The sequence below is a fragment of the Comamonas testosteroni TK102 genome (assembly GCF_000739375.1).
Classification (GTDB): Bacteria; Pseudomonadota; Gammaproteobacteria; order Burkholderiales; family Burkholderiaceae_C; genus Comamonas; species Comamonas brasiliensis.
Genome location: NZ_CP006704.1, coordinates 4,392,383 through 4,505,826 on the forward strand (window position 1 = coordinate 4,392,383; position 113,444 = coordinate 4,505,826).

103 protein-coding genes, 2 tRNA genes, 2 pseudogenes and 1 riboswitch (1 of these 108 cut by a window edge) are annotated in these 113,444 nt (G+C 61.8%); of the genes and pseudogenes, 57 read left to right on the forward strand and 50 right to left on the reverse strand.

The genetic code is table 11. The features are described 5' to 3' along the window. The 3 genes from O987_RS19850 to O987_RS19860 form a co-directional block, all read right to left on the reverse strand. Window positions 1-1,103: the 5' portion of an EAL and GGDEF domain-containing protein gene (locus tag O987_RS19850; protein WP_003052973.1), read on the reverse strand. 1,504 nt of this gene lie to the left of the window's left edge; 1,103 of the gene's 2,607 nt are visible here — the first part of the coding sequence; it begins with the start codon at window positions 1,101-1,103; its stop codon lies off the left edge, out of view. 168 nt (window positions 1,104-1,271) lie between these two features. Further along, complete coding sequence (locus O987_RS19855; RefSeq protein WP_416208150.1) at window positions 1,272-2,156, reverse strand: EamA family transporter; 885 nt, start codon at window positions 2,154-2,156, stop codon at window positions 1,272-1,274. A 152-nt stretch (window positions 2,157-2,308) separates the two neighbouring features. Beyond that, window positions 2,309-2,863: a hypothetical protein gene (locus O987_RS19860; protein WP_003052968.1), complete on the reverse strand. Its 555-nt coding sequence runs from the start codon at window positions 2,861-2,863 to the stop codon at window positions 2,309-2,311. 94 nt (window positions 2,864-2,957) lie between these two features. Between O987_RS19860 and O987_RS19865 the strand changes: the two genes are divergently transcribed. Further along, window positions 2,958-3,311 (forward strand): hypothetical protein, encoded by a 354-nt coding sequence (locus O987_RS19865; RefSeq protein ID WP_003052966.1) that lies wholly within the window; start codon window positions 2,958-2,960, stop codon window positions 3,309-3,311. A gap of 63 nt (window positions 3,312-3,374) precedes the next feature. Here the strand turns inward: O987_RS19865 and pmbA are convergent, their stop codons facing one another. Continuing rightward, complete coding sequence (gene pmbA, locus O987_RS19870; RefSeq protein ID WP_043004783.1) at window positions 3,375-4,796, reverse strand: metalloprotease PmbA; 1,422 nt, start codon at window positions 4,794-4,796, stop codon at window positions 3,375-3,377. A gap of 65 nt (window positions 4,797-4,861) precedes the next feature. On the opposite strand from pmbA, the gene yjgA reads away from it, so the two are divergent. The 7 genes from yjgA to O987_RS19905 all read left to right on the forward strand — a co-directional run bounded on the left by yjgA (window position 4,862) and on the right by O987_RS19905 (window position 13,091). Then, window positions 4,862-5,545: a ribosome biogenesis factor YjgA gene (yjgA, locus tag O987_RS19875; protein WP_043374300.1), complete on the forward strand. Its 684-nt coding sequence runs from the start codon at window positions 4,862-4,864 to the stop codon at window positions 5,543-5,545. Then, window positions 5,538-6,149, forward strand: a complete 612-nt coding sequence (gene mog, locus O987_RS19880; protein WP_043374302.1) for a molybdopterin adenylyltransferase — start codon at window positions 5,538-5,540, stop codon at window positions 6,147-6,149. The genes yjgA and mog overlap by 8 nt, the downstream gene beginning before the upstream one ends. Window positions 6,150-6,511: 362 nt before the next feature. Beyond that, window positions 6,512-7,720 carry an ABC transporter substrate-binding protein gene (locus O987_RS19885; protein ID WP_003069356.1) on the forward strand — a complete coding sequence of 403 codons (1,209 nt, stop codon included), beginning with the start codon at window positions 6,512-6,514 and terminating at the stop codon, window positions 7,718-7,720. 514 nt (window positions 7,721-8,234) lie between these two features. Further along, the gene (locus O987_RS19890) at window positions 8,235-11,099 is read left to right on the forward strand and encodes an ImpA family metalloprotease (protein ID WP_235214187.1); all 2,865 of its coding nucleotides are present in this window, start codon (window positions 8,235-8,237) and stop codon (window positions 11,097-11,099) included. Between the two features lie 173 nt (window positions 11,100-11,272). Then, window positions 11,273-11,839 (forward strand): hypothetical protein, encoded by a 567-nt coding sequence (locus O987_RS19895; RefSeq protein WP_043374308.1) that lies wholly within the window; start codon window positions 11,273-11,275, stop codon window positions 11,837-11,839. A 15-nt stretch (window positions 11,840-11,854) separates the two neighbouring features. Then, window positions 11,855-12,568 (forward strand): DKNYY domain-containing protein, encoded by a 714-nt coding sequence (locus O987_RS19900; RefSeq protein WP_043374311.1) that lies wholly within the window; start codon window positions 11,855-11,857, stop codon window positions 12,566-12,568. Between the two features lie 73 nt (window positions 12,569-12,641). Beyond that, window positions 12,642-13,091, forward strand: a complete 450-nt coding sequence (locus O987_RS19905; RefSeq protein WP_043374315.1) for a hypothetical protein — start codon at window positions 12,642-12,644, stop codon at window positions 13,089-13,091. Between the two features lie 116 nt (window positions 13,092-13,207). Here O987_RS19905 and thiC read toward each other — a convergent pair whose 3' ends face one another. Together thiC and O987_RS19915 are read right to left on the reverse strand one after the other, a co-directional pair. After that, window positions 13,208-15,142, reverse strand: a complete 1,935-nt coding sequence (gene thiC / locus O987_RS19910) for a phosphomethylpyrimidine synthase ThiC (RefSeq protein ID WP_043376701.1) — start codon at window positions 15,140-15,142, stop codon at window positions 13,208-13,210. A 255-nt stretch (window positions 15,143-15,397) separates the two neighbouring features. After that, window positions 15,398-15,515, reverse strand: a riboswitch (TPP riboswitch). 69 nt (window positions 15,516-15,584) lie between these two features. After that, window positions 15,585-16,256, reverse strand: a complete 672-nt coding sequence (locus O987_RS19915; RefSeq protein ID WP_043374317.1) for a nitroreductase — start codon at window positions 16,254-16,256, stop codon at window positions 15,585-15,587. A gap of 184 nt (window positions 16,257-16,440) precedes the next feature. Here O987_RS19915 and O987_RS19920 point away from each other — a divergent pair, with 184 nt between their 5' ends. Further along, a complete protein-coding gene (locus O987_RS19920; protein ID WP_051962218.1) occupies window positions 16,441-17,661 on the forward strand; it encodes an ABC transporter substrate-binding protein in 1,221 nt (406 codons plus the stop codon). Between the two features lie 137 nt (window positions 17,662-17,798). Here the strand turns inward: O987_RS19920 and O987_RS19925 are convergent, their stop codons facing one another. From O987_RS19925 to O987_RS19935, 3 genes are all read right to left on the reverse strand, one after another. Further along, on the reverse strand, window positions 17,799-18,458 hold the full coding sequence (locus O987_RS19925; RefSeq protein ID WP_043376703.1) for a nitroreductase: 660 nt from the start codon (window positions 18,456-18,458) through the stop codon (window positions 17,799-17,801). A 169-nt stretch (window positions 18,459-18,627) separates the two neighbouring features. Continuing rightward, window positions 18,628-19,464: a serine O-acetyltransferase gene (cysE, locus tag O987_RS19930; protein ID WP_043374322.1), complete on the reverse strand. Its 837-nt coding sequence runs from the start codon at window positions 19,462-19,464 to the stop codon at window positions 18,628-18,630. A gap of 37 nt (window positions 19,465-19,501) precedes the next feature. Then, the gene (locus O987_RS19935) at window positions 19,502-20,302 is read right to left on the reverse strand and encodes an RNA methyltransferase (RefSeq protein WP_043374324.1); all 801 of its coding nucleotides are present in this window, start codon (window positions 20,300-20,302) and stop codon (window positions 19,502-19,504) included. A 256-nt stretch (window positions 20,303-20,558) separates the two neighbouring features. Here O987_RS19935 and O987_RS19940 point away from each other — a divergent pair, with 256 nt between their 5' ends. From O987_RS19940 to mutS, 3 genes are all read left to right on the forward strand, one after another. Beyond that, window positions 20,559-21,479, forward strand: a complete 921-nt coding sequence (locus O987_RS19940) for an inositol monophosphatase family protein (RefSeq protein WP_003052937.1) — start codon at window positions 20,559-20,561, stop codon at window positions 21,477-21,479. A gap of 197 nt (window positions 21,480-21,676) precedes the next feature. Further along, complete coding sequence (locus tag O987_RS19945) at window positions 21,677-22,750, forward strand: sterol desaturase family protein (RefSeq protein WP_043374327.1); 1,074 nt, start codon at window positions 21,677-21,679, stop codon at window positions 22,748-22,750. Window positions 22,751-22,856: 106 nt separating this feature from the next. Continuing rightward, the gene (mutS, locus tag O987_RS19950) at window positions 22,857-25,523 is read left to right on the forward strand and encodes a DNA mismatch repair protein MutS (protein WP_043374329.1); all 2,667 of its coding nucleotides are present in this window, start codon (window positions 22,857-22,859) and stop codon (window positions 25,521-25,523) included. Between the two features lie 62 nt (window positions 25,524-25,585). Here mutS and O987_RS19955 read toward each other — a convergent pair whose 3' ends face one another. After that, window positions 25,586-27,511, reverse strand: coding sequence for a methyl-accepting chemotaxis protein (locus tag O987_RS19955; RefSeq protein ID WP_043374331.1), 1,926 nt, complete (start codon window positions 27,509-27,511; stop codon window positions 25,586-25,588). Between the two features lie 273 nt (window positions 27,512-27,784). Here O987_RS19955 and O987_RS19960 point away from each other — a divergent pair, with 273 nt between their 5' ends. Together O987_RS19960 and O987_RS19965 are read left to right on the forward strand one after the other, a co-directional pair. Further along, complete coding sequence (locus O987_RS19960; RefSeq protein WP_003052908.1) at window positions 27,785-28,768, forward strand: proteasome-type protease; 984 nt, start codon at window positions 27,785-27,787, stop codon at window positions 28,766-28,768. Between the two features lie 60 nt (window positions 28,769-28,828). Further along, a complete protein-coding gene (locus tag O987_RS19965; RefSeq protein ID WP_043374333.1) occupies window positions 28,829-29,704 on the forward strand; it encodes an alpha/beta hydrolase in 876 nt (291 codons plus the stop codon). 136 nt (window positions 29,705-29,840) lie between these two features. Here the strand turns inward: O987_RS19965 and O987_RS19970 are convergent, their stop codons facing one another. Further along, a complete protein-coding gene (locus tag O987_RS19970) occupies window positions 29,841-30,665 on the reverse strand; it encodes an undecaprenyl-diphosphate phosphatase (protein ID WP_043374335.1) in 825 nt (274 codons plus the stop codon). Between the two features lie 213 nt (window positions 30,666-30,878). On the opposite strand from O987_RS19970, the gene O987_RS19975 reads away from it, so the two are divergent. Then, window positions 30,879-31,157: a PsiF family protein gene (locus O987_RS19975; RefSeq protein WP_043374337.1), complete on the forward strand. Its 279-nt coding sequence runs from the start codon at window positions 30,879-30,881 to the stop codon at window positions 31,155-31,157. 72 nt (window positions 31,158-31,229) lie between these two features. Here the strand turns inward: O987_RS19975 and O987_RS19980 are convergent, their stop codons facing one another. Then, complete coding sequence (locus O987_RS19980; RefSeq protein WP_043374340.1) at window positions 31,230-32,489, reverse strand: PepSY-associated TM helix domain-containing protein; 1,260 nt, start codon at window positions 32,487-32,489, stop codon at window positions 31,230-31,232. Then, window positions 32,489-34,678 (reverse strand): TonB-dependent receptor, encoded by a 2,190-nt coding sequence (locus tag O987_RS19985; RefSeq protein WP_043374342.1) that lies wholly within the window; start codon window positions 34,676-34,678, stop codon window positions 32,489-32,491. Before O987_RS19985 ends, O987_RS19980 begins: the two co-directional genes overlap by 1 nt. Window positions 34,679-34,949: 271 nt before the next feature. Between O987_RS19985 and O987_RS19990 the strand changes: the two genes are divergently transcribed. The 4 genes from O987_RS19990 to O987_RS20005 are packed head-to-tail and all read left to right on the forward strand — an operon-like array spanning window position 34,950 to window position 37,573. Beyond that, window positions 34,950-35,354, forward strand: coding sequence for a DUF2306 domain-containing protein (locus O987_RS19990; RefSeq protein ID WP_043374345.1), 405 nt, complete (start codon window positions 34,950-34,952; stop codon window positions 35,352-35,354). A 36-nt stretch (window positions 35,355-35,390) separates the two neighbouring features. Next, complete coding sequence (locus tag O987_RS19995; protein ID WP_043374347.1) at window positions 35,391-35,675, forward strand: 2TM domain-containing protein; 285 nt, start codon at window positions 35,391-35,393, stop codon at window positions 35,673-35,675. Between the two features lie 24 nt (window positions 35,676-35,699). Next, window positions 35,700-36,761, forward strand: coding sequence for a sensor histidine kinase (locus O987_RS20000; RefSeq protein ID WP_043374349.1), 1,062 nt, complete (start codon window positions 35,700-35,702; stop codon window positions 36,759-36,761). Further along, window positions 36,758-37,573 carry a LytR/AlgR family response regulator transcription factor gene (locus tag O987_RS20005; RefSeq protein ID WP_043374352.1) on the forward strand — a complete coding sequence of 272 codons (816 nt, stop codon included), beginning with the start codon at window positions 36,758-36,760 and terminating at the stop codon, window positions 37,571-37,573. Before O987_RS20000 ends, O987_RS20005 begins: the two co-directional genes overlap by 4 nt. Here O987_RS20005 and O987_RS20010 read toward each other — a convergent pair. Continuing rightward, window positions 37,560-38,231: an ABC transporter ATP-binding protein gene (locus tag O987_RS20010; RefSeq protein ID WP_043374354.1), complete on the reverse strand. Its 672-nt coding sequence runs from the start codon at window positions 38,229-38,231 to the stop codon at window positions 37,560-37,562. The genes O987_RS20005 and O987_RS20010 overlap by 14 nt on opposite strands. A gap of 117 nt (window positions 38,232-38,348) precedes the next feature. On the opposite strand from O987_RS20010, the gene O987_RS20015 reads away from it, so the two are divergent. Continuing rightward, complete coding sequence (locus tag O987_RS20015; RefSeq protein ID WP_043376706.1) at window positions 38,349-38,714, forward strand: hypothetical protein; 366 nt, start codon at window positions 38,349-38,351, stop codon at window positions 38,712-38,714. Window positions 38,715-38,806: 92 nt separating this feature from the next. Beyond that, window positions 38,807-39,325 carry an SRPBCC family protein gene (locus O987_RS20020; protein ID WP_043376708.1) on the forward strand — a complete coding sequence of 173 codons (519 nt, stop codon included), beginning with the start codon at window positions 38,807-38,809 and terminating at the stop codon, window positions 39,323-39,325. A 160-nt stretch (window positions 39,326-39,485) separates the two neighbouring features. Here the strand turns inward: O987_RS20020 and O987_RS20025 are convergent, their stop codons facing one another. The 6 genes from O987_RS20025 to O987_RS20050 form a co-directional block, all read right to left on the reverse strand. Continuing rightward, window positions 39,486-39,782: a hypothetical protein gene (locus O987_RS20025; RefSeq protein ID WP_043374356.1), complete on the reverse strand. Its 297-nt coding sequence runs from the start codon at window positions 39,780-39,782 to the stop codon at window positions 39,486-39,488. 200 nt (window positions 39,783-39,982) lie between these two features. Continuing rightward, window positions 39,983-40,306: a hypothetical protein gene (locus O987_RS20030; RefSeq protein WP_043374358.1), complete on the reverse strand. Its 324-nt coding sequence runs from the start codon at window positions 40,304-40,306 to the stop codon at window positions 39,983-39,985. 63 nt (window positions 40,307-40,369) lie between these two features. Then, window positions 40,370-41,947, reverse strand: coding sequence for an efflux transporter outer membrane subunit (locus tag O987_RS20035; protein ID WP_080731560.1), 1,578 nt, complete (start codon window positions 41,945-41,947; stop codon window positions 40,370-40,372). 1 nt (window position 41,948) lies between these two features. After that, complete coding sequence (locus O987_RS20040; RefSeq protein WP_043374361.1) at window positions 41,949-45,122, reverse strand: efflux RND transporter permease subunit; 3,174 nt, start codon at window positions 45,120-45,122, stop codon at window positions 41,949-41,951. Beyond that, a complete protein-coding gene (locus O987_RS20045) occupies window positions 45,119-48,319 on the reverse strand; it encodes an MdtB/MuxB family multidrug efflux RND transporter permease subunit (protein WP_003052876.1) in 3,201 nt (1,066 codons plus the stop codon). Before O987_RS20045 ends, O987_RS20040 begins: the two co-directional genes overlap by 4 nt. A gap of 24 nt (window positions 48,320-48,343) precedes the next feature. Then, complete coding sequence (locus O987_RS20050) at window positions 48,344-50,104, reverse strand: MdtA/MuxA family multidrug efflux RND transporter periplasmic adaptor subunit (RefSeq protein ID WP_051962219.1); 1,761 nt, start codon at window positions 50,102-50,104, stop codon at window positions 48,344-48,346. A gap of 268 nt (window positions 50,105-50,372) precedes the next feature. On the opposite strand from O987_RS20050, the gene O987_RS20055 reads away from it, so the two are divergent. Then, the gene (locus tag O987_RS20055; RefSeq protein WP_043004737.1) at window positions 50,373-50,756 is read left to right on the forward strand and encodes a nuclear transport factor 2 family protein; all 384 of its coding nucleotides are present in this window, start codon (window positions 50,373-50,375) and stop codon (window positions 50,754-50,756) included. A gap of 63 nt (window positions 50,757-50,819) precedes the next feature. On the opposite strand, the gene O987_RS20060 is transcribed toward O987_RS20055, so the two are convergent. From O987_RS20060 to O987_RS20085, 6 genes are all read right to left on the reverse strand, one after another. Then, window positions 50,820-51,467, reverse strand: a complete 648-nt coding sequence (locus O987_RS20060) for a CoxG family protein (RefSeq protein ID WP_043374366.1) — start codon at window positions 51,465-51,467, stop codon at window positions 50,820-50,822. Between the two features lie 13 nt (window positions 51,468-51,480). Further along, window positions 51,481-52,722: a vWA domain-containing protein gene (locus tag O987_RS20065; protein WP_043374369.1), complete on the reverse strand. Its 1,242-nt coding sequence runs from the start codon at window positions 52,720-52,722 to the stop codon at window positions 51,481-51,483. Continuing rightward, the gene (locus O987_RS20070) at window positions 52,709-53,629 is read right to left on the reverse strand and encodes an AAA family ATPase (RefSeq protein ID WP_003052865.1); all 921 of its coding nucleotides are present in this window, start codon (window positions 53,627-53,629) and stop codon (window positions 52,709-52,711) included. The genes O987_RS20065 and O987_RS20070 overlap by 14 nt, the downstream gene beginning before the upstream one ends. 179 nt (window positions 53,630-53,808) lie before the next feature. Further along, window positions 53,809-54,594, reverse strand: a complete 786-nt coding sequence (locus O987_RS20075) for an FAD binding domain-containing protein (RefSeq protein WP_043374371.1) — start codon at window positions 54,592-54,594, stop codon at window positions 53,809-53,811. A gap of 34 nt (window positions 54,595-54,628) precedes the next feature. Continuing rightward, window positions 54,629-57,016, reverse strand: a complete 2,388-nt coding sequence (locus tag O987_RS20080; RefSeq protein WP_043374373.1) for a xanthine dehydrogenase family protein molybdopterin-binding subunit — start codon at window positions 57,014-57,016, stop codon at window positions 54,629-54,631. 33 nt (window positions 57,017-57,049) lie between these two features. Beyond that, window positions 57,050-57,520, reverse strand: a complete 471-nt coding sequence (locus tag O987_RS20085; RefSeq protein ID WP_043374376.1) for a (2Fe-2S)-binding protein — start codon at window positions 57,518-57,520, stop codon at window positions 57,050-57,052. Between the two features lie 158 nt (window positions 57,521-57,678). On the opposite strand from O987_RS20085, the gene O987_RS20090 reads away from it, so the two are divergent. From O987_RS20090 to O987_RS29545, 4 genes are all read left to right on the forward strand, one after another. Then, entirely contained in the window at window positions 57,679-58,851 is a 1,173-nt protein-coding gene (locus tag O987_RS20090) for a helix-turn-helix domain-containing protein (RefSeq protein WP_003052856.1), read from the forward strand. 345 nt (window positions 58,852-59,196) lie between these two features. Next, window positions 59,197-59,817, forward strand: a complete 621-nt coding sequence (locus O987_RS20095; protein ID WP_003052854.1) for a TRAP transporter small permease subunit — start codon at window positions 59,197-59,199, stop codon at window positions 59,815-59,817. Window positions 59,818-59,836: 19 nt separating this feature from the next. Further along, window positions 59,837-61,666, forward strand: coding sequence for a TRAP transporter large permease (locus O987_RS20100; RefSeq protein WP_003052852.1), 1,830 nt, complete (start codon window positions 59,837-59,839; stop codon window positions 61,664-61,666). A 230-nt stretch (window positions 61,667-61,896) separates the two neighbouring features. Beyond that, on the forward strand, window positions 61,897-62,103 hold the full coding sequence (locus O987_RS29545; protein ID WP_050872193.1) for a hypothetical protein: 207 nt from the start codon (window positions 61,897-61,899) through the stop codon (window positions 62,101-62,103). Here the strand turns inward: O987_RS29545 and O987_RS20110 are convergent. From O987_RS20110 to xseB, 5 genes are all read right to left on the reverse strand, one after another. Continuing rightward, entirely contained in the window at window positions 62,076-63,158 is a 1,083-nt protein-coding gene (locus O987_RS20110; RefSeq protein ID WP_003052850.1) for a TRAP transporter substrate-binding protein, read from the reverse strand. The two genes, O987_RS29545 and O987_RS20110, sit on opposite strands and share 28 nt — an antisense overlap. Window positions 63,159-63,343: 185 nt before the next feature. Further along, window positions 63,344-64,426 (reverse strand): TRAP transporter substrate-binding protein, encoded by a 1,083-nt coding sequence (locus tag O987_RS20115; protein WP_043374380.1) that lies wholly within the window; start codon window positions 64,424-64,426, stop codon window positions 63,344-63,346. Window positions 64,427-64,640: 214 nt separating this feature from the next. Next, the gene (gene dxs / locus O987_RS20120) at window positions 64,641-66,509 is read right to left on the reverse strand and encodes a 1-deoxy-D-xylulose-5-phosphate synthase (protein WP_043374382.1); all 1,869 of its coding nucleotides are present in this window, start codon (window positions 66,507-66,509) and stop codon (window positions 64,641-64,643) included. 66 nt (window positions 66,510-66,575) lie between these two features. After that, window positions 66,576-67,517, reverse strand: a complete 942-nt coding sequence (locus O987_RS20125; protein WP_050785821.1) for a polyprenyl synthetase family protein — start codon at window positions 67,515-67,517, stop codon at window positions 66,576-66,578. Window positions 67,518-67,555: 38 nt separating this feature from the next. Continuing rightward, a complete protein-coding gene (gene xseB / locus O987_RS20130; protein ID WP_003052843.1) occupies window positions 67,556-67,795 on the reverse strand; it encodes an exodeoxyribonuclease VII small subunit in 240 nt (79 codons plus the stop codon). Window positions 67,796-68,229: 434 nt separating this feature from the next. Between xseB and O987_RS20135 the strand changes: the two genes are divergently transcribed. The 5 genes from O987_RS20135 to flhC all read left to right on the forward strand — a co-directional run bounded on the left by O987_RS20135 (window position 68,230) and on the right by flhC (window position 72,972). After that, complete coding sequence (locus O987_RS20135) at window positions 68,230-69,369, forward strand: aromatic ring-hydroxylating oxygenase subunit alpha (protein WP_003052841.1); 1,140 nt, start codon at window positions 68,230-68,232, stop codon at window positions 69,367-69,369. 82 nt (window positions 69,370-69,451) lie between these two features. Beyond that, on the forward strand, window positions 69,452-70,366 hold the full coding sequence (locus O987_RS20140) for a DMT family transporter (protein WP_003052839.1): 915 nt from the start codon (window positions 69,452-69,454) through the stop codon (window positions 70,364-70,366). Between the two features lie 196 nt (window positions 70,367-70,562). Further along, window positions 70,563-71,474: a sulfurtransferase gene (locus O987_RS20145; protein ID WP_043374384.1), complete on the forward strand. Its 912-nt coding sequence runs from the start codon at window positions 70,563-70,565 to the stop codon at window positions 71,472-71,474. A 581-nt stretch (window positions 71,475-72,055) separates the two neighbouring features. After that, a complete protein-coding gene (gene flhD, locus O987_RS20150) occupies window positions 72,056-72,382 on the forward strand; it encodes a flagellar transcriptional regulator FlhD (RefSeq protein ID WP_003052836.1) in 327 nt (108 codons plus the stop codon). A gap of 38 nt (window positions 72,383-72,420) precedes the next feature. Then, the gene (flhC, locus tag O987_RS20155; protein ID WP_003052834.1) at window positions 72,421-72,972 is read left to right on the forward strand and encodes a flagellar transcriptional regulator FlhC; all 552 of its coding nucleotides are present in this window, start codon (window positions 72,421-72,423) and stop codon (window positions 72,970-72,972) included. Window positions 72,973-73,203: 231 nt separating this feature from the next. Here the strand turns inward: flhC and ppc are convergent, their stop codons facing one another. Then, window positions 73,204-76,053 carry a phosphoenolpyruvate carboxylase gene (gene ppc / locus O987_RS20160; protein WP_003052832.1) on the reverse strand — a complete coding sequence of 950 codons (2,850 nt, stop codon included), beginning with the start codon at window positions 76,051-76,053 and terminating at the stop codon, window positions 73,204-73,206. A gap of 78 nt (window positions 76,054-76,131) precedes the next feature. Between ppc and hemC the strand changes: the two genes are divergently transcribed. The 4 genes from hemC to O987_RS20180 are packed head-to-tail and all read left to right on the forward strand — an operon-like array spanning window position 76,132 to window position 80,363. Further along, window positions 76,132-77,076 carry a hydroxymethylbilane synthase gene (gene hemC / locus O987_RS20165; RefSeq protein WP_043374386.1) on the forward strand — a complete coding sequence of 315 codons (945 nt, stop codon included), beginning with the start codon at window positions 76,132-76,134 and terminating at the stop codon, window positions 77,074-77,076. Window positions 77,077-77,089: 13 nt separating this feature from the next. After that, window positions 77,090-77,923: a uroporphyrinogen-III synthase gene (locus O987_RS20170; RefSeq protein WP_080731562.1), complete on the forward strand. Its 834-nt coding sequence runs from the start codon at window positions 77,090-77,092 to the stop codon at window positions 77,921-77,923. Beyond that, window positions 77,920-79,035, forward strand: a complete 1,116-nt coding sequence (locus O987_RS20175) for a uroporphyrinogen-III C-methyltransferase (RefSeq protein WP_043374388.1) — start codon at window positions 77,920-77,922, stop codon at window positions 79,033-79,035. The genes O987_RS20170 and O987_RS20175 overlap by 4 nt, the downstream gene beginning before the upstream one ends. Window positions 79,036-79,052: 17 nt before the next feature. Beyond that, window positions 79,053-80,363, forward strand: a complete 1,311-nt coding sequence (locus tag O987_RS20180) for a heme biosynthesis protein HemY (protein WP_003052825.1) — start codon at window positions 79,053-79,055, stop codon at window positions 80,361-80,363. Between the two features lie 134 nt (window positions 80,364-80,497). Here the strand turns inward: O987_RS20180 and O987_RS20185 are convergent, their stop codons facing one another. Genes O987_RS20185 through O987_RS20195 form a run of 3 tightly spaced genes read right to left on the reverse strand, consistent with a single transcriptional unit; the run spans window position 80,498 to window position 85,153 of the window. Further along, complete coding sequence (locus O987_RS20185; RefSeq protein ID WP_003052824.1) at window positions 80,498-81,784, reverse strand: cytochrome c; 1,287 nt, start codon at window positions 81,782-81,784, stop codon at window positions 80,498-80,500. Then, window positions 81,777-82,346 (reverse strand): (2Fe-2S)-binding protein, encoded by a 570-nt coding sequence (locus tag O987_RS20190; RefSeq protein WP_003052822.1) that lies wholly within the window; start codon window positions 82,344-82,346, stop codon window positions 81,777-81,779. Before O987_RS20190 ends, O987_RS20185 begins: the two co-directional genes overlap by 8 nt. Next, window positions 82,346-85,153: a xanthine dehydrogenase family protein molybdopterin-binding subunit gene (locus O987_RS20195; RefSeq protein ID WP_043376715.1), complete on the reverse strand. Its 2,808-nt coding sequence runs from the start codon at window positions 85,151-85,153 to the stop codon at window positions 82,346-82,348. The genes O987_RS20190 and O987_RS20195 overlap by 1 nt, the downstream gene beginning before the upstream one ends. 522 nt (window positions 85,154-85,675) lie before the next feature. On the opposite strand from O987_RS20195, the gene O987_RS20200 reads away from it, so the two are divergent. From O987_RS20200 to O987_RS20215, 4 genes are all read left to right on the forward strand, one after another. Continuing rightward, entirely contained in the window at window positions 85,676-86,224 is a 549-nt protein-coding gene (locus O987_RS20200) for a cytochrome b (RefSeq protein ID WP_003052818.1), read from the forward strand. Window positions 86,225-86,375: 151 nt separating this feature from the next. Further along, window positions 86,376-86,939 carry a YceI family protein gene (locus O987_RS20205; protein ID WP_003052816.1) on the forward strand — a complete coding sequence of 188 codons (564 nt, stop codon included), beginning with the start codon at window positions 86,376-86,378 and terminating at the stop codon, window positions 86,937-86,939. Window positions 86,940-87,021: 82 nt separating this feature from the next. Beyond that, window positions 87,022-87,597, forward strand: coding sequence for a YceI family protein (locus O987_RS20210; RefSeq protein ID WP_003052814.1), 576 nt, complete (start codon window positions 87,022-87,024; stop codon window positions 87,595-87,597). A gap of 190 nt (window positions 87,598-87,787) precedes the next feature. Beyond that, window positions 87,788-88,444 carry a VOC family protein gene (locus O987_RS20215; protein WP_003052811.1) on the forward strand — a complete coding sequence of 219 codons (657 nt, stop codon included), beginning with the start codon at window positions 87,788-87,790 and terminating at the stop codon, window positions 88,442-88,444. A 115-nt stretch (window positions 88,445-88,559) separates the two neighbouring features. On the opposite strand, the gene O987_RS20220 is transcribed toward O987_RS20215, so the two are convergent. Beyond that, window positions 88,560-88,901 carry a zinc ribbon domain-containing protein YjdM gene (locus O987_RS20220; protein ID WP_003052808.1) on the reverse strand — a complete coding sequence of 114 codons (342 nt, stop codon included), beginning with the start codon at window positions 88,899-88,901 and terminating at the stop codon, window positions 88,560-88,562. 269 nt (window positions 88,902-89,170) lie between these two features. Between O987_RS20220 and O987_RS20225 the strand changes: the two genes are divergently transcribed. Beyond that, the gene (locus tag O987_RS20225; RefSeq protein WP_043374390.1) at window positions 89,171-92,074 is read left to right on the forward strand and encodes a valine--tRNA ligase; all 2,904 of its coding nucleotides are present in this window, start codon (window positions 89,171-89,173) and stop codon (window positions 92,072-92,074) included. Between the two features lie 71 nt (window positions 92,075-92,145). Further along, entirely contained in the window at window positions 92,146-93,033 is an 888-nt protein-coding gene (gene galU, locus O987_RS20230; protein WP_003052802.1) for a UTP--glucose-1-phosphate uridylyltransferase GalU, read from the forward strand. Between the two features lie 70 nt (window positions 93,034-93,103). Here the strand turns inward: galU and O987_RS20235 are convergent, their stop codons facing one another. The 3 genes from O987_RS20235 to cysM all read right to left on the reverse strand — a co-directional run bounded on the left by O987_RS20235 (window position 93,104) and on the right by cysM (window position 95,128). Then, a complete protein-coding gene (locus O987_RS20235) occupies window positions 93,104-93,331 on the reverse strand; it encodes a sulfurtransferase TusA family protein (RefSeq protein ID WP_003052800.1) in 228 nt (75 codons plus the stop codon). A gap of 68 nt (window positions 93,332-93,399) precedes the next feature. Continuing rightward, window positions 93,400-94,023, reverse strand: coding sequence for an NUDIX domain-containing protein (locus O987_RS20240; RefSeq protein ID WP_003052798.1), 624 nt, complete (start codon window positions 94,021-94,023; stop codon window positions 93,400-93,402). Window positions 94,024-94,222: 199 nt separating this feature from the next. After that, window positions 94,223-95,128 (reverse strand): cysteine synthase CysM, encoded by a 906-nt coding sequence (gene cysM, locus O987_RS20245; RefSeq protein ID WP_003052795.1) that lies wholly within the window; start codon window positions 95,126-95,128, stop codon window positions 94,223-94,225. Window positions 95,129-95,168: 40 nt separating this feature from the next. Between cysM and O987_RS20250 the strand changes: the two genes are divergently transcribed. Beyond that, window positions 95,169-95,253, forward strand: a tRNA-Leu gene (locus tag O987_RS20250). 243 nt (window positions 95,254-95,496) lie between these two features. Here the strand turns inward: O987_RS20250 and O987_RS29265 are convergent. From O987_RS29265 to O987_RS20265, 5 genes are all read right to left on the reverse strand, one after another. Beyond that, on the reverse strand, window positions 95,497-95,643 hold the full coding sequence (locus O987_RS29265; RefSeq protein ID WP_003052792.1) for a hypothetical protein: 147 nt from the start codon (window positions 95,641-95,643) through the stop codon (window positions 95,497-95,499). A gap of 326 nt (window positions 95,644-95,969) precedes the next feature. Then, window positions 95,970-96,311 (reverse strand): RNA recognition motif domain-containing protein, encoded by a 342-nt coding sequence (locus O987_RS20255; RefSeq protein ID WP_003052789.1) that lies wholly within the window; start codon window positions 96,309-96,311, stop codon window positions 95,970-95,972. A gap of 107 nt (window positions 96,312-96,418) precedes the next feature. Next, on the reverse strand, window positions 96,419-96,625 hold the full coding sequence (locus tag O987_RS29885; RefSeq protein ID WP_080553866.1) for a hypothetical protein: 207 nt from the start codon (window positions 96,623-96,625) through the stop codon (window positions 96,419-96,421). Between the two features lie 712 nt (window positions 96,626-97,337). Beyond that, entirely contained in the window at window positions 97,338-98,201 is an 864-nt protein-coding gene (locus O987_RS20260) for a transglutaminase-like domain-containing protein (RefSeq protein ID WP_029158753.1), read from the reverse strand. Between the two features lie 216 nt (window positions 98,202-98,417). Beyond that, the gene (locus O987_RS20265) at window positions 98,418-99,731 is read right to left on the reverse strand and encodes an RNB domain-containing ribonuclease (RefSeq protein ID WP_235214188.1); all 1,314 of its coding nucleotides are present in this window, start codon (window positions 99,729-99,731) and stop codon (window positions 98,418-98,420) included. 511 nt (window positions 99,732-100,242) lie between these two features. Between O987_RS20265 and O987_RS28900 the strand changes: the two genes are divergently transcribed. Beyond that, window positions 100,243-100,899: a DUF1566 domain-containing protein gene (locus O987_RS28900; RefSeq protein ID WP_144244953.1), complete on the forward strand. Its 657-nt coding sequence runs from the start codon at window positions 100,243-100,245 to the stop codon at window positions 100,897-100,899. 220 nt (window positions 100,900-101,119) lie between these two features. On the opposite strand, the gene O987_RS28380 is transcribed toward O987_RS28900, so the two are convergent. After that, window positions 101,120-101,371 carry an RNA recognition motif domain-containing protein gene (locus O987_RS28380; protein WP_003052774.1) on the reverse strand — a complete coding sequence of 84 codons (252 nt, stop codon included), beginning with the start codon at window positions 101,369-101,371 and terminating at the stop codon, window positions 101,120-101,122. A 132-nt stretch (window positions 101,372-101,503) separates the two neighbouring features. Continuing rightward, window positions 101,504-101,722 carry a hypothetical protein gene (locus O987_RS28385; RefSeq protein WP_080554076.1) on the reverse strand — a complete coding sequence of 73 codons (219 nt, stop codon included), beginning with the start codon at window positions 101,720-101,722 and terminating at the stop codon, window positions 101,504-101,506. A 390-nt stretch (window positions 101,723-102,112) separates the two neighbouring features. Between O987_RS28385 and O987_RS20270 the strand changes: the two genes are divergently transcribed. From O987_RS20270 to O987_RS28390, 5 genes and pseudogenes are all read left to right on the forward strand, one after another. Continuing rightward, complete coding sequence (locus O987_RS20270) at window positions 102,113-102,295, forward strand: hypothetical protein (protein WP_003052769.1); 183 nt, start codon at window positions 102,113-102,115, stop codon at window positions 102,293-102,295. 229 nt (window positions 102,296-102,524) lie between these two features. Next, window positions 102,525-103,136: pseudogene (locus tag O987_RS20275) on the forward strand (recombination-associated protein RdgC). Window positions 103,137-103,183: 47 nt separating this feature from the next. Further along, on the forward strand, window positions 103,184-103,606 hold the full coding sequence (locus O987_RS20280) for a hypothetical protein (protein ID WP_043374394.1): 423 nt from the start codon (window positions 103,184-103,186) through the stop codon (window positions 103,604-103,606). A gap of 384 nt (window positions 103,607-103,990) precedes the next feature. Then, window positions 103,991-104,215 (forward strand): hypothetical protein, encoded by a 225-nt coding sequence (locus O987_RS28905; protein ID WP_141567890.1) that lies wholly within the window; start codon window positions 103,991-103,993, stop codon window positions 104,213-104,215. 9 nt (window positions 104,216-104,224) lie between these two features. Continuing rightward, window positions 104,225-104,455 (forward strand): hypothetical protein, encoded by a 231-nt coding sequence (locus tag O987_RS28390; RefSeq protein ID WP_080731564.1) that lies wholly within the window; start codon window positions 104,225-104,227, stop codon window positions 104,453-104,455. Between the two features lie 122 nt (window positions 104,456-104,577). Here O987_RS28390 and O987_RS20285 read toward each other — a convergent pair whose 3' ends face one another. After that, window positions 104,578-104,883, reverse strand: coding sequence for a hypothetical protein (locus tag O987_RS20285; RefSeq protein ID WP_003052742.1), 306 nt, complete (start codon window positions 104,881-104,883; stop codon window positions 104,578-104,580). Between the two features lie 740 nt (window positions 104,884-105,623). On the opposite strand from O987_RS20285, the gene O987_RS29550 reads away from it, so the two are divergent. The 6 genes and pseudogenes from O987_RS29550 (at window position 105,624) to O987_RS29020 (ending at window position 109,002) form a co-directional block, all read left to right on the forward strand. Continuing rightward, window positions 105,624-106,088: a hypothetical protein gene (locus tag O987_RS29550; RefSeq protein WP_235214190.1), complete on the forward strand. Its 465-nt coding sequence runs from the start codon at window positions 105,624-105,626 to the stop codon at window positions 106,086-106,088. A gap of 331 nt (window positions 106,089-106,419) precedes the next feature. Beyond that, entirely contained in the window at window positions 106,420-106,677 is a 258-nt protein-coding gene (locus O987_RS20295) for a hypothetical protein (protein ID WP_003052732.1), read from the forward strand. 188 nt (window positions 106,678-106,865) lie between these two features. Further along, window positions 106,866-106,991, forward strand: a pseudogene (locus tag O987_RS29705) (DNA cytosine methyltransferase); the annotation flags it as partial. Between the two features lie 22 nt (window positions 106,992-107,013). Beyond that, entirely contained in the window at window positions 107,014-107,631 is a 618-nt protein-coding gene (locus tag O987_RS20300) for a DNA cytosine methyltransferase (protein ID WP_268746965.1), read from the forward strand. Window positions 107,632-108,101: 470 nt separating this feature from the next. Beyond that, window positions 108,102-108,848 (forward strand): integrase, encoded by a 747-nt coding sequence (locus tag O987_RS20305; RefSeq protein WP_043374397.1) that lies wholly within the window; start codon window positions 108,102-108,104, stop codon window positions 108,846-108,848. Window positions 108,849-108,919: 71 nt separating this feature from the next. After that, window positions 108,920-109,002 (forward strand) — tRNA-OTHER (locus O987_RS29020). 281 nt (window positions 109,003-109,283) lie between these two features. Here the strand turns inward: O987_RS29020 and O987_RS20310 are convergent. The 3 genes from O987_RS20310 to O987_RS29555 all read right to left on the reverse strand — a co-directional run bounded on the left by O987_RS20310 (window position 109,284) and on the right by O987_RS29555 (window position 111,108). Then, on the reverse strand, window positions 109,284-109,595 hold the full coding sequence (locus O987_RS20310) for a hypothetical protein (RefSeq protein WP_144244955.1): 312 nt from the start codon (window positions 109,593-109,595) through the stop codon (window positions 109,284-109,286). A gap of 78 nt (window positions 109,596-109,673) precedes the next feature. Next, a complete protein-coding gene (locus tag O987_RS20315) occupies window positions 109,674-110,438 on the reverse strand; it encodes a LuxR C-terminal-related transcriptional regulator (protein WP_080731651.1) in 765 nt (254 codons plus the stop codon). Between the two features lie 490 nt (window positions 110,439-110,928). Continuing rightward, window positions 110,929-111,108 (reverse strand): hypothetical protein, encoded by a 180-nt coding sequence (locus tag O987_RS29555; protein WP_232536043.1) that lies wholly within the window; start codon window positions 111,106-111,108, stop codon window positions 110,929-110,931. Between O987_RS29555 and O987_RS20320 the strand changes: the two genes are divergently transcribed. From O987_RS20320 to O987_RS20330, 3 genes are all read left to right on the forward strand, one after another. Further along, a complete protein-coding gene (locus O987_RS20320) occupies window positions 111,026-111,649 on the forward strand; it encodes a hypothetical protein (protein WP_232536044.1) in 624 nt (207 codons plus the stop codon). The two genes, O987_RS29555 and O987_RS20320, sit on opposite strands and share 83 nt — an antisense overlap. Before the next feature lie 253 nt (window positions 111,650-111,902). Beyond that, window positions 111,903-112,466, forward strand: a complete 564-nt coding sequence (locus tag O987_RS29270) for a hypothetical protein (RefSeq protein ID WP_235214191.1) — start codon at window positions 111,903-111,905, stop codon at window positions 112,464-112,466. Window positions 112,467-112,496: 30 nt separating this feature from the next. Continuing rightward, window positions 112,497-112,829, forward strand: a complete 333-nt coding sequence (locus tag O987_RS20330; RefSeq protein WP_043374402.1) for a hypothetical protein — start codon at window positions 112,497-112,499, stop codon at window positions 112,827-112,829. Window positions 112,830-113,444 lie beyond the last annotated feature (615 nt).

The window sequence follows — 113,444 nt, forward strand, 5'->3', positions numbered from 1 at the left end:
TTGAACCCCAGCGGCAGGATCAGGTGCCTGAAATCAGCCCACAGCGGATCCTGCCCGATATCGTCCACCTGCACCGGCGCATTGAGCCATGCCGCGGTTCCGCAGGAGCCCACTTTCGGGCCTACGGCCAGTCCGTCGAGCAGCGCCGAATAAGACTGGGGCAGGCTTGGCCCGGCCAGAGGATGAAGCAGACCCTGGGCATCGACTTCGAGAATCGATGCCGTCACCTCGGGCGCGATTCTCTCGACTTCCAGGCACACCATCTCCAGCACCTCCACCAGTGGCCGCTCGCGCGCCATGGCTTCCAGCACGCGGTGCTGCAGGGCCTCGTGCATCTTGGAGCGGGTGATGTCGGTCAGCATGGACACCGTGTACTGCCAGCAACCGCCCGCGTCGAGGATGGGGTTGCTGATGACTTTGGCCCAGTAGCGCTGGCCGTGCTTGCCGACCACGATTTCCTCGCGCCCTACGGGCTGGCCGGCGCGCAAATCCGAACGGTAACGATCCACGAAAGTCTCGGACACCTGAGGTGCCAGCAGGGCAATCGGCGTGCGTCCCGCCACCTCCTCGGTGCGCCAGCCGAACATGCGCGTGAAGCCGCCGTTGACATGCACGATGCGCGAGTTTCCGTCGCTGATGACGACTGCCGTATCGGAGGCATCGGCCACCAGGGACAGGCGACGCAGATGCTCCTGCTGCGCCTGCTCCAGGGCACGCCGCTGGGTGACGTCGGTGGCGATCTTCAGGATATGCGCCACCCGCCCCTGGGCATCCATCACCGGTGAATAGGTCGCCTCCAGCCAGCAACTGCTGCCATCGCTGCGCAATCGCTCCACCACGCCGGAATAAGCATTGCCCGCGCACAGATGGGCCCAGATTTCCCGATATCTGGCACTACCTGCCAGTTGGGCAGAGCAAAAGCTGCGGTGCGCACGACCCAGACACTGCTCACGCGTCAGGCCCATGAGCTGCAGATAGTTGTCATTGGCGCGGCACAGCACCCCATCCAGGCCGAACTCGGCCATGGCCATGACCCGATCCAGAGCCTGCAACCGGGCCAGCTGCAGCTCTGGAGGCATCGCGCCAATATCTCCCTCACGCATCATTATTCCTTTGCATGTTCACATCCTGGGCCGGCTCGAATCCGGGATGGAAAGTCATGCTTTTATATGAATGCCAGCAATAATAATGACGAATACGAGATTCAATATTCGTGATTCAAGCCGAGTGATCAAAAAAACCGGGATCGACAACAGTTCCTGACCTGCAACTCAACGCCGCCATCTGCCGCCAAACTGGTTGACCACCATGCCCAGCAGAACGCCCAGCGTACCCAGCCATTGCAGGCCGTTGGGCGACTCTCCCAGCAGCAGCATGGCCGAGAGCAAACCGATCACCGGCACCAGCAGGGACAAGGGGGCCACGGTGCTGGCGGCGTAGCGCTGCAGCAGCCGGGTCCACAGGCCATAGCCCAGCAAGGTGGACAGAAAGGCCAGATAGGCGATCACCCCCAGCTCGCTCCAGCCTATGGAGCCCAGCTGCGCAGCAACAGAATCCGTGCCATCCACCCAGACCGACAGCGCCAGCAGCGGCAGCATGGGGAAGACGCTGGTCCAGACGATGAAGGACACAGGCTCATAAGAGCCTTGCCGGGCCGCCACGCGCGTCAGCAGATTCGAGCCGGCCCACATGGCCGCGGCGCCCACGGTCAACACAAAGCCGACCAGGGTCATATCCGATGCCCCCTCACCATGGGCGGCGCCGATCAGCAGCAGCCCTGCGAGAGCGATGAGCAAGCCCAGCCATTGCCAGCGCTGCGGCTTTTCCTGCAGGAACGCAGCCGCCAGCAGCATGGTGATGAAGGCCTGGGTTTGAAGCACCACGGATGCCATGCCGGCAGGCATGCCCAGCTTCATGCCGGTAAACAGCAGGCCGAACTGCCCTACCCCCTGAACCAGCCCGTAGGCGGCCAGCAAGCCCCAGGAAAGATTCTTGGGCGGGCGCACGAACAGCAGAAACGGCAACGATGCGGCGGCAAAGCGCAGCGCGCACAGCAGCAGCGGCGAGAGCTTGGCCAGCCCCCACTTCATGACCACGAAATTAAGACCCCAGACCACGATGACGATGATGGCGCTGAGCCAGTCCGGACGGCTCATGCCGGAGGTGGGCGAGGATGCAGAACTCATGACACTGACGACTGTTGTTGGATTTTCCCGATCAAGCCCCTAGTATGACTTGCCATCCGTCCAGCTGCCGACGAAGAGGGCAAATCGGACAAGCGTCCCGCCGCCAGCCGCAGGCAATGGCGTTACTTGAGCAGATAGCGATCCATCTTGATCGGCAGCATGAGCAAGGCCTTGAAGGCATACAGCACGATCAGGGTCCCGCTGAAGTCGCCCACAATCATCACCAGAAGCTGGTCCAGCTGGAAGCCATCCCCTCTGACGACGGACCAGGCCTGGTGCAGCAAGGCATTGCTCAGCCCGTAGATCACACTGAGCCACAGCAGGCGCTGCGGCGTGAGATGGCTGAGGGTGCGGCCGAGCCCCATCCATTTGCGGGCCGCGCAATAGGTGCCATAAGGGGCAAGCGTGGCCATGATGCCGCCCGCAAAAGCACGCAAGCCGTCATCGGGGAAGAAGTAAAAGTTGCAGACCAGCCATGACACGAGAAAAAGCCCGACCACGCCCGCTTCCGCAAAAAGCAGGGTACAAAGTAAACGCGCACCTGCAGGCAGGTAAATCCAGTTGACGCCTCTGACAAACTCCAGTTCGGAGAAAATCCACTGATTCAAGGCCAGCATCGCCAAGAACAGCAAAGCCGTGATTACCGCCACCGAAAATTGCGTCCAAATGTTCTTCATGCGCTGCTGCCGACCCTGTTCACTGTCTGCGCAGTATTATGAGTGCCGTTTACTCGCTCTTCATTAGCGGCACGTCGTCTGTTTTTGCCTTCTCATGTCAAAGTCCCTGTCTGCCGATATCTATTTACGCTTTCTGCACCTGGCAGCGACCATCCGCAACCTGCCGATGCTGCCTGCACTGGACCCGCTGGAAGAGCGCCTGCTGGAGCAGATTGCCAATGCCGGCACGCGCCAGGAGCGTCTTTGCGTCCGGGACCTGATGGCCCAGCGTGAACTGGGCTCTCCAGCCACGATTCACACCCGCCTGAAGTCCATGCGTCAAAAAGGCTGGATTTTGCTGGCCGATACCGAAGATGCCAGACGCAAGCAGATCGAGCTCAGCGCCGATGCGCACAAGCATTTCGAGAAGCTCTCGCACTGCATTGTTCAGGCAGCCACCGAGAGCTGATGCAGACACAAAAAAAGCAGCCACCGGCTGCTTTTTTCATGGAGCGTCGGTGCTCTACGGCGATCAGCTGCCCGCCACCTTCATGCGATTGACAAGAATGGAGCCCACGGTCTTGGCACCGTAGTTATAGGCATCGGCTCCGATGGCCTCGATGCCCTTGAACATGTCCTTCATGTTGCCAGCAATCGTGATTTCGTCCACGGGGAAGGCTATCTCGCCGTTCTCCACCCAGAAACCGCTGGCACCGCGCGAATAGTCGCCGGTCACATAGTTCACGCCCTGGCCCATCAGCTCGACCACGAACAGACCCGTGCCCAGCTTCTTGAGCATGGCGTCCAGATCGTCGCCCGCCTTGGTGCGGCGCGAAGTCATGACCAGATTGTGCGAACCGCCGGCATTGCCCGTGGTCTTCATGCCCAGCTTGCGCGCCGAGTAGCTGGACAGGAAATAGCCTTCCACACGGCCGGCATCCACCACCTTGCGGGCCTGCACGCGCACGCCTTCCTCGTCGAAGGGCGAGCTGCCCTTGCCACCCAGGACGAAGGGGTCTTCCTCGATATCGATGTGTTTGGGGAAGATGGGCTTGCCCATGGAGTCCAGCAAGAACGTGCTTTTGCGATACAGCGCGCTGCCGCTGACGGCCTGCACGAAGCTGCCCAGCAGGCCGGCGGCCAGGGGCGACTCGAACAGCACCGGGCATTCGATGGTCGGAATCTTGCGGCTGCCCAGACGGCTCAGCGTGCGCTCTGCGGCATAGCGGCCCACGGCCTCGGGCGAGGCCAGATCGGCCGCATTGCGCATGGAGCTGTACCAGTAGTCGCGCTGCATCTCGCCGTTCTTGCCGGGCAGCTTGGCGATGGGCGCCACCGACATGCTGTGGCGCGAGCTGGCGTAGCCGCCGCGAAAACCGTTGGTATGGGCCGTGAAGAAATGGCTTTGCTGGGCCGAGACGCCCGCACCCTCGCTGTTGCTCACACGGCGGTGGGTCTTGAAGGCGGCCTCCTCGCAGCGCAGCGCCATCTCGGCGGCCTGCTCGCTGGTAATGTCCCAGGGGTGGAACAGCTCCAGATCACGGTGCGTGCCGGGCAACGCGATATCGGCACTGTCGGGCAGGCGGGCAAACGGGTCTTCGGCCGTGAAGCGCGCGATGTCGTAGGCGGCCTGCACGGTCTGCTTGATGGCGGCCTCGGAGAAGTCCGAGGTGCTGGCATTGCCCCGGCGCTGGCCCAGATAGACGGTCACGCCCAGCGACTTGTCGCGGTTGCGCTCCACGGTCTCCAGCTGGCCCTTGCGCACACTGACCGACAGGCCGCAGCCTTCGGAAGCCTCGGAGCCTGCGTCCGTCGCACCCAGCTTCTTGGCGTGGCTCAGGGCCTGGTCCACCAGGCCTTCAAAAAAGGCTTGGCTGAAGCTGAAACCGGCTTGCGGTGCGGATTGGGCCTGTGCACTGGAAGTGCTTGTATTGCTGGAGCGAGGTTTTTTCATAGCGGCGGATATGATAGCCGCCACTGCGGCGCCCTCTGCGCTGCCACCGATATTGCCCCCTTACCATGTCACGCAAACCCACCAAAGGCTATTTTGTTCGCGGAAAGTTCGTTGCCGAAGGCAGCGAGCTGGACCTTGAACTGAAGGCCGAACTCAAAGGCACTTACGACTCCACCAAGACCGACCTCAAGCGCGAAAGTGATGCGCTGCAGGATCTGGGCAAGGAGCTCATGACGCTGCGCAGCGACCTCTTCAAGCGCCTGCAGCTGTCCGACCAGCTGATCGACGCGCTGGCCGAGGCCAAGCGCATCACCAACTTCGAAGGCAAGCGCCGCCAGCTCCAGTATGTGGGCAAGCTCATGCGCAAGCTGACGCCTGAACAGGTCGCCGCGGTCAAGCAGGCACTGGACGAGCAGCGCAATGGCTCGGCCAGCGAAAAAATGTCGCTGCAGGTGGCCGAGCAATGGCGCGACCGCCTCATCGTCGAGGAAGCGGCCCTGTCCATCTGGCTGGAACATTTCCCCGGCTCCGACGTGCAACAACTGCGCTCGCTGATCCGCCAGTCGCGCAAGGACATCGAGAAAGCCAGGGAACAAGCCGCCGCAGCGGCCGCTGCTGCCGGCCCCGATGCCGAGCCCAAGGAAGTCAGCAAGGGCCGCGCCTACCGCGACCTGTTCCAGCTGGTGCGCGAGCAGCTGGCCAGCGCCGGCAAGGCCGATGCGGCTGCCGAGGACGACGGCGATGAGTGATGCGCCCGTATATCTTCACGATGCCGTGAAGATCGGCATTGTCTCCATCAGCGACCGCGCCAGCAGCGGCGTCTATGAAGACAAGGGCCTGCCCGCGCTGCAGGACTGGCTGTCCAGGGCGCTGAAGAATCCCTTAGCGTTCGAAGCGCGCCTGATTCCCGACGAGCAGGCCGGCATCAGCGCGGCCCTGATCGAGCTGGTAGATGCGGGCTGCAGCCTGGTGCTGACCACCGGCGGCACCGGCCCCGCGCTGCGCGATGTGACGCCCGAGGCCACCCTGGCCGTGGCCCACAAGGAAATGCCGGGCTTTGGCGAGCAGATGCGCCAGATCAGCCTGGCCTTTGTGCCCACCGCCATCCTCTCGCGCCAGGTGGCGGTGATACGCGGCAGCAGCCTGATCATCAATCTGCCGGGCCAGCCCAAGGCAATTGCCGAGACGCTGGAAGGACTCAAGGACGCCGACGGAAAATCCAAGGTCAACGGCATTTTTGCCGCCGTGCCCTATTGCATCGACCTGATCGGCGGCCCCTATCTCGAGACCCATGACGAGATCTGCAAGGCCTTCCGCCCCAAGACCGCGATTCGCGCGCCCCGCACGGCATAGCCTGAAGCGCCGGGTGCAATCCCTGCCAAAACATCTACCAAAGCAGCCTACGGGCTGCTTTTTTCATGGCGCCGGCGCGGCATCCGTGCCGCCGGTATCTCGCTGCAATCGCTATCATAATAAAAGCGTGTTACGCCTTTCATTCATTGATTTCAGCAATAAAACCATCTGAAATCTATTAAAGGTAAGCGATATAAGCTATCAATATAGGTATATCCCTTGGGATTTCCCGCAAGTGCTTGCCCCGATGCCAGACGCATGGGCCGCCCCTAGCATGTTTGCTGCGATGCAGCGACGGCGGCCACCCGCCGACCGGACGCTGCACGCTCTCTCCACATTTCTCATAATTTTCAGGAGACTCCATGCATCGCTTGTCCCAGTCTGCGCCCACTGCTTCCCTGCTGGCTCTCGCCCTGACGGCGGCCTTCGCGGCTCCCGCCATGGCACAGGAAAAAGTCAAGATCGGTTTCATCACCGACATGTCCAGCCTTTATGCCGATGTGGAAGGCAAGAACGGTGCCGTTGCCATACAGATGGCAATTGACGACTTTGGCGGCAAGGTGCTGGGCAAGCCCATCGAGCTGCTCACGGCCGACCACCAGAACAAGGCCGATATCGCGGCCAGCAAGGCCCGCGAATGGATAGACACCCAGGGCATCAGCCTGGTGTTCGGCGGCACCAACTCCGCCACCGCCCTGGCCATGGCCAAGGTCGCGCAGGAGAAAAAGCGCGTCTTTATCGACAATGGCGCGGGCAGCTCGGCCCTGACCAATGAACAGTGCAGCCCCTATACCGTGCACTACGCCTTCGATACCGTGGCCCTGGCCAAGGGCACGGGCGGCGCCGTGGTGGACACGGGCGGCAAGAGCTGGTTCTTTGTGACGGCCGACTATGCCTTCGGCCACGCCCTGGAAGCCGACACCAGCAAGATCATCGAGGCGCGCGGCGGCAAGGTGCTGGGCTCGGTCAAGACACCACTCAACGCCAGCGACTTCTCCAGCTTCATGCTGCAGGCCCAGAACAGCAAGGCGCAGATTCTGGGCCTTGCCAATGCGGGCGGAGACACCATCAACTCCATCAAGGCGGCCAAGGAGTTCGGCGTCACCAAGAACATGAAGCTGGCCGGCCTGCTCGTCTTCTTCAGCGACATCCACAGCCTGGGCCTGAAGAACACCGAAGGCATGCAGTTCACCGCCCCCTGGTACTGGGACATGAACGACGGCTCGCGCAAGTTTGCCGACGCCTTCATGGCCAAGACCCAGCGTCGCCCCAGCGAGATCCAGGCCGCCGACTACTCGGCCACCATGAACTACCTCAAGGCCGTGGAAAAAGCCGGCACGCTGGATGCCGACAAGGTCATGGCCACCTTGAAGAGCACCAAGATCGACGACTTCTTCGGACAGGGCTATATCCGCGAAGATGGCCGCTATGTGCACGATATGTACCTGATGCAGGTCAAGTCGCCGGCAGAGTCCAAGGGCACCTGGGACTATTACAAGATCATCAAGAAGCTGCCGGCCGAGCAGATCTGGACCACCAAGGCCGAAAGCAAATGCCAGTACTGGCGATAAAGCGGATTGGCATGGACCGAAAAAACATGGGAGCTCAGGCTCCCATGTTTTTTACTGCCTTGTGCAGTGCGAATAGCAAGCCAGGGCTGCGCCGCCTGAAAACTCCGCCGCTGAAATCAATGCGCCAAAAATACCAAATCAATGAATAAGTCACATATTTAAAACATAAATTACAAAATAAAACATTGAAATGTTCATCGAATTATTTTGCTATCAACTTAAAAGCATCAATCCTTTTTCAGTCATGCTTTTCATTCAATTTTCAACAAAAAACATCCTGCATCACCCAGGACTTATCGGTTATTAACAAAACACCTGGATGCAGCCTATTGCGCTATTGGCATTTGTGCTGAGTCAATAACTGGTTACCACGCCATGTTTCGGGTTGGACAGTCTCGTTGGGCCATGGTCAATAGAGCTCGCGGACAAGGCTACACTGCGCCGCGCCTTATCGGCTTTACGCCTGTTTCACTACCTAAAAACAGGTAGTTTCTTTGACCCGTAGCAGCGCAGCATGACTGCGAGTTACGGCGCCCTGACTTCCAAACTCATGTTTCCACGCTGGACTCTGACTCTCCTGGCAAGCCTTGCCCTGACCGCCTGCGGCGGCGGTGGCTCTGGCGACTCCTCCCCCTCCACGCCTCCTGGCACCGAAACCCCTGTGCAGCCCGGCACTCCCGGCGTCACGCCTCCCGAGGTCGCACCTCCGGAAGTGGATCCGCCTGCGGTGCTGCCGCCGGTCACCGAGCCGCCGACCAGCAGCCGCATAGAACAGGCCTTGCTTGCCGGCAACAGCCGCCTGCTGCAGGCCGAAGACCAGACGGAGCTGCTGCAATCGGCCACGCAGTTGATCCAGCAAACCCGGCTGCAGCAGCAAAGACTGCTCGCCCAGTTGCTGGATGACAGCACTGCCGCGGCCCTGGACTTCGGCAACAACAGCCAGCGCGTCAGCCCCTTGCTGTCGACCAGCGCCAGCCCGCTGCTGGTGGCCAACAACGGCAATGTGCTGGCCAGCATGGCAACGTCCCAGAATGGCCGCGCCCTGGCCTATGGCAAAGACCTGATGGGACAGCTCGCCACGGCCTCGGGCGCCAATCAGGCGCAGTTGCCCCTGTTCAAGCGCAGCTTCACCTGGCTTGCCACCGGCAAGGCGCAAGGTCCGCTGCCGGCCACGCTGCGCATGGCCGCGCAGAATTACAGCCAGGCCTCGGTCACGAATCTGGTCGCCCGCCTGAGTAGCAAGGCCGAGATGGTGAGCTGCGCCATCACCGACCCCGCCAACAACTGCTGGGAAAGCATCGATGTCTTTGTCTTCGGCCAGGACACGCCGTTCTCGGCATCGCTGAGCAACCAGGTCAGCCGCTACCTGCAGGCCGGCAAGGGCGTGATCTATCTGCACAGCAACTGGGGGGACTCGGCCGGCGGCCGACAGGTGCTTCAGGCCATGGGCATGGAGCTGGGCGGCTACGCCGGCAATTACTGGGCGCCCGCCGACGGCTACCAGATCGGCGGCAGGACCGCTGCCCAGCAGCGCCAGGCGGCCGACAGACTGGGGGCGCATGAGTCCGCGCTCGCAGCGCTGAAAAACGGCAGCAGTGCCGACTTCTCCGCAGACACCAGCCTGATCGGCGCTCTCGACGGCATCCGCAACGATCTGCTCGGCCAGGAAGGCCAGGGCATCAACCTGTTTGCCGACAACTACTATCTCAAGCCCTATATGGCGGCGCATCGCCGCCTGGTGCTCTGGGCCGATCTGGCACGCCAGCAGGTGGACTATGCGCAGGTGCGGCGCTCCGATGCCAGCACCTTTTTCCGCACCATGGCGGCCGACACGCTGAGCTATGCCGTGCGCGAGCATGAAAGCACGCCGCTGAATTTTGCCGACTGGATGCCAAAGGCCTCGGCCAGCCTGGCCACCAGCGACAGCTGGGAAACCATCGAGGTCACCATTGCCCAGACCGATGGCCGCACGGCCATCGGCCGCGGCGCCGTGCCGGGCAAGACCGTGCAGGTGCAGATCGTGGATGCCGCGGATGCGGCACTGGCGCTGCGGGTGGGCAATATCCGCACGCGCGGCAATCCTCTGGCGCAGGAAAACTACACCCGACCACGCTTTCCGGATGGGCACCAGGCCCGCCTGAGCCCGGGCCAGACGCTGAGCTACAGCACGGCCTGGGGCGGTCCGCTGTTTCTCAACTACTCGGGAGCCAAGGCCGGCAGCGTGGTCAAGCTGCGCGTGCGCGGCAGCGTCAAATACGCGCATTTCGACTTCACGCGCAATCCCGGCGCACAGGAGATCGACGAGGCCGTGCAGGCACTGCAACGCGGCGACTTTGGCTGGCAGACCTCCAAGATGGTGGGGGGCGAGGTACAGCAGACCATTGGCTACGCCCGAAGCGCCATCGGCAGCCACCATCCGCGCACCTATGTCGTGGAGCGCCTCAAGGGCATGATCTTCGACAGCAACCACCTGGCCAACGGCTACAACAATATGAGTGCCAGCGCCAATGTGAACAACGTCTGCGCCACGCTGGGCTGGGATTGCCGCGGCAGCATCCAGCGCGCCCCCGGCGTGCAGCATTTTGTCGGCTGGCTGGCGGCCTGCGGCTTTCTGTGCTCGGGCAATCCTTCGGACGGCGCCGCCGGCCTTGCCCCCGGATGGGGCTGGTGGCATGAGCTGGGCCACAACACCGTGATGCGCCATATGACACTGCTGACCACCGACGGCGGCGGCTGCCCTGTGGAATGCGACAACAACATCCTGGCCAATGCCAGTGCCCTGCGCCAGTACGCCATCACCAACGGTGCCGAGAACAACAGCGGCGAGCGCATCGACCATAAGAAGCTCTACCTGGACATCCAGGCGGCACGCGCCACGGGCAAGACCGGCGATGCTCTGCAAGCCGATATGTTCCAGCGCTTCTGGACCAAGGCCAACAAGTCCGACAACGCCATGCGTGCCGTGCACTTCCAGCTGGCCTTCATCTACACCCGGGAACGCCTGGGCCAGGCCCAGCCTCAGCCTGCGGATGTGATCGACTTCCTGGGCCTGCTGGGTCGCGGCGAGCGCCTGATCTATGACAATGCCTACTGGAGCGCCAACAAGAACGCACTGGGCATGAAAGACTATGCCAGCCGGGACATCAGCAACCATGAGCTGCTGTATGTGCTGTCCAGCCGCATCATCGGCCGCGACATGCGCCAGGTCTTTGCCCATTACGGCATTCCTCTGAGTCCGGTCGCTCTGAGTTCGATCGCCGCTCATGGCATGCCCCTGCTCGCTCCCGAGTTCTACGCCATGGTGCCCGGCAAGGGCAACCAGCTGGAGCTGGGCCGCTGGGTGGATCTGACGGGGGGCGTTCCCAGCTACCCTTTCTAAGCCAAACGCCGCAGACCCTGCGGCATCGCCCAGCAAAAAAGGCAGGCCCAAGTGCTTGCCTTTTTCATTTCGATAGCCAGTTGGCGCAGACTGGTGCCCGTCGCCTGTCAATCTGCGCTTCCGCGACCGGAAGAGGATTGCGCGCCGGACTCGATAAATTCGCCTGAGCCAAGATGCAACTGATCGATCAATACCTTCCCACCTTCCAGTTCCAGGAGCGCCATACCCTCATCTCGGACCTGCCACCCAAAATATTGCTGGATGCGGTCATGCTCCCCGGCACCACGCAAGACCCATGGGCCAAGGGCTTTATCCGGCTGCGCGAGCTGCCCGATCGTATGCTTGGCAGGCTGGGGGCAGAAAGCGGACTGAGCCAGCGCCCGGCTTTCGGCCTCGACGACTTCATGCCCCTGGGTCGCGACGCGGATCGAGAGCTGGCCTTCGGTCTCCTGGGACGGTTCTGGCAGTGCGACTACGGCCTGGTCCGACTGCAGGAACCTGAAGCGCAGTTTGCCCGCTACACCGAGGCCAACCTGGCCAAGCTGGTGCTCAACTTCAGCACGGAGCCGACGCCCGAAGGCCAGACGAAGCTGGTGACGCAAACCCGGGTGCATTGCACCGATGGCAGCGCCCTGCGCAGCTTCACCCCCTACTGGTGGTTGATCCGACCGGTCAGCGGTTTGATCCGGCGGCGCCTGCTCACCCGAATCCACAGGGTCGCAGGATCTCTCCATGAATAAGCACAGGCCGCAACAATGAGCTGGAAAAAACTGGCCGATCTGCCCGGGCAGAAAGTGATTGGCACTTACGGCAGCGAGCTCTGGGCCTTGCGGGCGGCCAAAGTCTGGCATCAGGGACGCAGGCTGGCGACCGCCGACGCGGCGAGCTTCGAGATTTCTGTAAATCAGCAATTCATTGCCAGAGATGCCTGCAGCATCTTCCACGCCTGGAGCCGGCTGCCGAATATCGACCGGAACAGCTTTCGCCAGCTGGGCATGTATTGGCTGGACCGCAGCAGCATCTATTTCGAGTACGAAACCTCGCTCAAGCCGCTTGCGGGTAGCGACCCTCTGACTTTTCGCGACCTGGGCGGCGGCTATGGATCCGATGCCCAGGCAGCGTGGTACTGGGGCAGAAGAATGAAAAACTGTATCCGCAGCCGCCATCTGCAGGTGATGCCGGACAATGATCTCTATGCCAGCGACGGCGAGCAAATCTATTGCGACGGCAAGCCTCTGCGTGGCGCCAATCCTTTGCGCTGGCGGATTCTGAACTCCGGATTCTCCGGCGACGACCAGGCCATCTACTACCTGGAGCGCAAGCTGCCGCGTGCGGATCCGCCCTCCTGGCAGCATATTCATGGCGCATGGTCCAGAGACAGAATACATGTCTTCCATATGCATCTGATCGAGAAGAATGCCGTGCCGCAGTGCCCGGACCCGGCCTGTGCACCAAGCTGCAGCCGATAAGATCCCGCCCAGCGCGCAAGGCAATGTCCCGGATGCAGGGGATTGCCTTGCAGCCCACATACAAGGAGAGACGATGAAGTACGACGACGCGTCCTGGCACTACGGCGGGGATTTTCCGGCCGATCTTCCGCAGGCCGCGGGCGCCACGCATATCGGCATGTTTCTGGCCTGGCTGATCCGCAACGACTACGCCAGCCAGGAGTTGATCGAAGAAGCCGAAGAGGAGATCGAGCTGCTGAAGAGCGAGAAGCTGAGCGGTGCCCAATTCCTGCTGCGCGTGCTCGACGAGAAGTTCACGGACCAGGAGCTGAACGAAGAAGGCAATGCCTTTGCCGTGGCCTATTACCGAGGCGAGGACCACGACAGCAGGTTTGTGGATGATTATTTCGAGGAGTTCGGTGTCGACGGACAGACCATGTATGGCGTGAGCGACGACTGGGAGCAGTTCCACCGGATTGCACCGAAGATCGATGCCCGATATCAAGCCTGGGTTGCAGCCGGTCGCCCCGAATACGTGATCTGACCTTCAGGCTCAGGCAAGCCTCACTCACAAAAAAAGCGCAGCCAGGGACTGCGCTTTTCATTGGATGGCTGCCAGCGCTTGATGACCAGGCGCTGCAGCCCTGCTGCCAGCTCAGATCAACGCGCCGTGGTGTCCGATGCGATGGGAATATAGAAATCCCCACCCGCCTTGTTGAACTCCTGGGCCTTGGCCTTCATGCCCGCGGCAATGCTGTGCTCGGCGCTCATGCCCTGCTGCTTGGCGAAGTCGCGCACTTCCTGGGTGATCTTCATGGAGCAGAACTTGGGTCCGCACATGGAGCAGAAATGGGCCACCTTGGCACTGTCCTTGGGCAGGGTCTCGTCGTGGTAGGCCTGCGCCGTATCGGGATCCAGTCCCAGGTTGAACTGGTCCTGCCAGCGGAAGTCGAAACGCGCCTGTGAAAGTGCATCGTCGCGCGAGCGCGCACCCGGGTGGCCCTTGGCGACGTCGGCGGCATGGGCCGCGATCTTGTACGCGATGATGCCCTGCTTGACGTCGTCGCGGTCAGGCAACCCCAGATGCTCCTTGGGCGTGACATAGCAGAGCATGGCCGTGCCGAACCAGCCGATCATGGCCGCGCCGATGGCCGAAGCAATATGGTCATAGCCGGGAGCGATGTCGATGGTCAGCGGGCCCAGGGTGTAGAACGGTGCCTCGTGGCAGTGCTTGAGCTGCTCGGTCATGTTCTGCTGGATCATGTGCATGGGCACATGGCCGGGGCCTTCGATCATGGTCTGCACATCGTGCTTCCAGGCGATCTGCGTCAGCTCGCCCAGCGTGGCCAGTTCGGCAAACTGGGCATCATCATTGGCATCGCTGGCGCAGCCGGGGCGCAGGCCGTCGCCCAGCGAGAAGCTCACGTCGTACTGCTTCATGATGTCGCAGATGTCTTCGAAGTGCTCGTAGAGGAAGCTCTCGCGATGATGGGCCATGCACCACTTGGCCATGATGGAGCCACCGCGCGAGACAATGCCGGTGCGGCGCTGGGCCGTGAGGTGGATATAGGCAAGGCGCACGCCGGCGTGGATGGTGAAGTAGTCCACGCCCTGCTCGGCCTGCTCGACCAGGGTGTCGCGGAAGATCTCCCAGGTCAGGTCTTCGGCAATGCCGCCCACCTTCTCCAGCGCCTGGTAGATAGGCACGGTGCCGATGGGCACGGGCGAGTTGCGCACGATCCAGTCGCGCGTGGTGTGGATGTTCCTGCCGGTGGACAGATCCATCACATTGTCCGCGCCCCAGCGAATGGCCCAGACCAGCTTTTCCACCTCTTCCTCGATGCTGGACGTCACGGCCGAGTTACCGATGTTGGCGTTGATCTTGACCTTGAAATTGCGGCCGATTGCCATGGGCTCGATTTCAGGGTGGTTGATATTGGCCGGAATGATGGCGCGGCCGCGCGCCACCTCGTCGCGCACGAATTCGGGCGTGATGATCTTGGGAATGCTGGCGCCCAGGCTGTTGCCGGCCAGACGCAACTCGCGCGCCGCGTCCTGCTGGTACTGCGCCATCCATTCGCGGCGGCCGTTCTCGCGCAGGGCCACATACTCCATCTCGGGCGTGATGATGCCGCGCTTGGCATAGTGCATCTGGGTCACGTTCTGGCCGGATTTGGCTCGACGCGGCTGACGCTGTAGCGCGGCCGCCTCGGCACGCAGCTGGTCAACGCGCGCATCTTCCTCGCCGCGCTTGCCGCCGTCGTCCAGCGCCACACGCAGGCGACCCACGTAGTACTCGCTATCGCCGCGCGCTTCGATCCAGGCAGCACGCACACTGGGCAGGCCCTGGCGCACGTCGATCTGCACGGCGGGGTCGGTGTAGGGGCCCGAGGTGTCGTAGACGCTGACCTGCTCTCCATTGGTGAGTGCAATGTCGCGCACCGGCACACGCAGCTGGGGGTGCAATGCGCCGCTCAGATAGCTCTTGGTCGATGCCGGAAATGGCTGGCGCGACTGGGCCAGCAACTCGGCAAAACGGGCAGCATCGGGGGCATGGCCTGCAGCAGGCGTAAAGATGGAATCAGGGGCGTTCATCGCAGTCTCCTCAAAGCGGTTGAAATGCATCAAACGCTCCGTGGAGTGCGGCCCTGCTCTGATCTTGCCCGGCACTGGCCCTGCCCGCTATGGGGTGTCCGGTCTGTGCCGCCGAAATTCTGCAATTTCGGCCTGGTTCTTCACGCACCGGCTGCCCAGAAAAGACAAAACCCCAGTGCGCGAGGCGCCTGGGGTTTGCTGTGCCCATGGTTTTCAGGGCTGGCACTGGTGCCGGCTGTCCTGTCCATAGGCCCTGCGTCAGGGTCCCGCTCTTCTTCCGCCGGTATGAACCGGATCAAGTTCGTCGGGTTCGCCTGCACTGTTTTCACAGTGACTGGCATCTCAGCGCTTTCGCACACCCCGGAGCTGCACGCAGTATAGGCTGGTTTTGCCGCAAATGCCGCGACATGGACACGGTTTAACTATGCTGACCTTGGGGTGCCTAATCCGCGGCCTCGTCCAGCCCTTTCAGCGCCAGCCATTCATGGCTGGCCGCACGGCTTGCGCGCCACTGGTTGATGGGAGCGCTGATGTCCTCGTAGCCCAGGGCGATGCCGAAGGCAATCTGGTAGCCCTCTGGCAAGGCCAGTTGCTCGATCAGCATATCGTTGTACATTCGCCAAAAGCCCTGGGCGCAGGTGGCCAGGCCATGCTCCACGGCCAGCAGCATGAAGGACTGCAGGTAAATGCCCAGATCCACCCATTGCGCATAGCCCATGCGCTCTTCCACGGCCACAAAAATGCCCACGGGAGCACCGAACATCTGGCCGTTCTTGGCCAGCTGGGCCAGGCGCGCGGCCTTGTCCTCGCGGCCGATATTGAGTGAGCGGTACAGATCCTCGCCATTTTCAAAACGGCGGCTGCGATAGGGCTCCCACAGTCCGGGCGGATAGGACAGGCCGGGACGCGCAACCGCCTCTGTCTCTCTGGCCCTGGCACATAGATCCTCGAGCGCCTGCCCGCCCACGGCGGTCACACGCCAGGGCTGCATATTGCCGCCGGACGCGGCCTGCGCCGCAGTCTCCAGCAAGTCCCGCACCGTGGCTGCGGCCACGTTCCGGGGCAGAAAAGCGCGGACCGAGCGGCGCTGCTGCAAGGCTTGACGAATATCCATCTCTTGTTCTTTCCAAAATTGCTGCACTGCAGTGTAGAAGCTTGCGGCATTTTCCCGAGTCGCGCCGGATACCTTGCGCGAGCCGCCCCGGTGCTTGCCCTGATGGCGCGGCCTGCGTCAGCTGCGACCATGCTGGCTGCCCGTCGCAGTGACCGGGTACTCACCATCTCAGGAGATGACTCTGATGAAGCCTCGCTCTGTTTGCTCCGCTACCGCTTTCTCCCCCAGAACATTGACGCTGGCATTGGGCTGCCTGCTGGCCGCTGCAGGCGCTCAGGCGCAGGACAAGATTCGCATCGGCTTCATCACCGATATGTCGGGCCTCTACTCCGATGTGGACGGCAAGGGCGGTGCTCTGGCCGTGCAGATGGCCGTGGACGACTTCGGCGGCAAGCTGCTGGGCAAGCCCGTCGAGGTGCTGACGGCCGACCACCAGAACAAGGCCGATATCGCGGCCAGCAAGGCGCGCGAGTGGTTCGACACCCAGGGCATGAGCATGCTGATCGGGGGCACTACTTCCAGCGCCGGTCTGGCCATGGGCAAGGTGGCCGATGAAAAGAAAAAGGTCTACATCATCAACGGTGCCGGCACCTCGGCACTGACCAACGAGCAGTGCAGCCCCTATTTTGTGCACTATGCCTATGACACCGTGGCACTGGCCAAGGGCACGGGCAAGGCCGTGGTGGAACTGGGCGGCAAGAACTGGTTCTTTCTGACGGCGGACTATGCCTTTGGCCAGGCCCTGGAAGCCGACACCACGCGCGTCATCAATGCCTCCGGCGGCAAGGTGCTGGGCAATGTAAAGCACCCGCTGAACACGGCTGACTTCTCCTCCTTTCTGCTGCAGGCCCAGAACTCCAAGGCCCAGATCCTGGGCCTGGCCAATGCCGGCGGCGACACCATCAATGCCATCAAGTCGGCTCGCGAGTTTGGCCTGACCAAGACCATGAAGCTGGCCGGCCTGCTGCTGTTCAGCTCCGACATCCACAGTCTGGGCCTCAAGGCCACGGAAGGCCTGATGTTCACCGACAGCTGGTATTGGGACCTGAACCCCGAAAGCCGCAAGTTCTCGGATCGTTTCTTTGCCAAGTTCAAGAAGATGCCCACTTCACTGCAGGCCGCCAACTACTCGGCCGCCATGCAGTATCTGAAGCTGGCCGAGAAGCTGGGCACGACGGATGCCGACAAGATCATGGCCGGCTTCAAGGCCACGCCACTGTCGGACTTCTATGCCAAGGGCGTGATTCGCCCCGATGGCCGCTATGCCCACGATATGTATCTGCTGCAGGTCAAGGCGCCGGCCGAATCGAAGAAGGCCTGGGATTACTTCAAGGTGCTCAAGACCCTGCCCGGCGACCAGGTCTTCACCACCAAGGAAGAGAGCAAGTGCGCGCTGTGGAAGTGAGTCGCCGCCATTGAGCAAGCAGCCGGGCTGCCTGCATGGAGCCCGGCCTCATGGCTTGCGCTTCATCGGCGGCCCGGCCTTCCTGCCACATAGGCAGAAGCATCAAGCGCCCGCCTGCACCGGCATCGAGACAAGGCTTATTCGAACCCGCGCAGCTCGCACCAGTCCTCGGGCGCAGCCCTGGTGGAGCGCCACTGGTTGACGGGCGCGGCGCTGTCTTCATAACCCAGTGCCAAGCCAAAGGCAATCTGGTAGCCCGGCGGCAGTGCCAGGTTCCGGCTCACAAAAGTGCTGTAACTGCGCCAGAAGCCCTGGGCACAGGTGGCCAGGCCCTTGTCGGCGGCCAGCAGCATCAGAGATTGCAGATAAATCCCCAGATCCACCCACTGCGCATGCAGCATGCGTTTCTCAACAGCCACGAATACGCCGACCGGCGCACCAAACATCTGGGCGTTGCTGGCCAGCTGCCGCAGCCGCCCAATCCTGTCCTCGCGCCCCATGCCCAATGAGCGATAGAGGTCCTCGCCATTGTCGAAGCGGCGGCTGCGATAGGGCTCCCAGAGCTGAGCCGGATAGACCAGGGCCGCATCGGAGTCAGGGGTCGCCTCGGACATGGCCTGGCGCAATGCCTGCAGACTTGTGCCCGTCAGTGCCATCACGCGCCAGGGCTGGAGATTGCCGCCGGAAGCCGCCAGCCCGGCCTGCACCAGCAACTCCCTGACCTGGGCCGCTCCCACCGCTCTGGACAAAAAGGCACGTACCGAATGACGCTGTCGCAGGGCCTGTTCCACATTCATCATTGCTCGCCTTGGGTTTGAGTTGACAAGCAGTCTTGAGCGGATGGGCAGGGCTTGCGCCCCTCAAATCGACTACGGGCAAGCACCATGAAAAAAGCCAGCGACAGGCGCTGGCTTTCACTATCAAAAAAAAGAAGCATCAATCGCTTTACAGATACGCGTTTGAGGCCTACTTCCCTAAAATCTGATCGATCTTGTCCTTCTGAAAGGCCTCGGGGCGCTCGGACTCGCGGGGCACACAGTCCTTGACATGACCCTGGATCGAGAGCTTCTCGATGGCGGCCCATAGCAGCGCGATCTGCTTTTCGTGACCGGCTGCGCCTTCGGACAACGAACGCATGGCCTGGGCCACGGGGTCGACTTCGGCCGTCACGCCATAGGCGGTAAAGCCGCTCTTGCCGCAATCCTCGTCGAGCACAACAGCCGCTTGCGCCTTGGCCTCGACCTTGGGAGCCAGCTCATGCTCGGTCACATCGGCGCTCTGCCCGGTCTTGCTGGGAATGATGCGCGCCGGAATGCCGACGGCCGTGGCACCTGCGGGTACGGGCTTGATGACCACGGCATTGCTGCCGATCTTGGCCCCATCGCCCACCTCGAAGCCGCCCAGCACCTTGGCGCCGGCACTGACCACCACGTTCTTGCCCAGGGTCGGGTGGCGCTTGGCCCCCTTGTACAGCGAGGTACCGCCCAGGGTCACACCGTGATAGATGGTGCAGCCATCGCCCACCACGGCGGTTTCGCCGATCACGACACCCATGCCGTGATCGATGAAGACCTCGCGACCGATGACGGCACCAGGGTGGATTTCAATGCCGGTGAACCAGCGTCCCATGTGCGAGATGAAGCGGCCCAGCCATTTGAAGCCATGCGTCCAGCACCAGTGTGCAGGGCGCTGCAGCCAGATGGCGTGCAGCCCCGGATAACAGGTGATGACCTCCCAGGTGCTGCGGGCCGCAGGGTCGCGGTCAAGAATGCACTGGATGTCGGAGCGCAGGCGAGCAAGCATCAAATAACAACGTGAGGAAGTGTTTAGCTTGTGAAGTCTAGCGGGTTGGTGGCTGGCTCTGCAGCATGGCTTTGGCAACACCGCGAAGAATATGGATTTCTTCCTGGGTCAGCTGCGCGCGGTTGAAAAGCTGGTTAAGCCGGGGCATGAGCTTCTTGGGCGCTGCCGGGTCCAGAAAGCCGATATGGGCCAGGGCCTGCTCCCAATGGCCCAGCATGCCCTGCACCTGGGCCATGTCGGCGCGATGCACCTCGGGCGTGTGCTCCACCACGGGAAAGCCGCCAAGCGCCGTGCGCCAGTCATAGGCGACGACCTGAATCGCCGAGCCCAGATTGAGCGAGCCGAACTGCGGATTGGACGGAATCGACAGCGCCACGTCGCAGCGGTAGACATCGTCGTTGCTCATGCCAAAGCGCTCGCAGCCGAACAGAAAGGCCACGCCCTTCTGGTTGCAGACCGCACCGGGCGTGGGCTGGTTATCGGTCAGACCAGCGTCCTCAGCAGGTATGGCGCGCGTATCCAGCTCTCCTTTCAGGAGCAACTCGAAATGCTCGCGCGGCGTGCGTGTGGGCGGGCCGAAGTCACGCGGCGTCATCGCCGTGGCGCACATATGGCTGATGCCCTCCAGGGCTTCATCCAGGGTATCGACCACGCGGGCCCTGTCCAACACGTCCAGTGCGCCGCTGGCACGCTGGATGGTCTCTTCCTTGCGCAACACGTTCTTGTAGCGCGGGCGCACCAGCACCAGGTCGTCGAAGCCCATGGTCTTGAGCGCTCGGGCAGCCGCGCCCACATTGCCGGCATGGCTGGTTTCAATCAGTACGAATCGGGTTTTCATCAACGCAGAACAATGCAAAAGGCCCCACTTGTGGCCTTGATAAGACAGCAGCCTACGCGGCCCGTTCTCTCTCGTATCCGCAAGTGCCGCAGAGAAGACCCTCGGGTCGCCGGGACGAACAAGCAAAAAAAGCGCAGGCTGGGTAGAATTGCGCCCATTGTCGCCGCCCCGCATCGCCGGTCGCGGCTTTTACGTTCTTACCCGCGTAGTTCAGCCCAGTTTTGCTCCGGCTGCATCGCCAACGCACTCACAATTTATGTCGAACTCCCTGCACCCCATGCTCAACGTGGCCATCAAGGCTGCTCGCGCCGCTGGCGCCCTCATCAACCGTGCCGCACTGGATGTGGAATCGGTGCGCGTTGCGCAAAAGCAGGTGAACGACTTTGTGACCGAGGTAGACCAGGCTGCCGAGCGCATCATCATTGAGACGCTGCTCAACGCCTACCCCCAGCATTCCATCCTGGCCGAAGAATCGGGCAGCGAGCACGGTGCCAAGAACTCAGACCATGTCTGGATCATCGATCCCCTGGACGGCACCACCAACTTCATCCACGGCTTCCCCGTTTACTGCGTGAGCATCGCCCTGGCCTACAAGGGCAAGATCGAGCACGCCGTGATCTATGACCCCAGCCGCAACGACCTGTTCACGGCGACCAAGGGCCGCGGCGCCTATCTGAACGAACGCCGCATCCGCGTCTCCAAGCGCACCCAGCTGCGCGACTGCCTGATCTCCACTGGCTTCCCCTTCCGCCGTGGCGACAACTTCAAGCAATACATGCTGATGCTGGGCGACGTCATGCAGCGCACCGCCGGCGTGCGTCGCCCCGGTTCGGCCGCCCTGGATCTGGCCTATGTGGCAGCCGGCTTTGCCGACGGTTTCTTTGAGTCCGGCCTGTCCATCTGGGACGTGGCTGCCGGCTCCCTGCTGGTCAGCGAGGCCGGTGGCCTGGTGGGCAACTTCACAGGCGAAGCCGACTTCCTGGAGCAACGCGAAATCCTGGCGGCCAACCCCCGCATCTACGGCTCGCTGATCCCCGTGCTCGGCAAGTACAGCAAGTTCGCCAGCGCCGGCGAAAAGGCAGCCGTGCGCCAGGCCGTCAAGAGCGGTGAATTCGAAGCCCCCGCCGAAGAAGGCGCCGAGGCTGCTGCCGAAGAAGGCCAGAAGAACGCTGAATAAAAAAGGCGGTCGCCCCACGACTGCGGAAAGGGCCTGGTCCGGTGGATCAGGCCCTTTTTTTATTGCGGCCGCTCCGCTCCAGCCCAATCAATGCCTCTTGACCACACGCAAGGGACAGGCGGCGGAGTCTGCGCCTCTCCACAGAATCCACAAACTCCCGGTCCAGAATCTGCCCGACGACAAATGGGCAGAACAATATGATGGATTTCTTCAGCCAGCACTGGACGCTGGCCATTGACTGGGTATCCGTGCATGCGGTGACTCCCGTGGTCAACGCACTCCATATTGCCGAGGCAGCGGGCGATCCGCGCGAGATTGCCGCCGGCATTCTGATCGCGCTGCTGCAGCTGTTTCTGATCGGCTGTGTGATGCGGCCGCTGGAGAGCCTGCTTCCCGCCGAGCACTGGGCCGACCGCCGCCACACCACCGTGGATCGCAACTACACCCTGCTCATGCTGCTGGGCCTGTTTCCGCTGTTCAGCTTTCTGATCCTCATGCCGGTCGCCCATATGCTGGGCGGCGGCCCGTCCACCTCGGAAGCCAGCGGCCTCAAGGCCTGGGTTCCCTGGTTTGAAGAGCACCCCTATGTATTGTTTGCCGTGTACTACGTGGTCTACGACCTCACGTATTACTGGATGCACCGCGCCCAGCACGTCATTCCCTGGTGGTGGGCCATGCACAGCATGCACCACAGCCAGCGCCAGATGAGCTGCTGGAGCAATGATCGCAGCAACTATCTGGACGGCATGCTGCAAAGCTTTGTGCTGGCCAGCGTGGGCCTGGCCATGGGCGTGGAGCCATCGGAATTCGCCATGCTGGGCCTGCTCAGCGAGCTGGTGCAGAACTTTTCCCACGCCAATGTGGCGCTGCGCCTGGGCTGGCTGGGCCGGGCGGGCGAGCGCCTGCTGGTTGGCCCGCGCTTTCACCGCAACCACCATATGCTGCGCGATGCAACGCGCCCCGAGCGCCACAACTGCAACTTCGGCCAGGTCCTTCCCTGGTGGGATCAGCTGTTCGGCACCGCCCTCTATCACGATGAACAGCTGCGCCCCACGGGCGTGAGCGACCCGGAAGTGGATGCCGACAACGAGCGCGGCGTGATCGCCATGCAGTGGTACACCCTGAAGCGCTTCTGGGGCGCGGTCAGCTGCCGCGCCGGCTGGCGGCTGGGTGATGTGTCCTTCGGGCCGGGCTACCGCCCCATTCATGACGACGATCAGGGCTCTGACCCTCAATCCGAGCAAAGCGTTCAGACGGCCTCTGCCAAATAGCCAAAAAACAGCCATGCCCCCTGCTATTGGGCATCACGGATAATGGAGCATTCGGCGCCCGCCCAGCACCGGTGTGGCGCCCCATGTATTGCATACCGCTGAAGCGATGACCCAGAAAAGCACAGAAACCCCGTCGCTGGCCAATTTTCCCGATATGACTGACCTGTCGGCACATACGCCGATGTTCCAGCAATATCTCCCAATAAAAGCGCAGTATCCCGACACCCTCGTTTTCTATCGCATGGGTGACTTTTACGAGCTGTTCTTTGGCGATGCCGAGAAGGTCACGCGCCTGCTGGACATCACGCTGACCTCGCGCGGTCAGACAGCCGGCCAGCCCATTCCCATGGCTGGCGTGCCGTTTCACGCTCTCGAGAACTATCTGGGCCGCCTGATCAAGATGGGCGAGTCGGTGGCGATCTGTGAGCAGGTCGGAGAGATTGGCGCAGGCAAGGGCCCGGTCGAGCGCAAGGTGGTGCGTGTGGTCACGCCCGGCACGCTGACGGACAGCGAACTGCTGTCCGACAAGAGCGAAGCCATCCTGGTCGCCGTGCACACCGCCGGTCGCCAGCGCTGCGGTCTGGCCTGGATGGCCGTGACCCAGGGCCGCATCCATATGGCCGAATGCGCGGCCGATGAACTGGGTGCCTGGCTGTCGCGCATTGCGCCCAGCGAGGTGATCTACAGCGCAGGCGTCACCGAGCGCTTCGAGCAGGCATTGTTTGCCGTCAAGCACAGCAGCGCCATCAGCTGCCCTCTGTCTCCTCGCCCCGACTGGCAGTTCGACTCTGGTCTGGGCGAGCGCAAGCTGCTGGAGCTGCTGGGCGCGGCCAGCCTCAAGGCCTGGGAGGCAGAAGGCCTGCCGCTGGCCCATGGCGCCAGTGCCGCACTGCTGTCCTATGCAGAACATACCCAGGGCCGCAACCTGACCCACATCCACGCCATCCAGGTGCAGCGCGACGACGAGCTGATTGCGCTGCCGCTGGCCACGCGCCGCAATCTGGAGCTGGTCAAGACGCTGCGCGGCGAAGATTCGCCCACGCTGTTCTCCCTGCTGGACAGTTGCATGACCGGCATGGGCAGCCGTCTGCTCAAGACCTGGCTGCTGGAGCCCGAGCGTAATCGCCAATCCGCCATGCAGCGCCTGGAAGCCATAGGCGTGCTGCGCGGCACGGGAGCGGGCATGGCACCCTGGCAAGCCTTGCGTGCCGAGCTCAAGGGCGTGAGCGATGTGGAGCGCATTACCGCCCGCATCGCCCTGCGCCAGGTGCGCCCGCGCGAGCTGGTAGGCCTGTCCAAAACACTGGAAAAAGCGAAGCTGCTGGCGCAATCCGGACAAGCGCCATCCGCCTATCTGACGCAGATCTTCAACGACCTGATTCCGCCCGAAGGCTGTGCCGAGCTGCTGGCCCGCGCAATTCTCGAAGAACCGGCGGCTCTGGTGCGCGACGGCGGCGTGATTGCCACGGGCTTTGATGCCGAACTCGATGAGCTGCGCGCCATCCAGAACAACTGCGACGAGTTTCTGCTGGAGCTGGAGGCCAAGGAAAAGCTGCTCACCGGCATTCCCAATCTGCGCGTGCAGTTCAACAAGGTGCATGGCTTCTATATCGAGGTCACCAACAGCTACAAGGACGCGGTACCCGAGCGTTTTCGCCGCCGCCAGACGCTCAAGAACGCCGAGCGCTACATCACGCCCGAACTCAAGGCCTTCGAGGACAAGGCCTTGTCGGCCCAGGAGCGAGCGCTGCAGCGCGAGAAGTTCCTGTTCGAGCAGCTGCTCGACCAGCTTCAGCCCCATGTCCCCCAGCTCACGCGCGTGGCCCAGGCAATTGCCGCACTGGACGTTCTGTGCACGCTGGCCGAGCGCTCTCTGACGCTGAACTGGGCCGAGCCGCAGTTCGTCAGCCAGCCATGCATAGAGATCGAGGCCGGTCGCCACCCCGTGGTGGAAGCACGCATGGCCGAGACCTCCAGCGGCAGCTTCATTGCCAACCACACGCGCATGAACCTCAACACGCGCATGCAGATCATCACCGGCCCGAACATGGGCGGTAAATCGACCTATATGCGCCAGGTGGCCTTGATCGTGCTGCTGGCCAGCATGGGCAGCTATGTGCCGGCCGGCGCTTGCCGCCTGGGGCCCATCGATGCCATCCACACGCGTATCGGCGCCGCCGACGATCTGGCCAATGCCCAGTCCACCTTCATGATGGAGATGACCGAGGCCGCGCAGATTCTGCATTCGGCCACGCCCCACTCCCTGGTGCTGATGGACGAGATCGGCCGCGGCACCAGCACCTTCGACGGACTGGCCCTGGCCAGCGGCATTGCCAGCCAGCTGCATGACAAGACCAAGGCGTTCACGCTGTTTGCCACGCACTACTTCGAGCTGACCGAGCTGCCCGCCAAGGCCAAGGCCGCCGTCAACGTGCATGTCAGCGCTGCAGAGTCGGGCAGCGACATCGTGTTTCTGCACGAGATCCAGGCCGGCCCCGCCAGCCGCAGCTACGGTATCCAGGTGGCCAAGCTGGCCGGCATGCCCGCAGGCGTTCTCAACCATGCGCGCCATGCACTGGAAGCCCTCGAATCCCAGGCCGGCGAGAACGAGCTGCAGGTCAATCTGTTCGATGCACCGGAGCTGGTGGACGCCAGCGCCGCCCTCAGCCCGCTGGATCAGGCCATGGCCGACGTCAACCCCGATGCACTGAGCCCGCGCGAAGCGCTGGAGGTGCTCTACCAGCTCAAGAAACTGAGCACCAGCGCCGCCTAAGAACATGTCCTAAGCCTTGCGGACTCAAGCCCGGGCCCGATCTCTTCAGGCCCGGCTTGCGTTCAGGCCTCCAGCAGCTGCGGCTGCCGCTCCTGCACAGACGGGCGACCCTGGGGCCTGTCACCCAGCTTGAAGGCAGACACCTCGCCCATCAGGCGTGCGGCCTGCTCGCGCAGGCTGACTGCCGCAGCGGCCGACTGCTCGACCAGGGCGGAGTTCTGCTGCGTGGCATCGTCCAGCCCGGCCACGGACTGGTTGATCTCGGCAATGCCGCGCCCCTGGGTCTGCGAAGCATCGCTGATCTCCTCGATGATCCGCGTCACCCTGGCCACGGCGTCCAGCAGTTCCTGCATGGTGGCGCCCGCATGCTCCACCTGCTGCGATCCGCTGCCCACCTGGGTCACGGAGTCGGTGATGAGCTGGCGCACCTCCTTGGCGGCCTCGGCCGAGCGCTGGGCCAGGCTGCGCACCTCGGCCGCCACCACGGCGAAGCCCCGGCCCTGCTCACCGGCACGCGCGGCCTCCACCGCCGCATTCAGCGCCAGGATATTGGTCTGGAAGGCAATCGAGTCGATCACACCGATGATGTCGGCAATCTTGCGCGACGCGTGGTTGATGCCTTCCATGGTCACCACCACCTGCTCGAACGCTGCACCGCCGCGCTCGGCCACGCCGCGCGCCGACTGCGCCAGCTCGCCCGCACTGCGCGTGGCCTCGGTATTGGCCTGCACGCTATCCGTCAGCACCGACAGCGATGCCGCCGTCTGCTGCAGGGCACTGGCCGCCTGCTCGGTGCGCTGGCTCAGATCCTGGTTGCCCTGGGCCACCTCTGAGCTGGCCACGGAAATCGAATCGGCGGCCTGGCGCACGGCCCCCACCATGCGCTCAAGCGACGAGACAAAGCGGTTGAAGGCCGAGGCCAGCGCCCCCACCTCGTCATTGCTCTCCACCGGCATGCGACGGCTCAGGTCGCCATGGCCATCGGCAATCTCCTCCAGCATCCGCGCCGCGCGTCCCACAGGTGCCGCAATCGCCCGGCTCACCAGCCAGATCACCAGCAGGCCTATGCCGCCGCCCACGAGGCCAGCCACGGCCGAGGTCAGCGCGATGGTGCGGCGCACGCCGCCCAGCACCTGGGCCTCGGGCAGCTCGGCAATCACATACAGGTCCAGCTCAGGCACGTAGGAAGAGGCAATCAGCTGCCGGCCCGAGGGCGTCTCGTACATGGCATGGGCAAAGCGCTCGCGGTTCAGCAGCGCAGCGCTGAGCCCGGCACTGAAGCCGGGCCGGTCCTTGAGCCAGTGCTTGCCGTCCACCAGCGCCGGGTCGCGGTGCACGAGAATGCTGCCGTTGCCGCGCACCAGGGAGACCGAGCCGGACTCACCCACCTGGTAGGCGCGCACGGCCTGGGCCAGCCCGTCCACCGACAGGCCCAGGCCCGCAATGCCCTGCCTGCCCTGGCCCGCATCGAAGCGGACATTGATGAACAGCATATAGGCGTTGGAGCTGACGTCCTTGTCGATCTCCAGCACCTGCGACTTGTCGCCGGCCAGCAGCTCGTAGAACCACTGGTCGCCCTGGCCCTTGGGCGCCAGCCTGCGCGTCACCCCCTGCTCGCCAAAGTACTGGCCCGTGCTGCCCGACACCCAGAACACCGAGGAGGCCCCGGCCTGCTGCTTGACCGCCTGGGCATATCTGGCCCACGCGGCATTGCCGTCCTCGGGTTCGCCCGCAGCTTCCCAGTCCAGCACATAGCTGTTGCCGGCCAGGGATCTGGCCATGGCCAGCGGCGTGCCGATCTGGCGCAGGATGTCGTTACGGATCTCCCCCACCACGGCCGGCAGCTCCTGTCCCACCACACGCTCGCGCAGGCTGGCGCCTGTCAGCACAAAGCCCAGCGTCGTGGAAATCGCCACGAACAGCAGCAGGCAGGCCAGCATGCTGGACATGAGCTTGGTCCGTATCGACAGGTTGCGAAATGCGTGCATGGGAGACCCTCTTCTAACCAGCTGTAAGCAAGTGTTCTATCAAGGGGCGGCATCTTCTCACGCATACAGGCTCTGCATCTCAGGGACTTCCTCAGCCCGGCCCTGCACACGGGCTTGGATGGGGCACCGGCAACAGTTACAGGGCCGCCACCGGCGTTATTAAAACCCTTCTAAAATCACGTGGCAGCCTGCGTTTGCAGCTATCTATTTAGAAGCACTCAGCGCTTGCTGCGCCTGACATTCATACGTTTTTCATTATTGTCTCTATCACCCATGACATACTGCGTCGCCCTCAAGCTCAACGCCGGCCTGGTGTTTCTGTCCGACTCCCGCACCAATGCAGGACTCGACCAGATCAGCACCTTCCGCAAGGTCATGCTGTACGAGCAACCGGGCGAGCGCTTCATGGTGCTGCAATCGGCCGGCAATCTGTCCATCACCCAGTCGGTGCGAGAGCTGCTGGAGAGCTTTCAGCTGCACGACACGACCACGGACGAGATGCTGACCATCTGGAATGTGCGCAGCATGTTCGATGCCGCGCGCGTGCTGGGCGCGGCCGTGCGCCATGTGCATGAGCGCGAGGCCACGGCCCTGCAGCGCGCCGGGGTGGACTTCAATGTCTCCATGATTTTCGGCGGCCAGATCCAGGGCGAGCGCATGCGCCTGTTCCAGGTCTATTCGGCGGGCAACTTCATCGAGGCCACGGGCGAGACGCCCTACTTCCAGATCGGCGAATCCAAGTACGGCAAGCCCGTGCTGGATCGCGTCATCACCTCCGAAACCCCGCTGGACGAGGCCGCAAAGTGCGCGCTGGTGTCCATGGACAGCACGCTCAAGTCCAACCTCTCGGTGGGCCTGCCGCTGGATCTGATCGTCTACGAGAACAACCGCTTCGCCACGGACCGCATTGTCTGCCTGGACGCCGACAATCCCTATCTGCGCATGCTGCACGACAGCTGGGGCGAGCGCCTGCGCCATGTCTTCGACAGCATCGACGACCCGGCCTGGGACGGCGGCCAGACCGATACGCCGATTCGCATCCACAGCCCGCGCGCACATCCGCTGGTCAAGGTCGGCGCGCCCGTCGCCTCGCGCTCGGCCCATGGGCTGGGTGCAGGCAATAATCCGCCCGCCGCACTGCGCCAGCCCGTGGTGCCGGCTCAGGCGGGCCTGAGCATGGCCGATGAATACCAGCGCCTGCAGACGGCAGAGGAGCAGGCGCGCATGCAAAGACAGGCGGCGCTGTCCAGGCGCTAAACTGATCGACACATCCAACGCCCCCATGGGGCGTTTTTACTGTCCAGCCTGTCCCGCGCCATGTCCCAGCACACTGCCACTGCCAGTACGACGAACACCCTGCCCGTGGTCTTCGCGCATGCCAACAGCTTTCCCATAGGCACCTATCGCCTGCTGTTTTCGCTGCTGCGCCAGCGCGGCATCGAGGCAGGGGGCGTGCAGCGCTTCGGCCATGACCCGCAGCGCCCCGTCACCAACCACTGGCCGCATCTGGTGGACGAGCTGATCGAATACATCGAGCAGCAGGTCGAGCGGCACGGCCGGCCGGTCTATCTCGTGGGCCACTCGCTGGGCGGCATTCTGAGTTTTCAGGCGGCCTCCAAGCGCCCCGATCTGGCGCGCGGCGTGCTGCTGATCGACTCGCCCCTGCTGGGCGGCTGGAAGGCGAACGCCGTGGGCCTGGCCAAGCAGACGCAGATCGTGGCCTCGGTCTCCCCGGGCAAGATCAGCCAGCGCCGGCGCACCACCTGGGCCAGCAACGAGGAGGCGCTGGAGTATTTCCGTGGCAAGAAGGCCTTTGCCCAGTGGCACCCGCAGGTGCTGCAGGACTATGTGCAGCACGGCCTGGAGGACGACCAGGGCAAGCGCAGCCTGCTGTTCAGGCGCGAGGTGGAAACCGCCATCTACAACACCCTGCCCAGCAATCTCAACAACCAGCTCAGGCGTCACCCCGTGCGCTGCCCGGTGGCCTTCATCGGCGGTCGCTCGTCGGTGGAGATGCGCCAGGTGGGCATGGAGATGACGCAGCGCATCACCCGCGGGCGCATCACCATGCTCGACGGCGGCCATCTGTTCCCCATGGAGCGGCCCGAGGCCACCGCCGCCGCCATCGAGGCTTCGCTGCTCAATATGGAGCAGACCATTCTGCAGAAATCCGCTGGCAGCATCCATAAATAGATAGCTTGTACCGCCTGCCGTATCTGAATTTCAGCATCAAAACCATCTGAAATTCAATAGAAACAAGCGCTGGCAGCTATGAAAAAAGCCGCTTGCAATCACGCAAGCGGCTTTTTTGCGAACAGCGCCCAGTCGTTCAATGGTGCCAGTCCACGATGCCGGTATAGGCCGTCACCAACACGATGACGCCGAAAACGATGCGGTACCAGGCAAAGGGCACAAAGCTGTTGGTGGAGATAAAGCGCAGCAGCCAGCGCACGCACAGCCAGGCGCTGATGAACGAGAAGATCAGGCCCACGGCAAACAGCGGCACATCCGCCATGGACAGCAGCGCGCGCTCCTTGTAGAGGCTGTAGACGCCCGCGCCGATCAGCGTGGGCATGGCCAGGAAGAACGAGAAGTCGGTGGCCGCCTTGCGCGACAGGCCCATGAGCATGCCGCCGATGATGGTGGAGCCGCTGCGGCTGGTGCCGGGCACCAGGGCAAAGCACTGCACCAGGCCGACCTTGAGCGCATCGAGAGCCGTCATATCGTCCACCGACTGCACACGGGTGGCAGCGGCCGGCCGGTTCTCGGCCCAGAGAATCACGAAACCGCCGAGTATGAAGGTGGTCGCCACAATGACGGGCGTGAACAAATGCTCCTGCACGTATTTGCCGAACAACAGCGCCAGCACCACGGCAGGCAGGAAACCGATGAAGACGTTGAGCGCGAACTTCTGCGCCTGGCGGCTGCTGGGCAGCTCCACCAGTGTGTCCCGGATCTTCTGCCAGTACACCAGCATCACGGCAAAGATGGCCCCGGTCTGGATCGCAATCTCAAACACCTTGGCCTTGCCGCCAACGAAGCCCATCAGCGACCCCGCCAGGATCAGGTGGCCGGTTGAGGAAATCGGCAAGAACTCGGTCAGCCCTTCCACAATGCCCATGATGGCGGCCTTGACCAGCAATAAAGTATCCACGCGAATCGTCCTTTGGATGCAGGGTTGAAGCAAAGGCGCTCATTATCCGCTCGCCATTTTCCCGTTCGCGCTCACAAGACCTTTTCCGGCCGCCGATCGACAGACAATCGCAAACTTTTACAAGACACGGTCGACGCTTCTGGGCAAAGTCACGCGCTTGTGCTGCAATAGCTGCGCGCCGGTTGTCGGCGTTTTTTCAAAAATCACACCATCATGAAAAAATTTGTGGTCCTGGCTATCGTGTCCCTGGCCTGCAGCATGAGCATGGCTGCCAGCGACAAACCCAAAACCGCCCAGCAGCAGCTCATGGGCACCTGCAATACCGAAGCCACTGGCAAGAAGGGCGATGAACGCAAGGAGTTCATGAAGTCCTGCCTGTCCGACGGCAAGAAGCGTCAGCAGGAACGCATGAAGAGCTGCAATGCCGACGCCACCGGCAAAAAAGGCGACGAGCGCAAGGCCTTCATGAGCGAGTGCCTGAAGAAGGACTGAAGGGCCTGAGCGGCTTTGCCGCTTCCGCGCCGCGCGCAATGCACAAAGCCACCGCGAGGTGGCTTTGTGGTTTCAGGCGGAGGCAGTTGCCAGGGCCGTTCGCCGGGCGCGGCGTTTTTTCCACCAGATGACGACGCCGGTGATGGACAGCATGGCCACCATCACGCCGACCACCGATATCAGCACACGCCCGAAGGTGCCCAGGATGCGGCCGCTGTGCAGCGGCAGCTGCAGCTGCACGAACACATCGGCTCCCGTGCCGTGCCAGGGACGATAGCTGCCCAGCACCTCGCCGCTTTCCGAGCTCACATAGACATTGGACAGCCCCATGCCCATGGCCCCGGTCTCGTCGTCGGGATCGAAGAAGGACACGTTGTAGAACGGGAAATCCCCGCCATACCAGATGCCTCCGGCCTCGGTCTTGATGCCCAGCTGCACCGCCTCCTTGCGCGCGATTTCGATGGCCGTGGCAAAGCCGATCTTCGGCTCGATGAAGCTGCCGAAAGGCGCAGGCTTGAGCGTCTCGTAAGGGCCGGGCGTGGTGGTGGAGACCTTGCTCATCACCGGGTAGAACACCTCGCGGTAGAGGTTGATCGAGAACGAGGTAAAGGCCACGATGACGATCACGCTCCAGATCCACAGCCCGCCGGCGCGGTGCAGATCGAAATTGAGCTTGTAGGCACCGGCGCCCCAGCGTATGCGCCAGGACGGCATCCAGCGCGCCCACCAGGACTTGCCGCCAGCCTTGGCGGGCGCGTCCTGCGCCCCGGCCGCAGCCGCCTTCTTCTTCACCGGCAGGGTCAGCACCAGCGCCCAGAAGCTGTCGGCCAGCCACAGCAGCGCGAGACCACCCATGAACCAGTAGCCCCAGCGGTTGCTGCCCGCAAACGTGGGACTGAGCAGGCTTTCATGCAGATGGCGCAGCCAGGGCATGAGATTGCGCCAGCTCAGGGCCAGGCTCTTGGAGTCACGGTGGCCGGTGATGGCACCCGTCACCGGGTCCACGAACACCGTGTTGTAGCCGAGCACATGGGGCTTGCCCGTGGCCTGGTCCACCAGCGGGCGCACCAGAAAGGAAGCCGCCTCGCCTTCGCGCAGGCCCAGGCTCATATAGGAGATCTCGACGCGCGCATCGGCGGCCTGCACGGCCTGGGCCAGTTGTAGCGGCGTCTGCAGCGGACCGCGTCCCGCCGTGTGTAGCATGTCGGCGTTGAGCCAGTCGTCGATTTCATGATCCCACGAGAGCACCGCCCCCGTGAGACCGGTCATGACCAGGAAAGCCGCGAGAAACAGGCCTACCCAGCGATGAACCACGGTCCACAAAGCGCGCATCAGAAGTCCACGCTGGCGGTCAGCGAGAAGGTACGCGGTGCGCCCTGAACCAGATAGCCGTTGGTCGCATAACCGCCGACCGAGGCCCAGTAGTTGCGGTTGGCCACGTTGTCCACGCGTGCATTCAGTGTCACCAGCTTGCCGCCGACGTCCATCAGGTAGCGGGCGCCCAGGTCAAAGCGGGTCCAGGCCGGCACGCGCTGGGTGTTGCCTGCATTGGCGTACTGTGCGCCGGTATACATCAGCCGTGCATTCAGTGCCAGGCCGCGCACGCCCGGCACATCCCAGTCAGCGCCGATATTGGCCTGACTGCGGGGCACGCCTACCACGCGCTTGCCATCATTGGCGCCACTCGCCGTGGTCACGTATTTGGCGTCCAGCAGGGTCAGGCCACCGAGCAGGCGCAGGCCCTTGACGGGCTCGCCGAACACATTGAACTCCAGACCGCGGTTGCGCTGCTTGCCGAACACGCCGTAGACATTGTTCTCCACATAGGCGCTGGGCATGCTGGTGGTGAAGAAGGAGGCGCTGGCACCGATATTGCCGCCGTCGTATTTCAGGCCCGCCTCCTTCTGACGGGAGACATAGGGAGAGAACACCTGGCCTGCGTTGGTGACGACCTGACCACCGTTGGTCATGGGCGCGCTGCCACCCTTGGCCAGCCCTTCGATGTAGTTGGCATAAGCCGACACCTCGGGGGTCAGCTTGAACACCAGGCCCGCCACCGGCGTCACGCGGCTCTTGTCATAGCTGCCCGAGCTCGCGCCCGTCGTGGCATCGAAGCCGTCGACCTTGATGGTCTGGTAGCGCATGCCCACCGTCAGCAGCAGGCGCTCGTCCATGAAGCCCAGGGTATCGGCCAGCGCCAGGCTGCTGGTCTTGATACGCTCGGTCTCGCGCGGGCTGCCCAGTATGCCGCCCAGTCCGTTATAGGCAGGCGCAGGCAGGGCCACCGGGTTGTAGATGTTGTTGCTCTGGCCGGTTGCATAGTTGTAACCCCAGGCATTGCGTTCGCTGGAATCGAAGGCCGACAGCGAAGCCACCACCGAATGCTTGACCGCGCCGGTTTCAAACTTGCCGCGCACACCCAGCTCGCCGGTCTTGACGCGGTTCTTGCGCGTGTTGTCGAAGCGGTTGACCACGGCATCGCCAGCCGCGCTGGACAGCGTCAGGCCCGACAGCGCGTTGTCCTCGCTGCCCCGGCGCATGCCTACAGCGGCCCAGCCGGTCCATTGGTCGTTGAAGTCGTATTCCCCGCGCACGGTGCCGAACAGGTCGCGGCTGTTGGAGTAGGTCCAGGGCTGGGCGTAGTTGGTCTTGCTGTCAGGAGCAGCCGGAATGGGCAGATTGCCCGAAGGCGTCAGCGAGGGACGCGGCGCCGTCAGCTTGTGCTCCTGCCAGCCCAGATCGGCCGACAAACGTGCACGGCTGCTGCGCCAGTCCAGGCCCAACGAACCGACAGTGGTGTGGACCTTCTCACCGCTCACGCCGGTGCCGCCGCTGCGACGCGCAAGATTCAGGCGCACACCGGCTGCATCATCGGGGCCGAAGCGGCGGGCCACATCGGCTGCGGCATAAGCCTGCCCGCCGCTGGCGCCACCCAGGGTGACCCGATTGAGCGGCTCGTTGCCGGCGCGCTTGGGCACCACATTGATCAGGCCGCCCAGACCGCCGCCGCTGACGCTACCGGCACCCGCGCCGCTGAGAAAGGCATTCGCTCCGCGAAACACTTCCACGCGCTCCACAAACTCCGACGCCATGTATTGGCGCGGCACCAGACCGTACAGGCCGTTATAGGCCACATCATCGGAATACAGCACAAAGCCGCGCACAAAGTAGGCCTGCTGGAAATTGCCGAAGCCGCGCGCCGAGCGCACGCCCGCATCGTTGAGCAGCACGTCGCCCACACTTTTGGCCTGCTGATCCTGAATCAGATCGCTGGTATAGCTGGTGGCGGAAAACGGAGTCTCCATCATGTCCTGGTTTCCCAGCACGCCGACACGCGCGCCGCGCGCAACCTGCCCGCCCGCAAAAGGCTTGGCCAGACCCTGGGCCGAAGCATCGGCGCTGGCCTCCACGGTCACGGTCTGCAGGGCAGCTTCTGATTCAGTGCTGGAAGTCTGGGCAAAAACGGTCTGCTGGCTGCACAGTGCGAGGGCAGCCAGGGAAATCGGTCGGAGCAGGAACATTTTTTAAATTATTGAGAATGATTTTCAGAATCGTTAATTTTAGTAATCAATTCCATCCAGATGCCAAACACCCTGAAATCTCAACGGGATCCACGGCAAACAGCCAATCCTGAAACCGTCGCATGGTATGTGTGTGCGCACAAACCAGGCAGCCACACCCGTCACACCCACGGAGTTGCAGCTGGCTCCCGGCTTCTGTCACTTCGTCGCAAAGCGCTGGTCGTCAGCAGGCCCGGCTTGCACAGTCATATGCAAGCACCAGGAGCCAGCCATGACACTCACACCTCTGATTGCCTTTCACATGGGTTGCGCCATCGCAGCCACCTTGACCGGAGCCATTGCACTCTGGGCCAGGCGCCAGGCCGGCCCGCTGCCCTGGGTGCACAGAATTGCAGGCCGTAGCTTTGTGCTGCTCATGCTGGCCACCGCCATCTCCGCGTTGTTCCTACGCGACTTCAAGCTGCCCAACTGGGCAGGCTTCACGCCCATCCATCTGCTGATCCCCGTGACGCTGGGTGGCCTGGCGCTGTCCTTGTGGCATCTGGCCCATCAACGCATCGGCCAGCACCGCAGCGTCATGCGCAAGCTGTACTTCGGCAGCTGCGTGGTCGCAGGGCTGTTCACGCTGCTTCCAGGCCGGCTGCTCGGCAATCTGCTGTGGCAAGGACTGGCCTGATCCCCGCACTCATCCCAAGCACTACCAGGAAAAGACATGAACCCGATCTCTGAAGACGCCCTGCACCGCCAGGCACGCCGCCGCGCCGGCATGAAGCTGGGCTGGTATATCCATGCTGCGGTCTATGCCGCAGTGAATCTGGGACTGATGACCCTGGCACTGAGCCAGGGACGACACTGGGCCGTCTACCCGGCGCTGGGCTGGGGTCTGGGCCTGCTGATACATGGCGCCGTGGTCTGGCTGCTGGCGCCTGGCAGTCCGCTCTTTCAGCAGTTGCTGGAGCACGAGCTGAAAACACTGAAACGCAGCGAAAAGCGATAGATGCCAAGCCTCCCATCACCTACCATGCCCGTCATGTCCATGTTTGCGCCTGCCCACCTGCTTCGTCACGCCGGCATCACCGTGGCGGCCTGCCTGCTGATCGCCGCGGCCCTGACCGCTCTGGGCCAGGGCCTGTGGGATATCAATCTCGCCTACTCGCTGGCCATAGGCCTGATCAGCTGGCTGAGCATCGATCTGCTCAGGCTGCGCTGGCGCGAGTCCGACCAGATCCCCTGGCCGCGCGGTATGCGGGGCATGGCCGTGGTGCCGCTGGGAATTGCAGCAGGTCTGGTTCTGGGCAATCCTCTGGGTAGCCTCTATGTTCAGCAGTTCCATCCCGAACTGCCTGCCACAGGCAGGCCCTCGCTATGGCTACCGTTTGCCATCACCATGGCGACCAGCATTGCCATGTCCTGGGGCTTTTATGTGGTGGGCAAATCGCGCCATCTGCAAATGCAGGCAGAGCAGGCCCAGCGCCAGGCCGCCGAAGCCAGGCTCAGCCTGCTGCAGGCCCAGCTGGAGCCGCATATGCTGTTCAACACCTTGGCCAATCTGCGTGTGCTGATTGCAAGCGATGCACCACGTGCCGAGCAGATGCTCGACCATCTGATTGCCTACCTGCGTGCCACGCTTGCCGGTTCACGCAACGGCACCCACAGTCTTGCCAGCGAGTTTGCCTTGCTGACCGACTACCTGGCCCTGATGCAGATCCGCATGGGCGACAGACTCACCTACTCCCTGACGCTGCCCGCCGATCTGGCCGGACTGCCTGTGCCGCCCCTGCTGCTGCAGCCGCTGGTGGAGAACAGCATTCGCCATGGACTGGAGCCCCAGCTGGCCGGCGGCCATATTGCCGTTCAGGCAGAAATGCTGGATAACAGCCATCTCCTGCTCAGCGTGCATGACAATGGCCTGGGTCTGCCTGTGCTGCCTGGCCAGCCGCCTTCGGGCTCAGGCTTTGGCCTGCAGCAGATTCGCGAACGCCTGGCCAGCCGCTACGGCAGCGCTGCCCGCTTCGACCTGACAGCAGACAGCGCAGGCGGAACCAGGGCCTGCATCGTATTACCCCTGAAGCCCCAGCCATGAACACCAGCCCGCCGCGCGCCCTGATTGCCGAAGACGAACCGCTGCTGGCCCTGGCATTGCAGCAATTGCTGGGCCAGCTCTGGCCCCAGCTGCATATAGAGGCCAGGGTGGCCGACGGCATCAGCGCCGTGCAGCAGGCGCTGACCCGGCTGCCCGATCTGCTGTTCCTGGACATTCGCATGCCCGGCCAGACGGGGCTGGAAGCCGCCGCCGATATCGCCGATGCCTGGCCCGAAGAGCAAGCGCTGCCGGCGATTGTCTTTGTCACCGCCTACGACCAGTACGCCCTGGCGGCCTTCGAGGCCTGCGCCATGGACTATGTGCTCAAGCCGGTGCAGGCGGCGCGCCTCGGCCAGACCGTGCAGCGCCTGCAGCAGTGGTGGCAGCAGCGCCAGCCGGTACAGGGCACGGACCTTGCCATGCAGAATCACCGTCAGCTCGAACAGCTGCTCGGGCTGCAGCAGCAACTGCTGGTGCAGGTCCCCGCCGCGCTGCAGATCATTCAGGCCAGCGTCGGCAACCAGATCCATATGGTGAGGGTGCAGGACATCATCTACCTCGAAGCCGCCGACAAATATCTGCGCGTGCTGACGGCCTGTCAGGAGTATCTGATCCGTACCCCGCTGAAGGATCTGCTGCCGCAGCTCGACGCGCGCGAGTTCTGGCAAATCCATCGCGGCACCGTGGTACGGGCGCAAGCCATTGCCAGCGCCCAGCGTGACGAATCCGGGCGCCTGAGCCTGCTGCTGCGTGACCGCCCTGAAAAACTGGCCGTCAGCCGTCTGTACGCAACGCGGTTCAAGGCGATGTAGCCAGCAACATCACATCCTCCCAGTCCACACCCTGCATGGCATCCCAATGCGCCACGATGACACTGCGGGGCCGTGCCGGATTCTTGAGCTCGGCGGCCATGGCCGCCAGCGCATGCTGCACATAGCGCTCGGACGGCTTGTCCAGCGCCGCCAGCGGCTCGTCGATCAGTACCAGCTCGGCGGCGCTGGCCCAGCCCGCAGCCATCCACAGCTTGCGCTGCGTGCCCGATGAAAGGGCCAGCAGCGGCTTGTGCAAATGCGGCTCCAGCCCGAAGCCCTGCACATGCTGCTCGAACTGCTGCTGCGACCAATGCGGATACAGCGTGCGCTTCAAAGCCACCCAGCTCTCGGCCGGCATCTGGTTGTAGACATCGTTGAGCGGCTGACGTGGGTCCTGCCAGAAGCAGGAGCTTGCAGCCAGGCGGCCGTTGTCGGCGAACGGATAGTGCAACAAGCCCATGCGCAGCGGCAATTGCCCTGCCAATGCCTTGAGCCAGCTGGTCTTGCCCGTGCCCTCGTCGCCTTGCAGCAGACACAGTCCGGCATGCCAGCAATGCGAGGCCTCATGGGCAACCACCCGGCCCGGGTAGCCGAAACTCACCTGCAGAGCCTGAACCATGCACAGCGACTCGCAGCCATCATCGAGTTCAGAATTCATAGCTGACAACGCCTTGTATATATATGTCTACGGCTGATTTTGACCAAAGAACCTACAGCCATGCGCGAAGCAAGGCACAGGCACAATGGCGTCCCCCTCAACAGCGCGCAATATGCCATGGCTCTGGATTATCTGGAATTCGATTACAGCGAAGATGAAGAAGGCACGGGCACCTGGGACGCCATGGCCAGCGTCAAGGCCGAGCGCGTGCCGGCTTTGGCCGGCGAAATCGAAGCCCTGCTGCGCTGGGCCAGCCAGAAGTTTGCGGGCCGCCAGGGGCCCCTGGAAGACGGCAATGACTGGGACTATGACCTGCAGGCACAGGACGATGACGGCGAGCCCCTGAGCGCCCGCTTCGACAGGGCTTCAGGCAAGCTGGAGCTGCAGGCCTCGGCCACGGGCCGCACCACGGTCAACCTCTGTCTTTCGGGCTCCGCGCAGTTCGGCGATGCACTGCGCCAGGCCTTTGATCTCGAAGCCTGACATCCAAGCCTGAGTCTGCAGCGCCTGAAGCTTGAAGTCGGATGCGCGCTGTGCACAATGGATGACTCCAAGCGATCTGCAAAGGCATGTCCATGACCGAGCGACTCTCTGCCCCGTTTGTCATCGAGCAATTCTTCAAGGCACCGCGCGAGCTGGTCTACGCGGCCTTCACGCAAGGCGAGCACCTGAGCCAGTGGATGCGCCCGCCCGGCATGATCATGACGCAATGCGATGTGGATGCACGCGAAGGCGGCAGCTTTCATTACGGCATGCGCGCCGAGGCCATTCCCCAGGCGCCCGTCATGTGGGGCAAATGGAGCTTCAGGGAGCTGAAAGCGCCCGAGCGCATCGTCGTCGTGGTGCAGTTCAGCGATGCGGATGGCGGCGTCACGCGCCATCCGATGGCGCCGCAATGGCCGCTTTACACCTTGTCGACCACCACGCTCATCGAGGAAGCCGGCGGCACGCGCCTGCATCTGGAATGGCGAGCTCTCGATGCCAGCCCGGTCGAAGAAGCGCTGTTCGACAGCTCGCATGCCAGCATGAAGATGGGCTGGAGCGGCAGCATGCAGTTGCTGGCCGGATATCTGGCCAAGGTACAGGCAGCCTGATTACGAAGCCTCAAGCGCGCTGAGCGGGAAAACGCACGGACCAGGGGCGCCTGGCCACCGCCTGCCGATTACCCGGCTGTCAGCACCGTGACGCCCCAGCCCGAGCGACGTTCACCCCCTGAACAAGCATCCTGCAAGCGTCACAAGCAGTCCAAGCGGATCAGGAAGCCTCGCGCTGGAGCTTCCACTTGCTGTGCCCTTTGTCAAAGACGAACAGCATGTCGATGGTGCTTCCCAGACTCTGGTTCTGAATGGTGCAGCGATAGCCCGGACCATCCTGTCGGCAGTTTTTCACGCTGACCTCTTTATCCAGCGCCTGATTCAGATCGGCCCTGCCACTCGCGGTCGCGTAGTAGTCATAGAGCGCTTGCTTGACCTGGGTTTCGCTAGGTGCGCCGTTGTTGCTGCACCCCGCAACGGCAGCGACAGTCCCTAAGAGCAAAGCTTTCTTCAACATCTCGGACTCCCGTTGAAACGATAGCCGGCATGCCAAGCCCTGCCGCAGAGATGGCGGCCAAGCATGGCCGGGAATAGCCCAAGTTTTATCACGAAGCGGTCCGGCCTGTCCCCAAAATCACGGAGGGACAGGCGTACACAGAAGCTGTGCGCGGGCGCGCGATACTCGAGGCCATGCGCGTCCGGTCCAGCCGACCGGGCTCAGCAGTCCATATCCTGGCGCTGCCTGGGCGGCTCGGCCGCATTCCTGCGACTGGCCCCGGCACGCCCTGCCTTGCTCCACTGATAGTCCACTCCGTCGGGCGTCTTGCCGTCCTCGACCGCAGACACGCCCACGGGCCCGACCATATCGCGCAACTCCGACGAAATCACCACATGGGCATGGCGCTCGTCCTTGCGCAGCTGCTGGCACAGGGCCAGCGCCTCGCTCATCTGCGCATCGGAGAAGGGCCGGCATTGCGGCTGCCAAACCGGTGTCTGGCCCTCGGGCTCGGAATTGCGCAGGTAGAAAACAGCAATGCTCATGGTTTGATCTTCACAACAACAGAGCCACGGTTGTAACCCAGACCACAAGCCTGCACGGCGTGCTCACTCTTTGCGCAGCCCCGCGTCCAGCGGCTCCCAGCGCCCTGCCACATTCTTGAGCAAGGTGTTCACGGCCGTCAGCCTGCGGTTTCTGACGCTGTTGAGGTTGTTCTGGGCACTGAGCACCGTCGTCTGGGCCGAGATCACGTTCAGATAGGCCACGATACCGGCCTGGTACTGGTTGTTGGCCACGGTGAGCGACTTCTGCGCTGCGGCCAGGGCCTCGGTCTGCACCTGCTCCTCCTGCGCCAGATTGACGGCAGCGACCAGATTGTCCTCCACCTCCTGCAGCGCCGTCAGCACGGTCTGCTTGTAGGCGGCGGCATTCAGGTCCAGTGTGGCACGGGCCGACTCCACGGCCGCCGAACGCGCTCCACCGTCAAACAGACTCATGGCCAGCGCCGGGCCCAGCGACCAGAAAAGATTCGGTGCATTGAGCAGATCGGAGAGCACGGAGTTGCGATAGCCGGCCGATGCCGACAGGGTCAGCGAAGGGAAATAGGCCGCGCGCGCCACGCCGATCTGCGCATTGGCCAAGGCCACGCGGCGCTCGGCAGCAGCAATGTCGGGGCGCCTCTCCAGCAAGGTGGAGGTCAGCATCTCGGGCACTGCCGGCGGCGTCGGCAGGTGGCCGGTGACCGGCAGGCTGAAGTTGGCCGGAGCCTTGCCCAGCAAGGCCGCCAGTGCATGCTCGTACTGCGCACGGGTGATCTGGGCGTCGAGCAGGCTGGCCTGGGTGCTCTTGTACTGGGACTGGGCCTGGGCCACATCGGCCGAAGACACCACGCCCGCCTGGTAGCGGTTCTGCGTGAGTTTCAGGCTTTGCCCGTAGGCCTCCAGGCTCTCCTGCAGATACTTCATCTGCGCCTCGGCGGCACGCAGCGAGAAATAGGTCTGGGCCACCGATGCCTGGGCCGACAGACGGGCCGCAGCCAGATCGTCGGCACTGGCCTGGGCCGAAGCCCGGCTGGCATCCACCGCGCCCGAGAGCTTGCCCCAGAGATCCAGCTCCCAGCTGGCGCTCAGGCCCAGCGAGAAGTTGTTGTTGATGCTGCCGCTGCGCGCCACGTTCTCGCCGTTGGTATTGCTGTAGGTGCCGCCGCCGGTCAAGGCACGCGAGCCGCTGCCCGTGGTGCTGAGCGTGGGCCATTGCGCGGCGCGGCTGCTGGCGACGGCCGCCTGGGCCGAGCGCAGACGGGCCACGGCCTGCTCCACGCTGGGGTTGCCTGCGGCTGCTGCTTGCTGCAGCTGATCCAGCGTGCTGTCGCCATACACCGTCCACCACTGGTCGGGCACTGCGGCGGACGGGCTGGCCGCCGAGCTCTGCGCGGGTTGCCAGACGCCGAACTGCGCGGCCTCTGGCGTGGCCTCCTTGAACCGGGCCGGCACATCCAGCCGTGGCGGCTGATAGGCGGGCTGGGTGGAACAGGCCGCCAGCGCCAGCGCCGCAGCAAGCGGCAGCAGACGCGGCATCCAGCGGGGCAGCGCCCGGGGGGAATTCTTCATAAAAGTGAGCTGCTTACGCTTACCCTGATTGGGATTGACGCCGATTTGATTCAAAAAATGTGCTGGCATATTCATCTCACTTCGCCTCAGCCATGTCAGAGGCCTGGCCACCGCGCCTTCTGGCCGGACGGCGCGCCCAGAGGCGCAACACGCTGCGGCGCACACGGTCCAGCAGCACATAGACCACGGGCGTGGTGTAGAGCGTGAGCAACTGGCTCAGCAGCAGGCCGCCCACGATCGCAATGCCCAGGGGCTGGCGCAGCTCGGCACCGTCGCCCCGGCCCAGGGCCAGGGGCAGCGCGCCGAACAGGGCCGCCATGGTGGTCATCAGTATGGGGCGCAGGCGCAGATGGCAGGCCCGATAGATGGCCTGGGCTGCCGTGGCATGACCGCCTTTCTCGCGCTCCAGCGCGAAGTCGATCATCATGATGGCGTTCTTCTTGACCAGCCCGATCAGCAGGATCACGCCGATGAAGGCGATCAGCGAGAACTCGGTCTTGAACCACATCAGCGCCAGCAGCGCCCCCACGCCGGCCGAGGGCAAGGTGGACAGAATCGTCAGCGGGTGGACCAGGTTCTCGTAGAGGATGCCCAGCACCAGATAGATGGTGATGATGGCCGCGAGAATCAGCAGGGGCTGACCCGCCAGCGCCTGCTGGAAGGCCCCGGCCGAGCCGCTGAAGCTGCCGCGAATGGACACCGGAACGCCCAGCTCCAGCATGGCATTGCGGATCGCGTCATTGGCCTGCGACAGCGAGACATTGGGCGCCAGGTTGTAGCTCACGGTGCTGGCCGGCGTACCGCTCTGGTGCTGCACGGACAACGGCGTGGTCGAGGTGGTGATCCTGGCAAAGGCCGTCAGCGGAATCTGCTGGCCCGCGCTGTTGACGAAGAAGAAGCCGCGCAGCGTCTCCGGGCTCTGCAGATACTGGGACGAGGCCGTCATCACCACACGGTACTGGTTGAGCGGGTTGTAGATCACGCCCACCTGGCGCTGGCCGAAGGCATCGTTGAGCGTGTTGTCGATCTGCGCCACCGTCAGGCCCAGGCGCGTGGCCTGGTCGCGGTCTATGACCAGCTTGGTCTGCATGCCGTTGTCCTGCACATCGCTGTTGACATCGGTCAGCTCCGGCAGCGTGGACAGCACCTGACGGATGCGCGGCTCCCACAGGCGCAGCTCGGCCGTATCGTCGGCCTGCAGCGTGTACTGATAGGAGGACATGCTCTGGCGCCCGCCAATGCGCACATCGCTCTGGGTCATCATGAACAGGCGCGCACCGGGTTCGTCCTTGAGCTTTTCACGCAGGCGGTTGATGACCTCGTCACTCGACACCTTGCGCTCGGCCATGGGCTTGAGCGACATGAACATATTGGCCGAATTGGCCTGGCCGCCGCCGGTAAAGCCGGTCACATACTCCACCGCCGGGTCCTGCTGCACCACATCGAGAAAACGCTTGATGCGGCGCTCCATGGCCTGGAAGGACGTGGACTGGTCGGCACGGATGAAACCCATGACGCGGCCCGTGTCCTCACTGGGCATGAAGCCCTTGTCTATGGTCTGGTAGAGATGGATGTTGAGGCCGATGACCGCCACCAGACTGAGCAGCACCACGGGCTGGTGGCGCAGCCCCCAGGCCAGGGTGTGACGGTACAGCGCCGTCACACGCGCCTCGAAGCGATCCATGGCCAGCGAGACGCGCAGCCAGAAGGCATCCCAGCGGCGCGTGAACGGGCGCCGGGCACGCTCGACGCGGCGGCGCTCCTCGTCGGCAGGCGTGCGCAGCAGGGCCGCACACATCATGGGCGTGGTGGTCAGCGAGATGATCATGGAGACCAGAATCGCCGCCGACATGACCACGGCAAATTCACGAAAGAAGCGCCCCACGACGCCGGCCATGAACAGAATGGGCACGAACACCGCAATCAGCGACAGACTCATGGAGACCACGGTGAAGCCGATTTCGCGCGCGCCTTCGATGGCCGCCTGCATCGCGGACTTGCCGCGCTCCATGTGGCGCATCACGTTCTCCAGCACCACGATGGCATCGTCCACCACAAAGCCTGCGGCCACCGTCAGCGCCATCAGCGAGAGATTGTCCAGCGTGTAGCCGCACAGGTACATGATGCCGAAGGTGCCCATCAGCGACGCTGGCACGGCCACGGCCGGAATCAGCGTGGCGCGCAGCCGGCGCAGAAAGACGAACACCACCATGATGACCAGCGCTATCGAGATCAGCAGCGCGTTCTGCACCTCCTTGACCGAGGCGCGCAGCGTGGGCGTGCGATCCGAGATCACCGTGACATCGATGGCCGGATTGATCGATGCCCTGAGCTGGGGCAGCATGGCGCGCACCTTGTCCACGGACTGCAGGATATTGGCGTCGGGCTGCTTGAACACCTGCAGCAGCACGGCGGGCTTGCCGTTCATGACGCCGTAGTTGCGAACATCCTGCACGGAGTCGGTGACGTCGGCCACATCGGAAAGGCGCACCGCATTGCCGTTGTTCCAGCGCAGCACCAGGGGCGCGTACTCGGCGGCGGTGCGGGCCTGGTCGTTGGTCGCCACCTGCCAGTAATGGTCTTCACGCTCCACGGCGCCCAGGGGGCGATTGGCATTGGTGGCGGTGATGGCTGTACGCACGGCATCCAGCGATACGCCATTGGCCGCCAGACGCACCGGATCCAGCTCCACGCGCACGGCCGGCAGCGCGCCGCCGTTGATCGATGCCTGGCCCACGCCTTCCACCTGGGCCAGCTTCTGGGCCAGCACCGTGGAGGCCGCGTCATACATCTGGCCACGCGTGAGCGAATCCGAAGTCAGCGCCAGAATCATGATGGGCGCGTCTGCCGGATTGACCTTGCGATAGGTCGGGTTGCCCGGCATGCCCGAGGGCAGCAGCGTGCGCGCAGCATTGATGGCGGCCTGCACGTCATGGGCGGCGCTGTCCACCGTGCGCGTCAGATCGAACTGCAGCGTGATGCGCGTGCTGCCCATGCTGGAGCTGGACGTCATCTCGTTGACACCGGCAATCGCGCCCAGGGCACGCTCCAGCGGCGTGGCCACGGTGGCCGCCATGGTGTCCGGCGCCGCGCCGGGCAGGCTGGCGGTCACCGAAATCGTCGGATAGTCCACCTGCGGCAGCGGCGCCACAGGCAGCAGAAAATAGGCCACGCCGCCCACCAGGGCCATGCCGATGGTCAGCAGCATGGTCGCAATGGGTCGGAAGATGAAGGGCGTGGAGATGCTCATGGACGCGCCCCGTCCCGGTCGCCATCGCCTGCCTCGCCCATGACTTCGGCTTCCGAATGCGGCACATGCTTGACGGCCGGCAGGCCGCGCCTGGTGCGCCAGCCCTCGGCCCAGCCCTCAAAGGTCAGATAGATCACCGGCGTGGTGAACAGGGTCAGCAGCTGGCTCAGCAGCAGCCCGCCCACCAGAGTCACGCCCAGCGGCTGGCGCAGCTCGCTGCCCACGCCCGTTCCCAGCATCATGGGCAGCGCGCTCAGCAGGGCCGCCAGCGTGGTCATGAGAATCGGGCGGAAGCGCAGCAGACAGGCCTGGTAGATCGCGTCGCGCGCATTCATGCCTTCCTCGCGCTGGGCGTCCAGCGCGAAGTCGATCATCATGATGGCGTTCTTCTTGACGATGCCGATCAGCAAGATGATGCCGATGATGGCGATGATGTCCAGATCCAGCCCCGCCACCAGCAAGGCCAGCAGCGCCCCCACGCCCGCCGACGGCAGGGTGGAGAGAATCGTGATCGGGTGAATCGTGCTCTCGTAGAGCACGCCCAGCACGATGTACATGGTGATGATGGCGGCCAGCACCAGCAGCAGGGTATTGGACAGCGAGGCCTGGAAAGCCAGCGCCGCGCCCTGGAACTGCGAGTCCACCGACAGCGGGATCTGCCCTTCGTCGCGCAGCTGCCCGATGATGGCCTGGGCCGCCTCCACCGCATGGCCCAGCGACACACCGGATGCGGTGTTGAACGAAATGGTGGCCGCAGGCAGCTGCCCCACATGGTTGACGGCCAGTGCCATCGGGCGCTCGCTCACCGTGGCAATCGAGGACAGCGGCACCGGCGCTCCGTTGCTGGATGCGGCATAGATGTTCTGCAAGGCCTCGGGCCCGATCTTGAACTGCGGCGCCACCTCCAGCACCACCCGGTACTGGTTGGATTGCGTGAAGATGGTGGAGATCAGGCGCTGGCCGAAAGCGTTGTAGAGGGCCGAGTCCACCGACGAGACCGTCACGCCCAGACGGCTGGCCTGGGCACGGTCGATCTGCACATAGGCCTGACGGCCCTGGTTCTGCAGATCGCTGCTCACATCCAGCAACTGGGGCAGTTGCTGCAGACGCTCCACCAGAATTCGGGTACTGGCCGTGAGCTGGTTCATGTCCGGCGAGGAAAGCAGCAACTGGTACTGGGTGCGGGCCTGGCGGTCTTCTATCGTCAGGTCCTGCACGGGCTGGGCATAGAGGCGGATGCCGGGCACGGCCTGGGAATCGTCGGCCAGGCGATTGAGCACCACCGGCAGGCGGTCACGCTGGGCATGGGGCTTGAGGTCGATCTGAATGCGGCCGGTATTCAGCGTGGTATTGGTTCCATCGACGCCGATAAACGAGGAGATGGAAGCCACGGCCGGGTCCTTGAGCAAATGCTCGGCCAGCGCCTGCTGGCGCTCGGCCATGGCGGCAAAGGAGATGGACTGGTCGGCCTCGGTGGTCGCGGCAATCGTGCCCGTATCCTGCTCCGGGAAGAAGCCCTTGGGCACGACGAAGTACAGCAGCACCGTGACCACCAGCGTGGCGATGAACACCAGCCAGGTCAGCTTGCTGTGATCCAGCACCCAGGTCAGCATGCGGCCGTACCCGGCAATCACCTTGTCGAAAAAGCGCGCGACCGCAGCGCCCAAGCCCTTGGACTGCGCCTGGTTCTTCTCGCCCTCGGGCCGGTGGCGCAGCAGGCGCGCGCACAGCATGGGGGTCAGCGTGAGCGAAACCACGGCCGAGATCAGAATCGCCACCGTCATGGTGATGGCGAATTCGTGGAACAGACGCCCCACCACATCCCCCATGAACAGCAGCGGAATCAGCACCGCGACCAGGGAGATGGTCAGCGAGATGATGGTGAAGCCGATCTGCCTGGCGCCCTTGAGCGCGGCCTGCATGGGCGCCTCGCCCTTTTCCACATAGCGGGCAATGTTCTCGATCATCACGATGGCATCGTCCACCACAAAGCCCGTGGCGATGGTCAGGGCCATCAGCGTGAGATTGTTGATGGAAAAACCCGCCAGATACATGACGCCGAAGGTGCCTATCAGCGACAGCGGCACCGCCACGCTGGGAATCAGCGTGGCCGATGCACTGCGCAGAAACAGGAAGATCACCATCACCACCAGGGCGATGGCCAGGGCCAGCTCGAACTGCATGTCCTTGACCGAGGCGCGAATGGTCACGGTGCGATCGGTCAGCACCTGCACGTCGACGGAGGCAGGCAGCGTCTCCTTGAGCTGGGGCAGCAGGTTCTTGATGGCATCGACCGTTTCGATCACATTCGCGCCGGGCTGGCGACGGATATTGAGAATCACGGCCGACTTGGAGCCGGTCTCCGGTGTACCCGACCAGGCGGCCAGACGCGTGTTCTCGGCGTCGTCCACGGTCTGCGCCACATCGGACAGGCGCACGGGATTGCCGTTCTTGAAGGCGATGATGAGGTTGCGGTACTCGGCCGCCGACTGCATCTGGTCGTTGGCATCGATGGTCGATGCGCGGTTGGGGCCGTCAAAGCTGCCCTTGGCGGTCTTGACGTTGGCCGCAGAGATGGCGGTGCGCACATCATCCAGCGTCATGCCGAAGCTGGCCAGCGCAGCCGGATTGGCCTGAATGCGCACGGCCGGGCGGCGCGCACCGGCAATGGCCACCAGACCCACGCCCTTGACCTGGGAGAGCTTGGGCGCAAGACGGTTCTCCACCAGGTCGTTGATCCTGATGACGGGCAGCGAAGGCGAGCTGATGGCCAGCGTCAGCACCGGCGCATCGGCCGGGTTGACCTTGCTGTAGAGCGGGGGCATGGGCAGATCGCTGGGCAGCAGATTGGTGCCCGCGTTGATCGCGGCCTGCACCTGCTGCTCGGCCACGTCCATGGACATATCGAGCGCAAAGCGCAGGCTGATGACCGATGCGCCACCCGAACTGGTCGAGGACATCTGGTCCAGGCCCGGCATCTGACCGAACTGGCGCTCCAGCGGTGCCGTGACATTGGAGGTCATCACATCGGGGCTGGCCCCGGGGTAGAGCGTGGTGACCTGTATGGTGGGATAGTCCACCTCGGGCAGGGCCGAGATGGGCAGCAGACGGTAGGCAAGAATGCCCGAGATCAGCACCGCCACCATCAGCAAGCTGGTGGCGATGGGCCTGAGAATGAAGAGGCGCGAGAGATTCATGATGGCCGCAGGCTCTGACTATGCTCAGCGACTCGTGCCGCCGGCCGCCGTACCGGTCTGACCATTGGCTTCGCGCTCGGCGCGCAGCTTCTGGAAGAAGGCACGGCGCTCTTCCGGCGACAGGGCCTCCAGCTTGGCGCGCTGCTCGGGACTCAGCTGGGGACGGTCACCCCGGCCCTCGGCTCTTTCGGCTCGGCCCTCGCCGCCGTCACCACGCTCGGTGCCGGCCTGAGGTCTGGCCTCGCTCGCAGCGGCAGGCTTGGCATCCGGCTTCGCATCGGCCTTGGCGGGACTGCCTTGTGCCTCACGCGGCTGATCGCCACGGGCGTCCGCGCCACGAGGACCTGGGCCTGGGCCCGCATTGCCGCCATTACTGCCATTGCCGCCGCGCTCGGCGCGCAGCTTCTGGAAGAACTCCTTGCGTTCCTCGGGCGTCATCTTGGAGACTTTTTCACGCTGCTCGGGACTGAGGTTGCGCATCATGCCGCGCGGCTGGCTGGCAGCATCCTGCACGGCCTGGTCGACCTTCTTGACTTTTTCCGAGTCCACCACCGTTACCTGGGCGCCTTCGCGCAGACGGTCGATGCCGTCGGTCACCACCTTGTCGCCGGGCTCCAGTTCGCCGCGCACGCTGACATAGTCACCGTCCGTCACCCCCACCGTGATCTTGCGCTGGGTGACCGTGTTGTCGGGTTTGACCAGATAGACAAAGTTGTTCTGCACCGCATTCGCGGGCACGACCAGCGCCTGATCGATCTGGCGCAGCTGCAGCTTGACGTTGACGAACTGATTCGCGAACAGCTTGCGCTCCGCGTTGTCGAACGAGGCCTTGGCCTTGACCGTGCCCGTGGTCGTGTCGATGGTGTTGTCCAGCGCATTGAGCTGGCCCTTGGCCAGTATCTGCTTTTGCTCGCGGTCCCAGAGTTCGACGGGCATGACCTTGCCCTCGCGCAGTTGCTGGGCCAGCGTCCCCACATGGGCTTCGGGGATGGAGAAGACGGCATCGATGGGGCGAATCTGGGTGATCGTCACCAGCCCGTTGGTATCGGAAGGATTGACCACGTTGCCGAGGTCGGCCTGGCGCAGGCCGAGGCGGCCCGAGATGGGAGCCGTGATCTTGGTATAGCTCAGCTGCAGCTTGGCCGCATCGACCTGACCCTGATCGGCCGCCACCGTGCCCTGCAGCTGGCGCACCAGCGCGGCCTGGGTATCGACCTGCTGGCGGGCTATCGAGTCCTGGGCCTGCAGCTCCTTGTAGCGCTGCAGATCCAGCTGCGCATTCTTGAGCTGGGCCTGATCGCGCGCCAGAGAGCCCTGCACCTGCGCCAGCGCGGCTGCAAAACTGCGCGGGTCGATCTCTGCCAGCAACTGACCGGCCTTGACCTCGTCACCTTCCTTGAAGTGCAGCTTGAGCAGCTCGCCCGAAACCTTGGCACGCACCACAGCCGTGGCACGTGCATTCATGGTGCCAATGGCGCTGACGAGCACACGCATGTCACGCTGCTCCACCACTCCGACGCTCACAGGCTGAGCCTGGCTCATGCCGCCGGGGCCGCCCGGCCCTGCGCGACCGTTGCGCCCGGCGCGTGCGCCAGGCCCACCCGCTCCCTGTTTAGGAGCTGCAGACGCAGACGTATCGCCACTCGCACCCTGTTTTTGCGTATACCACCAATAGCCGCCACCAGCGGCCGCCACAGCGAGCACCACAGTGGCAAGCAAGGCGGGCCGGGCCTTGCCCTGCTGTAAGGATTGACGATTGGGGTGCAGATGGGATGAGCTGGACATGGTTGAGCGCAGGAATTTCGAGCCTGAATTGGCGCCAATGGTATCCAGTTGCAAGCAAATCCCGGGTCAGGCAGCGCCGGCTTTGCCAGCATTTACCCCGGCTTTACCTCGGGTTTACCTCGTGAAGTTCCCTCTTGGCAGACTAAAACAGTGCTGACTTTCATAGCCTCAATGTCGGTGTTTTCAGGCCTCATGCTTGGCGGCTGACACCGCCCCTTGCTGCGTCCGCCTTGCGGCGCAAGGAATCCGGCTCCAAGGAGAAACCCATATGACCACCGAACGCCTGACCAATCACCCCGAAGAAGCCGCCGTGCGCGTGCCGCTGGAGCTGTACATGCGCGGCCATGCCGAAGACAAGGCCGAGCATATGCGCGCAGCCTTCATGCCCACGGCCCGTCTGGAGTCCGTGCGCGAAGGCCCGCTGACCTCCTGGGACCTGGACTTCTACTGCCAGCGCTTCAAGAACACGCCCGCCGCCGACGAAGCCACGCGTCGCCGCGTCATCGACTCCCTGGACATCGTGGGCACGGCCGCCATGGCCAAGGTCACGCTCTACCATGGTGCCGTGACCTTCACCGACTACTTTGTGCTGCTCAAGACCGAGCAGGGCTGGAAGATCGCCAACAAGGCTTTCCACGCCCAGCCTCAATAAGGCTAAGCCACCTGCACCAAGCCCCTGGCCTCAGGCCCAGGGGCTTTTTTATTGATGCGCTGGTCAGCGAGTCAGCAGCCAGAGCGCGCCCAGAACGATGACAGCCCCCAGGCCCCAGGCCCAGACGGGGATGCCAGACGATTCGCGCGGCGGCGCCGAGGGTGTGGCGTCCAGCGGAGCGTAGCTGGTGGAGGCCGCGTCGTGCTCCCAGGAGCGTGTATCCGGCTCCTCTGCACTGCCTTCGTCTTCGGGCGGCTCGCTAGCGTGGCGCTGCTGCATCACGGCTTCGAAGCGCGCAAAGAAATCCTCGGCCATGCTCTTGGCAGCGCCGTCGATCAGGCGCTGGCCCAGTTGGGCAATCTTGCCGCCGACCTGGGCCTGCACCTCGTAGTGCAGCTCGCAGTGGCGTTCATCGGTGGGAGTCAGATCCACCTTGGCCTGGCCCTTGCCGAAGCCGGCCACACCGCCCTGTCCTTCAAAGGCAATCGTGTAGCTCTTGGGCGGCTGCACATCCGACAGCGTGACCCGGCCGTTGAACTTGGCCGATACCGGACCGATCTTCACGGACATGATCACGGCATAGGAGCCATCGCCCGCATCCTCGAACTTCTCGCAGCCGGCCAGGCATTGCTGCAAGGTTTGCGGATCGTTGAGCGCCTCCCAGGCCTGCTGCTGGCTCACGGCAAGAGGGCGGCTGGCATGCATTTCCATGGTGTTCTCCTTTTCAATCTCGGTGCGGCAGCTGCAGCAGCTTCGCCAGGTGGGCAGCCAGTTGCTGCAATGACTGCAGGTTGTGCACGGCCAGCATGGCATGGCTGTGACGATGCAGCACCTGCGCGCCTTTGGCCAGCGGGGCATACCCGTCAAAGCGCAACAAGGGGTTGAGCCAGACAATGCGCGCGCTGTGCCGTGCCAGCCACTGCAACTCCCGCTCCAGCAGCGCACTGTCGCCGGTATCCAGCCCGTCGCTGACCAGCAGCACCAGAGTGCGCCTGCCCACCAGATGGCGCGCCTGCTGCCGGTGCAGCTGTGCCAGGCATTCCCCCAGGCAGGTGCCGCCGCCGAAATCGTCGATGTCGCGATTGAGCTGGGCCAGCATGGCATCGGGGTCGCTGTGGGCAAAAGCCCGGTTCAGCTCCTGCAGGCTGGTTCCCATGCTGTAGACATGGCGACGCAGCTGCGGATAGCGCCGAGGGCTGGTGGCCTGGTGCAGAAATGCCAGCAACAGACGCACATAACGCTCCATGGAGCCCGACACATCGACTAGCGCCAGCCAGGGCATGGGCAGCCGCTTGCGCCTGCGCCATTTGAGACTTGCCAGCTCGCCGCCCGTGGCTGCCGCAGCTTTCAGACTGGCGGGCCAGTGCACACGCAGCCCCGAGGCGCGCAGCTCGCTTCTGCGACTGCGATAGCTGGGCAGCGGCAAGCGGATATCGCGCGCCAGTTGCTGCACCAGGCGGTACTCGCTGGCACTGAGCTGGTTGAAATCCGCATGCTGCAGCCTGTGCCGGTCGCTGGCCGACATGGCGGCATCCATCGCCAGTTCCTCGCTCGCGGGCTTTTGCTGTGCGGCACGAATCGCCGACAAGGCCTCCTGCACACGCGGCCTGTGACGCGGCCTGGCCGCCTCCGGCGAGCCCGGCAGCAACTGGCTCAGAAGCTGCCGGGCCACCTCGGGATTGCGAAAGTAGGCCGCGAACAGCTCGCGAAAGACCGCCAGGTCCTGTTCGCGTGAAACCAGCACGGCCTCCAGCGCGGCGGCCACGTCCTCGCGGTTCATCCCCACCAGCATCAGGCCTTGCTGGGCCAGTGCCAGGCGCTCGGCATCCACCGCCAGCCCTGCACGGCGCAGCGCGCGACCAAACCCCAGCAGATTGATGGGCAGTTTGCCGCTGCGCGCGTCCCCCCACCAGCTCGCGCTTGCGGGCCGCTCTGGCGACTGCGCTTGCAGCTCAGGCTGTGGCATCGGGCTCCAGCAATTGCTGCAGACGCTCTGGAGTGAGCGCCGCCACATCTTCGCGCTGCTTGAACAGAATGCCCGCCGTCTCGTGCACCAGCTCGGGGTCTATGACCAGCGTGTCTAGCGCCACCAGTGCCTTGGCCCACTCCACGCTTTCGGCAATGCCGGGCGTGCGCTCGAAGGCATCGGCAAACGGGCGGCTGCGCAGCCGGTCCACAAAACGGGCGATCTGTTCGGTCAACGCCGCCCCGGCTTCGGGCACCTTGGACTGGACAATGGCCAGCTCGCGCTCGCGTTCGGGGTAGTCCAGCCAGTGGTACAGACAGCGGCGCTTGACCGCATCATGCAGATCGCGCGTGCGATTGCTGGTAAGAATGGTCACGGGCGGCACCTGGGCACGGACGACGCCGAGCTCGGGAATGCTGACCTGGTACTCGCCCAGATACTCGAGCAAAAATGCCTCGAAAGGCTCGTCGGCCCGGTCCACCTCGTCAATCAGCAGCACCGCGCCAGGCGCAGGTGCCTGCAGGGCCTGCAGCAAAGGGCGGCGTACCAGATAGCGAGGCTGATAGACCTCCTGCTCGACAGCTTCCAGTTCCGCCGCGCCACGCAGCTCGGCCGCGCGCAGGTGCAACAGCTGCGCGGCGTAATTCCATTCATACAGCGCTTCCCGCTGCTCCAGGCCGTCATAGCACTGCAGCCTGATCAGCTGCCGCGCCAGCACCTGGGACAGCGCCTGCGCCAGCGAGGTCTTGCCAACGCCCGGCTCGCCCTCCAGCAGCAGGGGCCGCTGAAGCCTGAGCGCCAGAAACACGGCCGTGGCCAGACGCCGGTCCGCAAAATAGCCTACCTCCTGCAAGGCGGCGAGCAGCCCATCCACCGACTGCAGAGCGCTTTTCACTTCAGTATTCATAGCTGCTTGCGCTTTACTGATAAGGGATTAAGCCACTTTTCATTCAAAAATCACATCCTATGACAGTCACACTGCCGCAAGGAGACGGCAAGCAAACGCCCCGGCCGACCGCCCACTCGCCCCACCCGTGGCGAGGCTGCCCTCCGCCCAGGCAGGAGCAGCCACTCAGACAGAGCCGCTCAGGGAGAGAGCAGTTGATCCACCGCCCGCTGCGTCAGGACGCTGATCAGCTGCGCCCGGTAGCGCGCACTCGCGTGCAGATCGCTGTTGAGCTCGCTGTCGTCAATAGGCACCGCAGCCGCCGCAGCCGCCGTGAGACTCTGGTTGAGCGCCGCTTCCAGGCCTGCGTGGCGGAAGACCGATAGTCCCGCACCGGTCACGGCCACGCGCACGCCCTGCGCCGTCTGCGCCACAAACACGCCCACCAGGGCAAAGCGCGACGCGGGCTGCTTGAACTTGATATAGGCAGCCTTTCTGGGCACGGGAAAGCGCACCGCCTTGATCAGTTCCCCCTCTTCCAGTGCCGTGGTGTACATGCCCTGGAAGAAGTCGTCTGCCGCAATCTCGCGCCGACTGGTGACCACGACAGCACCCAGACCCAGCACCGCACTGGGATAGCAGGCCGCAGGGTCGTTATTGGCCAGCGAGCCGCCCATCGTGCCGCGCGCTCGAACCTGGCGGTCGCCAATACCGCCGGCCAACTCGGCCAGCGCAGGAATGGCTGCCTGGACCTCGCGGCAGGCGGCGACATCGGCATGACGCGTCATGGCGCCGATCTCGACCTGATCGCCGCCGACGCGGATTCCCGCCAGGCCATCGACCTGGTTGAGATCCACAATCGCGCCGGGCTGGGCCAGGCGCAGCTTCATGGAAGGAATCAGGCTCTGGCCGCCGGCCAGAAACTGACCGCTGGCAGCGCTCACCTCATCCAGCGTCCGGGGGGTGGAGTAGCTGAAGGCATACATATGTGTTGTCCTCTCTTCCTCTCAGTCGGGTGCCTCAGGGGCGTGCAGCATCGATGGCCTCCCACACCCGATGTGGGCTGGCAGGCATGTCCAGGTCCTTGACGCCCAGGGAATGCAGGGCATCGAGCACGGCATTGATGACGGCGGGCGGCGAGCCTATGGCCCCGGCCTCGCCGCAGCCCTTGGTGCCCAGCGGGTTGTGAGTGCAGGGCGTGCAGACCGTGCCCAGCTTGAAGTCGGGCAGATCGTCGGCGCGGGGCATGGCGTAGTCCATGAAGCTGCCGGTCAGCAACTGACCCGAGTCACGGTCGTAGACGCAGTTCTCCAGCAGCGCCTGACCTATCCCCTGGGCCAGTCCGCCATGAACCTGACCCTCCACGATCATGGGGTTGATGATGGTGCCGAAATCGTCCACGGCACTGAAGCGGTCGACGCGCACCACGCCCGTGGCAGGGTCCACCTCGACCTCGCAGATATAGGTGCCGGCCGGGAAGGTGAAGTTGGTGGGGTCGTAGAAAGCAGTCTCGTCCAGCCCCGGCTCCAGCTTGTCCAGTGGATAGTTGTGCGGCACATAGGCCGTCAGCGCAATCTGGGCAAACGGCAGCTTTCTGTCGGTGCCGCGCACCGTGAACTCGCCTCCCGCGAAATCGATGTCGGCATCGCTGGCCTCCATCAGGTGGGCGGCGATCTTCTTGGCCTTGGCCTCGATCTTGTCCAGCGCCTTCATGATGGCAGCGCCACCCACGCTGATGGAGCGCGAGCCATAGGTTCCCATGCCAAAGGGCACGCGACCCGTATCGCCATGGACGATCTCGACATGCTCGACGGCAATGCCCAGCCGCGCCGCCACCACCTGGGCAAAAGTCGTCTCATGCCCCTGGCCATGACTGTGCGAGCCCGTGAACACCGTCACGCTGCCCGTGGGGTGGACGCGCACCTCGCCGCACTCGAACAGACCGGCACGTGCGCCCAGCGCCCCGGCAATATTGCTGGGCGCCAGACCGCAGGCTTCGATGTAGCTGCTGTAGCCCAGGCCGCGCTTGAGGCCTCTGGCCTCGCTGGCGGCGCGCCGCGCCGCAAAGCCCGCCACATCGGCCAGTTGCTCGGCCTGATCCATGCAAGCCTGGTAGTCGCCGATGTCGTACTGCAGCGCCACGGGCGTCTGATAGGGAAAGCTGGTGATGAAGTTGCGACGCCTGATCTCGGCCTGGGACAGATTCATTTCCCAGGCACAGCGGCTGACCAGGCGCTCGAGCAGGTACGTGGCCTCGGGACGGCCAGCGCCCCGGTAGGCATCCACGGGGGAAGTGTTGGTGAACCAGGCATCGACCTCGATATGGATTTGCGGCGTGGTGTACTGGCCCGCCAGCAAGGTGGCATAAAGGATGGTGGGCACCGCGCTGGCGAAAGTGGACAGGTAGGCGCCCAGATTCGCGTCGGTGTGCACACGCATGGCGAGGAACTTACCATCGGCATCCATGGCCATCTCGGCATGGCTGACATGGTCGCGGCCATGCGCATCGGTCAGAAAGGACTCGCTGCGATCGGCCGTCCACTTGATATTGCGGTTGAGCTTCTTGGCAGCCCAGGTCAGGCAGACATCCTCGGCATACAGAAATATCTTGGAGCCAAAGCCGCCGCCCACATCGGGCGCAATCACGCGCACCTTGCTCTCTGGCAGGCCCATGACGAAGGCCGTCATCAGCAGCCGCTCCACGTGCGGGTTCTGGTTGGCCACGTACAGCGTGTACTCGTCCATGGCGCGGTTGTAGCTGCCTATGGCCACGCGCGGCTCCATGGCATTGGGTATCAGGCGGTTGTTGACCAGGTCCAGACGGGTCACATGGGCGGCGCCGGCAAACACCGCATCCACTGCCGCCTTGTCGCCAATCGCCCACTGGTAGCAACGGTTGTCGGGAGCGATATCGTGGACCACGGCACCGGGCTTTTTGCCGCCCGCCGCGTCGGCCACGTTCACGACTGCTGGCAGCACCGCGTAATCGACCTCCACCAGCTCGGCCGCATCACGCGCCTGCTGCAGGGTCTCGGCGACCACCATGGCCACCTGGTCGCCCACATAGCGCACGGTATCGAGGGCCAGTATCGGGTGCGGCGGCTCCTTCATGGGCTCGCCATTGGTGCTGGTGATCAGCCAGCCGCAGGGCAGGCCGTTGATGCCGGCGGCCGCCACATCGGCACCCGTGAGCACCTCGACCACGCCTGGTGCCGCCTTGGCGGCATCCACGTTGACGCTGCGCAGCCTCGCATGGGCATGGGGCGAGCGCACAAACACCGCATAGGCCTGTGCGCCCAGCGTGATGTCGTCCGTGTACTGGCCAGCGCCGGTCAGAAAGCGATCATCCTCGCGGCGCAGGACGGCTTCGCCGATATGCGGCAGCTTGGAAAAGTCAGATGCACCCATGGTGTGTCTCCTCTTCTAGTTGTGATGCGCCGCTCAGGTGGCGCTCATGCCGTCGCGACCCGCTTTGACGGCGGCGACGATGTTCTGGTAGCCCGTGCAGCGGCAGATATTGCCTTCGAGCAGTTCGCGGATCTCGGCATCGGTGGCGCCGGGCTTCTGGCGGCAGAGATCCACCGCACTCATCACCATGCCGGGCGTGCAGAAGCCGCACTGCAGGCCATGACACTGCTTGAAGGCCGCCTGCATGGGGTGCATGGTTCCATCGGCAGCAGCCATGCCCTCTATGGTCTGGACCTCGGCACCCTGGGCCTGCACGGCCAGCATGGTGCAGGACTTGATGGCCTTGCCATTGACCAGCACCGTGCAGGCTCCGCACTGGCTGGTATCGCAGCCCACATGGGTACCCGTCAGGCGCAGCTGTTCACGCAGCGCCTGCACCAGCAAGGTATTGGGGGGGACGTCAATGCTGGCCGTGCGGCCATTGACCGTGAACTGAACATTCATCGTGATGCCTCCTGCCTATATCCGAAGAATTGGGTAACAAAGCACAACCACACTCTCTATGGTGGGCAGTTACCACCATGCAAGGCGCTAGGGTTGACCCCCAGGCCAGGCGAAACACGCGCAGATATTCTCAAAATGAAACACTGTCCGGAGTCCTCATGTCGCCCGCCAGCCTCGCCACATCCACGCAAGCCGCAGCCCATCCAGGTGCACGCCATTCCCTGCTTGCCCAGGCCAGGCAGCAGTTGCTGGCGATGGACTCATCCCATGCGCTGGTACCGTCTGGTCTTGCCCCCTGGCTCTGGCGCTCTTGGCAGCGCTGCGTGGCGCAGGGCCGTCATCCCGCTCAAACAGTGGAGTTCGAGGCCGTCGGACCTCACGCGCTGCGCCACGCCCAGGACAAGCACCAGCTGCTGCTGCAGGCCGCACGTCCGGTCATGACGCAACTGGTCGCGGCCGTGGGCGCCATGCGCTACTTCTGTCTGCTGACCGATGCCCAGGGACTGGCCCTGGAAGTTCAAGGCCCCGTGGACCACAGCGATCTGCGCGCGCTGGCCGTGGGCCGTGTCGGTGTGGATCTGTCCGAGCGCGGCGTGGGCACCTCGGCCATAGGCGCGACACTGGCCGAACTCAGCCCGGTATGGCTGCACAGGCAGGAGCATTTTTTCGACGATCTGCGCGACTACAGCTGCGCAGGCGCACCGGTATTCGGCCCTCAGGGCGAATGCCTGGGCATGCTGGACATCACCGGCATTGATGTCCCCGAGCGCCCCGAGCTGCTGCTGCTGGCGCTGCGCTGCGCACGCGCCATCGAAGATCGATTGCTGCGGGCCCTGCCTCACACCCTGCTGCTGCGCGTGAACTGGCCCGGCGGGCCGCTGGGCCAGGAGGGCGAAGGCCTGATGGTGTTTGATGCCGAAGGCCGATTGCTGGGCAGCAATACCGTGGCCAGGCAACTGGTGCCACGTCCTCTGCAAGCCCCCGGGGAGGACTCGCTCATTCAGAGCCATGAGCTGCTGGCCCTGCCCTGGAGCCATCTGATCGAGCATGCGCGCCAGAGGCCCGAGGCGCCAATGCAACTGCCGCTGTGGTCCGGTCTGCGCCTGCTGGCGCTGGCACAGGCCGGCCCCTTGCTGCGCGCTCCCGTCATGACGGGCTCCGGCGCAGCCAGCCGGGGATTGCCTGCCAATGCCATGGCCACGCCGCTGCGCACCAGCGAGTTGCTGCTGATTCAGCAGGCCATGCAGGAGGCGCACGGAAATGTAAGCGTGGCAGCCCGCAACCTGGGATTGAGCCGGGCCACACTCTACCGTCGACTCGCCAGCAAATAAGAGGTCTTGAACCGGATTCAGGGCAGTTTTACTCTCTCCGGATTTGCCCTAGTTTCAGCACACAGCCCCCTCCACGACAGCAGGCGCACACTAGCATCAAAGCCCATTAATAACCAAAAATACCTCAATAAAACAATCACCTAAGCGTTACCAGTCATGCGCTTCCAGCTATCGTCCGCATAGCAGACACAACTGACGCTCGGGCGCCACATTTGCCTGCGTATTTGTAAAAAACACCATACCTGCGTCCGTAGAATCTCCAGTTCGGTTCAAAAACTCAGATCGCCCTAAGGCTTACCAGCCCCAACAGCGCGACGCATACACGGCCTACTTTTTGGAGACACCATGCAGGCTTTACTTGCCCTGTCCAGGGCTATCGACAGGCTCAACGCCTTTGTCGGCAAATATTCAATCTGGCTGATATTTGCCGCCACCTTCATCAGCGCCGCCAACGCCATTGTTCGCAAGGCCTTCGACACCAGCTCCAATGCCTTTCTGGAAGTCCAGTGGTATCTGTTCGCATGGTCCTTTCTGATTGCGGCGGGCTACACCCTGCTGCACCGCGAGCATGTGCGCATCGATGTGATCAACAGCCGTCTGTCCAAAAAGGCCCAGGTCTGGATCGACATCATCGGCTTTGCCTTCTTTCTCACGCCTCTATGCCTGACCATTCTGTGGCTGAGCATGCCGGTGGTGATTCAGATGTACCAGTCCGGCGAGGTGTCGGGCAACCCCGGCGGACTGATCCGCTGGCCTGTGTGGACAGCGATTCCTGTGGGCATCACCTTGCTGCTGCTGCAGGGCATCTCCGAGCTGATCAAGCGCATTGCCTTCCTGACCGGTGACGGCCCCGACCCCATGGGCAAGCTCAGCGACAAGAGCGCCGAGGAAGAGCTGGCCGAGGCCCTGCGTGCCGAAGCCGATCGCAAGCAGGCTGAGGCGCTGGCCGCCCAGGCCAAGGCATAACGGTAGCGGGAGACAATCAATGGAATTCATCGCTACCAACTACGCCCCCATCATGTTTGCGGGGCTGATCTGCTTTTTGCTGCTGGGCTTTCCAGTCGCCTTCAGCCTGGGCGCTGCGGGCCTGGCCTTCGGCTTTCTGGGCATAGAACTGGGCGTCTTCCCCTCCTCCGTGATGGCATGGCTGCCCCAGCGCCTGATCGGCATCATGGCCAACGACACCCTGCTGGCCGTACCCTTCTTCACCTTGATGGGCCTGATTCTCGAACGCTCCGGCATGGCGGAGGACCTGCTTGACACTGTCGGTCAGGTGTTCGGCCCCATCCGCGGGGGTCTGGCGCTGGCCGTGATCTTTGTGGGCGCCCTGCTGGCGGCCACCACCGGTGTGGTTGCCGCTTCGGTGATCTCCATGGGCCTGATCTCTCTGCCCATCATGCTGCGCTACGGCTATGACCGCCGCCTGGCATCGGGCGTTATCGCGGCCTCGGGCACGCTGGCCCAGATCATCCCGCCCTCGCTGGTGCTGATTCTGATGGCCGACCAACTGGGCAAGAGCGTGGGCGATATGTACAAGGGCGCCTTCATCCCCGGCTTCATGCTCATGGGCCTGTATGTGCTGTGGGTGGTGATTCTGGCCATCTTCAAGCCCAAGATGGTGCCTGCCTTGCCCCTGGAGGCACGCATCTACCGCGAAGCCAACGGCAACTCCGGCTATACCTCGCTGGTCGTGGTGATGGGCCTGTCCACCATCGTGGCCATCTTCCTGGCCAGCCATATGGCCGACCTGCACACCTGGTGGCAGGGCAAGGAAATCACCGAAGTCGCCACCGACGAGAAGATCGTCACCGCCATGTGCGGCGGCACCTTCATCGCCTTCGTGATCGCCTCGCTCAACCGGGTCCTCAAGCTGGGCCTGCTGTCCAAGCTGGCCGAGCGCGTGACCTTTGTGCTGATCCCCCCCCTGCTGCTGATCTTCCTGGTGCTGGGCACCATCTTCCTGGGCATTGCAACACCTACCGAAGGCGGTGCCATGGGCGCCATGGCGGCACTGATCATGGGTTTTGCCCGCCGTCGCCTGAACATGGACCTGCTCAAGCAGGCCCTGGCCTCGACCACCAAGCTGGCCAGCTTTGTGATGTTCATCATGATCGGCGCCACCACCTTCAGTCTGGTCTTCCAGGCTGCAGACGGCCCCAAGTGGGTGGAACATCTGCTGACCAGCCTGCCCGGCGGCCAGGTGGGCTTCCTGATCGTGGTCAACATCATGATCTTCTTCCTGGCCTTCTTCCTGGACTACTTTGAACTCTCGTTCATCGTGGTGCCGCTGTTGGGCCCCGTGGCCGAGAAGATGGGCATCGACCTGATCTGGTTCGGCGTACTGCTGGCCGTGAACATGCAGACCTCGTTCATGCATCCGCCCTTCGGCTTTGCACTGTTCTTCCTGCGCTCCGTCGCACCGGACAAGCAGTACGTGGACAAGGTCACCCACAAGGTGATTGAGCCCGTCACCACCATGCAGATCTACAAGGGTGCCGTGCCCTTTGTGCTGATCCAGTTGGTGATGGTGGGCGTGCTGATCGCCTTCCCCGGCATCGTGACCGGCGCGCTCGACAAACCCGTGGTCGTGGACATGAACAAGGTGGGCGACGAAATGCTCAACCAGCTCAACGATGCCGGCGGCGGCTATGGTGCGGACAACCCGTTTGGAGCGCCTGAAGGCGGCGAAGAAGGTTCGGCCCCTGCAGAAGGCAGCCAGCCGGCTCCGGCAGCGCCCGATGCCAGCGGCTACGGCTCGGATGACCCTGCCAAGGCCTTGCAGGATTCACTGAGTTCGGCACCTGCCGCCAAGTAAATCGACGGCCGCTACCGACACAGCCCCGGCTCGCCAGAGCCGGGGCTTTTTCATGGCTTGAAGATTGATGGGTGATGGATCCGCTTCCCTTCAGGAAGCCATCCTGACCGTCACCGAACTGCTGACTGCCGTCCGTCCCCCCTATGCAGATCTGCTGTCCAGATCTGCTGTCTCAGGCCGCCAATGCCCAGGAGTCTTGTGTGGAGCCGGCCTGTCGCAGCAGCGATGGAATGCTGGCAACCGAAGGAATATGGGAACGGCCCTGCCGCGCCGATGTCATCCGCGTATCGAAAGACACCACCGAGGCGGTGCAGGTGGACTCCCAGCATGATCTCGATGGCATGAAAAAACCGCAGCAAGCTGCGGTTTTTCAACACCCAGCGCATGGCGCTGGTGACTCTGATCAGGATCAGATCTTGGCAGTCGCCATGTACTGATTGAAGGGGAACTCGGAGAAGCGGTTCCACAGGATCTGGTCGCGCTGGAAAGCGCGCATGTCCTGGTGAATCTTCTTGAATTCGGGCGACTTGGCTTCGTGCTCGGCAAACACTTCCATGGAAGCCTTGAAACCGGCATCCATCAGCGGTTTGGGGAACATCTTCAGCTGGGTCTTGTTGGCCACCAGGCGCTTGATGGCCTGAGGGTTGAGCACCTGGTACTTGCTGGTCATGTCGGCAGCAGCCACGCGGGTTGCAGCGTCCAGGATCGCCTTGTTCTCGGGCGACAGTGCGTTGTACTTCTTCAGGTTGATGAAGAACTCCAGGTCGGCAGAACCTTCCCACCAGCCGGGGTAGTAGTAGTAGGGAGCAACCTTGTTGAAGCCCAGCTTCTCATCGTCGTAGGGACCGACGAATTCCACGGCATCCAGCGTACCCTTTTCCAGGGCTTGATAGACATCGCCAGCAGGCATGTTCTGTGCCACCACGCCCAGCTTGGCCATGGCTTCGCCGAACACGCCGCCACCCAGACGCATCTTCAGACCCTTGAGGTCTTCCACGGTCTTGATTTCCTTGCGGTACCAGCCACCCATCTGGGTCGTGGTGTTGCCTGCGGATGCAGTCTTGAAGTTGTACTTGGCAAAGAAGGCATCCAGCAGCTTGCGGCCATTGCCATGGTCTTTCCAGCCGTTCATCTGCAGCGTGGTCAGGCCGAAGGGCACGGCGCAGCTGAAGGCGAAGATGGGATCCTTGCCCGTGAAGTAGTAGGCAGCAGTCTGTGCCATATCGATGGTGTCGCCCTGCAGTGCATCCACCACACCGAAAGCAGGCATCAGCTCGCCAGCGGGGTGCACCGAGATCTCGAACTTGCCGCCCGACATGGCCTTGACCACTTGCGACAGCTTTTCAGCGCTGCCGAAGATGGTGTCCAGCGACTTGGGAAAGCTCGAGGCCAGGCGCCAGCGCACGGCGGCCTGGGCGTGAACAGCAGGTGCGGCGCCCGCAGCCAGCACGCCAGCGATACCGGCATTTTTCAGAATGGAACGACGATCCACTTTAGTCTCCTTGAGGAACAGATTGGCTGACACAGACCACTGATCTATGCCAGCTTGACTTATGCAACAGGCACAAAATGTACACGAGTCAATCGTTCAGCATGCGATAAAAAGTGACCGTCAGCTTAAGAAGTTCTACCTAGTTAGGTGCATCGAATTCGGCCTCGGCGGCCTGCTTGCGCTGCCTACAGCCGTACCGCGCTCATATAGCTGGCATAGCGGAATTCGGAGAAACGATCCCAGAGCAGCTGGTCATGCTGGAATCCGCGCATGCTGCGGTGAATCTTCTTGAACTGCGCCGACTTGGCCTCATGCTCGGCCATGGTGGCCATCACGGCCTTGAAGCCCGCATCCATCAGCTCGCGTGGAAAGGCGCGCAGCTGCACGCGTTCGCTGAGCAGCTTCTTGAGTGCCGCAGGGTTGTAGGCCAGGTATTTGGCCGTCAGATCCTTGGCGGCCTGCGCCGCCGCGGCTTCCACCATGGCCCGCAGTTCGGGCGTCAGGGCTGCAAAGGACTTGGTATTGATGAAATAGGCCAGCTCGGCGCCACCTTCCCACCAGCCCGGATAGTAGTAGTAGGGAGCGATCTTGCCGAAGCCCAGCTTCTGGTCGTCATAGGGGCCGACGAACTCCACCGCATCGAGGCGATTCTTTTCCAGCGCCTGCTGCGCATCCGCAATAGGCATGTTGACGGCCTGCACGCCCAGCTTTTGCAGCGCATCGCCGAGCAAGCCGCCGCCGGCGCGCATGCGCAGCCCGTGCAGGTCCTGCACGGTCCTGATTTCCTTGCGGTACCAGCCGCCCATCTGCGTGCCGGTGTTGCCGGCGCTCAGGCTCTTGATGTTGTACTGGGCGTAGAAATCATCCATGAGCTTGCGCCCGCCGCCGTATTCCATCCAGGCGTCCATCTGCCGCGCCGTCAGACCGAAGGGCACGGCGCACCCGAGAGCAAAGCAGTAGTCCTTGTCGGTGAAGTAGTACGGTGCCGTCAAGGCCATTTCGACCACGCCGTTCTGCACTCCCTCCATCACGCCAAACGCGGGCATCAGCTCGCCCGCAGAGTGCACGCTGACTTCGATCTGACCACCCGACATGAGACGCAGCGACTGGGCAAACTTCTCGGCCCCACCAGAAATGGCGTCAAGGACTTTGGGAAAACTCGTCACCAGGCGCCAGCGCAGCACCTCCTGGCTGCGCACCGCCGGAGCCACGCCAGCAGCCAGCACACCAGCCATGCCCACATGTTTGACGAGTGAGCGACGATCCATGAATATTTCTCCGCTAGTAGTTGTCGATTGCCAGGCTGGCTGCAGCAGCCTGATCACAGGCCGGCAGCCACAGGCATTCTAGGAACGCAGACGCCGTCCGTGTGGCGATTCACGGTTGCCGTCAGTTTTCTTGACGGCACGCAAAGAAAAAGGCCCTTCATGGAAGGGCCCGGTGTCAATCCATCGGACTTGCGCAAACCATGTCCGTATCGCGTCAGCCCGCAGCCAGACGCTTGCGGATGGAGGCTTCGATGCCTGCGGCATCCAGCCCCTGCAGCGCCAGCAGCTTGGCGGGATCGCCATGCTCGATGAACGCGTCGGGCAGGCCCAGCTGCAGCACGCTCCTGCTCAGACCGTTGGCAGCCAGACATTCCATCACGGCACTGCCGGCGCCGCCCATGACGCAACCCTCTTCCAGCGTGACGATGAGCTCATGCTCGGCGGCGATCTTGAGCAGCAGTGCTTCGTCAAGCGGCTTTGCCCAGCGCATATTGGCCACGCTGGCGTCGAGCGCTTCGGCAGCTTGCAGCGCGGGGTAGAGCAAGGTGCCGAAAGCCAGAATCGCCACCTTCTTGGAGCTCGATTCGCGGCGCATCTCGCCCTTGCCAAAGGGCAGACCTTCCAGACTCTCCAGCGGCGTCATGCCCACACCGGCACCGCGCGGATAGCGCACGCAGACGGGGTGATCCTGCTCATAGGCCGTGGTCAGCAACTGGCGCGTTTCGCGCTCGTCGGCCGGACAGGCCATGCTCATATTGGGAATGCAGCGCACAAACGCAATGTCATAGGCGCCGGCATGCGTGGCCCCGTCGGCACCCACCAGACCTGCGCGGTCCAGGGCGAACACCACGGGCAGGTTCTGCAGCGCGACGTCGTGGATCAGCTGGTCATAGGCACGCTGCAGGAACGTGGAATAGATGGCCACCACGGGCTTGACGCCTTCGCAGGCCATGCCGCCGGCAAAGGTCACGGCATGCTGCTCGGCAATGCCCACGTCGTAGTAGCGACCTGGAAAGCGCTTGTGGAACTCCACCATGCCCGAGCCCTCGCGCATGGCAGGCGTGATGCCGACCAGACGCTGGTCCTTGGCAGCCATATCGCAGAGCCAGTGGCCGAACACCTGGGTGAAGGTCTGCTTGGCAGGCGTGGCGGACTTGACCAGACCGACGGCCGGATCGAATTTCCCGGGCCCGTGATAGGCCACGGGATCGGCCTCGGCCAGCTTGTAGCCCTGGCCCTTCTTGGTAACCACATGCAGGAACTGCGGGCCCTTGAGACCCTTGATGTTCTCCAGCGTGGGGATCAGCGAGTCGAGGTCATGACCGTCGATGGGACCGATGTAGTTGAAGCCGAACTGCTCGAACATGGTGGCAGGCACGACCATGCCCTTGGCCTGCTGTTCCAGGCGCTTGGCCAGCTCCAGCAAGGGCGGCACCTGCTTGAGAACGCTCTTGCCCACATCGCGGGCCTTGGCATAGAACTGCCCGCTCATCAGCTGTGCCAGATAGCGATTGAGCGCGCCCACGGGCGGGCTGATGCTCATATCGTTGTCGTTGAGGATGACCAGCAGATTGGCGTCATGCACGCCGCCGTTGTTCAGTGCCTCGAAAGCCATGCCGGCCGTCATCGCACCGTCGCCGATCACGGCGATTGCACGGCGATCCTCGCCTTTTTGCTTGGCGGCCAGTGCCATGCCCAGCGCGGCAGAGATGCTGGTGGACGAGTGTGCCGTGCCAAAAGTGTCGTACTCGCTCTCGGCACGCTGAGGAAAGCCGGACAGGCCGCCGAACTGGCGCAGGGTGGCCATGTGATCGCGGCGACCGGTCAGAATCTTGTGCGGATAGGTCTGGTGGCCCACGTCCCAGACGATGCGGTCATAGGGCGTGTTGAACACCGAGTGCAGCGCCACGGTCAACTCCACCGTCCCCAGGTTGGAGCTGAGGTGCCCGCCGATCCTTGAGACGCTGTCGATCACATAGGTGCGCAGCTCTGCGGCCAGCGTCTTGAGCTGGGCACGCGAGAGGCCGCGCATGTCTGCGGGATCGTTGATGTTGTGCAGCAGGGAAGAAGTATTCGTGGACATGTTCTATATTTTTCAATAGCTGCTAGCGCCAGCCAATATTCGGTTACAGAGCTTTTCCATTCAATCTCAATGGGTGCGCTGCACGACCATATCAGCAAGTGCGGCCAGGGCCTGGGTGTCGGCCAGACCGCTGCGCGTCAACGCGGCGTGAGCCTGCAGGCGCAACTCCTCGGCATGGGCTCTTGCAGCTTCCAGCCCCAGCAGCGATACAAAAGTGGGCTTGTCATTGGCCGCATCCTTGCCCGCCGTCTTGCCCAGCGTTGCAGAGTCGGCCACTACGTCCAGAATATCGTCCACCACCTGGAAGGCCACGCCCAGTGCCTGGCCGTAGTCGGTCAGCGCGGCCAGTGCCCTGGCGTCGGTCTGTGCATTGCAGGCGGCCCCCATGAGCACGCTGCCCAGCAGCAGCGCACCGGTCTTGAGACGGTGCATCTCGCGCAGCTGCGTCTCGCTCAGTTGCTTGCCCACGCTGGCCAGATCGATGGCCTGACCGCCAGCCATGCCGTGGCTGCCCGCCGCCGCGCCCAGCAGGCGGCACAGCCTGGCCTGCATGGAGCAGGGAATGCCATCGTCTTCAGGCAGCAGCAGCTCGAAGGCCAGGGCCTGCAGAGCATCGCCGGCCAGCAGGGCCGAGGCTTCGCCAAACTGCACATGCACGGTGGGCTTGCCACGACGCATGGTGTCGTTGTCCATGCAGGGCATGTCGTCGTGCACCAGGGAGTAGGCATGAATCAGCTCCACGGCACAACCGGCACGCAGCGTGGCCGCGGCCTGACCGCCCACCGCCTCGGCGGCCGCCCAGACCAGCAACGGTCGCAAGCGCTTGCCTCCGTCGAGCACAGCGTAACGCATGGCCTCACCCAGACCCGCAGGCGCATTGATGCCCACCCAGCGCGACAGCGCTTCTTCGGTGCGCACCAGTCGCTCCTGCATCCAGACGGAAAAATCCAGGGCAGTCTTGCCCTCGTTCAAAGGCGTCGATGGTTCGGCAATCATTGATTCATTCATGGGCTGCATCTTCAAGGCAAAACGCGCGGACACCGGGATCAGTCCTGGGTCCAGGCAGACAGCTTGCCTTCGTCCAATACCTTGACCTGCTCCTGCACGGCATCGAGCTGGCTACGGCAAAAAACCAGCAGCTCCGCAGCGCGCTGGTAGCCGCTGAGCATCTGCTCCAGCGGCAGCTGACCGGATTCGATCTGTGCAATCAGTTGCTCCAGCTCCTGCAAAGCAGCTTCATAGCTGACAGGCTGTTCAGATTTTTTGGCGGCAGCGGCCTTGGGCATGGATGGTGTGGTCAATGTTGGACGGAAGCGACGATTTTAGGCGTCCCTGCACCATTGGCGTGCAATGCCCGCAAAGCCGGCTGGCGCGATATGTTTTGGCTGTAGATTCCCGACCGACCCGGGCCTGCCACGCCCGCCTTTTTGCCGAGTGGCAAGGGTTTGCAGGCGGCTGGCAACTTGCTGACAGGCGCCGACGGCACCTGGACGAAATAACGTCAATACACGTACCAGAAAAACGGAAATAACCCCACAGCCTATAATCCCATTCCCGTCAAGCCGGCCCCGTGCCTGGTCATCCTGGTCGGGCAAACGCGTCGGCAGGCCATGCGCCACCGCCCATTGCCTGAGGCCCGTGTCCAGACAAGGCCGGTTTCGTTTTTTACCGTGTGCGCAAGTGCACCCTCCCTGTGGGGAGTCTTTAGGTCAAGTCATCCATGACTGATTTAAGTCTTCAACTGCAGCAGGCCGCAAGCCAACTACCAGTTTCAAGTTATTTCGACGAAGCGCTGTTCCAGCGCGAGTTGGAAACGATTTTCAAGCGCGGCCCGCGCTATGTGGGCCACCAGCTGGCCGTTCCCGAGATAGGCGACTACTACGCCCTGCCTCAGGAAAAAGAGGGGCGGGCGCTGGTACGCAATGCCAAAGGCGAGATCGAGCTGATCTCCAACGTCTGCCGCCACCGCCAGGCCGTGATGCTCAAGGGGCGCGGCAATCTGCTGTCCGAAGGCAAGGGCCATGCCGGCGGCAATATCGTCTGCCCGCTGCACCGCTGGACCTACAGCACCAGCGGCGAGCTGCTGGGCGCACCCCATTTCAGCCACGACCCCTGCCTGAACCTCAACAACTACCCGCTGCGCGAGTGGAACGGACTGCTGTTCGAGGACAATGGCCGCGACATCGAGGCCGATCTGGCCGGCATGAAGCTGCGCGAGCAGCTGCAGTTCGACGGCTTTGTGCTCGATCATGTCGAGATGCACGAGTGCAACTACAACTGGAAGACCTTTATCGAGGTCTATCTGGAGGACTACCACGTCGGCCCGTTCCACCCCGGTCTGGGCAACTTCGTCACCTGCGACGATCTGAAGTGGGAATTCGCCAGCGAGTACTCGGTGCAGACCGTGGGCGTGGCCCCGAGTTTCGGCAACCCGGGCTCGGACATCTACAAGAAGTGGCACGAGGTGCTGCTGGCCTACCGCAACGGAGAATTGCCCGATCGCGGTGCCATCTGGCTGACCTACTACCCCCACATCATGGTGGAGTGGTATCCGCATGTGCTGACCGTCTCGACCCTGCACCCGCTGGCAGTGGACAGGACGCTGAACGTGGTGGAGTTCTTCTACCCCGAGGAAATCGCCGCCTTCGAGCCCGAGTTCGTGCAGGCTCAGAAGGCCGCCTACATGGAAACCTGCATCGAGGACGACGAGATCGCCGAGCGCATGGACGGCGGCCGCAAAGCCCTGTATGAACGCGGCGACAACGAGGTCGGCCCCTATCAAAGCCCCATGGAAGACGGCATGCAACATTTCCATGAGTGGTATCGCCGCATCATGGGTGACAGCGCTCCCCAACGCTGAATGAGGTGAACCTCAAGACTGATAGCTGCTATCGCTTACCCCATAAGCACAGCAGCTATTTTTATGCTGAATTGAGTGAGATATGCAAGCCCTGTGGATGGTGTTGGCCGCGTTGATCTTTGCGGTCATGAGTGTGTGTGTGAAGTTTGCCTCCCAGGACTTCAATGCGGCAGAGATCGTGTTCTACCGCGGCCTGGTCAGCATGGCGCTGCTGGTCTGGCTGGCCAGGCGCAGCGGCGTGACGCTGACCACCCAGTACTCGCGCGAGCATGCCTGGCGCAGCTTCGTCGGCGTGATCTCCATGGGAGCCTGGTTCTACGCCATCGGCCATCTGCCGCTGGCCACGGCCACCACGCTCAACTCCATGAGCAGCATCTGGATGGCGGTGTTTCTCATTGCCCAGGGCCTGTGGATGCGCCATACGCTGCGCAAGTCCTATGCGGCCGAACCCGAAACCCGCCGCGCCATTCCCCCCTTCCCCTGGGGCCTCGTGTCCACCGTGGTGGCGGGCTTTGTCGGCGTGCTGCTGGTGCTGCGCCCGACCAGCGCACCGGCCAGCGAATGGGTCGCCGCGCTCGGCGGCCTGTTTGGCGGCATGTTTGCGGCCATGGCTTATATGCAGGTGACCACCCTGTCGCGCCTGGGCGAGCCTGAGACCCGCGTGGTGTTCTATTTCTCGGTCGGTTCGGCCATTGCCGGCGGCATCACCATGCTGTTCACCGGCATCTCGCCCTTCCCCGGCTGGAGCGCTCTGTGGCTGGTGCCCGTGGGCGTACTGGCCGCCGTGGCCCAGGTCTGCATGACCAAGGCCTATGCCTCGGCCGGCAGCAAGAGCAACACCCTGGTCGTCGCCAATCTGCAGTACTCGGGCATTGTGTTTGCCGCCCTGCTCAGCCTGGTGCTGTTCGGCGAGAGCATTCCCCTGATCGGCTGGGGAGGCATCGTGCTCATCGTCGCCAGCGGCGCCGCTGCCACCACCTTGCGCTCCAGAGGCTAACCATGCCGGGGGTGCCGCGCATCTGCGCCATGCCCCCTGCCCGCGGCAGCGACCAGGCCAGATCCTCGCGGCCGGCCATATCCAAACAATGAAGGCCGCTTGAGTCCGGTGCGCTGACCCGATCGCATAATGGTTTGCATCGCGCAAGGCTGCACGCAGTGCCGTCTGCAACAGTCAATCTTTGGAACAGCAAGCCATGAACCACTCGACGCCCGAGCATTACAACACCCTGATTTCCGTCGAACAGCTGGCCCGGCTCAAGGCCAGCGGCAAGCCCTTGATGGTGTTTGACTGCAGCTTTGACCTCATGAACCCGCCTGCCGGCCGAGAGCAGTATCTGCAGGCCCATATCTCGGGCGCCGTCTTCGCCGACCTGGACAAAAATCTCAGCGCACCGCATGGCACGCCCGGCGAGGATGGACAGGTCGCCACCAGCGTGCAATCGGCCTCGGGCGGTCGCCACCCGCTGCCCTCGCGCGAGCGCTTTTCCGCCTGGCTGTCCTCCATAGGCTTTGCCAACGATATGCAGGCCGTGGTCTATGACCGCAACGCCGCCAATTACTGCGGCCGCCTGTGGTGGATGCTGCGCTGGGCCGGCCACGATGCCGTGGCGGTGCTCGATGGCGGGCTGCAGGCCTGGCAGGCGGCCGGCCAGGCGGTGCGCAGCGGGGAAGAGTCCGGCCATTTCCAGTCCAACTTTGAACTGGGCCAGCCGCTGGAGACGCTCAAGACCGTAGATCAGGTCGAGGCCGATCTGGGTCAGGCCACCCAGACCCTCATCGATGCCCGCGCCCCGGCTCGCTACCGCGGCGAGGTGGAGCCCCTGGACCCGGTGGCTGGCCATATTCCGGGCGCGCTGAATCGCCCGTTCAGCAGCAATATCGCCGCCGACGGACGCTTCAAGCCCGCAGCGCTGCTCAAGGCAGAGTTTGACCAGTTGCTGGCCGGACGCGATCCCGCCAGCGTGGTGCACCAGTGCGGCAGCGGCGTCAGCGCCACCCCCAATGTGCTGGCCATGCGGATTGCCGGCTTTGCACCCACGGCCTTGTTTGCCGGCAGCTGGAGCGAGTGGTGCAGCCAGCCTTCGCGGCCGGCCGAGAGGGGCTGAGCCTGACGCATGCCGGTGCCGCGCCAGGCACCGGCTTCCAGCGGACACGCTTGTCTCCCTGCACTTGCCGGGTTCACTCCCTGGTCCGGGAGCAGGCCAGGCCGTGATCAACGCCCTACCCATGTAGTCCAGGCCTGCTCCATCGCAGTGCTCCGGGTCATGGCGGCATGGCCGACGCCCATGTCCGCGCTCGCATGTCGATGCGGCTTGGCAACCCGGATGCAGGCCGTTATCACAGGGAATCCGGGTCGTCTCGTTTCATAGGCGATCAGATACCGAACAAAAAGCCGCCTATTTCCTCGTTTGTCATCTTCCGGACAGATTCACAATACATGCACCAGCGGAATCCGGCCTGATGCAACGTCAGCTCCCAACCGGCATCCCAAGTCATCCCGACGGACGGCAAGGCAGTAAGGGAAATCCTACAGCCCTGCCTGTGAAACCAGACCGGCGATACCGACGCTCCCCGACTTCAGTTCGATCAAGGCTTGAAACACAATTCATTTCAACAGATCGAAACACTTTTAACGTCTTGTTTGTGTGTGCCGTGACGGTCTGTCGAGATTGAAAGGACTGGACCCATGAACAACGAACAACTGCTTGCCGAGATCCGCGAAGCCAACCTCACCTACCTGATGCTGGCCCAGACCCTGATCCGCCAGGACAAGGCCGAAGCCGTGTTCCGTCTGGGTCTGAACGAAGAGTCCTGCGAGCTGCTGGGCTCGCTGTCTTCGGCCCAGGTGCTCAAGCTGGCATCGCGCAACACCTTGCTGGCCAGCTTCCGCGCCGATGACGAAATGGTCTGGAGCCTGCTGACCAACCACAGCAGCAACAAGATCGGCAACGCCGCCACCAATACGCTGCACGCCAACATCCTGATGGCCAGCCGTGTCTCCGAAGTGCTCTGAGCACCCGCTAGCGACTACCTGGTTTTAAGGAGAGATAGATGCCCGCCGCCAAGACTGCCACCAAAAGCGTTCTGAACGAATCCAAGCAAATCGAGCGCGCCGCCATGCTCATCGAGATGGGCGCCCGCATGCAGGTGCTGGAGTCCGAGACCACGCTGTCTTATGAACGCCTGATCCGGCTGTACAAGGAAATCTCGGGCAAGTCTCCCTCCAAGGGCCAGCTGCCGTTTTCCACGGACTGGTTTCTGACCTGGCAGGAAAACATCCACAGCTCGCTGTTCCTCAACATCTACGAATACCTGTCCAAGGGCGTGGAGCTGGACTCGGCCGAGCAGCTGACCAAGGCCTATCGCCTCTATACCGAACAGATTCAGGCCGCCGAACTCGAGGTGCTGCTGTCCTTTACCCGCGCCTGGCGCCTGGTGAAGTTTGTCGATGCACAGATGCTGACGCGCACCCAGTGCTCGGTCTGCAAGGGCCAGTTCGTGACTGAGCCTTACGAGAATGCGCGCCACTACCAGTGCGGCCTGTGCAATCCTCCCGCTCGCGCCGGCAAGAGCAAGGCCGCCGGGTCCTTAATGCTTCACTGAGGGGTTGACTCCCCCTGAGCCGCTTTGCGGCTTCCCCCTGAGGGGGACGACATCCTCGCTGCGCGGCGGCGCTTGCTTGATGTCTCGCTTTTGGAGCATGCCTGCTTGAAGGCTCTTCAACTTTCATAGCTATTAGCGCCATACATAAAAGGGTTTGAAGCATTTATCGGCTTCAAACCCTTTATTCATTGGCGACAACAGCTCCATATTCAGGAGCAGCCACCAGCGGCCTCAACCCGTGTTGCGCACTCCGGCGGCAATGCCATTGATGGACAGATGGATGCCGTTCTTGACCCTGTCGTCGGTCTGTCCCGCACGCCAGCGGCGCACCAGTTCCACCTGCAGATGGTTCAGAGGATCGATATAGGGGAAGCGGTGGCGGATGGAACGCGCCAGTGCGGAGTTGTGCTCCAGGCGCTGCTTGTCGCCCGTGATCTGGTTGAGCGCTTCCACCGTGCTCTGCCACTCGGCCTCGATCGCACCGAAGATGCGGCGGCGCAAGCGCGTGTCGGTCACCAGCTCGCTGTAGCGCGAAGCCAGGTTCAGGTCGCTCTTGGCCAGCACCATGTCCATATTCGACAGCAGGGTGCGGAAGAACGGCCACTGGCGGTACATCTTCTGCAGCAGCGCCAGCTGGGCCTTGGCATCCTTGCCCGGACGGTGGATGAAGGCCTGGATCGCCGAGCCGAAACCGTACCAGCCCGGCAGCGTCAGGCGGCACTGGCCCCAGCTGAAGCCCCAGGGAATGGCGCGCAGGTCTTCGATGGCCTGGGTCGCCTTGCGCGATGCGGGGCGCGAGCCGATATTGAGTTCGGCGATCTCGCGAATCGGCGTGCTGCTGAAGAAGTAATTGGTAAAGCCCGGAGTCTCGTAGACCAGCGCGCGGTAGGCCGCCATGCTGGTTTCGGACAGAAACGCCGCAGCCTCCAGGAAGGCCTTGGTCGCCGGCTTGGTCGGCTGCAGCAGCGTGGCCTCCAATGTGGCGGCCACCAGGGTCTCCAGATTGCGGCGCCCGATCTCGGGATTGGCATATTTGGAGGCGATGACCTCGCCCTGCTCGGTCAAACGGATCTGACCACGCACCGTGCCTGGCGGCTGCGCCAGAATGGCCTGGTAGCTGGGGCCGCCGCCACGCCCCACAGTGCCACCGCGGCCGTGGAACATGCGCAGCCGGATGCCGTAGTGATCGGCCAGATCGTCAAACAGATCGACCAGCGCAATCTCGGCCCGGTACAGCTCCCAGTTGCTGGTGAAGATGCCGCCGTCCTTGTTGCTGTCGCTGTAGCCCAGCATGATGTCCTGCTCGCCGCCGCTTTTCCGCACCAGTTCGGCAATGCCGGGCAACTGGTAGTAGCGGCGCATGATGGGCGCGGCATTGCGCAGGTCCTCGATGGTCTCGAACAGCGGCACCACGATCAGGTCGCATTGCGCACCGTCCTGCAGGGTGCCGCGCAGCAGGCCCACTTCCTTTTGCAGCAGCAACACCTCGAGCAGATCGCTGACGGTCTCGGTGTGGCTGATGATGCAATGGCGAATCGCCTCGCCGCCCAGGCGCTCGCGCAGGCGCTTGGCGGTCTCGAAGATGGCCAGCTCGCTGCGCGTGTGGTCGCCGTAGTCGCCGCCCATGACGCGCAGGGGGCGTGCGTCTTCGAGCAGGCGCACCAGCAGCGCGCATTTGGCGTCTTCTTCGAGAAGGCTGTAATCAAGCTCGACCTTGGCGACCGAGAGCAGCTCGCGCACCACTTCCTCATGCTTGTCCGAGCTTTGGCGCAGATCCACCGTGGACAGATAGAAGCCGAAGACCCGCACCGCGCGCATCAGCGGGCGCAGGCGCTGCGGCGCCAGCGCATCGCCGTGATAGCGCGACAGCGAGTCGTCGATGATCTGCAGATCGGCCAGAAACGCATCGGCCGATGCATAGGCATTCTGGGGCGCCACGGCATGACGTGCCGCCTCGCCGCCCGTCAGTTGCTTGAGCGTCGCGGCCAGACGCGCATAGATGCCCGTCAGCGCCCGGCGATAAGGCTCGTCGCTGCGGTGCACATTGTGGTCAGGCGAGGCATCAGCCAGCGTCTGCATCTCGGGCGTGATATCGACCAGATTGGCCGACAGCGACAGCTCGCCGCCCAGATAGTGCACCTCGCGCAGATAGTGGCGCAGCGCCACGTCGGCCTGGCGCGACAGGGCCAGCTCCAGACTCTCTGCCGTCACAAAGGGGTTGCCGTCGCGATCGCCGCCAATCCATTGACCCATGCGCAAAAAGCTCTGCTCGGGCAGCTTCTCGCCCAGCTCCTGCTCCAGCTGCTCGTAGATCTTGGGGATCTCCTGCAGGAACGTGGCCTCGTAATAGGACAGGGCGTTCTCGATCTCGTCGGCCACCGTGAGCTTGGAATGGCGCAGCAGCCGGGTCTGCCAGAGCTGGGCCACGCAGGCACGCAGCTGCGCCTCCACCCGCGTCAGCTCGCGCGGGGTCAGTGCATCCTTGGCACTGTTGTAGAGCTGGGCGCGCATCAGGATATCGTCGCGCTCGGCCAGCAATTGGGCAATGCGGCGCTCGGCCGTCAGAATGCTCTGGCGCTGCACCTCGGTGGGGTGGGCCGTCAGCACCGGCGAGATGAAGCTCCTGGCCAGCGTGTCGACCACCGTGGCGGGCGAGATGCCCGCCCAGCGCAGGCGTGCCAGTGCCACCTCGATGCTGCCTTCCTGTGTGTTGCCGGCGCGCTCGTGCACGGCGCGGCGGCGGATGTGGTGGCGGTCTTCGGCCAGATTGGCCAGGTGCGAGAAATAGGTGAAGGCGCGAATCACGCTCACCGTCTGGTCGCTGGACAGTCCCTTGAGCAGCTTCTTCAGTGCCTTGTCGGCCGCTTCGTCGGCATCGCGCCGGAAGGCCACCGAAAGCTGGCGTACCTGCTCGACCAGCTCGTAGGCCGGCCCACCTTCCTGCTCGCGAATCACATCGCCCAGAATGCGCCCCAGCAGCCGTATGTCCTCGATCAGCGGCAAATCCTTGTCGGTCTTGCGTGCCGGCTTTTCGCCATGTTTGTCTGCATGTGCGGCGCTCTTGGGGCGGGCGGAAGGCATGAACTATTCTCCTTGGGCACGGTGTAAGGCAACTTGCCATGCTAGCATTCCCTGTTACCCGTTCGAGACCGCGCCGTCATGAAATTTTCTGCATCCTCACCCGCATCCATCGTCATTGCCACACGCGAGAGCCAGCTGGCCATGTGGCAGGCCGAGCATGTGCAGGCGATCTTGCGCGGCCGCGGCCACAGCGTCGATCTGCTGGGGATGACGACCAAGGGCGATCAGATTCTGGACCGTGCCCTGTCCAAGGTGGGCGGCAAGGGCCTGTTCGTCAAGGAGCTGGAAGTGGCTCTCGAGGAAGGCCGCGCCGATCTGGCCGTGCACTCCCTGAAGGACGTGCCCATGGAGCTGCCCGAGGGCTTTGTGCTGGCCTGCGTGATGACGCGCGAAGACCCGCGCGACGCCTTTGTCTCCAACCGCTATGCATCGCTGGACGAGCTGCCCCAGGGGGCCGTGGTCGGCACCTCCAGCCTGCGTCGCCAGGCCCTGCTGCAGGCGCTGCGCCCCGATCTCAAGATCGAGGCCTTGCGCGGCAATGTCAACACCCGCCTGCGCAAGCTCGACGAAGGTCAGTACGACGCCATCGTGCTCGCCGCCGCCGGCCTGATGCGCCTGGAGATGAGCGATCGCATCCGCGCCAGGTTCGATCCGGCCCAGATGCTTCCCGCTGCCGGTCAAGGCGCATTGGGCATCGAGGTGCGCGCAGACCGCCAGGACATCATCGACGCCCTGGCCCCGCTGGCCCATATGCCCACCTGGCTGACCGTGACTGCCGAGCGCACCGTCAGCCGCTGCATGGGCGGCAGTTGCTCCATGCCGCTGGCCGCCTACGGCCGCTTTGAAAGCGACATCCTGCACATGGATGCGGCCTGGGGCGACATGGAAGGCGACAAGGGCCTGGTGCGCGTGCAGGCCAGCGCCAGCGTGACGGACTTTGCCAGCGCCAACGCCCTGGGCGAACAACTGGCCGCGCAGCTGCAAGCGGCGGGTGCCGTACCTGCGGCGCCCAAGCAGGACTGAGCCACGCCTGCCCATGCGCCGTGTTCTGGTCACCCGCCCTTTGCATGATGCGAAACCCTGGGTCGACGCGTTTCGTGCCCGCGGCCTGCAGGCCGAGGTCTTGCCGCTGCTGGCCATCGCAGGCTGCACGGACCCGGCTGCCCATCAAGCTCTGCTGAGCGCACGCCAGCTGGCGCTCAAGCCCGGGCACTACCGGGCCGTGATGTTTGTCAGCGGCAATGCGGCGCAGTATTTCCTTGCATCAAACACACCTCAAACGCGCACTGGAAAATCGCTTCTAGCTCCTGATACCAGAGCATGGACTCCGGGCCCGGGTACGGAGCGTGCCTTGCTGGAACTCGGGCTGAGCTTCCGCCAGATCGACGGCCCCAGCCCCGATGCCGCCCAGTTCGAGTCCGAAGCGCTGTGGCAGAACGTCCATGACCAGATTCGAGCAGGCGACCGCGTGCTGATCGTGCGCGGCGCCAGCCCCGCCACCGGCAATGCCGGCAAGCCTGCACCATCCACCCAGGGTGCGGGCCGTGACTGGCTGGCAGCCCGGCTGCGTGAAGCCGGCGCCGAGGTGGAGCTGCTGGCCGTGTATGAGCGCCAGCTTCCCAGCTGGACGGCGCAGCAGCTGGATGTCGCGCGGCAGGCCGCCAGCGACGGCAGCCTGTGGCTGTTCAGCAGCTCGGAAGCTGTTGCCAACCTGCAACAGCTTCTGCCCGAACAAAAATGGCACCTGGGGTTAGCGCTCACCACCCATGAACGCATTGCCAGCAAAGCACTTTCAGCAGGTTTCGGTCGGGTTTTGCACAGTCGCCCAAGTCTGGACGATGTGGTGGCGTCTATAGAATCGGTTCTATGAGCTCCGATGCCATCCCCACCTCCGACAAGCAACCCATATCCCCACCACCCAGCCAGGACCATCCCGCCCCTGTTCAGACCGGGCGGGGCGCGCCCGTGGCTCTGGTGCTGACGCTGGGCGCGGTGGCCGTCGCCGCCCTGGTGGCCTGCGGCATGCTGTGGCAGCGCGTGGGCAATATGCAGGAGCAATTGGCGCGTCAGTCGGCGCAGTCGGGCGCTCAGTCGGTGGAGGCACGCACCCTGGCCAAGGACGCTCAGGATCTCGCCCGCGACAGTGCTGCACGCGTTTCCGTGATGGAGGCCCGTGTGGCCGAAATCAGCCTGCAGCGCAACCAGCTTGAAGAGCTGATGCAGAGCATATCGCGCTCGCGCGATGAAAACCTGGTGGCCGATATCGATTCCTCGGTACGCATGGCCCAGCAGCAGGCCGAGCTCTCGGGCAGCCTGCAGCCGCTGGTCGCCAGCCTCAAATCGGCGAGAAAGCGTGTGGAAAGCACGGCCCAGCCGCGCCTGGCCCCGGTGGTGCGCGCCATCGACCTGGATCTGGACAAGCTCTCGCGCATGAGCGTGACGGACACCACGGGAGTGCTCAGCCGTATCGAAGACCTGATCCGCCAGGTAGACGACCTGGCCCTGATCAACGATGTGGGTCGTCCGCGCGCGCGCGATGCCCAGCCCCGCAAGACGGCGACCGCCCATGACACGCCCGAGGACGCCGATCTCTCGCCCACGCAGTGGATCTGGTGGCAAGGCCAGGGTCAGCGGGTCTGGGACTCCTTCCGGGACGGTGCGGCCGATCTGGTGCGCGTGCGCCGCATCGATCACCCCGAGGTGGCCCTGCTGGCCCCCGAGCAGGGCTATTTCCTGCGCGAAAACCTCAAGCTGCAACTGCTCAATGCCCGTCTGGCCCTGCTGTCGCGCCAATGGGAGTCGGCCCGCGCCGACCTGAGCGCGGCAGGCGCCCTGCTCAACAAATACTTCGACGCACGCTCGCGGCGTACCCAGATCGCCCAGGCACAGCTGCAGCAGATTCAGGCCAATCTGCATTCGGGCGGACGCGTACAGCTTGAAGACACGCTGAATGCACTGGCCACGGCGGCAGCCGGCCGCTGATCGGGGAGGACACAGAGATGCGCGCCGCCTTGTGGTTGATGGGTCTGTTTGCCGTGGCCGTGGCCATGGCCTTGTTTGCCGGCAATAACCAAAGCTCGGTCACCTGGTTCTGGTCGCCCTACCGGGTGGACATGTCGCTGAACCTGGCCCTGGTTCTGCTATTTCTCGCGTTCGTGCTGCTCTATGCCGCGCTGCGCGCTCTGGCGGTGCTGCTGCAAATGCCGCACCAGGCACGCCGCTGGCGCATGCAGCAAAAAGAGCGCGGCATGAACCAGAGCCTGCTCGAAGCGCTCTCGCATCTGCAGGCCGGCCGCTTCCTGCGCGCCCGCAAGTCAGCGCTCGCGGCCCTGTCCACCGAACAATCGCTGCGCGAGGCCAAGGCAGGCCTGCCTTATGGCGAGCGCCTGAACGCCACCGCCCATCTGATCGCCGCCGATGCATCCCATGCCTTGCAGGATGCCGCCCTGCGCGACCAGCACTGGCAGCAGGCTCTGGACGTGCTGCCGGTGCCCGGCAACACCCAGGACTCGGAAATTCGCGAAGGCGCCCAGATGCGCGCCGCCCGCTGGGCACTGGACGACCGCGATGCTGCCGAATCGATTCGGCGTCTGGGCGAGCTGCCGCTGGGTGCGGGCCGCCGCACGATTGCCCTGCGCATCAAGCTCAAGGCCGCACGCCTGTCCGGCAACACGCAGGTGGCGCTGGACACCGCCCGTCTGCTGGCCAAGCACCGTGCGTTCTCTCCCGCAGCCTCAGCCAGCGTGGTGCGCGGCCTGCTGTTGGCCAGCATCCGCGATGCGCGCGACACCTCGGCGCTGCAGCAGTTCTGGCTGTCACTGGATGAGGACGAGCGCGCCATGCCCGAAGTGGCCATTCCGGCCACCGAGCGCCTGATCGAACTGGGCGGCGAAGCCCAGCAGGCGCGCACCTGGCTGCTGCCGGTTTGGGAACATCTGCTGACCCAGCCCGGCCCGCGCACGGAAACGCATCTGCCCAAGCTGGTGGAGGTGCTGCAATCGAGCCTGGGCAAGCTGGATGGCGCCTGGCTGGCGCGCATGGAGACTGCGGCCAATGCCAACCCGCGCGAGCCGCGCCTGCAATACCTGGCCGGCATGGCCTGCGTACAGCGCGAGCTGTGGGGCAAGGCCCAGCAGTTGCTGACCCGCGCCGCACCGCAGCTGCAAGACCCCCAGCTGCGCACCCGCGCCTGGCAGCGCCTGGCGCTGATGGCCGAGCACCGTGGCGATATGGAGGCCTCGGCCATCGCCTGGAAACTCGCAGCCCAGGCCATGGTGGTGCTGCCGGACAATCCGGCGCAGGACGAATAGGCGCAGCCTCGCAAGGGACACGGCGTCGCGCGGACGCTATGCGGCCCACGACCCAGCAGCCCCTTAGCGCAAAGCAAAAGGCCACAGCCGCCGCGACAAATCGCGAGCGACCGTGGCCTCGAGCCAGTCCGGAGTTACTTGCTGTGCTCTATGGTCTTCACATGCTCAGCCACCTGCGCGGCGGTCACGTCGCCAGGTCGGCCGCCCCAGGTCTGACGCATGTAGTTGACCAGATCGGCCATCTCCTCGTTGCTGAGCTTGTCGGCATAGCCCGGCATGGTCTGCATGCGCTCGCCATGAGCCAGATCACGCTCGTGCACGCCCTCGCGGATCACGCGAATCAGGTTGATTGGTGTGGGGAACATGGCCGTGGTGTTGGTGCTCATGGGCACCGACGAATGCGGCTGGCCCTGGCCCTGCGCACCATGGCAGCCCGCGCACAGGCCCAGGTACAGGTTCTCGCCCTTGACGCTGGTCTGCCCCTCGGCAGCCTTGACCTTGGGCCCGGGCAGCTCGCGGTTCTGGGTCAGATAGGCGGCCATGGCGCGCACATCGGCCTCCGCCATGCGCGAGGTGGAATGCTCGAGCACCGATGACATGCGGAAAGTCATCACCCCTTGAGGCGACAGGCCGGTGCGGAAGAATCTGACCAGATCGTCCTTGGTCCACCCGCGCTCGCTCAGGGCATCGGGGGTCAGCGCCGGAGCGTACGAACCCTCGATGGTATTGCCCTCGAGATAGCGCGAGCCATCCATGGCGAAGGTGGCCTTGGTGCGCGGGCTGTGGCATTCGGCACAGTGGCCCAGCACATCCACCAGATACTTGCCGCGCACCAGTTCGTCCACCGACATGTCGAACTCCTTGGCTGCGGGGCGATTGAGCGCATTCCACATGGCCACGGCAGGACGGATGTTGAACGGGAAGTTCATCTCGCTGGGCTTGTTGGCGACTTCCACGGCAGGCTGCTTCATCAGCCATACCCAGAGCGCATCGACATCGGCACGCGTGATCTGGTGGTAGCTGGCATAAGGCATGGCCGGATACAGGTTCTTGCGCCCTGGCGCCATGCCGGCAGCCACTGCCCGGTACAGATCGTCGGCCGTCCAGCCACCTATGCCGTGCTCCTTGGAAGGCGAGATATTGGTACCGTAAAGCGTACCCATGGGAGTGACCATGGGTACACCGCCCGCCAGCTCCGCCCCTGTGGCCGGAGAGCTGTGGCAGGCCGCGCAGTCACCACCGCGAAACACCTGCTCGCCGCGTTTGTACAGCGCATCGAACTCCTGCGGACCCAGCTTGGCAAAGTCCACCGTGGCCGGCGGGACGTCACCGCTTGCGCTGCCGTACAGGTACATGCTCCCGGCCACGAGCACGCCCAGAACGGCGGCTGCGCCCAGGCTTTTGATCCAGGTCTTAGCCATTGTTCACGACCTCCTTGCTGCGCTTGCCTGTGGTCAGGCCCGGCGTCTTCAGGATCACGTCGCGCACGGCGTTGTAGTAGCGCACATAGCCGGTGCAGCGGCAGATATGAGGCTCCAGTTGCTCCTCGATGGCTTTTTCCACCTCATCGGCGGGCACGGGGTGCTTCTGGAGTTTTTCCACCAGCACGGTGGCCGAGTTCACAAAGCCGGGCGTGCAGTAGCCGCACTGAAAGGAGTAGTGCTCGAGAAAAGCCTTCTGCACCGGCGAAGGATGGACCACGCCCTTGTCGTCCACCGAGGCAATGCCCTCCACGGTACGAATGGTCTTGCCGTTGAGCCAGGTCACGCCGGTCACGCAGGCAGGCACGGTGATCGAGCCTTTTTCCGGGTCGTCGACGATGATGGTGCAGGCGCGGCACACGCCCTGGCCGCAGCCCAGACGTGTGCCGTTCATGCCCGCGTATTCCTGCAGGAACTCGATCATCATCAAGTCCTTGGGAACGTCGACGGGGCCTACCTGTTTGCGATTGATGGTGGCGGAGAATTGGATACGGTCCTGCATCACAGTGCCTCTTTGATTTTGTCGGGGGTCACGGGGGTGGCATGAAAGCGCTTGCCCGTGGCATGGGCGATGGCGTTGACGCAGGCAGCGACCACCGGAATCATCACCACCTCGGCCATGCCCTTGGGCGGATCGGTGCGCGACAGCGGCGGCAGCACCACGCCCTCGGCCGTCCATACGGCCACTTCGCTGGCGCGCGGCACGTGGTAGCGGTTCAGGTTCCACTGGCCGTTGCCGGGGCCGGTCTCATGGAGCGGCAGGTCTTCGTACAGCGCATGGCCAATGCCCATGGCCACGCCGCCCTGGATCTGGCCGGAGACCAGCTCGGGCACGATCTGCGTGCCGCATTCCAGCCAGGTCTTGTGCGAGAGGATGTTCACCTTGCCCGTGCCCGGGGATACGGACAACTCCACCATGGTGGCGCAGGGCGCGTAGTACACCGTGCCCGCATTGGTGCGCTGCACCGGCGGGTAATAGACCTTGTCGCGTGCGATGAAGGCATAGCCGCCGGATTTCATCGCAGCCTTCTTGGCCTCGCCGGCACCCTTGCCGTACTGCACGGACAGGGCGTCGATCATGGCCTGGAACTTCCTGCCCTCTACCGTGAAGTCGGCCTTGGCCCAGGCCCAGCGGTTGAAGGCGTGCACACAGACGCCGGTCACCATGCCCAGCTCGTGTGCGCGGGCAGCCAGACGCTCCAGGCTCAGCGGCTCCAGGCCCTCGGCCACGAGCATGCGATCACGCCACTCCAGCATGTCTTCGGTGACGGTGCTCGGCAGCAGCTGACCACCACCTTCCTTGCCGGACCAGATCGACTGGGCCGCAGGCCACAGGCAGAGCTTGAGCAGCAGCTGCGCCGCCTGCTGCGTGGCGTGGCGGAAGTAGTAGGCCGAGTTCGAGGCCGATACCGGCGAGACCAGGCGCGGTGTCCAGGTCGGGTCCCGCGCCAGCTCGTCTTCCCTGGCCTGAGGCGTGGTGTAGGGCTCGTCCTTGGTATGCAGCGGCAGGTTGTCCCAATGGTTCACCGCGAAGTCCACATCGTCCGCCGGGCGGCCCAGGAAGGGCTCGACCGCCACCAACTGCGCCGTGGTGCTGCCGGTGCCGATCTCGGTGGCGATGTGGCGCATCTTGATGCGCCCCTCGGGCGTGATCTCCAGCTGCGCGATCGAGGCTTCCGCTCCGGTGCCGAAGTCCTTTTGCACCGCACCGAAGCCTATTCCGTAGCGCAGGCCGGGGTTGGCAGCCTCGAAGTCGGCCTTGCGCTTGGCGCGTTCGGTCCACATCGCATCCTTGGCAGCCATGTCGAGGATCTCGCCAATGCGCAGATGCCCCGAGGGCGAGGCCCCCTGGCTGTTCTTCATGCTGCTCTTGAGCACATTGCGTCGGCGCAGCTCGATGGCATCCAGGCCGATCTCCTGGGCGATCTCGTCGACCAGCATCTCGGTATAGGCCATGGACTGCACCGTGCCGTAGCCGCGCATGGAGCCGGCCGTGACGCCGATGGAGGGGTACACCTCGGTCGACAGGTCACTCTCGGGGAAGTAGTAAATGGATTGCGCCGCCGTCACCGCCACCGTGCCCACCGAGGGGCTGAAGTTGGTCACACCGCCGCCGTCGCCCACCATGTGGCAGGTCAGAGCGTGGAACTTGCCGTCCTTGTCCACCGAGATCGCGGTCTCCACATCGAAGGGATGGCGCTTGAGTGCGAACTGGAAATGCTTCCAGCGATCCAGCGCCAGCCGCACCGGGCGGCCCTGTGCGTACAGCGAGGCCAGTGCCACATAGAACGGGAAGGGATGGTGCTCCTTCTGGCCGTAGCCCACGGTGTAGGAGCTGATGTAGTCGAGCTGGTTCAACGGCAGCTTGCTGTCCTTGAGCATGTGCATCACATGCTCGGCCGTGCCGTAGGGCGCCTGGCTCGCGGCAACCATGTGCAGCGCACCGCTGCCCTGCTCATACCAGGCCAGGCCGTTTTCCATTTCCATGGCCACATGCTCGATGGACTGGCTGTAGTACTTGCGTGCAAACGCACGCAAACCGTCCCTGGGCTGCTTCATCTCGGCCTGGATACGGGCTGACTCGCCCATCAGCGCCCCGAAGGCAGGGTGGCTGCTGTCGGGCCAGTGCACGCCTTTTTCATCGAGCTGCGGCCAGATGACGGTGTTCTTCATGGGCGAGAACCTGTCCTCGCCATAGCCGTCCTCGCCTTGCACGCGTACATAGCGCGCGGCCACATAAGGCGCGCGCGGTGGCTGGGCAGCCTCGGCACCGAAGCGGAAGATCGCGTCATTGAAGCGCAGGCGCTGGTTGGCCACGCGGAACTTCTCGTAGTCGTGCCAGATGGCCACGGCCACCGGGTGCCCCAGCATGGGCGAGACCTGACCCTTCTTGACGAAGAACTCGCCGTAGAAGCCCGGCTCGGGCATTCCCACGCCGTCGGCAGCGATGGACTCGGCGTCGATCAGCACATCGGGCTGGTAGTCGCTGCCCAGCACCGACAGATCCAGGCCTTCGTAGATGCGGTCGGCGCGCGGGATATGGATGGTCAGCGCGTGCGACTGCTGCGCGGGCCAGCCCTGCATGTCCCTGGCGCGCAGGTCGATGGCAAAGACCTTCTGCCCGGTGACCTTGGCCAGGCCGTCGCGGCGGTAGTTGAGGGTGTTGCCATTGATCCAGTGGGTCTCCTGACCGCCGGCAGGCGTTATCAATTCCGCAAGCGCGTCTTTGACCGGGCGCACACTCGCAATCACGCCCATGGCGGCGGCAGCCTTCAGAAAACTGCGCCGATTCAAGTCCAGTTTGGACACGGTTCCAACTCCTTGCTGCAATGCGCACAGCAACAGCAAGGACTGGCGTGGGCACATCGCTAGATGACTATGTATTCCAGGACGTTGTAGACGTCCAAGAGTCAAAAAGCAGGTGATAACGGCTGCAGTTGTTGTCGGCATTACTGCCCACATATCGCCAGCCTTGGCCGTCCGCCACGCTTTGGTCTTTGAAAAGACTAAGAGGCGCGGAGTATAGAAACAGCTGCTGCAAAGCCAGTCCGCGTATTCAAATCACAAGTTAATTACTCGGAAAATTGATCCCCATCAACACCAGTTCCCGACATTGGTGCTTGTCGTGCAAAGCGGCATATCCATATTCCGCTCAGTGCTGAAGAAATCCGCGGCCCTGCTGCAGCCTGTGGTCCGGGCTTTGGTCATTCAGCTTTTTTGAATTGAGACCTCAATCCTGCTGAACCTTTTTGCATTCGTCGCTTCATACACTGCATATCAATTCCAGCAGGCCCCAGCGCCCGCAACCCGCACTTTCTGATTGCAGTTTCCATGAACTCAAGCTCCCGCTACACCGGTACCGCCATCGCCCTGCACTGGGTTCTGGCCCTGGCGCTGATCGGCATCTTCGCCTTTGGTCTCTATATGACAGGCCTGCCTTTCTCGCCCACACGCCTCAAATACTTCAACTGGCACAAATGGGCGGGCATGACGATTCTGATCCTGTCCGTGCTGCGCCTGGTCTGGCGCGTCACCCACCGGCCGCCGGAGCTGCCCGAAGCCGTCACCCGCACCATGCCAGGCTGGCAGCGCATGGCCCACCATGGCGTGCACCACCTGATGTATGCGCTGTTTTTTGCCATCCCGCTGGTGGGATGGATGTACAGCTCGGCAGCAGGCTTTCCCATCGTGCTCTTCGGTCAGCTGCCTCTGCCCGACCTGGTGAGCAAGAGCCCCGAACTGGCCGAAGCGCTCAAACCCTGGCATGGCTATCTGGCCTATGCACTGGCAGCCCTGGTGGTGATGCATATCGCCGCCGTCATCAAGCATCAGATCATTGACCGCGACGGACTGCTGTCACGAATGATTCCAAGCCAGTAGTCCCCCCTGAGCGGCGCTGCCGGGGCGGCCCCCGCCGCTTCCCCCAGGGGGACGACAGCTTTGCTGCGCGGCGGCGCTTGCTTGCTGTCCCGCTCCTTCAAGCCGGACCGGCTTTTGAGTTTTTTATACGTTCATCACAAGGAGTTTTTTGATGAAAATCCTTTTTTCCTCCGCACTGATCGCTACCGCCTTCATGGGCACTGCCGCCCAGGCGGCTCAAGCCCTGGTGCCCGCACAAAGCGCCGTCAACTTTGAAGCCAAGCAGATGGGCGTGCCGCTCAAGGGCCACTTCAAGAAGTTCGACGCCCAGATCGCCTTCGACGCCGCCAAGCCCGAGAGCAGCAAGATCCATTTCACGGTTGATACCGGCAGCGCCACCATGGGTGCCAAGGAAACCGATGCAGAACTGCCCAAGGCAGACTGGTTCAACGTTGCCAAGTTCCCTCAGGCCACGTTCGACTCCAGCGCCGTCAAGGCTCTGGGCGGCGGCAAGTTCCAGGTGGACGGCACGCTGACCATCAAGGGCAATGCACAGAAGGTAAGCCTGCCCGTAACGCTGACCCAGTCCGGAGCCACCACCACTGCCGCCGGCACGCTGGCACTCAAGCGCCTGAACTTCAAGATCGGCGACGGCGACTGGAAGGACACCTCCATGGTGGCCGACGAGGTCAATGTGCAATTCAAGCTGGCTCTGACCGGCGTCGGCAAGCTTTAAGCGTTTTTCGGTCTCAGCCCTTGATAGTCAAGCGCTGACAGCTCATGTTTTGATAGTTCCAATCCCTGAAGGAGTATTCACAATGCGTTCCACTCTGTTCGCCCTGGCCGCTGCGTCCCTGTTTGCCACCGCAGCCCAGGCGGCACCTGCCACTTACGCCATCGACCCCACGCACACGTTCGCGACTTTCGAGATCGATCACTTTGGTGCTTCTACCAACCGTGCCCGCTTCGACAAGAAAAGCGGCACTGTGCAGTTCGACAAGGCGGCCAAGACCGGCAAGGTGGAAGTGACCCTGGACATGACTTCGGTGAACTCCGGCACGCCTGCCTTCAACAAGCACCTGCAAAGCGCCGACATCTTCAACGTGGAAAAATTCCCCGAAGCCAAGTTCGTCTCCGACAAGTTTGTGTTTGACGGCGACAAGCTCAAGGAAGTGACCGGCCAGCTGACGCTGCTGGGCAAGACCGCCCCCATCACCGTCAAGGCCAACAAGTTCACCTGCTACGAAAGCCCCATGCTGCAAAAGCGTGAAGTCTGCGGCGGCGACTTCGAGGCCACCATCGACCGCACCCAGTGGGGCGTGAACTACGGCATCCCTTACGGCTTCCCCAAGGAAGTGCGTCTGGTCCTGCAGATCGAAGCCGTGAAGCAGTAATCCGTCCGCAAAGACTCTCGAGTGAAGCCCTTTGCGGGCTCTCTCTTTGGCCCGGCCCGTGCAAGCGGTACGGGCTTTTTTGCATCTGCACCCCGCTGCAGATGCCAATTCCCCCATGAAAAATTTACTTTAGGTTAATCGATTACGAATAGTAGAATAAAAACACTCACACAATCGAAGGAGACATCGCATGAGCCAAGCCGCCCCTACTCCGGTTTACTCCCAGCCCCGGCGTGCGGACATGAGCCAGCTGCCCGCACCTGCCGCCGTGCAGCAGCTGCATCACTACGCCTACAAGGCCAAGGATGCAGAAGAGACCCGTCACTTCTACGAGGACATCCTGGGCCTGCCGCTCTATCACATCATCCAGAGCGACTACGTCCCCTCCACAGGCGAGTACTGCCCCTACACCCATTTCTTCTTCCGCCTCAAGGACGGCTCCTTCATCGCCTTCTTTGACATTGGCGACGACGAAGCAGCCCTGCCCTCCCCCAACACGCCCATCTGGATCAACCACATCTCCTTCCGTGTGGACTCCGTGCAGGAACTGGAAAACACCAAGGCCCGTCTGCAGGCCTGCGGCGTGGAGGTATTGGGCGTGACAGACCACCACATCTTCAAGAGCATCTATTTCTTCGACCCCAACGGCATCCGCCTGGAGCTGACGGCCCAGTTGGCCGACGAACTGCAGATGCTCAAGGAAAGCAAGACCGCCCATGCACGCCTGGACGAGTGGACCGCACGCAAGGAGCAGTGGCGCAAGGAACGCGCCGAAGGCAAGTCCGGCGCTCCGCTCAAGCCGCAAAGCAACGACCGCCCGGAGTTCGTGCCTCCCGGCACGGTTTAAGAACAGCGCTCCGGGCGCCCCTGACGGCTGCCCGTCCAGATGAAAATCGAAGCGCGGCAATAAAAAAGGCATCCCCAGGGATGCCTTTTGCGCTTTGGGCCGGTCAGATGCCGACTCAGGCCTTTTTCACGAACTCCGTCTTCAGGCTCATGGCGCCAAAGCCATCGATCTTGCAGTCGATATCGTGATCCCCATCGACCAGGCGGATGTTCTTCACCTTGGTGCCCACCTTGACCACACCTGCCGAGCCTTTGAGCTTCAGATCCTTGATGACGGTGACGCTATCGCCATCCTGCAGCACATTGCCTACGCTGTCGCGGTAGACCCTGGACTCCGGCTCGCCCGCTGCCTGGGCCTCGGCGGACCACTCATGGGCACATTCGGGGCAGACGAACAGGCCTGCATCCTCGTAGGTGAATTCGGAACGGCATTGGGGACAGGGGGGAAATGTGCTCATGGGTAATCCTCTCGTTGTGCGGCCGGGCTGCGGAAACCTCCGGGTCGGCCGCTCTCTGCGCCGGGACGGCTCAGGCCATCCTCGTGCATCTGGGCCACGGGGTGGCAAGCCAGGGCTATGGATGCAGTTTACCCGCCCGGTCTCCGCGACCCAGCTAAAGCCAGTACCCACCCGCGCCGCTCACATGTACCAGATCGCTAGAATCGGTCAATCCGTCTCGAACTATCGACCGCATCCCCAGGGATGCCGTTTTCCTTGACAAGCAAACTATGAGCGACACCCCTGCACAACCCGGCCTGGAGAGCCTGTCCAAATCCTTCGAACCCGCCACCATCGAGGCCCACTGGGGCCCCGAGTGGGAAAAGCGCGGCTACGGCCACGCCGGCGTGCGCGGCACGGGCAAGCCCGATGCAACCCAGCCCTCGTTCTCCATCCAGCTTCCGCCTCCCAATGTGACCGGCACGCTGCACATGGGCCACGCGTTCAACCAGACCATCATGGACTCGCTGACGCGCTACCACCGCATGAAGGGCTACAACACGGCCTGGATTCCCGGCACCGACCACGCCGGCATTGCCACCCAGATCGTGGTCGAGCGCCAGCTGCAGACCCAGGGCGTGAGCCGCTATGACCTGGGTCGCGACGAGTTCACCAAGAAGGTCTGGGAGTGGAAGGAACAATCCGGCAACACCATCACCACCCAGATGCGCCGCATGGGCGACACCGTGGACTGGAGCCGTGAGTACTTCACCATGGACGACAAGCTGTCCAAGGTGGTGACCGAGACCTTTGTGAAGCTGTACCAGCAAGGCCTGATCTACCGCGGCAAGCGCCTGGTGAACTGGGACCCAGTGCTGCAGTCGGCCGTCTCCGACCTGGAAGTCGAGAACCAGGAAAAGGACGGCTCGCTCTGGCACATTGCCTACCCGCTGACCAGCGGTGAAGGCAATCTGGTGGTCGCCACCACCCGCCCCGAAACCATGCTGGGCGACGTGGCCGTGATGGTCCACCCCGAAGATGAGCGCTATCGTGCCCTGATCGGCCAGACCGTGACCCTGCCGCTGGTGGGCCGCCAGATCCCCATCATTGCCGACGAATACGTGGACCGGGAGTTCGGCACCGGCGTGGTGAAGGTCACGCCGGCCCACGACCAGAACGACTATCAGGTGGGCCAGCGCCACAAGCTGCCCATGATCTGCGTGCTGACGCTGACTGCCAAGATCAACGACGAGGCGCCCGAGAAATACCGCGGCATGGACCGTTTCGTGGCCCGCAAGGCCATCGTCGCCGACCTGGAAGAGCTGGGCCTGATGGTCGAGATCAAGAAGCACAAGCTGATGGTGCCGATCTGCGACCGTACCGGCCAGGTGATCGAGCCCATGCTGACCGACCAATGGTTCATTGCCATGAGCAAGGTCAGCGACCAGGACCCGAGCGGCAAGTCCATCGCCCAGAAGGCCATCGACGCCGTTGCTTCCGGCGAAGTCCAGTTCGTGCCCGAGAACTGGGTCAATACCTACAACCAGTGGATGAACAACATCCAGGACTGGTGCATCTCGCGCCAGCTCTGGTGGGGCCACCAGATTCCCGCCTGGTATGACGAAGAAGGCAATATCTACGTTGCCAAGAACGAAGCCGAAGCCCAGGCACAGGCCGACCGGATCGCCCCCGGCAAGAAGCTGACCCGCGATGCCGACGTGCTGGACACCTGGTACTCCTCTGCCATGGTGCCGTTCAGCACCATGGGCTGGCCCGAGCAGGGCGATGCCGCCGACGATGACTACAACCTCTACCTGCCCTCCTCGGTACTGGTGACGGGTTACGACATCATCTTCTTCTGGGTCGCTCGCATGATCATGATGAGCACGCACTTCACCGGTCGCGTGCCGTTCAAGCATGTCTACATCCACGGCCTGGTGCGCGATGCACAGGGCAAGAAGATGAGCAAGTCCGAAGGCAATGTGCTGGACCCGGTCGATCTGATCGACGGCATCTCGCTGGAGCCGCTGCTGGAAAAGCGCACCACCGGCCTGCGCAAGCCCGAGACAGCTCCCCAGGTGCGCAAGAACACGCAAAAGGAATTCCCCGAAGGCATTCCCGCCTACGGCGCCGATGCGCTGCGCTTCACCTTTGCGGCCCTGGCCTCGCTGGGCCGCAGCATCAACTTCGACAGCAAGCGCTGCGAGGGCTATCGCAACTTCTGCAACAAGCTCTGGAACGCCAGCCGCTTTGTGCTGATGAACTGCGAAGGCCATGACTGCGGCCTGGCTCCTCACACCAAGGAACAATGCCAGCCCGGCGGCGAATTCGCTGGCTATATGCACTTCAGCCAGCCCGACCGCTGGATCGCCTCGCAGCTGCAGAAGGTCGAGGCTGAAGTGGCCAAGGGCTTTGCCGAGTTCCGTCTCGACAACGTGGCCAACGCCATCTATGACTTCGTCTGGAACGAGTTCTGCGACTGGTATCTGGAAATCGCCAAGGTGCAGATCCAGACCGGCAACGAAGCCCAGCAGCGCGCCACCCGCCGCACGCTGATCCGTACGCTGGAAGCGATTCTGCGTCTGGCCCACCCCGTCATTCCGTTTGTGACGGAAGAACTGTGGCAGCAGGTTGCGCCCGTGGCCGGCCTCAAGGGCGACTCCATCGCCGTGGCCCGCTATCCCGAAGCTCAGCCCGAGAAGATCGACGAAGCATCGATTGCCTACGTGGGCCGCATCAAGCAGATGGTGGACGCTTGCCGTGCCCTGCGCGGCGAGATGGGTGTGTCTCCCGCCCAGCGCCTGCCACTGCTGGCCGTGGCCGGCAATGCCGATGATTCGGCCTTCCTGCGCGCCAATGCCGACGTGCTCAAGAACCTGGCCAAGCTCAGCGAAGTCAAGGTGTTTGATGACGAAGCCGCCTGGGCTACCGCGGCTCAAGCCTCGCCCGTGAACGTAATGGGTGACATCCGCCTGGCTCTGTTCGTGGAGATCGACGTGGAAGCCGAGAAGGCCCGCCTGAGCAAGGAAGCCAAGCGTCTGGAAGGTGAAATCGTGAAAGCCAATGGCAAGCTGGGCAACGAAGCCTTCTGCGCCAAGGCGCCCGCCGCCGTGCTGGAGCAGGAGCGTAAGCGTCTGGCCGACTTTGGCGCCACGCTGACACGTATCAACGAGCAACTGGCTCGCCTCGGTTAAACACCGCTAAACTGCCTGATAAAACAAGGCGCAGGCAACTGCGCCTTTTTCCATCCAGAAAAGACAAGCACATGAGCAATCAAACCCGCGTCCGCAAAGCCGTGTTCCCCGTTGCAGGTCTGGGCACCCGTTTTCTGCCCGCCACCAAAGCTTCCCCCAAGGAGATGCTGCCCGTGGTGGACAAGCCACTGATCCAGTACGCGGTCGAAGAGGCTTACGAGGCCGGCATCCGCGACATGGTGTTTGTCACCGGCCGCAGCAAGCGGGCCATCGAAGACCATTTCGACACCTCTTACGAGCTCGAGAACGAGCTTGAGAATGCCGGCAAGCAGGCCATGCTGGACCTAGTGCGCAGCGTCAGCCCGGCCGATATGAACTGCCTGTTCGTGCGTCAGCCCCGCTCCCTGGGTCTGGGCCACGCCGTGCTGTGCGCAGAGCCTCTGGTGGGCAACGAGCCCTTTGCCGTGATTCTGGCCGACGACCTGATGACCGGAGAGAATGGCGGCCCCGGCGTGATGGCGCAGATGACGGCCGCCTTCCAGAAGCAGGGCCGCTCGCTGTTGGCCGTGCAGGAAGTGCCGCTTGAGCACACCAAGCGCTACGGCATCGTCAAGGGCGAGCCTGCGGGCGGACCGCTGATGCGTATTGACGAGATCGTGGAAAAGCCCGCTCCGGAAAAAGCCCCGTCGCGCATGGGCGTGGCAGGCCGCTATGTGCTGACCCCGGCCATCTTCGACCAGATCCGCAACCAGCCCCAGGGCGTGGGCGGAGAGATACAGCTGACCGATGCCATAGAGCGCCTGATGCAGCATGAGGCCGTCTACGCCTTCCAGTACGCCGGCAAACGCTATGACTGCGGCAGCAAGGAAGGCTTTCTGCAGGCCACGGTGGAGCTGGCGCTGCAGCACCCCGATGTGGGCGACAGCTTTCGCGAGTACCTCAAGAACCTGAGCCTCTAAGCCCTCTCCCCCAAGCCCCTGATGACAAAGGCCTGCAAATGCAGGCCTTTGTCACGTCAAGCACCGGTCTTCAACGTCGGCGCAGGATATGGATGAATTCATCACCCACCGTCTGCTGCTCCACCAGTTCATTGCCGGTCTGCTTGGCAAAGGCCTGGAAGTCCCGGATGGAGCCGGTATCCGTGGCCACGACCTTGAGCAACTGACCGCTTTGCATGGCGGCCAGCGCTTTCTTGGCCTTGAGAATGGGCAGCGGACAGTTCAGGCCGCGGGTGTCAACTTCTTGGTCTACGTGCATGGGGTGAATTCCTCGTCAGCGCCGATTGTAGAAAAACCGGGCGCTGGCAGCAGCAGCGCGGTCTTTGCTCAAACCAGAGCAGGGGCCACGGTAAAGCGCGGGTCATCGGCCCAGCGTCGCACAGGCCATTTGGCGGGATCAGGCTCGGGGTTCTGACCGGGACGGAAAGCACCAAAGCGCGGCTCAAAGCCTTTTTGCTTGATCCACTCTGCCAGCGCGTAGCCCGTGCCCGCAGGCCAGCACAGCGACTCCTCAGCCGTCTGCCAACGATATTCCAGCAGCTCCGGAGAAAGCCTCACGTCTTCGGGCCTGCCCTCCACGCGCACATGGTAGGCAATCAGCACCTGATTCATGCGCAGAAACTCCGAGCAGCACAGCAGACGCAGCGCTTTCACGCGCAGCCCTGTTTCTTCGAGCACCTCGCGACAGATTCCGGCTTCGGGCGATTCACCGGCCTCCATAAAGCCTGTGATCAGGCCGAAAACGCCCTCCTGCCAAAGCGCATTTCGCGCCAGCAGCACGCGACCATCGTCACCTTCCACCACGGCAGCCAGCACCGGTGTGGGATTGCCCCAGTGCGTGAACCCGCAATTCGGGCAGCGCAGACGCTGTACCTCGCCGCTGTCCTCGCTGGCCACAATCCATTGCAGCTCGGTCGCGCAATTGGAACAAAAGCGGACTTCATAAGCCATATGAGGCTCTCCGTATTCTTCACGACTTACGCAAAACGGATTCAGGCGAGGCGTCTGCCTCAGAAGGCAGGCCGCCGTTGCATTCTTGTTTGCGCAAGTCCTATTCTTGATATTGATAGCAGTCAGCGCTTGATGGATAAGCGCTGCCTGTCATTTGGAGCTTTGATTCACTTTTGCGCTATCACGCAAAAGACATCGCTCATGCCGGGAACACGCCGGTAGAGAGGTAACGATCACCGCGGTCGCAGACCACAAACACGATGGTGGCGTTCTGCTCGCGCTTGGCAATCTCCTGGGCCACCCACAATGCACCGGCGGCCGAGATGCCTGCGAAGATGCCCTCTTCGCGCGCCATGCGTCGGGCCATGTCTTCGGCATCGTCCTGGGACACATAGACTAGCTCGTCGACCAGCGAAGCGTCATAGATCTTGGGCAGATATTCCTCGGGCCATTTACGGATGCCAGGAATGCGCGAGCCCTCGGAAGGCTGAGCGCCGATGATCTTGATGTTCGGGTTCTTTTCCTTGAGGAACTTGGCCACGCCGGTAATGGTTCCGGTAGTACCCATGGCACTCACGAAGTGGGTGATCTCGCCACCGGTCTGCTCCCACAGTTCCGGACCTGTGGTTTCGTAGTGGGCCCGCGGGTTGTCGGGGTTGGCAAACTGATCCAGCAACACCCCCTTGCCCTGCGCCACCATCTGGTCGGCCAGATCGCGCGCATATTCCATGCCGCCGCTCTTGGGCGTCAGAATCAGTTCGGCACCGTAGGCCTTCATGGTCTGGGCGCGTTCAATGGACAGATCCTCGGGCATGATCAGAATCATGCGATAGCCCTTGATGGCAGCAGCCATGGCCAAGGCAATGCCGGTGTTACCCGACGTTGCCTCAATCAGTGCATCGCCCGGCTTGATTTCACCGCGCTCTTCAGCACGCTGGATCATGGACAGCGCAGGCCGGTCCTTGACGGAGCCGGCCGGGTTGTTGCCTTCGAGCTTGCCCAGCACTACGTTTGCACGTTCGCGGTTGGCATCCGCGCCGATGCGTTGCAATGCCACCAGCGGCGTGTGACCGATAGCATGTTCGATGGTCGAATAAGTTTTCATGTCCAATACTGTGCCATAATTCGCGTCTGCGCTAAGCGAAGCCCGGGTGGTGAAATTGGTAGACGCAGGGGACTCAAAATCCCCCGCCGCAAGGCGTGCCGGTTCGATTCCGGCCCCGGGCACCACGGATGTAATGCTATAACTTTTGAAGACGTTCCGGGAAATGTTCCGGCATGTGTTCCGGTTTTGGCAAAAAGATTGCCTGCACGATGACTCATCTTGCAGGCAATTTTTTTACAGCTTCCAAAGTTCAAGACTGCAGACACCCAGGCACCATTGATCATGCGTTGGTAAGCTGCTGATCGAAGTGCCGGCGCGGCTCTTTTGAGACTGTCAAAAGTCGCGCCGGCACAAAGCCTATCCCTTACCTACTTGCTTTCAACCAGTGCCTCAGAGTTCAGGACCGGCGCAACTGTTTCGGACTCAGTAGCTTTGCGCTGAGCCTTCTCAGCCTTCTTTTTCTTTTTCTCGAGCTCCCGCTGCCTTTTTTCGAATTGGTAGTTGGGTTTTGGCATCAGGCGATTCCTTAGTGGTTTAAGTTACCCACCATAACCGATGAACCGTCCTGGAAAGCCTTAGTTCGCCTGGAACTGTTTTTTGTTTGGCTTCCTGCTCAACTTGACGACCTGCATGCTGATGCCAAGGATGAGCATCACAAGCATGGACGTTGCGACCTTGCCATCAGCCCGCGCAACCACAAGCTAGACCTAACACGCTGCATTCCTCAAAACCCGCACCTTATAGAAGGCCCGCGAGCAGTCTGCAAGCCGTAGCAATCGGCCCACTCACTGGAACAAAAACGCCCTCGAACTGAGGGCGTTTTCTTGAGTTCGCAACTAGATCAGTAGCCGCCGCCATAGCCATCGTTGCCATAGCCAACATTGGGACGAGAGCTGGCACGGAATTCGCGATTGCCACCGAATCCACGACCTTCTTCACGAGGTTTCGCAAGATTGACAACGATCGAACGTCCATCGACGGACATGCCATGCAAACCAGAAATAGCTGCCTGGCATTCGTCCGCAGACGTCATTTCTACGAACGCAAAGCCCTTGGAGCGCCCAGTCTCGCGATCCATCATGACTTTGGCAGAGGTTACGGTTCCGAACTCTGCAAAGTTGCTTCGCAGGCTGGAGTCGGTCACGGAGTATGGCAGGTTGCCAACGTAAATTTTTGTGCTCATGGGAGCCTTTTCTAGTGGTGACGCATCAAGGATTGACGCATCGTTTGAATGTGGCAGTGGGAATGGGAATCCACAGCAACCGAAAAAGTTGGGAGCTCGTTAGCGGCTCAGCACGTCAATGGCTGCATGGAGGTATGCAGCCAGCCTTGGGTTACAGCAAAGATCTTTGCTGCTTCGGTCGAGGCAAATGTTTTGTCAAAGCGAAAAACACGGCAATAGTTGCTGTTCTGCCTTGTGCGCTGAAGTGCGAAGGAAGCTTGAAAGCGACCGCAATTGGTCTTGTGTGATGTGGGCGTAACGAAGTACTTGCCCATGGCGATAGGAGTCAGTGGAATCTAGTTCAATCAGAGCAGGCCAAGCGGCCCGCATGAGCTTTCGATAACTCGATTGGCTGCTGCTCTACAGCCAACGGTGCAAGATGCCTCGCAAAAAATTCCTTGCCGGACGACGTTCTTGCCTTCCGGAAGGCGCTGCAAGACGACTAGTTGAAGTTTGCAGCTGGCACCAATCATAATACTTTTGCATAAGAAGCGCAAATTTTATTATTTTTTCTTTGCTTGGTGCTCTGCACATCTGCGGGCTACTGCTCCCGCTCATCGAGCGTCTGCCGTTGGTCAGTTGCAGGCAGCCACAAGGGGCCCAACGCTAGGCTGACGCTGCATCAAATATGCCGAATGGCACCAACACCAACACCAGCACCTGCTCGGCCTCCTTCACTGCCTCTGCCAGCCACTGATGCAAGCGTTCGCTTCACATCTCCGGCGCCAGAATGGCTAGTACACAAGCCATTCCCTGCGTAAAGTGGATACACAACCTGAAGCGGCTTCTACCCACTTTTTTGCCTGCGTCTAAATCGTAGCGATGTTTGCAGCCACCCTCCTTTGCCTTGTAGTGGACACATCAGATAGCAACGCCCTGACTGTCAGCCTGAGAGAAGCCTCGGTCTCTTACTAGAGATTGGCGGCACACACGCTACTCCAAAGTACCGCAGCAACTTCTACCTCAATGCCTGTGCATCACATCGGACTATTCCGTTGACAGAGCAAGCGACGTATAAACGGGCCACTCCCAATTCTTCTTCTCCGAATGTTCAACTTGAACATGAATGTGCGCAGGCTCACTGATCACGCTGCCAAATATGGTTGCGAAAGCCACATCTGCGGCATCCCGCCCCGTTGCAATTCGCATCAGCCCCATGGGAATAGACGTTCCTGATGGGTCAAAAATAAACCAGCGATATCCCAGATAAACTTCCACATAGGCGTGGAAATCGCTTGGCCCCAGAGCCGGATCAGCGCCATAGTCAGTACCTGTCACAAATCGCGCAGGTAAGTTGATTGCTCGGCAAATCGCTATCATTAAATGAGCAAAATCACGACACACACCTACCCGCTCGATCAGCGTGTCGACTGCTGAAGTTGTACCAATAGACGTATTCGACCGAAATGTCACGTTTTGCCTCACCCAATCACAGATCGCTTGGGCTCTGGTGTAGCCTTGCGGCAGATGACCAAACCGATCGACCGCAAACTTCGACAATCGGTCCGACTGGCAGTAGCGGCTGGGATAGACATATTGCATCACCTCTAACGGCAACCGCCGAACAGGCACCTCTGAAACGTATCCTGGCTCGGCTTTATGGTGAGAAATCTCTACGATTGCCTCGTAATGCACAGTCAGTGTGCCAGGCCTGGCACTGACCCTTAGACAACGTTGCGTGACGTCTTGACATTGTTGAATCTCCCAGTCAGCACTTGCCTCACTTACTGTCAAATGCTCAGATGACACTTGTTGATGAGAAGTATTAGCAGCATGTATGTAGAAGAAAAAATCTGCATCGTGCTCTAAAACTTGGTAGTTCAACTTCAGTTGAAAATTAAGTCTGATCATTGCAATCCCGGGCACCCAGAACATCAAGGAAAACGCCTGTCGCTGATCAAGCATCCATCTGCGTCGCGCATTCTGGGTTGCCATTGGAATATGCGCTTCAAGCAGTAGCTCCGGAAATGCCTGCCGCATGCCAGGGGGATATGAAAAACCTTTTCAGCAGAAGATCACCTCCTAAACTCTCCACTTCTGCCAAGACCAATATTTTTCCATTGAATCTCAATGAACGATAGTGAAATCAATAAATCCTCGCTCAACGGAGGTAGAAACAAGCTTTACCTTCACTTTTTGACCCACATTAAGAGTAGGGAGGTCTCCCTTCAAGCGACCTTCTGCGGGAGGTGTAAAAATACGCACCCAAGTTCCGCGCTCCCCTACGCCAATGATGAGCCCTGCAAATATTTCACCTCTTCGATCATGCAATAGCAAAGCAGCCTCCGACTTACGCACCTGCCTTTCTACTTTTTGAGCCGCATCCTCTTGAGTGGTGCAATGTGTGGCAAGAGCCTCCAATTCATCGTAGGTATAGGGAGACTTTTCCCCAGCAAGTGTAGATTTGAGCAGACGCAAGGTAATCAGATCTGGGTAACGTCGATTAGGGGCTGTTGAATGCATGTAGTCTTGCACCGCTAATCCGAAATGGCCGATAGATTGCCCGCGCGGGCGCTCAACCACATATTCACCTCGCCCCATCAACTTTATGATCACCAACGATAAATCCGGAAATCTCAAGGGATCTGCCTGGTGCTGCATTGCAAGAAATGCCTGCAAAGCCTCTCCATCAGGCTCATCTGGCAAGCTCCAGCCGTAGCTTTCAGCGACTTCGACAATTCTCTGCCAACGCTCTGGTGAACGGACTACCCTTCGCAATGAAGCGGTGCCTTGCGCGGCCAAGAAGCGCGCCGTGCAACCGTTAGTCGCAATCATCAACTCCTCAATCAATTGACGAGCCCGATTGTGTGGCTGTTGACGAATGTCGATGATAATGTCGCCGTCATACACAGCATGAGGCTGAAAAGTTTCTAACTCCAGCGATCCTTGTGATCGCCTTAGCAATCGCAGTTTCTGAGCGAGCTCATCTTGCATCCTCAACTGGGTGTCCATCCCCGCAACTTTCTGCGCAGACTCTGGCAACTCCGCGACTCCCTCGAACCATTCCGACACTGCGTCGTATGCAAGCTTTGCTTTGTTCCGCACAACTGCCCGATATATGATCGACTCAATCAGAAGACCATCGCCACTGAAGGTCATCTCTGTGATAAGAGCCAGGCGATCTTGATCTTGGTTCAAAGAGGTGAGATCTGTACATAGCTGCTCTGGCAGCATGGGAAACACTCGAGCAGAGCTATAGACAGAAGTTGTATTTAGCCTCGCATGTTCATCAATCGGAGAGCCTTTCTTGACCACGCTGTCAACATCAGACACGGCAACGAAAACCCGAACCTTGCCCTGCTCTAGTTGCTCGATTGATGATATTTGGTCAAGGTCGCGTGAGTCATCGTTATCAATTGAACACCACAGCAGTTGAGTCATCTGATGAACTCCATGGCCAGACTCTTTCGCGTGACCAGATAGGAGAGACAACTGTTCGAGGACGCCGTGCGAGAACTCTGCTTCCAAGCCTCGGCTATACATGGCCCAGGCCGCGAGGATTGAGATATTTTCTCGGTGATTCGATAGAACGTCTTGCATGGTGCCTTGACCTTCCATATTTTCAATACATTTTGAACCACAATAGCTCATTGTCAAATGATATATTCAATTATCTAGAACACTACCACAGACATTAGCAGGCATAAATTTTCTACTTGAGGGAAATCCAAAAAATATTCAAACTTAAAATTATATAAACTCAAAAAATCAGTCCTTAAAAAGCTTAACAACCATCTTCAAAATGTATTTTTCACGCTAAAAATTAAATATAAGTAATATTTCGTATTATTTTTATTTAAATACAAGCAATGGAGTATCCTAATAATAAAAATCAAAATAGCTCGCAGTAAAATAACATGCAAAACTGAATTTAATTCAACCGAGATAAATCATGCGAATCCCTCAATTCTTATCTACCATAGATACTGAATATGGGAAACCATTTGAGGGTGGATTCTATGGTGGATTAATAAACATTAACTCAACCATTTATGCGATCGTTTGGGCTCCAAAATCCACCCAAATCAAAGAAAAAATTGACGTTGAAAAAGCGAATGCATTTGATCCCGCTGACAGCAGCAGCAATACTATCGCTTTAGCAGATGCAGGAAGCCCGCTCGCTAAAGCTGCACTTGCAGCAAACATCAATGGCTATAACGATTGGCTGATACCAGCACGTGACGTATTGGAGCTGGGTTATCGCATGCTAAAGCCATCTCGAAATCGGAACTATGCGAACTATTTTGATGGTGTGAATCACAATAGTCTTCCCGAGGGAAAGCACTACTCTGACTCCTTCCCAGCTCAAACCATCGCACCAGATTTCCTTGACGGAGGATCTGAATCCTTTGATCTTGCTTGGTACTGGTCTAGCAGTCTGCACTCCGGAGGGGTGGCGTTCTGCCAGCATTTCGAAGATGGCTATCAAAGTCACTATCACTCAGTGTCAGCGGTCGGCCTCGCTAGGTTTGTGCGCTTGGCCCAAGTTCCTGTACAGGCCCTGACAACTACACCCATAGACGCACAGTCCATCAATTTGCACCATTGACTAAGATGTACGGCCCCAGGAAGTCATGGTGCATTCTTCAGCCTGTAACAGGAGAAAGCACTATGGCAATCCGCCTGGCTGGCAGTGTCCTGGAATGAAAGCTATTTGGGTCAGCGAAAATATTGTGAAGTGCGTCAGAGAAGAGCATTGAGCTCGAGAATTTGGAAATGCAAAAGCCCACACCTTTACAGATGCGGGCTTTTTTACGCCGAGTAAAAAATTACTTGCGTGTGTTGGCTAGAGATACAGAGATCACTCGACCACCCAATGACTGATCATTCAGGGAATCGATCGCTGTTTTTGCCTGGGCAGCCGTTCCCATTTCAACAAAGCCGAAGCCGCGCGATTGGCCTGTATTACGGTCAGTTATGACTTCGGAGGACAGGACATCACCGCAGCTAGAGAAATGAGATTTCAGCGTTTCACGATCGACGCCATAGCCAAGATTCGATACGTAGAGATTGCTTTGCATAGGGTACCTTCTAAGTGAATTTCGCTGCGTTTTTTCGGAGCGAAAGATGATTCCCAAGAGAACCACGAGAGTGCTTTGGTGAAGATTAGTCAGTAGCCAAAGCTTCTACTGAGGGATGAAAACTGATGCAGCTCAATTCAACTGGTGACCAAGCACCATGCTCCGGCCTTCTGCCAAAGCATATTTAGAGGCAAGCGACTCATCGGAAAAATGCGGGATGAACCGAAAGATTCGGTCATAAGTACCACGACGAATAGAGACAGCAGCAGTGAATTGACCGCTTGCGTCAGTCTGGGTGAGAGGTGTGACCACGTAGCGGCCAATCTGCTCTGTAGTGTTTTTGTGCAGCATGAAAGCGGACGATCGCACGCACGATTACGCAGACCGTCAAATGAGATAGGGAAGGCCCTTGCTAAGTACAGGGGCAACGCAGATCCGCGAGGATGTTCAGGATCTGGTGGGGTTCGCCTAGAGGGGTGCGACCACCGCGTGCTTTGCTAGAAGAGCGGCTACCTGCGGCCAAGGGGCGGCATTGGTGTCAGACAGGCGCTGTTGGGGCGAACGGCCTTAACAGCGAGTGAAACCAGTATAGGTGAACCGAAAGACCTTTGGTTGGAAATCTTCGGCACTTCCTGCTTGACGCTCCTTACATCAAGACCTTCAAAAAATATAGTGGTAGACCACTACGGATTAACCATGTACTGTGGGGCTGACGTCCGGATAGCTACAGAGAGCCTCGCAATGATCAAAACGAAAAAATCAACCGTTCACCATGTCGTGGAGGCCAAGCGATGGGAGCTCAGCAGGGAAAAAGAGCGCATCACCTATCCACCAGAGCATACCGGCCCAGTTCAAATGAATTGGCGCACACGAGAAAACTACTCCGCCACCGACCTCGACTACCGAGGCCGCAGCAAGATTTAGAGTGCTTCCGCAGAATTGCCTTTGCCCGCCATTGCGCGGGCTTTTTTATGAGTATCACAAGCATGACAAATCACACCACCGACAAGCGTTGCGGAAGCTGCGGCGCGCCTCTTCCTGAAGACTTCAAAGAAGAGCAGGGTCAACCACTTCCTTGCGGCCACTAACGGCCTCCAATCTCTCCACATCAGAGCCCGCCAATCAGCGGGCTTTTTCTATTTCATGAGTCCTGATGTTCAAGAGCATGATCATTTACTGCATTGCTGAGAGCTGGCAAAGCGATCTGCAGGTGCTGGAGGATGCGCTGCAAAAGACAATTTTCTAGGAGTGCGGCGCCACACAGGAGCGCTCCGTGGGCCGGGTGCCGCCGCGCGGCGAGCAGCACGGCCCGCTGGTCGAGCAGCGGGTGATGCGCTTCATGACCGAGGCCAAGGTGCTGCCGGCCAGCGTGCTCAATCGCAAGGTTAACGAGAAGGCCGAGCACATCGAAAAGACCGAGGGCCGCAAGCCAGGCAAGAAAGAGCGCCGCGAACTCAAGGACAAGCTGGCCATGACCTGGGACGACCGGGTGAGCTTTGTGCTGACCGAAGGCCTGCAGATCAAGAACATCACGCTGCTGGATGCGGTCATGGACGGCAACAGCAAGGACGACAGCGGCTTTGATACCGATGTAGCCATTGCCACCGGCGAGCTCTCCCGCCTGCTTCCCGACCTGATCGAAGCCCTGGGCGGCGAAGGTCGCACCGGCATGGGCGATCTGCCCGCCTCGCTGGCCAACAGCGCCAGCACGACCGGCCCGAAGGCCGCACCAGCCGACACATCTCCAGGCGAAAGCCCGTTCTAGCCATTCACTCTTCAATCCCCTGCCCGCCATACCGCGGGCTTTTTTCTTTGGAGGACCCCAAGAGTCTGACTTTCGTGAATCACAACGGCGACCCCATCACCGATTCCCGCATGGCCGCCATCCGAGCTCGAGGAATGGAGCTCGAGCGCCAGCGCCGCCTGGCAGCCAAGGCGGATTCGGTGTCCGTGCACAAGGGCTGGCGCGTCTCGGGCATCAAGCCCGGAATGCTGGACGAGGCAAAGCAGGCGCACGAGCGGCTCTGCCAGATGGCACAGAAGGCTGGCGGCAGGCCGCCAGAGCCCTTTGATGAAACTGCGTGGCTGCGCACAGCCAAGCGCACCGCACTGCGAAGCAAGCCCTGGACCCTTCAAGCTGCTGCCCAGCAATGCAAGGAGATAGCCATTAAGACCGGCTGGCTTGAGGTACAGCGCCAAGAAATCAAGAAGCTAGTCGCTTCAGCGTACGGGTAGTCCTGCCTATTACCAGCTCTACATGCCATAGATGCAAACGTATCAATCGTCAAAATTCCCATGTAAGTGTTTGCGCTAAAACGGTTTTTTCCATGAAATGCGCGTACCGTAGGAACAAGGCGATTGGTCAAATAACCTGCCTGCATAGATCCGAAACCTACAGCTCTCAAATCGATTGGACGGCTTGAAATCTCCAGATTTCAAGCATGTCCGAAATCGAGCCAGATCAAAGATGGGCAAGACGTGGCGCAGTCAATTGACCATCTAAGTGAGCTTCTGCCTCTGGTGCTTGCTCAAGCCTAGTCCCCTTTCGGAACTGCTTTCTTTTCCACTAAAGCAAGGCGAATCCTTGAGGATTGCTCAACTGACAGGACCGGAGATTCAATGCAACGTGAAGATCTAGCAATTGCTCCAGCGCCGCAGGCGCTGCAACCAGAAATCATCAGTCACTCGATATCTCACGATGATCATGTGCGGTCGCCGAATGTGCCTATGAAAAATAGCGATGTGGACATCGACAATCCGGACGCAAGGTCAGCGCAACCCTCCAATGCTATGCAGCTGGAGGCAGAGCATGGTTGGGATGTATATCCAGATCGAATGACATAAGGAGCTTTTATGCATGAACTTTCTCAACGCAAAGTTCACGGCCTCTGGGCAAACCTGAAGTGCATGTTTTTCCCGTGGCCAAAAGCAGAAGAGCCGGAAACGAGCGCATCCCAAAAAACTGAAGCCAACAAGCTGGCCGGCTTTCAACCAGGAAACACTATTGCAGGAATCATGCTGACGCTTGCAATCTTTGGCATGGTTGCTGCAGGCTACTTTGCTTACAGGTATGGGGCTTTCTGAAAAAGCCTTCTTTCTATTCTCATCTCATGGAAATTTACGATAAATAAAATAGCAAATATCTCCACCAATCTAGAGAGGCCCGCCATCGAGCGGGCTTCTTTACTGGAGCGGGGCTGAGAAGCCTAAATTAGTGACAAGAGCAAGCGCTCAATGCCCATCCTTATTCTTTCAAGCCTGTCCCTGAAGCTCTTTCCCTCTTCCACAAGCCTTGCTAGATCGGACTGCTGCCTGGCCTCTTTAAGAGCCGCAAGATGCAGATCCAGCTTCTCCCGCTGCTCAGTCGCCTGCTCTATCAATCGCTCTATCTGCGCCTGATCAGACGCGTTTGCGCTCGCTTTCTGTGCACGCTTCATAAGCAGGTCGATATGGTCCAAGCTAGCTTCGGATTCACGGATGTGTCTGTCAGCCATCTGTTCTATCGTTTCCATCACGGCCTCCTTGCAGTGAACCCACTGCCTTGCGAATCCGGCTGGCCAGCCCAGAAGAGCTGACTCGTTGAGAAGGAGCAGGTCAAACCTGCCAGCAAACCTTTCCCGTAAGGTACTGCAACGGACCTACCGATGCCAAAAGATCCGTTGCCAACCACTTTGCCCCTAGTGCAAAAGCATCTGCATAAAGCGCCTCTACCACCCTTACACAACTTCTAGCCCGCCACAGAGCGGGCTTTTTGCTTGCTGGAGCCCTATGTCCGTGCTATCTCCTGCCCTTCGCTACCACGGCGCCAAGTTCAGGCAGGCGCCCTGGGTGATGCAGTTTTTTCCAGACCATCGGGTCTATGTCGAGCCATTCGGTGGAGCGGCTGGCGGGCTTCTCCAAAAGCCAGCGCTTACGCCGAGGTCTATAACGACCTGGACGAGGACATTGCGAACTTCTTCCGCGTGCTGCGCGATCCAGACCAGGCCGAACAGCTGATCCAGTCGCTGCACCTCACACCGTATGCGTGAGCTGAGTTCGACCTGTCCTATGAGGACTGCGCTCAGCCTGTCGAGCGAGCAAGGCGCACAGCGGTAGGTGCTGGCATGGGCTTCGGGCCAGCTGGCGCAACCAAGGGAGTCACGGGCTTGCGCATAGACACGGCCACCTCTGGAGCCGCTATCCTGGCCAGCTATCTGCCGTCATCGAGCGCCTGCAAGGCGCCCTGATCGAGAACAGGCCTGCGATCGAGGTCATGCAACAGCACGACACGCCCGATACGCTGCACTTCGTAGATCCGCCTTATGTGTTCGGCACACGCTCACTGCGCAATGTCGTACAGGGCTGCTATCGACACGAAATGACAGACGAACAGCACATGGAGCTGCTGGACGTGCAGAAGAACCTGCAGGGTATGGTCGTTCTGAGCAACTATCCCTCCGACCTCTACGAGAGCGAACTGGGTGGCTGGCAAGTCCACACCACCGGCAGCCGCATATCTGCTGGTCGAGGAACAGCGGTCAAAACAGAAGTGCTTTGGCTCAACTCAGCCTGCCAGCAGCGCGTGACTGCACCGCCCGCTGTTCAGCAAGCGCTTGAGATCCAGCTCGAGCAAACAACACCCCAGCCCGCTGCCGTTGGCTTTAAGGCCAACAGCTGCCTTACTCGGGATTTGGCGACTCAAGACACTGATCTAACCAATCGCTTGGCAGCTCTTTAATCAGCAATATGTATTCCGCAGCGAGCTGCTCAGCGTGCAACTCCGTCTCAGCCGCCCCCACCTGAAAGTAGTGCGTCTCTCCACCGTGAGCACATACCCCTACCCTGGCCGCATACATCGAATCGAGTCCGCTCTTCGATGCCGATGAAAACACCTGCAAACCCTGAATTGTGCGCTCCATAAGCCATCCTCCAAAAAGCGAGGTCAATCCTACTGCGGTTAGAGAAACTCACGAGCAGCAACGCAGCACCTCGGGCATTGCCCATTCGGAATGACATCGTGCCAGGAAGGAGCAAGCGTAAGCTGTAGACAGAGTCACGGAGGAGCGGACATGGCGAGCAATGCTTCACAACCCGCGCAGACATATCGCTACGAACTGCTGCCAAACAACCTTCACGCTGATTGGACAATCATCGTTGACAGGGTTCGCACAGCCTATGACAGAAAGCCGGAATCGGCCACACAACTGGAGAACGCTCGCCAGCACGGGTTCGGCTTTGTGCGCGCACTCGCGGCAGCTGGACTGGTGACCGTGGCCGCCAAGGCAGACCTGATGGAGCTATTGCTATACCCCAGATCGTCCTGCTGACTGCGGGGATGCCCAGTCTATAAACGGCTCGCAACTCACTTTCGCTCCAGCCGACGCTGGCCCGGGCGACCAGTCACCACCTATCCACCAATCACAGCCCGCCACTGAGCCGGCTTTTTGCTTTCTGGAGCCCTATGCGAGCAATTGACCTTTTCGCCGGCGCCGGCGGATTCAGCACCGGTGCGGCCATGGCTGGCGTGGAAGTAGTCTGGGCGGCCAACCACTGGCAGCTTGCAGTGAAGTACCACGCGGTAAACCATCCAGCCGCAGACCACCTCTGCCAGGATTTGCACCAGGCCGACTACAGCGAAGTCCCCGCCGCCGAAATAATGCTGGCTGCGCCCTGCTGCCAGGGGCACAGCAAGGCACGCGGAAAGGCAAAGGGACCCGCAACACGATGCAAGCCGCAGCACCGCCTGGGCGGTTGTCAGCGCCGCCGAATGCCTCAGGCCACAAGGCATCGTGATCGAGAACGTGCCCGAGTTCCTGCAGTGGATGCTGTTTCCGGCTTGGGAGCTGGCAATGCAGAAACTGGGCTACTCGCTGTCACCACGCATCGTGGATGCAGCGGATCACGGTGTGCCACAGCACCGCGTGCGCATGTTCATCATTGCCACCAAAAGCCGCGCACCGCTGGTGCTGGACCTGCCGAAGCGCATGCACATACCGGCCAGCGCCTTCCTGGACTTTGACTCGGGGAGCTGGAGCCCGATCAACAAGCCTCGCCGCTCTTGCGCAACCCTGGCACGCGTTGCTGCCGGCCGCGCCGCCCACGGTGACCGCTTTCCGGCACGCTACTACGGCAACGGCCCTGGGACCACCGGTCGTAGCCTGCACCGCCCAATCGGCACGGTCACAACAAAGGCGCGCTGGGCTCTGATTGACGGCAGCCGCATGCGCATGCTGACGGTCCCCGAAAGCTGCGCGGCAATGGGGTTCCCGAAAGACTACTAGTTGCCCCCCGCAGACGCACCAAGCCATCCACATGCTCGGCAACGCTGTATGCCCACCCGTTGCGCGCGATGTAATTCGCGCCCTCACTGAACCGTATTCTTGTCTCTCGCGCTCATGCCAGGGCGTGGCTGACTGGAGTGGTTTTCACGCCTTCGCGCGGGATTAGCTTAGGAGCTGTCAGATGACTGGAGCCTATCCACGACTGCGCACCAAGACGCGCCGCCGTAAAAGCGGCAAGGTCGTGGTGTATTACTTCTATGACGCATCGACAGAAGGAAACGGGGAAATTCCCCTTGCTACCGACTTCGATAAAGCAATCGTCCAATGGAAAGAAGTCACTGAGAACGCCCCCCACAGCGCGCGCATCACCGGCACGCTGGAGAAGGCTTTCTCCCGCTGGGAATCAAAGGTGCTGCCGACGTACAAAAGCGAAGAGACCCAAAAAGGATATGCCAAGAAAGAACCTCAGGATGAGGCGCCCAGTCTTTGCCGAGGCCACCTGGGACCAGGTGAGCCTGCCGGTGATCAAGGGCTACCTGACAAAGCGCACGGCAAAGACCCAGGGCAATCGGGAGATGGCCCTGCTCTCGGTCATCTGGAACTGGGCGCGCGGCGAAGGCCTCACCTCGCTGCCATGGCCAGCGGCCGGCATGGAGCGCAGCAAGTGGAAGAACAAGGAAAAGGCGCGAAAGATCAAGGTTCGGGACGATGTGTTTGCGGCGATCTACGCCGAGGCAGCCCAGCACATCAAGGACTGCATGGACCTCGGATCCGGCACGGGCATGCGCCTCACTGACTGCATCACGGTTCTGATGCCTCGCGGAAACCTGCTCACACTGGAGGCCAGCAAGACCGGCAAAGAGGCCGAGTGGGACTTGAACCTGTCGGCAGTGCTGCCCGACCTGGTGCGCAGACGCAAAGCCCTTTCGGCTGATCACCTGATGCTGCTCTCCACGGCAGATGGTCAGCCAGTGTCACCCCAGGCGCTTCGCTATGGCTGGGACAAGGCCCGAGGCGTGGCCGCAGAGAAGGCCAGCGAGCGTGGCGAGGCTGAGCTGGCCGAGGCAATCAAGCAGCTCTACCTGAGGGACATGCGCAAGCGCGCCGCCCAGAAAGCGGGCAGCCTGGAAGAGGCATCCAAACTGCTGCAGCACAGCGACGAGCGCCTGACAGAACGCCATTACGGCGGCGTCCGGAGGCTGAAACCAGTAGGCTAAAAGTGTTACGGTTTTGCCTTCTCTGCCTATAAAGAAGTGCGCCAAAAAATCCGGAACACATCGGCCCGCAGGCCGCATGAATCCTCAATTCTTCGCGGGACTCAAAATCCCCCGCCGCAAGGTGTGCCGGTTCGATTCCGGCCCCGGGGCACCACATACTAAAAGCCGATAAGTCTCAAGGACTTAGCGGCTTTTTATTTTTACCGGCTTGGCTCCTTTTTCCCTGCGACGATCGCGGTTGATTGATTGGCCGTTCGTGAAAAAGACTGCAAGCTCATGGCGCAATTCGAGGCCAATTCGCCAAACCTCGCGCCAGCACCGCCAGCAAGTTAACGAGCGCAAGCCAAGGCAGCAGCCGGGACTGGTCAATGCCCAGCATCTCGATTGGAACCACACGGCGCCTGTCTTGCTCTGTGTGTGCGACAGGCTCTGCGCCTATCTGCTGCACGACATCCGATCCGCGAGCCTGCGCATGATTTCTGCCAGTTCAGAAGATGACGCGACGCCGAAGTCATCGGCAGCGAAGAGCCAGGAAGGCCCCCCGCCCAGTCTGTGCACGATAGATGCTGCTTCCCAGCCAGTCGTACCAAGGAACCTGATGAAGCGGGAGAACTGCTGAATCACGGCAATGCGGACATTGATTGTGTGGCCTGCACCGGGCGAAAAGATTGAAAAACCTTCAGACAAAGCGACTGACAGTTGGCGCCCCGGCATTGCACTATCAAAAATATCAAGCTCAATATTCAAAGACCGATTTCTCTTCCAATTATTCCTGTAAGAAAAATTCGATTTCATTAATTTCAAAGTCCCTGCGTTCAAAAATATCTAAATGATACCTTTCAATACCGCATATCTGACAGCCTGCGCCCGGGTTCTGACCTGCATTTTTCGGTAAATATTTTTCACATGCGTCGATACCGTCAAAGTGCTTATTTTCAAGTAGGACCCAATCTCGTGTGTTCTTTTTCCTTGAGCTATCAATCGCAAAACCTCTTTTTCTCTTTCAGTCAATGGCTCGTAGTTCTTATATTCAAGAGGATTTTCTTCAGGAATGGAGGTTTGAAATATCTTAGGCAGTATTTTCTTCGCAACAATCGGAGATATGGATGCCCCGCCATTGGCCACTTCCAGCACGGCCTGCGAATAACTCCCAAACCATGAGTTTTTCAGCAAATATCCCAAGACACCTTTTTTGAAAGCGTCCATGGCGACATCATCTTTTTCACTGGAAGATATTGCAATACTCAGCACACCGGGCATTCTCAATTGAACCCAATCCAGTAAATCAGCCCCCTGTCCTTCGCTGAGAGAGAGATCAATGAGGAGCACATCGAACTCCTGCGCAAAGATGCTCTTGCGTGCCTCCCGGTAGCTGGAAGCTTGCCCTACCAGGATGGTCCGAGGATCACGCATGAGCTCCTGCGAGATCACATTCCGGATGTGGCTGTCCTCGTCGACCAGAAAAACCCGCACGGGCTGGCTCTTCTGACCCTTCATGTCAGATGGCCACATATGCCCCAGGATAGAGGACGTGACTTCGGTGCCGCCTGCATCAAAGCGTGGCCCCTTGGATGAGTCAGAGAGGTACATGTGACACCCTATCTGGTGTAAAGGAAAGTTAAAAAACTTCCAGAAAAATAAAATCTCATCCCGCAAAAATCCATTGAAATCCCATAAAGAAAAATTAAGTTTAATTTCTTACAATTCTTAACTTCATAAGTGGGTATTAATTCCAAGCCGTCGATAGAAATTAGATAGAAACCCTTTGATTTTGAAACACAAGAGATAATATAAAAATGAAATAAAGATTACTTTTTTTAACACTGTAAGAATTTTCCGCCAAATACTATATTTTTAATAGCAGAGATTTCAATCGTCACATGGAATTATTCATTTCTTTCAAATGAAAATCTTCCTTGAAAAATACCTTAAAAAAGGGTATTACCGTTTGCACATCGTTTTCTGAAACTGCTTCCAACCGAAAGCGTGTTTTGGAAAGTAACTTAAAACTCCAAAACATGATGGCGGTTAACACTGGCCTTTGCTTAATACCGAGCACTGGTCTTTCGCTCACACACTCTCAGTTGTCTGAGAACTCGCTATTCAAAGGAACGATCATGAAAAAGTCTCTGATTGCCATGGCGGTTATTGCGTTGGCTGGTGTTGCATCTGCTGCCGTGAGCAGCTCCAGCATTGCTGCAACTAACACGACGTCAAGTGCATCGTCTGCAACGCTGTCGGGCGCAGCCAGCTCGGGCAACGGAAGTGCGCTGAGCATGAATAGCGCCACCTCCGGCGCAACCTCGAATGCGAACGCTGCCGGCGGCGCTATCGGCGCAGGCAGTTTTGGCATCGGTGGGGCAGCTGTCGGTGGTAGCGCAACGACCTTCGGCAACGTCAAGAGCCTTTCCGCAACCACCGGCAACGGTGTTGCAGGCGGTGTGGCTGCAACCAATGCCAATGCAGGCTCGGGCGCTGCAGCTGGCTACAGCGCCGGCCCGGTGAGCGGCACAGCCTTCGGTGGAGCTTCTTCGCAGACCGCGAATGTCGCTGCAACTGGCGCCGGCCCTGGCGGTGGCCTGGCTTATATCAACAACAACGCGGGCACCACCTCTGGCTACAACGCCACATCGGGAGCCGTTTCCTCACCCTGGGGCGCGCTGACCAATACGACATCGAACGCTGGCTCTGTGGGTACCGTCCACCAGAACGCCGGGGCATGGGGTAATGCCGGCTACCTCTCCAACGGTGGCGGCACTTCCGGTACTGCTGGTGCAGGCTCTACCGCCAATGCCAACTAAAGCAGAAGTCCCAAGATAGTCGTGTTTGTCCCGGGCCTGGCTGCCTGGCCGGGCTCGGGCAACGTAGGAGCCAAGCATGAAACTCTCAATAGCTCTGTTAAGTCTTTGCGTTCCTTTGTGCAGCTATGCGCAAAGTGCCGACAGCAGCGCGCAAAGCTCCTCCAGCGCCTCATCCGTGGGGGCACAGCAGAATCAATCGGTCACCATTGTCAATCCGGTTGCGGCTCCTGCGGAGAGTCGGTCGGTGTCCACAATGGATAGCAGGTCCACCTCGACTTCCGACCAGAACATTACAACGAACGGAACGACAACCCAGAATCTGAACAACACGGTGTCCGGGACTTCCAAGAACATCGTGGAGTACACGGGCACCTACACCATGAAGAACGTTCCCAGCGTGAACGGCCCCAACCTCACGACCAGCAACGACACCTGCATGGGCAGCAGCAGCGGCAGTGCCAACGGACCCGGCTTTGGCGTGAGCTTCGGCACGACCTGGACGGACGAGCATTGCAAGCGCCTGAAAATGAGCCGCGAACTCTGGAACAAGGGCATGAAGGCCGCCTCGCTGGCGATGGACTGCATGGACCCCGCAGCGCGCGTGGCCCTGGAGATCACGGGCTCGAAATGCCCGCAGTCCATGACTGCAGACGAGCGCCGAAACAACTACGGACCGGATGCCTCGGCACAGGGCAGCACCAATCCTGCTGCGCCGCCTGCAGAGGCTCAGTCAGGCTTGGCACCTGAAGTCACTCGCCCCTCGGTTGTCACCTCCGTGATGGATGATCCACGTACAGCGCAGCTGTATGACAATTAGTAGGCGTGATTCCTAATCCAGGAGGCCGCTATGGGAAAGACTCTAGCTCTTTTAGCGATGGCACTATGTGGCGCTTCGTCTCTTGCAGCGCCCGATTCCAGGGCGGTCAATGAACCGTTGAGCATTCAGCGCCAGATCTTCGGAAGTGGCGAGCAAGGCGCGACGGGAGCGCAGCGAGCCGAGCCAGTGGGTGACTATGGCGTCTGGCATGTGCCCCAGTACCTGCCCGGTTACCCGACTGCCGCAACCATCTGGCCCCGCGCCATCCCTGTGAAATGCAGGGACAGGCAGTGCGAGGGCTATGTGATCACCCCGCAGATGGGGCCAGGTGAGTACCTGTTTTTCGTGCCTACAAGCGAGTAGGCCGCTCAAAGCCCATCACAGCGCAACAGCACCTCCATTATGCTGACCGTCAGTCAAGCAACCAGGGCGGACTCACCGTCCCTGGTTGTTTTGCATCGCGCAAATACGCGCTCACCGTGTACTGAGAGCCGCAACCCGCATACCTTCAGGCAATGCAAGCCAGGCGAGGCAGCACGCCCGAGCTCATTCGGCACCAGGTGTTTTTTTGCCAGAAGAACGACCGGAGCAATTGCAGCGCCCCAATATGGGCTACAATCCGCCTCCCCATGGACAAGCGCCAGGGCCCAGGAATCCCATGCTTTCGAGGCATGTCCCTGATTCCGGGCATCTCCGGCCCAGAGCTAGCTTCGCTGGCGCAGCCTCCTTTCTCCGTGTGAGAAACCGGAGCATCCAATACGCCACAGATACCTGTCTTTCCCCGTCTGACAAGGCTGGGCCGATCTTGTTCGCTCATTTTTTCGAAGTTGCACAGCCGCTGTGCATAACTTTGCCCAATCTGGTGCATCCACCTGCTTTCGGATCTCATGTCTGGTCGGGATCGCATCCTTGTTCCCTACAGATGCCGATTCGCTACGAGCGGGCTGCGCATACCTGTCTCCAGGATCTTTTCCCTCT

What these genes read in the sequence shown, in the direction of transcription:
- O987_RS19855 (WP_416208150.1), bottom strand. Translation starts at nt 2,156, where the DNA reads ATGAGCCGTCCGGACTGGCTCAGCGCCATCATCGTCATCGTGGTCTGG.
- O987_RS19860 (WP_003052968.1), bottom strand. Translation starts at nt 2,863, where the DNA reads ATGAAGAACATTTGGACGCAATTTTCGGTGGCGGTAATCACGGCTTTG.
- O987_RS19865 (WP_003052966.1), top strand. Translation starts at nt 2,958, where the DNA reads ATGTCAAAGTCCCTGTCTGCCGATATCTATTTACGCTTTCTGCACCTG.
- pmbA (WP_043004783.1), bottom strand. Translation starts at nt 4,796, where the DNA reads ATGAAAAAACCTCGCTCCAGCAATACAAGCACTTCCAGTGCACAGGCC.
- yjgA (WP_043374300.1), top strand. Translation starts at nt 4,862, where the DNA reads ATGTCACGCAAACCCACCAAAGGCTATTTTGTTCGCGGAAAGTTCGTT.
- mog (WP_043374302.1), top strand. Translation starts at nt 5,538, where the DNA reads ATGAGTGATGCGCCCGTATATCTTCACGATGCCGTGAAGATCGGCATT.
- O987_RS19885 (WP_003069356.1), top strand. Translation starts at nt 6,512, where the DNA reads ATGCATCGCTTGTCCCAGTCTGCGCCCACTGCTTCCCTGCTGGCTCTC.
- O987_RS19890 (WP_235214187.1), top strand. Translation starts at nt 8,235, where the DNA reads ATGACTGCGAGTTACGGCGCCCTGACTTCCAAACTCATGTTTCCACGC.
- O987_RS19895 (WP_043374308.1), top strand. Translation starts at nt 11,273, where the DNA reads ATGCAACTGATCGATCAATACCTTCCCACCTTCCAGTTCCAGGAGCGC.
- O987_RS19900 (WP_043374311.1), top strand. Translation starts at nt 11,855, where the DNA reads ATGAGCTGGAAAAAACTGGCCGATCTGCCCGGGCAGAAAGTGATTGGC.
- O987_RS19905 (WP_043374315.1), top strand. Translation starts at nt 12,642, where the DNA reads ATGAAGTACGACGACGCGTCCTGGCACTACGGCGGGGATTTTCCGGCC.
- thiC (WP_043376701.1), bottom strand. Translation starts at nt 15,142, where the DNA reads ATGAACGCCCCTGATTCCATCTTTACGCCTGCTGCAGGCCATGCCCCC.
- O987_RS19915 (WP_043374317.1), bottom strand. Translation starts at nt 16,256, where the DNA reads ATGGATATTCGTCAAGCCTTGCAGCAGCGCCGCTCGGTCCGCGCTTTT.
- O987_RS19920 (WP_051962218.1), top strand. Translation starts at nt 16,441, where the DNA reads ATGAAGCCTCGCTCTGTTTGCTCCGCTACCGCTTTCTCCCCCAGAACA.
- O987_RS19925 (WP_043376703.1), bottom strand. Translation starts at nt 18,458, where the DNA reads ATGAATGTGGAACAGGCCCTGCGACAGCGTCATTCGGTACGTGCCTTT.
- cysE (WP_043374322.1), bottom strand. Translation starts at nt 19,464, where the DNA reads ATGCTTGCTCGCCTGCGCTCCGACATCCAGTGCATTCTTGACCGCGAC.
- O987_RS19935 (WP_043374324.1), bottom strand. Translation starts at nt 20,302, where the DNA reads ATGAAAACCCGATTCGTACTGATTGAAACCAGCCATGCCGGCAATGTG.
- O987_RS19940 (WP_003052937.1), top strand. Translation starts at nt 20,559, where the DNA reads ATGTCGAACTCCCTGCACCCCATGCTCAACGTGGCCATCAAGGCTGCT.
- O987_RS19945 (WP_043374327.1), top strand. Translation starts at nt 21,677, where the DNA reads ATGATGGATTTCTTCAGCCAGCACTGGACGCTGGCCATTGACTGGGTA.
- mutS (WP_043374329.1), top strand. Translation starts at nt 22,857, where the DNA reads ATGACCCAGAAAAGCACAGAAACCCCGTCGCTGGCCAATTTTCCCGAT.
- O987_RS19955 (WP_043374331.1), bottom strand. Translation starts at nt 27,511, where the DNA reads ATGCACGCATTTCGCAACCTGTCGATACGGACCAAGCTCATGTCCAGC.
- O987_RS19960 (WP_003052908.1), top strand. Translation starts at nt 27,785, where the DNA reads ATGACATACTGCGTCGCCCTCAAGCTCAACGCCGGCCTGGTGTTTCTG.
- O987_RS19965 (WP_043374333.1), top strand. Translation starts at nt 28,829, where the DNA reads ATGTCCCAGCACACTGCCACTGCCAGTACGACGAACACCCTGCCCGTG.
- O987_RS19975 (WP_043374337.1), top strand. Translation starts at nt 30,879, where the DNA reads ATGAAAAAATTTGTGGTCCTGGCTATCGTGTCCCTGGCCTGCAGCATG.
- O987_RS19980 (WP_043374340.1), bottom strand. Translation starts at nt 32,489, where the DNA reads ATGCGCGCTTTGTGGACCGTGGTTCATCGCTGGGTAGGCCTGTTTCTC.
- O987_RS19985 (WP_043374342.1), bottom strand. Translation starts at nt 34,678, where the DNA reads ATGTTCCTGCTCCGACCGATTTCCCTGGCTGCCCTCGCACTGTGCAGC.
- O987_RS19990 (WP_043374345.1), top strand. Translation starts at nt 34,950, where the DNA reads ATGACACTCACACCTCTGATTGCCTTTCACATGGGTTGCGCCATCGCA.
- O987_RS19995 (WP_043374347.1), top strand. Translation starts at nt 35,391, where the DNA reads ATGAACCCGATCTCTGAAGACGCCCTGCACCGCCAGGCACGCCGCCGC.
- O987_RS20000 (WP_043374349.1), top strand. Translation starts at nt 35,700, where the DNA reads ATGCCCGTCATGTCCATGTTTGCGCCTGCCCACCTGCTTCGTCACGCC.
- O987_RS20005 (WP_043374352.1), top strand. Translation starts at nt 36,758, where the DNA reads ATGAACACCAGCCCGCCGCGCGCCCTGATTGCCGAAGACGAACCGCTG.
- O987_RS20010 (WP_043374354.1), bottom strand. Translation starts at nt 38,231, where the DNA reads ATGAATTCTGAACTCGATGATGGCTGCGAGTCGCTGTGCATGGTTCAG.
- O987_RS20015 (WP_043376706.1), top strand. Translation starts at nt 38,349, where the DNA reads ATGGCTCTGGATTATCTGGAATTCGATTACAGCGAAGATGAAGAAGGC.
- O987_RS20020 (WP_043376708.1), top strand. Translation starts at nt 38,807, where the DNA reads ATGACCGAGCGACTCTCTGCCCCGTTTGTCATCGAGCAATTCTTCAAG.
- O987_RS20025 (WP_043374356.1), bottom strand. Translation starts at nt 39,782, where the DNA reads ATGTTGAAGAAAGCTTTGCTCTTAGGGACTGTCGCTGCCGTTGCGGGG.
- O987_RS20030 (WP_043374358.1), bottom strand. Translation starts at nt 40,306, where the DNA reads ATGAGCATTGCTGTTTTCTACCTGCGCAATTCCGAGCCCGAGGGCCAG.
- O987_RS20035 (WP_080731560.1), bottom strand. Translation starts at nt 41,947, where the DNA reads ATGAATATGCCAGCACATTTTTTGAATCAAATCGGCGTCAATCCCAAT.
- O987_RS20040 (WP_043374361.1), bottom strand. Translation starts at nt 45,122, where the DNA reads ATGAGCATCTCCACGCCCTTCATCTTCCGACCCATTGCGACCATGCTG.
- O987_RS20045 (WP_003052876.1), bottom strand. Translation starts at nt 48,319, where the DNA reads ATGAATCTCTCGCGCCTCTTCATTCTCAGGCCCATCGCCACCAGCTTG.
- O987_RS20050 (WP_051962219.1), bottom strand. Translation starts at nt 50,104, where the DNA reads ATGTCCAGCTCATCCCATCTGCACCCCAATCGTCAATCCTTACAGCAG.
- O987_RS20055 (WP_043004737.1), top strand. Translation starts at nt 50,373, where the DNA reads ATGACCACCGAACGCCTGACCAATCACCCCGAAGAAGCCGCCGTGCGC.
- O987_RS20060 (WP_043374366.1), bottom strand. Translation starts at nt 51,467, where the DNA reads ATGGAAATGCATGCCAGCCGCCCTCTTGCCGTGAGCCAGCAGCAGGCC.
- O987_RS20065 (WP_043374369.1), bottom strand. Translation starts at nt 52,722, where the DNA reads ATGCCACAGCCTGAGCTGCAAGCGCAGTCGCCAGAGCGGCCCGCAAGC.
- O987_RS20070 (WP_003052865.1), bottom strand. Translation starts at nt 53,629, where the DNA reads ATGAATACTGAAGTGAAAAGCGCTCTGCAGTCGGTGGATGGGCTGCTC.
- O987_RS20075 (WP_043374371.1), bottom strand. Translation starts at nt 54,594, where the DNA reads ATGTATGCCTTCAGCTACTCCACCCCCCGGACGCTGGATGAGGTGAGC.
- O987_RS20080 (WP_043374373.1), bottom strand. Translation starts at nt 57,016, where the DNA reads ATGGGTGCATCTGACTTTTCCAAGCTGCCGCATATCGGCGAAGCCGTC.
- O987_RS20085 (WP_043374376.1), bottom strand. Translation starts at nt 57,520, where the DNA reads ATGAATGTTCAGTTCACGGTCAATGGCCGCACGGCCAGCATTGACGTC.
- O987_RS20090 (WP_003052856.1), top strand. Translation starts at nt 57,679, where the DNA reads ATGTCGCCCGCCAGCCTCGCCACATCCACGCAAGCCGCAGCCCATCCA.
- O987_RS20095 (WP_003052854.1), top strand. Translation starts at nt 59,197, where the DNA reads ATGCAGGCTTTACTTGCCCTGTCCAGGGCTATCGACAGGCTCAACGCC.
- O987_RS20100 (WP_003052852.1), top strand. Translation starts at nt 59,837, where the DNA reads ATGGAATTCATCGCTACCAACTACGCCCCCATCATGTTTGCGGGGCTG.
- O987_RS29545 (WP_050872193.1), top strand. Translation starts at nt 61,897, where the DNA reads ATGCTGGCAACCGAAGGAATATGGGAACGGCCCTGCCGCGCCGATGTC.
- O987_RS20115 (WP_043374380.1), bottom strand. Translation starts at nt 64,426, where the DNA reads ATGGATCGTCGCTCACTCGTCAAACATGTGGGCATGGCTGGTGTGCTG.
- dxs (WP_043374382.1), bottom strand. Translation starts at nt 66,509, where the DNA reads ATGTCCACGAATACTTCTTCCCTGCTGCACAACATCAACGATCCCGCA.
- O987_RS20125 (WP_050785821.1), bottom strand. Translation starts at nt 67,517, where the DNA reads ATGAATGAATCAATGATTGCCGAACCATCGACGCCTTTGAACGAGGGC.
- xseB (WP_003052843.1), bottom strand. Translation starts at nt 67,795, where the DNA reads ATGCCCAAGGCCGCTGCCGCCAAAAAATCTGAACAGCCTGTCAGCTAT.
- O987_RS20135 (WP_003052841.1), top strand. Translation starts at nt 68,230, where the DNA reads ATGACTGATTTAAGTCTTCAACTGCAGCAGGCCGCAAGCCAACTACCA.
- O987_RS20140 (WP_003052839.1), top strand. Translation starts at nt 69,452, where the DNA reads ATGCAAGCCCTGTGGATGGTGTTGGCCGCGTTGATCTTTGCGGTCATG.
- O987_RS20145 (WP_043374384.1), top strand. Translation starts at nt 70,563, where the DNA reads ATGAACCACTCGACGCCCGAGCATTACAACACCCTGATTTCCGTCGAA.
- flhD (WP_003052836.1), top strand. Translation starts at nt 72,056, where the DNA reads ATGAACAACGAACAACTGCTTGCCGAGATCCGCGAAGCCAACCTCACC.
- flhC (WP_003052834.1), top strand. Translation starts at nt 72,421, where the DNA reads ATGCCCGCCGCCAAGACTGCCACCAAAAGCGTTCTGAACGAATCCAAG.
- ppc (WP_003052832.1), bottom strand. Translation starts at nt 76,053, where the DNA reads ATGCCTTCCGCCCGCCCCAAGAGCGCCGCACATGCAGACAAACATGGC.
- hemC (WP_043374386.1), top strand. Translation starts at nt 76,132, where the DNA reads ATGAAATTTTCTGCATCCTCACCCGCATCCATCGTCATTGCCACACGC.
- O987_RS20170 (WP_080731562.1), top strand. Translation starts at nt 77,090, where the DNA reads ATGCGCCGTGTTCTGGTCACCCGCCCTTTGCATGATGCGAAACCCTGG.
- O987_RS20175 (WP_043374388.1), top strand. Translation starts at nt 77,920, where the DNA reads ATGAGCTCCGATGCCATCCCCACCTCCGACAAGCAACCCATATCCCCA.
- O987_RS20180 (WP_003052825.1), top strand. Translation starts at nt 79,053, where the DNA reads ATGCGCGCCGCCTTGTGGTTGATGGGTCTGTTTGCCGTGGCCGTGGCC.
- O987_RS20185 (WP_003052824.1), bottom strand. Translation starts at nt 81,784, where the DNA reads ATGGCTAAGACCTGGATCAAAAGCCTGGGCGCAGCCGCCGTTCTGGGC.
- O987_RS20190 (WP_003052822.1), bottom strand. Translation starts at nt 82,346, where the DNA reads ATGCAGGACCGTATCCAATTCTCCGCCACCATCAATCGCAAACAGGTA.
- O987_RS20200 (WP_003052818.1), top strand. Translation starts at nt 85,676, where the DNA reads ATGAACTCAAGCTCCCGCTACACCGGTACCGCCATCGCCCTGCACTGG.
- O987_RS20205 (WP_003052816.1), top strand. Translation starts at nt 86,376, where the DNA reads ATGAAAATCCTTTTTTCCTCCGCACTGATCGCTACCGCCTTCATGGGC.
- O987_RS20210 (WP_003052814.1), top strand. Translation starts at nt 87,022, where the DNA reads ATGCGTTCCACTCTGTTCGCCCTGGCCGCTGCGTCCCTGTTTGCCACC.
- O987_RS20215 (WP_003052811.1), top strand. Translation starts at nt 87,788, where the DNA reads ATGAGCCAAGCCGCCCCTACTCCGGTTTACTCCCAGCCCCGGCGTGCG.
- O987_RS20220 (WP_003052808.1), bottom strand. Translation starts at nt 88,901, where the DNA reads ATGAGCACATTTCCCCCCTGTCCCCAATGCCGTTCCGAATTCACCTAC.
- O987_RS20225 (WP_043374390.1), top strand. Translation starts at nt 89,171, where the DNA reads ATGAGCGACACCCCTGCACAACCCGGCCTGGAGAGCCTGTCCAAATCC.
- galU (WP_003052802.1), top strand. Translation starts at nt 92,146, where the DNA reads ATGAGCAATCAAACCCGCGTCCGCAAAGCCGTGTTCCCCGTTGCAGGT.
- O987_RS20235 (WP_003052800.1), bottom strand. Translation starts at nt 93,331, where the DNA reads ATGCACGTAGACCAAGAAGTTGACACCCGCGGCCTGAACTGTCCGCTG.
- O987_RS20240 (WP_003052798.1), bottom strand. Translation starts at nt 94,023, where the DNA reads ATGGCTTATGAAGTCCGCTTTTGTTCCAATTGCGCGACCGAGCTGCAA.
- cysM (WP_003052795.1), bottom strand. Translation starts at nt 95,128, where the DNA reads ATGAAAACTTATTCGACCATCGAACATGCTATCGGTCACACGCCGCTG.
- O987_RS29265 (WP_003052792.1), bottom strand. Translation starts at nt 95,643, where the DNA reads ATGCCAAAACCCAACTACCAATTCGAAAAAAGGCAGCGGGAGCTCGAG.
- O987_RS20255 (WP_003052789.1), bottom strand. Translation starts at nt 96,311, where the DNA reads ATGAGCACAAAAATTTACGTTGGCAACCTGCCATACTCCGTGACCGAC.
- O987_RS29885 (WP_080553866.1), bottom strand. Translation starts at nt 96,625, where the DNA reads ATGGGCAAGTACTTCGTTACGCCCACATCACACAAGACCAATTGCGGT.
- O987_RS20260 (WP_029158753.1), bottom strand. Translation starts at nt 98,201, where the DNA reads ATGATCAGACTTAATTTTCAACTGAAGTTGAACTACCAAGTTTTAGAG.
- O987_RS20265 (WP_235214188.1), bottom strand. Translation starts at nt 99,731, where the DNA reads ATGACTCAACTGCTGTGGTGTTCAATTGATAACGATGACTCACGCGAC.
- O987_RS28900 (WP_144244953.1), top strand. Translation starts at nt 100,243, where the DNA reads ATGCGAATCCCTCAATTCTTATCTACCATAGATACTGAATATGGGAAA.
- O987_RS28380 (WP_003052774.1), bottom strand. Translation starts at nt 101,371, where the DNA reads ATGCAAAGCAATCTCTACGTATCGAATCTTGGCTATGGCGTCGATCGT.
- O987_RS28385 (WP_080554076.1), bottom strand. Translation starts at nt 101,722, where the DNA reads ATGCTGCACAAAAACACTACAGAGCAGATTGGCCGCTACGTGGTCACA.
- O987_RS20270 (WP_003052769.1), top strand. Translation starts at nt 102,113, where the DNA reads ATGATCAAAACGAAAAAATCAACCGTTCACCATGTCGTGGAGGCCAAG.
- O987_RS28905 (WP_141567890.1), top strand. Translation starts at nt 103,991, where the DNA reads ATGCAACGTGAAGATCTAGCAATTGCTCCAGCGCCGCAGGCGCTGCAA.
- O987_RS28390 (WP_080731564.1), top strand. Translation starts at nt 104,225, where the DNA reads ATGCATGAACTTTCTCAACGCAAAGTTCACGGCCTCTGGGCAAACCTG.
- O987_RS20285 (WP_003052742.1), bottom strand. Translation starts at nt 104,883, where the DNA reads ATGGAAACGATAGAACAGATGGCTGACAGACACATCCGTGAATCCGAA.
- O987_RS29550 (WP_235214190.1), top strand. Translation starts at nt 105,624, where the DNA reads ATGCAACAGCACGACACGCCCGATACGCTGCACTTCGTAGATCCGCCT.
- O987_RS20295 (WP_003052732.1), top strand. Translation starts at nt 106,420, where the DNA reads ATGGCGAGCAATGCTTCACAACCCGCGCAGACATATCGCTACGAACTG.
- O987_RS20305 (WP_043374397.1), top strand. Translation starts at nt 108,102, where the DNA reads ATGAGGCGCCCAGTCTTTGCCGAGGCCACCTGGGACCAGGTGAGCCTG.
- O987_RS20315 (WP_080731651.1), bottom strand. Translation starts at nt 110,438, where the DNA reads ATGTACCTCTCTGACTCATCCAAGGGGCCACGCTTTGATGCAGGCGGC.
- O987_RS29270 (WP_235214191.1), top strand. Translation starts at nt 111,903, where the DNA reads ATGGATAGCAGGTCCACCTCGACTTCCGACCAGAACATTACAACGAAC.
- O987_RS20330 (WP_043374402.1), top strand. Translation starts at nt 112,497, where the DNA reads ATGGGAAAGACTCTAGCTCTTTTAGCGATGGCACTATGTGGCGCTTCG.